The sequence below is a fragment of the Halobaculum sp. XH14 genome (assembly GCF_032116555.1).
GTDB classification, from domain to species: domain Archaea; phylum Halobacteriota; class Halobacteria; order Halobacteriales; family Haloferacaceae; genus Halorarum; species Halorarum halobium.
Map to the genome: position 1 here is coordinate 1,552,150 of NZ_CP134949.1, position 109,783 is coordinate 1,661,932.

General features: G+C 69.3%; 113 protein-coding genes, 1 tRNA gene, 1 other RNA gene and 1 pseudogene (2 of these 116 running past the window's edge). 58 read left to right on the top strand and 58 right to left on the bottom strand.

What is annotated here, in order from left to right; translation table 11 throughout:
- Positions 1 to 425 carry the 5' portion of a helix-turn-helix domain-containing protein gene (locus RJT50_RS07920; RefSeq protein ID WP_313695695.1) on the bottom strand. The gene continues 211 nt to the left of window position 1, outside the view, so 425 of the gene's 636 nt are visible here — the first part of the coding sequence; the start codon lies at positions 423 to 425; the stop codon falls past the left edge of the window.
- Between the two features lie 83 nt (positions 426 to 508).
- Between RJT50_RS07920 and RJT50_RS07925 the strand changes: the two genes are divergently transcribed.
- Genes RJT50_RS07925 through paaE form a run of 5 tightly spaced genes read left to right on the top strand, consistent with a single transcriptional unit; the run spans position 509 to position 3,218 of the window.
- The gene (locus RJT50_RS07925; RefSeq protein ID WP_313695697.1) at positions 509 to 1,447 is read left to right on the top strand and encodes a Phenylacetic acid catabolic protein; all 939 of its coding nucleotides are present in this window, start codon (positions 509 to 511) and stop codon (positions 1,445 to 1,447) included.
- Complete coding sequence (gene paaB / locus RJT50_RS07930) at positions 1,447 to 1,785, top strand: 1,2-phenylacetyl-CoA epoxidase subunit PaaB (RefSeq protein ID WP_313695699.1); 339 nt, start codon at positions 1,447 to 1,449, stop codon at positions 1,783 to 1,785. The genes RJT50_RS07925 and paaB overlap by 1 nt, the downstream gene beginning before the upstream one ends.
- Positions 1,785 to 2,630 (top strand): 1,2-phenylacetyl-CoA epoxidase subunit PaaC, encoded by an 846-nt coding sequence (gene paaC, locus RJT50_RS07935; protein WP_313695701.1) that lies wholly within the window; start codon positions 1,785 to 1,787, stop codon positions 2,628 to 2,630. The genes paaB and paaC overlap by 1 nt, the downstream gene beginning before the upstream one ends.
- The gene (paaD, locus tag RJT50_RS07940) at positions 2,631 to 3,047 is read left to right on the top strand and encodes a 1,2-phenylacetyl-CoA epoxidase subunit PaaD (protein ID WP_313695704.1); all 417 of its coding nucleotides are present in this window, start codon (positions 2,631 to 2,633) and stop codon (positions 3,045 to 3,047) included. It begins immediately after the preceding gene.
- A gap of 3 nt (positions 3,048 to 3,050) precedes the next feature.
- Positions 3,051 to 3,218, top strand: coding sequence for a 1,2-phenylacetyl-CoA epoxidase subunit PaaE (gene paaE / locus RJT50_RS07945; RefSeq protein ID WP_313695707.1), 168 nt, complete (start codon positions 3,051 to 3,053; stop codon positions 3,216 to 3,218).
- Between the two features lie 344 nt (positions 3,219 to 3,562).
- Here the strand turns inward: paaE and thrS are convergent, their stop codons facing one another.
- Positions 3,563 to 5,491: a threonine--tRNA ligase gene (thrS, locus tag RJT50_RS07950; RefSeq protein WP_313695709.1), complete on the bottom strand. Its 1,929-nt coding sequence runs from the start codon at positions 5,489 to 5,491 to the stop codon at positions 3,563 to 3,565.
- A 168-nt stretch (positions 5,492 to 5,659) separates the two neighbouring features.
- Here thrS and RJT50_RS07955 point away from each other — a divergent pair, with 168 nt between their 5' ends.
- Both RJT50_RS07955 and RJT50_RS07960 read left to right on the top strand, forming a co-directional pair.
- Positions 5,660 to 6,916, top strand: coding sequence for a Zn-dependent hydrolase (locus tag RJT50_RS07955; RefSeq protein ID WP_313695711.1), 1,257 nt, complete (start codon positions 5,660 to 5,662; stop codon positions 6,914 to 6,916).
- Positions 6,917 to 7,039: 123 nt separating this feature from the next.
- A complete protein-coding gene (locus RJT50_RS07960) occupies positions 7,040 to 8,287 on the top strand; it encodes an ABC transporter substrate-binding protein (protein WP_313695712.1) in 1,248 nt (415 codons plus the stop codon).
- A 303-nt stretch (positions 8,288 to 8,590) separates the two neighbouring features.
- Here RJT50_RS07960 and RJT50_RS07965 read toward each other — a convergent pair whose 3' ends face one another.
- From RJT50_RS07965 to RJT50_RS08000, 8 genes are all read right to left on the bottom strand, one after another.
- Positions 8,591 to 9,430, bottom strand: coding sequence for a ZIP family metal transporter (locus RJT50_RS07965; RefSeq protein ID WP_313695713.1), 840 nt, complete (start codon positions 9,428 to 9,430; stop codon positions 8,591 to 8,593).
- Between the two features lie 119 nt (positions 9,431 to 9,549).
- Complete coding sequence (locus tag RJT50_RS07970) at positions 9,550 to 10,659, bottom strand: mechanosensitive ion channel family protein (RefSeq protein WP_313695716.1); 1,110 nt, start codon at positions 10,657 to 10,659, stop codon at positions 9,550 to 9,552.
- A 166-nt stretch (positions 10,660 to 10,825) separates the two neighbouring features.
- Positions 10,826 to 12,604, bottom strand: coding sequence for a tRNA uridine(34) 5-carboxymethylaminomethyl modification radical SAM/GNAT enzyme Elp3 (locus tag RJT50_RS07975; RefSeq protein WP_313695718.1), 1,779 nt, complete (start codon positions 12,602 to 12,604; stop codon positions 10,826 to 10,828).
- Between the two features lie 93 nt (positions 12,605 to 12,697).
- Positions 12,698 to 14,242, bottom strand: a complete 1,545-nt coding sequence (locus RJT50_RS07980; RefSeq protein ID WP_313695720.1) for a sensor histidine kinase — start codon at positions 14,240 to 14,242, stop codon at positions 12,698 to 12,700.
- A 110-nt stretch (positions 14,243 to 14,352) separates the two neighbouring features.
- Positions 14,353 to 16,581 carry a DHH family phosphoesterase gene (locus RJT50_RS07985; RefSeq protein ID WP_313695721.1) on the bottom strand — a complete coding sequence of 743 codons (2,229 nt, stop codon included), beginning with the start codon at positions 16,579 to 16,581 and terminating at the stop codon, positions 14,353 to 14,355.
- Between the two features lie 76 nt (positions 16,582 to 16,657).
- Entirely contained in the window at positions 16,658 to 17,293 is a 636-nt protein-coding gene (locus RJT50_RS07990; RefSeq protein WP_313695722.1) for a YIP1 family protein, read from the bottom strand.
- A 44-nt stretch (positions 17,294 to 17,337) separates the two neighbouring features.
- On the bottom strand, positions 17,338 to 17,925 hold the full coding sequence (locus RJT50_RS07995; RefSeq protein WP_313695724.1) for a thymidine kinase: 588 nt from the start codon (positions 17,923 to 17,925) through the stop codon (positions 17,338 to 17,340).
- A 570-nt stretch (positions 17,926 to 18,495) separates the two neighbouring features.
- Positions 18,496 to 18,580 (bottom strand) — tRNA-Leu (locus RJT50_RS08000).
- 161 nt (positions 18,581 to 18,741) lie between these two features.
- Here RJT50_RS08000 and RJT50_RS08005 point away from each other — a divergent pair.
- Entirely contained in the window at positions 18,742 to 19,302 is a 561-nt protein-coding gene (locus RJT50_RS08005) for a DUF420 domain-containing protein (RefSeq protein WP_313695948.1), read from the top strand.
- Between the two features lie 60 nt (positions 19,303 to 19,362).
- Here the strand turns inward: RJT50_RS08005 and RJT50_RS08010 are convergent, their stop codons facing one another.
- From RJT50_RS08010 to RJT50_RS08035, 6 genes are all read right to left on the bottom strand, one after another.
- Positions 19,363 to 19,935: a DUF7504 family protein gene (locus RJT50_RS08010; protein WP_313695725.1), complete on the bottom strand. Its 573-nt coding sequence runs from the start codon at positions 19,933 to 19,935 to the stop codon at positions 19,363 to 19,365.
- Entirely contained in the window at positions 19,928 to 20,263 is a 336-nt protein-coding gene (locus RJT50_RS08015; protein WP_313695727.1) for a hypothetical protein, read from the bottom strand. The genes RJT50_RS08010 and RJT50_RS08015 overlap by 8 nt, the downstream gene beginning before the upstream one ends.
- Positions 20,260 to 20,559 carry a hypothetical protein gene (locus RJT50_RS08020; RefSeq protein ID WP_313695730.1) on the bottom strand — a complete coding sequence of 100 codons (300 nt, stop codon included), beginning with the start codon at positions 20,557 to 20,559 and terminating at the stop codon, positions 20,260 to 20,262. The genes RJT50_RS08015 and RJT50_RS08020 overlap by 4 nt, the downstream gene beginning before the upstream one ends.
- A 102-nt stretch (positions 20,560 to 20,661) precedes the next feature.
- Complete coding sequence (gene purF, locus RJT50_RS08025; protein ID WP_313695732.1) at positions 20,662 to 22,113, bottom strand: amidophosphoribosyltransferase; 1,452 nt, start codon at positions 22,111 to 22,113, stop codon at positions 20,662 to 20,664.
- Between the two features lie 222 nt (positions 22,114 to 22,335).
- Positions 22,336 to 22,512, bottom strand: coding sequence for a 50S ribosomal protein L37e (locus tag RJT50_RS08030; RefSeq protein ID WP_313695735.1), 177 nt, complete (start codon positions 22,510 to 22,512; stop codon positions 22,336 to 22,338).
- On the bottom strand, positions 22,509 to 22,724 hold the full coding sequence (locus RJT50_RS08035; protein WP_313695737.1) for an LSM domain-containing protein: 216 nt from the start codon (positions 22,722 to 22,724) through the stop codon (positions 22,509 to 22,511). Before RJT50_RS08035 ends, RJT50_RS08030 begins: the two co-directional genes overlap by 4 nt.
- Positions 22,725 to 23,095: 371 nt before the next feature.
- Here RJT50_RS08035 and priS point away from each other — a divergent pair, with 371 nt between their 5' ends.
- The 3 genes from priS (at position 23,096) to bcp (ending at position 25,721) form a co-directional block, all read left to right on the top strand.
- Positions 23,096 to 24,262, top strand: a complete 1,167-nt coding sequence (gene priS / locus RJT50_RS08040; protein WP_313695738.1) for a DNA primase small subunit PriS — start codon at positions 23,096 to 23,098, stop codon at positions 24,260 to 24,262.
- A gap of 3 nt (positions 24,263 to 24,265) precedes the next feature.
- A complete protein-coding gene (locus RJT50_RS08045) occupies positions 24,266 to 25,147 on the top strand; it encodes a DNA replication complex subunit Gins51 (RefSeq protein WP_313695741.1) in 882 nt (293 codons plus the stop codon).
- Between the two features lie 106 nt (positions 25,148 to 25,253).
- Entirely contained in the window at positions 25,254 to 25,721 is a 468-nt protein-coding gene (gene bcp / locus RJT50_RS08050) for a thioredoxin-dependent thiol peroxidase (RefSeq protein WP_313695743.1), read from the top strand.
- Between the two features lie 45 nt (positions 25,722 to 25,766).
- Here the strand turns inward: bcp and RJT50_RS08055 are convergent, their stop codons facing one another.
- The 3 genes from RJT50_RS08055 to RJT50_RS08065 form a co-directional block, all read right to left on the bottom strand.
- Positions 25,767 to 26,669: a DMT family transporter gene (locus RJT50_RS08055; protein ID WP_313695746.1), complete on the bottom strand. Its 903-nt coding sequence runs from the start codon at positions 26,667 to 26,669 to the stop codon at positions 25,767 to 25,769.
- Positions 26,670 to 26,800: 131 nt separating this feature from the next.
- Positions 26,801 to 27,847, bottom strand: a complete 1,047-nt coding sequence (idsA3, locus tag RJT50_RS08060) for a geranylfarnesyl diphosphate synthase (RefSeq protein WP_313695749.1) — start codon at positions 27,845 to 27,847, stop codon at positions 26,801 to 26,803.
- A gap of 5 nt (positions 27,848 to 27,852) precedes the next feature.
- Entirely contained in the window at positions 27,853 to 29,205 is a 1,353-nt protein-coding gene (locus tag RJT50_RS08065) for a ribonuclease J (protein ID WP_313695752.1), read from the bottom strand.
- 840 nt (positions 29,206 to 30,045) lie between these two features.
- Between RJT50_RS08065 and RJT50_RS08070 the strand changes: the two genes are divergently transcribed.
- Entirely contained in the window at positions 30,046 to 30,894 is an 849-nt protein-coding gene (locus RJT50_RS08070) for an eIF2B alpha/beta/delta subunit family protein (protein WP_313695754.1), read from the top strand.
- 54 nt (positions 30,895 to 30,948) lie between these two features.
- Here RJT50_RS08070 and RJT50_RS08075 read toward each other — a convergent pair whose 3' ends face one another.
- The 4 genes from RJT50_RS08075 to RJT50_RS08090 form a co-directional block, all read right to left on the bottom strand.
- Positions 30,949 to 32,064, bottom strand: a complete 1,116-nt coding sequence (locus RJT50_RS08075; protein ID WP_313695756.1) for a Gfo/Idh/MocA family protein — start codon at positions 32,062 to 32,064, stop codon at positions 30,949 to 30,951.
- Between the two features lie 57 nt (positions 32,065 to 32,121).
- The gene (locus tag RJT50_RS08080) at positions 32,122 to 33,090 is read right to left on the bottom strand and encodes a sugar phosphate isomerase/epimerase family protein (protein ID WP_313695758.1); all 969 of its coding nucleotides are present in this window, start codon (positions 33,088 to 33,090) and stop codon (positions 32,122 to 32,124) included.
- A 116-nt stretch (positions 33,091 to 33,206) separates the two neighbouring features.
- The gene (locus tag RJT50_RS08085) at positions 33,207 to 34,322 is read right to left on the bottom strand and encodes a Gfo/Idh/MocA family protein (RefSeq protein ID WP_313695760.1); all 1,116 of its coding nucleotides are present in this window, start codon (positions 34,320 to 34,322) and stop codon (positions 33,207 to 33,209) included.
- Positions 34,323 to 34,396: 74 nt separating this feature from the next.
- A complete protein-coding gene (locus RJT50_RS08090; RefSeq protein ID WP_313695761.1) occupies positions 34,397 to 35,365 on the bottom strand; it encodes an aldo/keto reductase in 969 nt (322 codons plus the stop codon).
- Between the two features lie 240 nt (positions 35,366 to 35,605).
- Here RJT50_RS08090 and RJT50_RS08095 point away from each other — a divergent pair, with 240 nt between their 5' ends.
- The 8 genes from RJT50_RS08095 to RJT50_RS08130 all read left to right on the top strand — a co-directional run bounded on the left by RJT50_RS08095 (position 35,606) and on the right by RJT50_RS08130 (position 40,828).
- Positions 35,606 to 36,097 (top strand): 50S ribosomal protein L11, encoded by a 492-nt coding sequence (locus RJT50_RS08095; protein WP_313695762.1) that lies wholly within the window; start codon positions 35,606 to 35,608, stop codon positions 36,095 to 36,097.
- Between the two features lie 206 nt (positions 36,098 to 36,303).
- Positions 36,304 to 36,942, top strand: a complete 639-nt coding sequence (locus tag RJT50_RS08100) for a 50S ribosomal protein L1 (RefSeq protein WP_313695764.1) — start codon at positions 36,304 to 36,306, stop codon at positions 36,940 to 36,942.
- Complete coding sequence (locus tag RJT50_RS08105; RefSeq protein ID WP_313695766.1) at positions 36,942 to 37,985, top strand: 50S ribosomal protein L10; 1,044 nt, start codon at positions 36,942 to 36,944, stop codon at positions 37,983 to 37,985. The genes RJT50_RS08100 and RJT50_RS08105 overlap by 1 nt, the downstream gene beginning before the upstream one ends.
- A 24-nt stretch (positions 37,986 to 38,009) precedes the next feature.
- Positions 38,010 to 38,348 (top strand): 50S ribosomal protein P1, encoded by a 339-nt coding sequence (gene rpl12p / locus RJT50_RS08110; RefSeq protein WP_313695768.1) that lies wholly within the window; start codon positions 38,010 to 38,012, stop codon positions 38,346 to 38,348.
- Positions 38,349 to 38,482: 134 nt separating this feature from the next.
- On the top strand, positions 38,483 to 39,706 hold the full coding sequence (locus RJT50_RS08115; protein ID WP_313695771.1) for a tripartite tricarboxylate transporter permease: 1,224 nt from the start codon (positions 38,483 to 38,485) through the stop codon (positions 39,704 to 39,706).
- Between the two features lie 56 nt (positions 39,707 to 39,762).
- The gene (locus tag RJT50_RS08120) at positions 39,763 to 39,942 is read left to right on the top strand and encodes an HVO_2753 family zinc finger protein (protein ID WP_313695772.1); all 180 of its coding nucleotides are present in this window, start codon (positions 39,763 to 39,765) and stop codon (positions 39,940 to 39,942) included.
- A 1-nt stretch (position 39,943) separates the two neighbouring features.
- On the top strand, positions 39,944 to 40,210 hold the full coding sequence (locus RJT50_RS08125) for an elongation factor 1-beta (protein ID WP_313695774.1): 267 nt from the start codon (positions 39,944 to 39,946) through the stop codon (positions 40,208 to 40,210).
- Positions 40,211 to 40,387: 177 nt separating this feature from the next.
- Positions 40,388 to 40,828, top strand: a complete 441-nt coding sequence (locus RJT50_RS08130) for a universal stress protein (RefSeq protein WP_425499715.1) — start codon at positions 40,388 to 40,390, stop codon at positions 40,826 to 40,828.
- Positions 40,829 to 40,843: 15 nt separating this feature from the next.
- Here the strand turns inward: RJT50_RS08130 and RJT50_RS08135 are convergent, their stop codons facing one another.
- The 5 genes from RJT50_RS08135 to tbsP all read right to left on the bottom strand — a co-directional run bounded on the left by RJT50_RS08135 (position 40,844) and on the right by tbsP (position 46,447).
- On the bottom strand, positions 40,844 to 41,812 hold the full coding sequence (locus RJT50_RS08135) for a biotin--[acetyl-CoA-carboxylase] ligase (protein ID WP_313695776.1): 969 nt from the start codon (positions 41,810 to 41,812) through the stop codon (positions 40,844 to 40,846).
- Entirely contained in the window at positions 41,812 to 42,234 is a 423-nt protein-coding gene (locus tag RJT50_RS08140; RefSeq protein ID WP_313695778.1) for a universal stress protein, read from the bottom strand. Before RJT50_RS08140 ends, RJT50_RS08135 begins: the two co-directional genes overlap by 1 nt.
- Positions 42,235 to 42,265: 31 nt before the next feature.
- Positions 42,266 to 43,714: a bifunctional metallophosphatase/5'-nucleotidase gene (locus RJT50_RS08145; RefSeq protein ID WP_313695780.1), complete on the bottom strand. Its 1,449-nt coding sequence runs from the start codon at positions 43,712 to 43,714 to the stop codon at positions 42,266 to 42,268.
- 120 nt (positions 43,715 to 43,834) lie between these two features.
- The gene (locus RJT50_RS08150) at positions 43,835 to 45,526 is read right to left on the bottom strand and encodes a YcaO-like family protein (protein ID WP_313695782.1); all 1,692 of its coding nucleotides are present in this window, start codon (positions 45,524 to 45,526) and stop codon (positions 43,835 to 43,837) included.
- A gap of 102 nt (positions 45,527 to 45,628) precedes the next feature.
- On the bottom strand, positions 45,629 to 46,447 hold the full coding sequence (tbsP, locus tag RJT50_RS08155; protein ID WP_425499716.1) for a transcriptional regulator TbsP: 819 nt from the start codon (positions 46,445 to 46,447) through the stop codon (positions 45,629 to 45,631).
- A 145-nt stretch (positions 46,448 to 46,592) separates the two neighbouring features.
- Here tbsP and RJT50_RS08160 point away from each other — a divergent pair, with 145 nt between their 5' ends.
- The gene (locus RJT50_RS08160; protein ID WP_313695784.1) at positions 46,593 to 46,778 is read left to right on the top strand and encodes a hypothetical protein; all 186 of its coding nucleotides are present in this window, start codon (positions 46,593 to 46,595) and stop codon (positions 46,776 to 46,778) included.
- Here the strand turns inward: RJT50_RS08160 and RJT50_RS08165 are convergent.
- Positions 46,775 to 48,850, bottom strand: a complete 2,076-nt coding sequence (locus tag RJT50_RS08165) for a hypothetical protein (protein WP_313695786.1) — start codon at positions 48,848 to 48,850, stop codon at positions 46,775 to 46,777. The genes RJT50_RS08160 and RJT50_RS08165 overlap by 4 nt on opposite strands.
- A gap of 100 nt (positions 48,851 to 48,950) precedes the next feature.
- Between RJT50_RS08165 and glyA the strand changes: the two genes are divergently transcribed.
- Positions 48,951 to 50,198, top strand: a complete 1,248-nt coding sequence (gene glyA / locus RJT50_RS08170; protein ID WP_313695788.1) for a serine hydroxymethyltransferase — start codon at positions 48,951 to 48,953, stop codon at positions 50,196 to 50,198.
- A gap of 108 nt (positions 50,199 to 50,306) precedes the next feature.
- Entirely contained in the window at positions 50,307 to 51,194 is an 888-nt protein-coding gene (locus RJT50_RS08175; RefSeq protein WP_313695789.1) for a tetrahydrofolate dehydrogenase/cyclohydrolase catalytic domain-containing protein, read from the top strand.
- A 28-nt stretch (positions 51,195 to 51,222) separates the two neighbouring features.
- On the opposite strand, the gene RJT50_RS08180 is transcribed toward RJT50_RS08175, so the two are convergent.
- Positions 51,223 to 51,930: a DUF7117 family protein gene (locus tag RJT50_RS08180; RefSeq protein WP_313695791.1), complete on the bottom strand. Its 708-nt coding sequence runs from the start codon at positions 51,928 to 51,930 to the stop codon at positions 51,223 to 51,225.
- A 235-nt stretch (positions 51,931 to 52,165) separates the two neighbouring features.
- On the opposite strand from RJT50_RS08180, the gene RJT50_RS08185 reads away from it, so the two are divergent.
- Positions 52,166 to 52,633: a DUF7528 family protein gene (locus RJT50_RS08185; RefSeq protein WP_313695952.1), complete on the top strand. Its 468-nt coding sequence runs from the start codon at positions 52,166 to 52,168 to the stop codon at positions 52,631 to 52,633.
- A gap of 112 nt (positions 52,634 to 52,745) precedes the next feature.
- On the top strand, positions 52,746 to 53,660 hold the full coding sequence (locus tag RJT50_RS08190; protein WP_313695792.1) for a DUF1028 domain-containing protein: 915 nt from the start codon (positions 52,746 to 52,748) through the stop codon (positions 53,658 to 53,660).
- A 36-nt stretch (positions 53,661 to 53,696) separates the two neighbouring features.
- On the opposite strand, the gene RJT50_RS08195 is transcribed toward RJT50_RS08190, so the two are convergent.
- The 4 genes from RJT50_RS08195 to RJT50_RS08210 all read right to left on the bottom strand — a co-directional run bounded on the left by RJT50_RS08195 (position 53,697) and on the right by RJT50_RS08210 (position 56,416).
- Positions 53,697 to 54,137, bottom strand: a complete 441-nt coding sequence (locus RJT50_RS08195) for an FAD synthase family protein (protein WP_313695793.1) — start codon at positions 54,135 to 54,137, stop codon at positions 53,697 to 53,699.
- Entirely contained in the window at positions 54,134 to 54,619 is a 486-nt protein-coding gene (locus tag RJT50_RS08200) for a Mov34/MPN/PAD-1 family protein (protein WP_313695794.1), read from the bottom strand. The genes RJT50_RS08195 and RJT50_RS08200 overlap by 4 nt, the downstream gene beginning before the upstream one ends.
- A gap of 99 nt (positions 54,620 to 54,718) precedes the next feature.
- The gene (locus RJT50_RS08205) at positions 54,719 to 55,918 is read right to left on the bottom strand and encodes a cation:proton antiporter (RefSeq protein ID WP_313695795.1); all 1,200 of its coding nucleotides are present in this window, start codon (positions 55,916 to 55,918) and stop codon (positions 54,719 to 54,721) included.
- A gap of 6 nt (positions 55,919 to 55,924) precedes the next feature.
- Complete coding sequence (locus RJT50_RS08210) at positions 55,925 to 56,416, bottom strand: cation:proton antiporter regulatory subunit (protein WP_313695797.1); 492 nt, start codon at positions 56,414 to 56,416, stop codon at positions 55,925 to 55,927.
- A 237-nt stretch (positions 56,417 to 56,653) separates the two neighbouring features.
- On the opposite strand from RJT50_RS08210, the gene han reads away from it, so the two are divergent.
- The gene (gene han / locus RJT50_RS08215; protein WP_313695798.1) at positions 56,654 to 58,561 is read left to right on the top strand and encodes a Hef-associated nuclease; all 1,908 of its coding nucleotides are present in this window, start codon (positions 56,654 to 56,656) and stop codon (positions 58,559 to 58,561) included.
- A gap of 2 nt (positions 58,562 to 58,563) precedes the next feature.
- Here the strand turns inward: han and RJT50_RS08220 are convergent, their stop codons facing one another.
- Complete coding sequence (locus RJT50_RS08220; RefSeq protein ID WP_313695800.1) at positions 58,564 to 60,201, bottom strand: phospholipase D-like domain-containing protein; 1,638 nt, start codon at positions 60,199 to 60,201, stop codon at positions 58,564 to 58,566.
- 70 nt (positions 60,202 to 60,271) lie between these two features.
- Here RJT50_RS08220 and RJT50_RS08225 point away from each other — a divergent pair, with 70 nt between their 5' ends.
- Positions 60,272 to 60,511 (top strand): hypothetical protein, encoded by a 240-nt coding sequence (locus RJT50_RS08225; protein WP_313695802.1) that lies wholly within the window; start codon positions 60,272 to 60,274, stop codon positions 60,509 to 60,511.
- A gap of 58 nt (positions 60,512 to 60,569) precedes the next feature.
- On the opposite strand, the gene RJT50_RS08230 is transcribed toward RJT50_RS08225, so the two are convergent.
- A complete protein-coding gene (locus RJT50_RS08230; protein ID WP_313695803.1) occupies positions 60,570 to 61,877 on the bottom strand; it encodes a HEAT repeat domain-containing protein in 1,308 nt (435 codons plus the stop codon).
- 322 nt (positions 61,878 to 62,199) lie between these two features.
- On the opposite strand from RJT50_RS08230, the gene dpsA reads away from it, so the two are divergent.
- On the top strand, positions 62,200 to 62,748 hold the full coding sequence (dpsA, locus tag RJT50_RS08235) for a DNA starvation/stationary phase protection protein DpsA (RefSeq protein WP_313695804.1): 549 nt from the start codon (positions 62,200 to 62,202) through the stop codon (positions 62,746 to 62,748).
- Positions 62,749 to 62,877: 129 nt separating this feature from the next.
- Here dpsA and RJT50_RS08240 read toward each other — a convergent pair whose 3' ends face one another.
- Complete coding sequence (locus RJT50_RS08240) at positions 62,878 to 63,033, bottom strand: hypothetical protein (protein WP_313695806.1); 156 nt, start codon at positions 63,031 to 63,033, stop codon at positions 62,878 to 62,880.
- 267 nt (positions 63,034 to 63,300) lie between these two features.
- On the opposite strand from RJT50_RS08240, the gene RJT50_RS08245 reads away from it, so the two are divergent.
- Positions 63,301 to 64,407 (top strand): NADH:flavin oxidoreductase/NADH oxidase, encoded by a 1,107-nt coding sequence (locus tag RJT50_RS08245; protein WP_313695808.1) that lies wholly within the window; start codon positions 63,301 to 63,303, stop codon positions 64,405 to 64,407.
- 107 nt (positions 64,408 to 64,514) lie between these two features.
- Entirely contained in the window at positions 64,515 to 65,390 is an 876-nt protein-coding gene (locus RJT50_RS08250) for a DUF7547 family protein (RefSeq protein WP_313695810.1), read from the top strand.
- Positions 65,391 to 65,418: 28 nt separating this feature from the next.
- Here the strand turns inward: RJT50_RS08250 and RJT50_RS08255 are convergent, their stop codons facing one another.
- Both RJT50_RS08255 and RJT50_RS08260 read right to left on the bottom strand, forming a co-directional pair.
- Positions 65,419 to 65,832: an OB-fold domain-containing protein gene (locus tag RJT50_RS08255; RefSeq protein ID WP_313695811.1), complete on the bottom strand. Its 414-nt coding sequence runs from the start codon at positions 65,830 to 65,832 to the stop codon at positions 65,419 to 65,421.
- Entirely contained in the window at positions 65,829 to 66,983 is a 1,155-nt protein-coding gene (locus RJT50_RS08260; RefSeq protein ID WP_313695812.1) for a thiolase family protein, read from the bottom strand. Before RJT50_RS08260 ends, RJT50_RS08255 begins: the two co-directional genes overlap by 4 nt.
- Before the next feature lie 104 nt (positions 66,984 to 67,087).
- Between RJT50_RS08260 and RJT50_RS08265 the strand changes: the two genes are divergently transcribed.
- Positions 67,088 to 67,504 carry a DUF7548 family protein gene (locus RJT50_RS08265; RefSeq protein WP_313695814.1) on the top strand — a complete coding sequence of 139 codons (417 nt, stop codon included), beginning with the start codon at positions 67,088 to 67,090 and terminating at the stop codon, positions 67,502 to 67,504.
- Between the two features lie 72 nt (positions 67,505 to 67,576).
- Here RJT50_RS08265 and RJT50_RS08270 read toward each other — a convergent pair whose 3' ends face one another.
- Positions 67,577 to 68,170: a hypothetical protein gene (locus tag RJT50_RS08270; protein ID WP_313695816.1), complete on the bottom strand. Its 594-nt coding sequence runs from the start codon at positions 68,168 to 68,170 to the stop codon at positions 67,577 to 67,579.
- A 136-nt stretch (positions 68,171 to 68,306) separates the two neighbouring features.
- On the opposite strand from RJT50_RS08270, the gene ffs reads away from it, so the two are divergent.
- The 6 genes and pseudogenes from ffs (at position 68,307) to RJT50_RS08295 (ending at position 71,625) form a co-directional block, all read left to right on the top strand.
- Positions 68,307 to 68,620: signal recognition particle sRNA (gene ffs / locus RJT50_RS08275), an RNA gene on the top strand.
- Positions 68,621 to 68,705: 85 nt separating this feature from the next.
- Positions 68,706 to 68,975, top strand: coding sequence for a DUF7111 family protein (locus RJT50_RS08280; protein WP_313695818.1), 270 nt, complete (start codon positions 68,706 to 68,708; stop codon positions 68,973 to 68,975).
- A 122-nt stretch (positions 68,976 to 69,097) separates the two neighbouring features.
- Entirely contained in the window at positions 69,098 to 69,265 is a 168-nt protein-coding gene (locus RJT50_RS08285) for a hypothetical protein (protein WP_313695819.1), read from the top strand.
- A gap of 249 nt (positions 69,266 to 69,514) precedes the next feature.
- Positions 69,515 to 69,697: pseudogene (locus tag RJT50_RS18750) on the top strand (helix-turn-helix domain-containing protein); the annotation flags it as partial.
- On the top strand, positions 69,698 to 70,267 hold the full coding sequence (locus RJT50_RS08290; RefSeq protein ID WP_484494640.1) for a transcriptional regulator FilR1 domain-containing protein: 570 nt from the start codon (positions 69,698 to 69,700) through the stop codon (positions 70,265 to 70,267). It abuts the pseudogene before it with no gap.
- A gap of 299 nt (positions 70,268 to 70,566) precedes the next feature.
- On the top strand, positions 70,567 to 71,625 hold the full coding sequence (locus RJT50_RS08295; RefSeq protein ID WP_313695820.1) for a class I SAM-dependent methyltransferase: 1,059 nt from the start codon (positions 70,567 to 70,569) through the stop codon (positions 71,623 to 71,625).
- A gap of 200 nt (positions 71,626 to 71,825) precedes the next feature.
- Here RJT50_RS08295 and RJT50_RS08300 read toward each other — a convergent pair whose 3' ends face one another.
- Positions 71,826 to 72,734, bottom strand: a complete 909-nt coding sequence (locus RJT50_RS08300) for an alpha/beta fold hydrolase (protein ID WP_313695822.1) — start codon at positions 72,732 to 72,734, stop codon at positions 71,826 to 71,828.
- Positions 72,735 to 73,271: 537 nt separating this feature from the next.
- Positions 73,272 to 73,766 (bottom strand): GNAT family N-acetyltransferase, encoded by a 495-nt coding sequence (locus tag RJT50_RS08305; protein ID WP_313695823.1) that lies wholly within the window; start codon positions 73,764 to 73,766, stop codon positions 73,272 to 73,274.
- Between the two features lie 117 nt (positions 73,767 to 73,883).
- Here RJT50_RS08305 and RJT50_RS08310 point away from each other — a divergent pair, with 117 nt between their 5' ends.
- The 3 genes from RJT50_RS08310 to RJT50_RS08320 are packed head-to-tail and all read left to right on the top strand — an operon-like array spanning position 73,884 to position 77,228.
- The gene (locus RJT50_RS08310; protein WP_313695825.1) at positions 73,884 to 75,233 is read left to right on the top strand and encodes a DUF502 domain-containing protein; all 1,350 of its coding nucleotides are present in this window, start codon (positions 73,884 to 73,886) and stop codon (positions 75,231 to 75,233) included.
- On the top strand, positions 75,233 to 75,658 hold the full coding sequence (locus RJT50_RS08315; protein ID WP_313695826.1) for an archease: 426 nt from the start codon (positions 75,233 to 75,235) through the stop codon (positions 75,656 to 75,658). The genes RJT50_RS08310 and RJT50_RS08315 overlap by 1 nt, the downstream gene beginning before the upstream one ends.
- A gap of 55 nt (positions 75,659 to 75,713) precedes the next feature.
- Positions 75,714 to 77,228 (top strand): RtcB family protein, encoded by a 1,515-nt coding sequence (locus tag RJT50_RS08320; RefSeq protein WP_313695827.1) that lies wholly within the window; start codon positions 75,714 to 75,716, stop codon positions 77,226 to 77,228.
- Positions 77,229 to 77,389: 161 nt separating this feature from the next.
- On the opposite strand, the gene RJT50_RS08325 is transcribed toward RJT50_RS08320, so the two are convergent.
- Positions 77,390 to 77,752, bottom strand: a complete 363-nt coding sequence (locus RJT50_RS08325) for a DUF7969 family protein (protein ID WP_313695828.1) — start codon at positions 77,750 to 77,752, stop codon at positions 77,390 to 77,392.
- Positions 77,753 to 77,839: 87 nt separating this feature from the next.
- Between RJT50_RS08325 and RJT50_RS08330 the strand changes: the two genes are divergently transcribed.
- Together RJT50_RS08330 and RJT50_RS08335 are read left to right on the top strand one after the other, a co-directional pair.
- On the top strand, positions 77,840 to 78,220 hold the full coding sequence (locus tag RJT50_RS08330; RefSeq protein WP_313695830.1) for a nuclear transport factor 2 family protein: 381 nt from the start codon (positions 77,840 to 77,842) through the stop codon (positions 78,218 to 78,220).
- Positions 78,220 to 78,459: a hypothetical protein gene (locus RJT50_RS08335; RefSeq protein WP_313695831.1), complete on the top strand. Its 240-nt coding sequence runs from the start codon at positions 78,220 to 78,222 to the stop codon at positions 78,457 to 78,459. The genes RJT50_RS08330 and RJT50_RS08335 overlap by 1 nt, the downstream gene beginning before the upstream one ends.
- Before the next feature lie 101 nt (positions 78,460 to 78,560).
- Here RJT50_RS08335 and RJT50_RS08340 read toward each other — a convergent pair whose 3' ends face one another.
- A complete protein-coding gene (locus RJT50_RS08340) occupies positions 78,561 to 79,517 on the bottom strand; it encodes a zinc-dependent metalloprotease (RefSeq protein WP_313695833.1) in 957 nt (318 codons plus the stop codon).
- A gap of 96 nt (positions 79,518 to 79,613) precedes the next feature.
- On the opposite strand from RJT50_RS08340, the gene RJT50_RS08345 reads away from it, so the two are divergent.
- Positions 79,614 to 80,993: an NAD(P)/FAD-dependent oxidoreductase gene (locus tag RJT50_RS08345; RefSeq protein WP_313695834.1), complete on the top strand. Its 1,380-nt coding sequence runs from the start codon at positions 79,614 to 79,616 to the stop codon at positions 80,991 to 80,993.
- Positions 80,994 to 81,039: 46 nt separating this feature from the next.
- Here RJT50_RS08345 and RJT50_RS08350 read toward each other — a convergent pair whose 3' ends face one another.
- From RJT50_RS08350 to RJT50_RS08360, 3 genes are all read right to left on the bottom strand, one after another.
- On the bottom strand, positions 81,040 to 81,984 hold the full coding sequence (locus tag RJT50_RS08350) for a D-2-hydroxyacid dehydrogenase (protein ID WP_313695836.1): 945 nt from the start codon (positions 81,982 to 81,984) through the stop codon (positions 81,040 to 81,042).
- A 99-nt stretch (positions 81,985 to 82,083) separates the two neighbouring features.
- On the bottom strand, positions 82,084 to 82,791 hold the full coding sequence (locus tag RJT50_RS08355) for a fumarylacetoacetate hydrolase family protein (RefSeq protein WP_313695838.1): 708 nt from the start codon (positions 82,789 to 82,791) through the stop codon (positions 82,084 to 82,086).
- Between the two features lie 81 nt (positions 82,792 to 82,872).
- The gene (locus RJT50_RS08360) at positions 82,873 to 83,313 is read right to left on the bottom strand and encodes a DUF5788 family protein (protein ID WP_313695840.1); all 441 of its coding nucleotides are present in this window, start codon (positions 83,311 to 83,313) and stop codon (positions 82,873 to 82,875) included.
- Positions 83,314 to 83,489: 176 nt separating this feature from the next.
- Between RJT50_RS08360 and RJT50_RS08365 the strand changes: the two genes are divergently transcribed.
- Positions 83,490 to 84,350 carry a DUF7351 domain-containing protein gene (locus tag RJT50_RS08365; RefSeq protein WP_313695841.1) on the top strand — a complete coding sequence of 287 codons (861 nt, stop codon included), beginning with the start codon at positions 83,490 to 83,492 and terminating at the stop codon, positions 84,348 to 84,350.
- A gap of 125 nt (positions 84,351 to 84,475) precedes the next feature.
- On the opposite strand, the gene aceB is transcribed toward RJT50_RS08365, so the two are convergent.
- Both aceB and RJT50_RS08375 read right to left on the bottom strand, forming a co-directional pair.
- A complete protein-coding gene (aceB, locus tag RJT50_RS08370; RefSeq protein WP_313695842.1) occupies positions 84,476 to 85,780 on the bottom strand; it encodes a malate synthase AceB in 1,305 nt (434 codons plus the stop codon).
- A gap of 121 nt (positions 85,781 to 85,901) precedes the next feature.
- Positions 85,902 to 86,267, bottom strand: a complete 366-nt coding sequence (locus RJT50_RS08375; protein WP_313695844.1) for a VOC family protein — start codon at positions 86,265 to 86,267, stop codon at positions 85,902 to 85,904.
- A 121-nt stretch (positions 86,268 to 86,388) separates the two neighbouring features.
- Between RJT50_RS08375 and RJT50_RS08380 the strand changes: the two genes are divergently transcribed.
- Positions 86,389 to 89,448 carry an FAD-binding and (Fe-S)-binding domain-containing protein gene (locus RJT50_RS08380; protein ID WP_313695846.1) on the top strand — a complete coding sequence of 1,020 codons (3,060 nt, stop codon included), beginning with the start codon at positions 86,389 to 86,391 and terminating at the stop codon, positions 89,446 to 89,448.
- Positions 89,449 to 89,512: 64 nt separating this feature from the next.
- Here the strand turns inward: RJT50_RS08380 and asd are convergent, their stop codons facing one another.
- Both asd and RJT50_RS08390 read right to left on the bottom strand, forming a co-directional pair.
- Entirely contained in the window at positions 89,513 to 90,553 is a 1,041-nt protein-coding gene (gene asd / locus RJT50_RS08385; protein ID WP_313695848.1) for an aspartate-semialdehyde dehydrogenase, read from the bottom strand.
- A gap of 195 nt (positions 90,554 to 90,748) precedes the next feature.
- Positions 90,749 to 91,915, bottom strand: coding sequence for a cystathionine gamma-synthase (locus RJT50_RS08390; protein WP_313695849.1), 1,167 nt, complete (start codon positions 91,913 to 91,915; stop codon positions 90,749 to 90,751).
- A 147-nt stretch (positions 91,916 to 92,062) separates the two neighbouring features.
- Here RJT50_RS08390 and RJT50_RS08395 point away from each other — a divergent pair, with 147 nt between their 5' ends.
- Together RJT50_RS08395 and RJT50_RS08400 are read left to right on the top strand one after the other, a co-directional pair.
- Positions 92,063 to 92,587, top strand: coding sequence for a helix-turn-helix domain-containing protein (locus RJT50_RS08395; RefSeq protein WP_313695851.1), 525 nt, complete (start codon positions 92,063 to 92,065; stop codon positions 92,585 to 92,587).
- Between the two features lie 39 nt (positions 92,588 to 92,626).
- On the top strand, positions 92,627 to 93,832 hold the full coding sequence (locus RJT50_RS08400; RefSeq protein WP_313695853.1) for an alanyl-tRNA editing protein: 1,206 nt from the start codon (positions 92,627 to 92,629) through the stop codon (positions 93,830 to 93,832).
- Here RJT50_RS08400 and RJT50_RS08405 read toward each other — a convergent pair.
- Positions 93,814 to 94,059, bottom strand: a complete 246-nt coding sequence (locus RJT50_RS08405) for a succinate dehydrogenase/fumarate reductase transmembrane subunit (RefSeq protein WP_313695855.1) — start codon at positions 94,057 to 94,059, stop codon at positions 93,814 to 93,816. The two genes, RJT50_RS08400 and RJT50_RS08405, sit on opposite strands and share 19 nt — an antisense overlap.
- Positions 94,060 to 94,162: 103 nt before the next feature.
- On the opposite strand from RJT50_RS08405, the gene RJT50_RS08410 reads away from it, so the two are divergent.
- A complete protein-coding gene (locus tag RJT50_RS08410; RefSeq protein WP_313695857.1) occupies positions 94,163 to 95,317 on the top strand; it encodes an acyl-CoA dehydrogenase family protein in 1,155 nt (384 codons plus the stop codon).
- A gap of 105 nt (positions 95,318 to 95,422) precedes the next feature.
- Positions 95,423 to 95,953 (top strand): HAD family hydrolase, encoded by a 531-nt coding sequence (locus RJT50_RS08415; RefSeq protein ID WP_313695859.1) that lies wholly within the window; start codon positions 95,423 to 95,425, stop codon positions 95,951 to 95,953.
- Between the two features lie 18 nt (positions 95,954 to 95,971).
- Here RJT50_RS08415 and RJT50_RS08420 read toward each other — a convergent pair whose 3' ends face one another.
- Complete coding sequence (locus RJT50_RS08420; protein WP_313695861.1) at positions 95,972 to 96,202, bottom strand: DUF5822 domain-containing protein; 231 nt, start codon at positions 96,200 to 96,202, stop codon at positions 95,972 to 95,974.
- A 131-nt stretch (positions 96,203 to 96,333) separates the two neighbouring features.
- Here RJT50_RS08420 and panB point away from each other — a divergent pair, with 131 nt between their 5' ends.
- The gene (gene panB / locus RJT50_RS08425; protein ID WP_313695863.1) at positions 96,334 to 97,146 is read left to right on the top strand and encodes a 3-methyl-2-oxobutanoate hydroxymethyltransferase; all 813 of its coding nucleotides are present in this window, start codon (positions 96,334 to 96,336) and stop codon (positions 97,144 to 97,146) included.
- A gap of 150 nt (positions 97,147 to 97,296) precedes the next feature.
- Here panB and RJT50_RS08430 read toward each other — a convergent pair whose 3' ends face one another.
- The gene (locus tag RJT50_RS08430; RefSeq protein ID WP_313695865.1) at positions 97,297 to 98,067 is read right to left on the bottom strand and encodes an alpha/beta fold hydrolase; all 771 of its coding nucleotides are present in this window, start codon (positions 98,065 to 98,067) and stop codon (positions 97,297 to 97,299) included.
- A gap of 153 nt (positions 98,068 to 98,220) precedes the next feature.
- Between RJT50_RS08430 and RJT50_RS08435 the strand changes: the two genes are divergently transcribed.
- Together RJT50_RS08435 and RJT50_RS08440 are read left to right on the top strand one after the other, a co-directional pair.
- Positions 98,221 to 98,469, top strand: a complete 249-nt coding sequence (locus RJT50_RS08435) for a DUF7127 family protein (RefSeq protein WP_313695867.1) — start codon at positions 98,221 to 98,223, stop codon at positions 98,467 to 98,469.
- Positions 98,466 to 100,724 carry a CDC48 family AAA ATPase gene (locus RJT50_RS08440; RefSeq protein ID WP_313695868.1) on the top strand — a complete coding sequence of 753 codons (2,259 nt, stop codon included), beginning with the start codon at positions 98,466 to 98,468 and terminating at the stop codon, positions 100,722 to 100,724. The genes RJT50_RS08435 and RJT50_RS08440 overlap by 4 nt, the downstream gene beginning before the upstream one ends.
- Positions 100,725 to 101,157: 433 nt before the next feature.
- Here RJT50_RS08440 and RJT50_RS08445 read toward each other — a convergent pair whose 3' ends face one another.
- Together RJT50_RS08445 and RJT50_RS08450 are read right to left on the bottom strand one after the other, a co-directional pair.
- Entirely contained in the window at positions 101,158 to 101,493 is a 336-nt protein-coding gene (locus RJT50_RS08445; protein ID WP_313695869.1) for a DUF7976 family protein, read from the bottom strand.
- Positions 101,494 to 101,525: 32 nt separating this feature from the next.
- Positions 101,526 to 102,596, bottom strand: coding sequence for an Mrp/NBP35 family ATP-binding protein (locus RJT50_RS08450; RefSeq protein WP_313695871.1), 1,071 nt, complete (start codon positions 102,594 to 102,596; stop codon positions 101,526 to 101,528).
- Between the two features lie 146 nt (positions 102,597 to 102,742).
- Between RJT50_RS08450 and moaA the strand changes: the two genes are divergently transcribed.
- The 5 genes from moaA (at position 102,743) to RJT50_RS08475 (ending at position 106,795) form a co-directional block, all read left to right on the top strand.
- Entirely contained in the window at positions 102,743 to 103,711 is a 969-nt protein-coding gene (moaA, locus tag RJT50_RS08455) for a GTP 3',8-cyclase MoaA (RefSeq protein WP_313695872.1), read from the top strand.
- 60 nt (positions 103,712 to 103,771) lie between these two features.
- Complete coding sequence (locus tag RJT50_RS08460) at positions 103,772 to 104,164, top strand: hotdog family protein (protein ID WP_313695874.1); 393 nt, start codon at positions 103,772 to 103,774, stop codon at positions 104,162 to 104,164.
- A gap of 119 nt (positions 104,165 to 104,283) precedes the next feature.
- Complete coding sequence (locus RJT50_RS08465) at positions 104,284 to 104,478, top strand: hypothetical protein (protein WP_313695876.1); 195 nt, start codon at positions 104,284 to 104,286, stop codon at positions 104,476 to 104,478.
- On the top strand, positions 104,475 to 105,308 hold the full coding sequence (locus tag RJT50_RS08470; RefSeq protein ID WP_313695878.1) for a beta-keto acid cleavage family enzyme: 834 nt from the start codon (positions 104,475 to 104,477) through the stop codon (positions 105,306 to 105,308). The genes RJT50_RS08465 and RJT50_RS08470 overlap by 4 nt, the downstream gene beginning before the upstream one ends.
- 92 nt (positions 105,309 to 105,400) lie before the next feature.
- A complete protein-coding gene (locus RJT50_RS08475) occupies positions 105,401 to 106,795 on the top strand; it encodes an amidase (protein ID WP_313695880.1) in 1,395 nt (464 codons plus the stop codon).
- Between the two features lie 74 nt (positions 106,796 to 106,869).
- On the opposite strand, the gene RJT50_RS08480 is transcribed toward RJT50_RS08475, so the two are convergent.
- Both RJT50_RS08480 and tmcA read right to left on the bottom strand, forming a co-directional pair.
- Positions 106,870 to 107,394, bottom strand: coding sequence for a DUF456 domain-containing protein (locus tag RJT50_RS08480; RefSeq protein ID WP_313695881.1), 525 nt, complete (start codon positions 107,392 to 107,394; stop codon positions 106,870 to 106,872).
- Positions 107,395 to 107,415: 21 nt separating this feature from the next.
- The gene (gene tmcA, locus RJT50_RS08485; RefSeq protein WP_313695882.1) at positions 107,416 to 109,650 is read right to left on the bottom strand and encodes a tRNA(Met) cytidine acetyltransferase TmcA; all 2,235 of its coding nucleotides are present in this window, start codon (positions 109,648 to 109,650) and stop codon (positions 107,416 to 107,418) included.
- 117 nt (positions 109,651 to 109,767) lie between these two features.
- On the opposite strand from tmcA, the gene RJT50_RS08490 reads away from it, so the two are divergent.
- Positions 109,768 to 109,783: the 5' end (the start) of a 4Fe-4S dicluster domain-containing protein gene (locus RJT50_RS08490; RefSeq protein WP_313695884.1), read on the top strand. The gene runs 314 nt beyond the window's last position; the window shows 16 of its 330 coding nt (coding positions 1-16); the start codon lies at positions 109,768 to 109,770; the stop codon falls past the right edge of the window.

Sequence of the window (109,783 nt, forward strand, 5' to 3'; positions counted from 1 at the left end):
AGCGGGTACACCCGTTCGAGCGTCACGCCGACGGCCTCCCCGGCCGCCTCCATCACGCCCTGGAGGACGTCGCGCCCGACGACCGCGCCCTCGAACCGCCCCTCGCCGTCCGCGTACGTCAGCGACTCGGCCATGAACCCCGCGTCGATGAGGTCGTGGACGACGCAGGGATGCATCGACAGACAGCGGTACCGGTCGCGACCGTCGCCGGCCGAGCGGTGGAGGTACCGGATCCGCTCGTCCGCGTCGAGTGCCGCCGCCAGGTCGTCGTCAGCGGGCGCGGAGAATCGGAGGAGCGCGTTGCCGTCCCGCCTGAGCAGGGGCGATTCGGCCTCCAGTCTCGCCCCGGTCGCCCGGGTTGCGGCCGCGAGCGGGCACTCGTCGCCCGTGACGCGGACCTCGACGACGAGACAGTCGTCGATCATGCCCCCTCCTTCGACGAGTAACTATTTATATCCCGTCTATGGGCGGGCGAACCGATAGGGAGCCACGTCCGTAACGGTTCTTCATGGACATCGAGGAGGTCACGGAGCGGGCGGGCCCCCGTCAGTTCGGCCCCGGCGACGACATGCCCGAGGAGTACCGCACGGCGGCGACCCGCATGATCCAGTTCCACGCGAACAGCGAGGTGATGGGCGGCTACCTCGACAAGGAGTTCACGCGACACGCCCCGTCGCTGGACCGGAAGCTGGCGAACACGGCGAAGGTCCAGGACGAGGTCGGGCACGCGCAGTTGCTCTACCGCGCCGCGGAGACGCTCGGCGTGAAGACCCGCGAGGAGATGCTGGAGGAGCTTCGCGTCGGCAAGGGGAAGTTCCTGAACTGCTTTCACTACCCGGTTGACTCGTGGTACGAGGCGCCGATGATCGACTTCTTCGTCGACGGCGGGGCGATGCGTCGGCAGGCGACGCTGAAGAATACCTCGTGGACCCCCTACGCCCACGCGATGGACAAGGTCTGCTTCGAGGAGGGCTTCCACGTCAAGCACGGCGAGTCCATCCTCCGCGAACTCATGCGGGGGTCGAAGGCGACCCGCGAGCGGACCCAGGAGACGTTCGACGAGTGGTGGCCGCGCATCCTCCAGTTCTTCGGGCCGACGAACGACGAGTCCACGCACGACGACTTCGCCCAGCAGGTCGGCCTGAAGACGGTGAGCAACGACGAACTCCGCAACTCGTTCCTGAACATGTACGTCCCGAAGGCCGAGAAGTACGGCCTCGAGATCCCCGACCACCCGCGCCTGTTCGAGCGGGAGGACGGCACGATGGCCGTCCGCGAGGACGACCTCGACTGGGACGAGTTCTGGACCATCTCGAAGAACGAGTACGAGGGGAGCCACGAGCAGATCGGCTCGCGTCGCCGCCGCCAGGACGCCGTCGATTGGGCCCGCCAGTCGCTGGACTCCTGGGAGTCGGGCGCGGGCGCCGCCGCGGGGGCGGCCGACTGATGATCTTCGAGGTGTTCCGGCAGGAGGAGGCCGGCGACTACCACCGGCACGTCGGCAACGTCCACGCGCCGGACCGCGAGATGGCGAAACTGTTCGCCTCGATCCAGCACGGCCGCCGGATGCAGACCAACTCGCTGTGGGTCGTCCCCCGGCCGGAGATCGGCGAGGTCGACGCCGACGACGTGACGTTCGGCGGCGCGACCGACAAGGCGTACCGCTGGGCGATGACGTACAACGACATCGACGCGTCGTTCGCCCAGGAGGTCGAGGACAGCGAGGCCGAGCAGCGCGAGGCCGCGCGCAAGCGCCGCGAGGCGATGCAGGAGGGGGGTGACTGATGGCCGCGAAACTGGACCGTGGCGACCTGAGCGCCGAAGGGCAGCTCGCGCTGGAGGAACTCCTCTTTCGGCTCGCCGACGACGAGTTCGTTCACGCCGAGCGGCTCACGGAGTGGCAGATCTACTCGCCCACGGTCGAGGCCGACCTGGCGCTCGCGAACGTCGCACAGGACGAGTTCGGCCACGCACGCCTCTGGTACGACCTCCTGCAGGAACTCGGCTACACCGAGGCCGAGTGCATCTGGGAGCGCCCGCCGGGGGAGTGGACCCACGCGCCGCTGGTCGAGCTGCCGTTCGACGACGACGGCTGGGGCGACGCGATCCTCCGGGGCTACCTCTACGACGTGGCCGAGCGACTCAGGCTCGAGGCGCTCGTGGACACGAGCTACGCCCCGCTGGCGGACCGCGTGGGCAAGGCACTCTCCGAGGAGGACTACCACCGCGAGCACGCCCAGAGCTGGCTGGAGCGACTGACCGCGGACGAAGAGGGACGCGAGCGGCTGCAGTCGGCCCTCGAGACCCTGTTCCCGCACGCGCTTTCGCTGTTCGCGCCCGGCCCGCGCGAGGACGAGATCCTCGAGCACGGCTTCCGGACCGAGACGCTGTCGGACCTCCGAGCCGAGTGGCTCGACGTCGTCGTCCCGTTCCTCGAATCGCTCGGGCTCGACGTGCCGGAACCCGATGCCGGCGGGACCGGTGACGCCGGCGAGGTGGAGCGGCCGGACGTCCGGGGTCGTGACGGTAGCCACACCGACGACTGGTTCGACCTGTACGAGGCGTTCACCCGGACCTACCGGGAGGTCGAGTTCGAGTCGCCGGCCCGCCTGCGCGGCGAGGAGGCGTAGATGCCGACGAACGTCCCGCTCGACTCCGAAGCGTGCGCCTACACGGAGTACGACTCGGGCGAGTCGCCCGAGGAGTTCCCGAAGACCGGCGACGACGCGACCGGGACGGAAGCGGGCGTCTGGGCCGCCCTCTACGAGGTCGAGGACCCGGAGATGCCGGTGAGCGTCGTCGACCTCGGGCTCGTCTACGGCGTCGAGGTGGACGAGGAGTCGGGCCGCTGCGAGGTCGAGATGACGCTCACTTACTCGGGCTGTCCGGCGCGAGACATGCTGCTCAACGACGTGCGCTGTGCCGCCGAGACCGCCGAGGGCGTCGCGGAGGCCGAGGTCCGTCTGCGCTACTCGCCCGAGTGGAACGTGGAGATGGTGACCGAGCGCGGACGCGAGGACCTCCGCGAGTTCGGCCTGAGCGTGTGAGGCATGAGCCGGAACGATCCAAGCACGACGGCGACGGACGAGGACGAGGCCGCCGAGTGCCCGTACTGCGGTTCGACGAACACCGTTCGGGACCACCCGAAGGGGCCGGGGCTGTGCCGCTCGATGCACTTCTGTGAGGACTGCCAGCAGCCGTTCGAGCAGTTCGGGTAGGGTTCCGGTTCGGGTCCGGATTCCGTTTTTCCGTCGTCTCGCGCATGGGTGACCGTCACCGAGACGACCTCGGAAGCCCCCGCGGCTCTCGGCTCGCGCGGGACGCTCTGTGCTCCTCGCGCTCCCTGCGGTCGCGCTACGGTGCTTGAGGCCCCGGGCGTCCCCGAGAGCCGCGCCCCCTTCCATTCCCACCCTGCAGACGGTCGGTCGCCACCCCCTCACTGACACCCGCTTGCGCCGCTGTGGGGTGCCGACGTCGCTGCTTCGCTGGATGGACGGAGGTGTCGTCCAGCCGTGAACGGGGATGTCGTCCCGCCGGTAAACCAGAAATCGTCGCGCGGCGATTATTCGGCGTCGATGAAGTCCGGTCGCGTGCGCTTCTCGTCGCGCTCGGCTTCGATGTGGGCGCGGAACTCGCTCGGATCGACGTCCCCGACCTCGTTCTCGAACCGGTCGCGCACCGAGATGGTCTCGGATTTCTCCTCGTCGCCGCCGACGATGACCATGTACGGTACGCGGTCGTCGTGGGCCGCGCGGATCTTCCGCCCGATGGTCATGTCGCGGTCCTCGACCTCGACGCGGAACCCGTCGAGTTCGTTCTTCGTCCGGTAGGCGTAGCCCAGGTTGTCGTCCGAGATGGGGAGGATCCGGACCTGCTCGGGCGCGAGCCAGAGCGGGAACTTCCCCGCGAAGTGTTCGATCAGAACCATGAAGAAGCGCTCGTAGGAGCCGTAGAGCGCCCGGTGGATCATCACCGGCCGGTGCTCCTCGTTGTCCTCGCCCGTGTAGGTGAGATCGAAACTCTCGGGCATCGTGAAGTCGAGCTGGACCGTCGGGCCGTCCCAGCTTCGGCCGAGCGCGTCCTCGAAGCTGAAGTCGATCTTCGGCCCGTAGAACGCGCCGTCGCCCGGTTCGAGCCCCCAGTCGAGCGCCGAGGACTCCAGCACCGCCTCGAGCTGGCTTTCGGCCTTCTCCCACACCTCGTCGCTCCCGACCGACTTCTCGGGACGCGTCGCGAGATCGACCGAGACGTCGAGATCGAACGTCTCCAGCACCTCCTCGATCATCTCCATGATGGTCCGGACCTCGGCTTCGATCTGGTCGGGTTCGACGAACAGGTGGCCGTCGTCGATGGTGAACGCCCAGGTCCGCGAGAGTCCCGAGAGTTCGCCGCGCTGCTCCTTGCGGTACACCTTCCCGTGTTCCGCATAGCGGACGGGCAGGTCGCGGTAGCTCCACGAGCCCTGATCGAAGATGGTCGCGTGGCCCGGGCAGTTCATCGGCTTCAGGCCGTACTCCTCGTCGTTCACGTCGAAGAGGAACATGTCGTCCTGATAGTTGTCGTAGTGGCCCGACTGTTCCCAGAGCTCCGTCCGGAACACGTGTGGCGTCTCGACCTCGCCGTAGCCCGCGTCCCGGTTGAGGTCGTTGACGTACGACTCGAGTTCCGAGAGGATCGTCTTGCCCGGCGGATGATACAGCGGCAGCCCCGGTCCCGTCACCGTCGGGATGGAGAACAGATCCATCTCCCGGGCGATACGCCGGTGGTCGCGGTCCTTCGCCTCCTCGCGCATCTCTAGGAACTCCGCCAGGTCGGACTCGGACTCGAACGCCGTGCCGTACACCCGGGTGAGCTGGTCGTTCTCCTCGTCGCCGCGCCAGTAGGCCGAGGAGATGTTCATCAGCTTCACCGCGCCGATCTTCCCGGTCGAATCGACGTGGGGTCCCTTGCAGAGGTCGCGCCAGTCGTCCTGCTCGTAGACGGAGACGGGGTCCTCGCCCGCGGCCTCCTCGTGGAGGATCTCGGTCTTGTACGGGTTGTCATCGAAGGCGGCGAGCGCCTCCTCGCGGGACAGTTCGCGGCGCTCGATGGGGTAGTCGGCCTCGATGATGTCGCGCATCTCGGCTTCGAGTTCCCCGAAGTCGGACTCGTCGAGGTCGACGCCGGTCACGTCGTAGTAGAACCCCTCGTCGGTCGGCGGACCGATGGCGAGATTCGTCTCGGGGTGGAGCCGCTGGAGCGCCTGTGCGAACACGTGGGCCGCCGAGTGGCGGAGCACGTCCAAGTACTCCTCGGACTGGTCGGTGACGATCTCCAGGCGCGCGCCGTCGTGCAGCGGCGCGGCCTTGTCGACCAGTTCGCCGTCGACGACGCCCGCGATGGTGTCGTCCCCGAGACCGGGTCCGATCTCGTAGGCCGCGTCCTCCACCGTCGCGCCCCCGGGGACGGACAGTTCCGAGCCGTCCGGCAGGACGACCGCGATGTCGCTCATACGAAACGGGAGTCGGAGGGCGCGAATAAGTCTTGTCGAACTGTGTGACCGTGCTCGGCACGCGGTCGCCGAGCAGGTGTGTGGCCCGGTTGGAACACGCCCGGCCGGGCTACCGGCCCGGACCGCCGCGGCGGAAAGGTCCAAGCCCCGACCGCCGTGAGGGGACGTATGAACGTGCAGGTCGACGGGGATCGACTCCGCGCCGACATCGAGGCGAACGCGGCCTTCGGCGAGGTCGAGGTCGCGGAGGGACGGGGCCGGACCGTGCGCTGCGGGACGGAGGCGAACCGACTCGCGCGCGAACGGTTCGTGAAACGACTGGAGGACGCGGGACTCGACGTCACCGTCGACGCCGTCGGCAACGTCGCCGGCGCGTGGACCCCCGCCTCGGCGGGCCCGGACGCCGCGCCGGTCGCGGCCGGGAGCCACCTGGATTCGGTTCCGGAGGGCGGCATCTTCGACGGCCCGCTCGGCGCCTACGCCGCGCTGGAGGCCGTCCGTGCGATGCAGGACGCCGGGGTCGAGCCGGCGCGACCCCTCGTCGTCGTCTCGTTCACCGAGGAGGAGGGACAGCGCTTTGCCGAGGGATTGCTGGGCTCCTCCGTGGCGGCCGGGGAACGCTCCCTCGAGGACGCGCTCGCGCTGACTGACGACGAAGGGGTCACCCTGGAGGAAGCACTGACGGACGTCGGCTTCCGGGGTGAAGGGGTGCTCGACGCGTCCGAGTGGGACGCCTGGTACGAACTCCACGTCGAGCAGGACGCGACCCTGGAGGACGCGGAGGTCCCGGTCGGCGTCGTGACCGACATCACCGGAATCACGCACTGTGAGGTCCTCATCCGGGGTGAGGCGAACCATGCGGGGGCGACGTCGATGGTCGACCGGACGGACGCGCTCGCGGCCGCAGCCGAGTTCGTCCTGGACGTCGAGTCGGCCGCGAACGACGTGGTCGAGACGAGCAGCGAGTCGGCGGTCGGGACCGTCGGGTCGCTGTCGGTCTCCCCGAACGCGACGAACGTCGTCCCCGGCAAGGTCGAGGCCGGCGTGGACGTGCGCGACGTGGACGCCGAGTCGATGGAGACGGTGGTCGCGGCGGCGCGCGACTCGCTCGAGCGACTCGAGACGGAACGCGGCGTCGACACCGAGTTCTCGCGGCCGTTCGATCTGTCCCCGACGCCGATGAGCGACCGACTCCGCGCGGCCGCCCACGACGCGGGCGAGGCGGCCGGGATCGGGACGCTCGACCTCCACTCGGGGGCCGCCCACGACACGATGTACGTCGCCGGCGTGACCGACGCGGCGCTGCTGTTCGCCCCGTCGCGCGACGGGATCAGTCACAACCCCCGCGAGTGGACCGACTGGGTCGACTGCGCCGACGCGACGCGGGTGATGGCCGGCGCGATGGCCGACGTGGCGACCGAATAGTGTGAGGTGAACGACCGAAGGGAGCGAATCGAGCGAACCGACAGATGAATGAAAGAAACGGCGGCATTTTTGGCAGGCCTAAAAATCGAAGCGGTTATGTGCTTTTAGGCCACCCGAACGTGCATGACGGACGACGAGGGCCGGACCGAGGCACCGACACGGCGCGAGTACGTGAAGTACGGCGGGGCAGTCATCGGGGGAGGGCTGCTCGCGGGATGCGCCGGGCGATCGGAGAGTGACCCGACGCGGACGCCGGACGCGACCCAGCAACCGGCGAACACGGGCGATAAAACGGAGCCCGAGACGTCGACCTCGACGGCGGAACAGAGTTACTCCGTCGAGCTGTCACCCGTCGGCGAGGTCACGCTGGAGGAGCCGCCGACGAACGTCTTCACCCACTTCCCGTGGTTCCCGGACATGGCAAGCGCGCTCGGGCAAGGAGAGACCATCAACAACCTCTGGTGGGACGGAACGGTGGCGGGGCTCGAGTACTTCACCGCCGGGTTCGACGATTTCGAGATCGAGTGGGCGGACGCCGCGGGACAGTACGGCTTCGCGAAGGAACAGGTGTACGAACTCGACAGTGACCTCCACCTCGTGGACCCCGCCTGGGTCACCTCACAGGACGGCTGGGACCGGGACGACGTGGATGAAATCGCCGACAACGTCGGGCCGTGGCTCGGCAACTACTACAGTAACTTTCACTCGACGCCCCCCGAGTCGTGGGCTGATGGGTACGAGTACTACGACCTCTGGGAGCTGTTCGACTCCGTCGCGACGATGTACGGGGAACGGTCACGGTACGAGGCGCTCCGGGCCGTCCACGACGACTTGCTGGCGACGATCGAGGCGGGACTCCCGCCGGAGTCGGAGCGGCCGACCGCGGCCTACCTCTCGATCTCGGCGGACCTCTCCAGCATCTACCTGCTCCGACTGAACGCGCCCGGCTACTGGAACTCCCACACCCGACCGCTCGGCGCGGTCGACGCCTTCGGCGACGAGGAATTTTCGGGACCGTTCCTGCAAGTCGACATGGAGGCGCTGTTGGAAGCCGAACCGGACGTGATACTCGGACTGTGGACGGTCACGGAGACCTTCGATTTCGGAACGCTGAAGCAGAACCTGGCGGAGGACCCCGTCGGGAGCGAGTTATCCGCCGTCCGGAACGACCGGGTGTACCCGCAGGGGACGCGGTGGCAGGGACCGCTGATGAACCTGTTCCAGCTCGAAATGACCGCGAAGCAACTGTACCCCGAGCAGTTCGGTGCGTGGCCGGCCTACGAGAACGGGGACTCGTACCCCGAGTTCGGTGCCGACGAACAGCTGTTCGACCACCAGCGGGTCGCCGACGTCATCAACGGCGACTTCTGACCGCGAACTCACCCGCGCCCGTTCGACGGTCGTCCTTGGTGACTCCCCTTCAGTTCGTCTCAACGGGAGGCGGGCCGATTCTACCGACCCGTCCACAGCTCTCCGCCCGGAACCGCCAATCAGCGATCGGGTCCCTCGAGCGACCGGAACGTGAGGTTTCGGCCTTCCAGCCGACGGGGGCGGCGCGAGTCGAGATGCCGGGTCTCCAGCGTCCCGATTCTGGGAGTTCTCCCAGTATCGTCGCCACCAGCCGTTCCCGTCCCCGGTGACGGTCCCGGCACCGCCACGGTGAACACCGACGAATCACGCCGCGAGCGCCACGTCCAGATACAACATCACCACGACCCCGAGCATCGTCCCCAGCGTCGCCAGCCGCTCGTTGCCGCGCGCGTGCGTCTCCGGCAGGATCTCGTCCGAGATGACGAACAGCATCCCGCCCGCCGCAAACCCCATCGCGTACGGGAGGATGGGCATCGCTATCGTCACTGCGACCGCGCCGACGACGACCAGCGGAATCTCGACGAGTCCGGACCTGATGCCGGTCAGGACCGCGTACGCCCGCCGGTCGAAGCCGGCGTTGACCGCCGCCACCGAGACGGCGAACCCCTCCGGGACGTTCTGGATGCCGATGGCGAGCATCAGCGCGATCGCGTTGGCGACGTCGCCCGACCCGAACCCGACGCCGACGGCCAGTCCCTCCGGCATGTTGTGAATCGTGATGGCGACGATGAAGAGGATGACCGAGGCGACCCCCGAGTCCGTGACGGTCTGGTCGGTCCGTCGTCGGCCGGTGATGAGGACGTGGACGTGGGGAACCCAGTGGTCAGCCTGGTCCAGCACGAACACGCCGAGGAGGATTCCGACCAGCACCGGAGCCGGCGTGAGGAGCCCCGTCGCGGGGACGCCGGGGACGATGACCTCCGTCGCGTCGATGCCGGGGACGATGAGGCTGGTGAACGACGCTGCGAGCATGACGCCGGCGGCGAAGCCGAGCGCGCCGTCGAGCGCGCGCTCGCTCGGATCCCGGTAGACGAGCACCAGCGACGCGCCGACGAGGTTGAGCCCCGCGATGACGAGCCCGCCGACTATCGCCTGCAACAGCGGGTTCGACCCGACGAGGTCGACGAACAGCTGATCGACCATACGAACGTCGTGTCCGCGAGCGTCTCAAAGATACCGCCCGGATCGTCCGTGGCCTCCGTGGGGTCCCTGACGTCCGGGCCCCTCCGGGTCCGCTTTGCGTCCCGATCCGACTCGGGTCCTCAGTTCCGGGTGCCGTCGGCCGGGCGGGAGACGCTCGCCGCCTCGTCGCGTCTCCCGACGCGGAAGCCGTCGGTCTCCTCGCGCCCGGTGAGTTCCCGCTGCGGGAACGGGATCTTGACGCCGGCTTCCTCGAGCGCGGCCTTCACGTCCCGCACGACCGTCGCGGTCGTCAGGGCGCGGCGGGGCGCGCTCGGGTTCTCGATCCAGTACCGGCACTCGAGGACGACCGCCGAGTCGTCGAACGACTTGGGCACGACCTGTGGCCCCGGGTTCTCGAGGACGCCGTCGGCCTCGACCAGGGCTCCGGTGATGGTGGCCTCGGCGGTCTCGAGGTCGGCGTCGTAGTCGACGCCGACGTCCACCGAGAGCCGCAGTTGCCCGATGCGGCTCCGGTTCGTGATCGTCGCGTTCGCTACCCGTTCGTTCGGCACGACGACGGTTTCTCCCGACGCGTTCCGGAGCCTCGTGTTGATGACGGTGATGTCGGTGACGATCCCCTCCTCGCCGTCGAGTTCGATCCAGTCGCCCAGTTCGAACGGGCGGGAGAACATGAGGACGAACCCCGCGATGAGCGAGCCGATGGTCGACCGCGCGGCGGTCCCCACGACGATGCCGAGAAAGCCCGCACCGACGAGGAGCCCGCTGAGGTTCACGCCCCAGAGCGTGAGCGTGGCGACGCCGGCCGCCGCGAGCACCGAGAGCTGGAGCACCCGGAAGACGATCCCCTGCTGGTGACGGTTGATGTTGTCCGACTCCGCCGCGTAGGCGTCCAGTCGCGCCTCCAGCACGTCGATGCCGACGAGCGCGGCCGCGACGAGCCCGACGGTCACGAGCACGTTGGCCAGCACGGGAACGGTCATCTCCATCCCGGACACGGCAAGCAGCGCGAGTTCGAGCCGTCCCCAGGCGACGAGCGTCGCAAGCGCGACCGCGAGCAACACCGCCAGCTGCAGGGTCCGGACGACGAGCGTGATCGGGACGAGCCAGTCCAGTTCCGCTAGTTCGCCGGGGATCAGGTCGTCGTCGACGAGTCGCCGACGGACGATCCGCTGGACGGTCCTGACGATCCGGGGGGTGAGCACGACGGCCGTCACGGCGGCGGCCGTCACCAGCACCACGGTCGCGGCGACCCGCGCCTCCGTGGTGACGAACCCCTATAGCGTCCGACGAACGCCCTGGAGCAACGGAGGCGACATACGTCCGTCGAGTGATAAGATCGGCAAAAGGGTTCCGGCCTGGTCCGAGTGGTCCGATTCGCCGGGGCTCCGGCGGGATTCAGAGCCGCCGGCTGACGAACGGCCCGTCCTGGTAGTAGCCGAGCTTGTCGCGGTAGTAGCCTCGGACGCCGAGCCCCGAGATGATCGAGAGCTTCCCGAAGCCCGCGTCCGCGGCCAGATCCTCCGCCGTCCTGACGAGCCGCCGGCCGTAGCCGCGGTGCTGCCAGTCGCCGTCGGCTCCGGGACCGTCGCGCCCGTCGGCCCCGCTGCCGGCAGCGTCGCTTCGGCCGGCGTCGCTCCCGTCCGAGTCGAACGTCGCTGGCGAGCCGTAGACGTGGAGTTCGCGGACGAGCGCGGCGTCGGCGAGTTCCCGGCGAACCGGGTCGCCGTCGGCGTCGGGCCCGGCACCCGGCGCGGCGTGGGAGTAGGAGGGGAACCGGAGGCGACAGAAGCCGACGAGCAGGTCCTTCTCGACGTCCTCGAACGAGACGAACTGCTCTATTCCCCCGCCCGACTCGTACTCCAGCACGTCGAGTTCGACGTCCGAAGGGTCCGGGTCGGCGTCGTTGTGCCCGACCTCGCGGGCGCGGATGTCGCGGAGGTCGTACCCCTTCTCCGCGGCGCGCTGTTCGGCGAGTTGACGGAGGTTCGACTTCCAGACGCCCGCGTCGATGAAGTCCGCGGGGATGTCGCGCTGGACGCGCTGGAGCCGACAGTACTTCGGGATCTCGTTCATGGCGTCGGCGACGAGGTCCGCGGCCTGCTCGTTGTCCAGCGGGTCGAAGTCGTCGCGGCGCCACTGGTCGTACACGCGGGTCCCGCGGACGACGAGCGTCGGGTAGATCTTCAGGTAGTCGGGCCGCCAGTCCGGGTTCTCGAACAGCTGTCGGAAGTCCTCCCGGCACATCTCGGCGGTCATCCCCGGCTGGCCGGGCATCATGTGGAAGCCGACCTTGAACGCCGCGTCGCGCAGGCGGCGGTTCGCGTCGATCGACGCCCGGTTGCCGTGTCCGCGATGCATCTCGCGGTTCACCCGCTCGTAGGTCGTCTGGACGCCGACCTCCACCTTCGTCCCGCCGAGGTTCAACATCCGGTCGATCTGCTCTGGGTCACACCAGTCCGGCTTCGTCTCGAACGTGATGCCGATACAGCGCACGTCGGTCGACTCGTTGCGGGCCTTCACGTCCTCCAGGTACTCGAAGTCGTACTCGGAGGGGGCCTGGGCGAACGACTCCCCCTCCGCCGGGTTCGGCTCCGCGTCGACGTCGTACTCGTTCATCGCCTGAAGCGCCCGCTTCACGAACCACTCCTGGTAGTCGTGGCTGCGGGCCGTCATCGTCCCGCCCATCAGGATGAGTTCGGCCTTCCCGACCGGATGGCCGATGTGGCGGAGCTGTTCGAGCCGCAGGGTCACCTGGCCGTACGGATCGTAGTCGTTCTGCTTGCCCCGGGCCGCGGCCGGTTCGTGGCCCGTGTAGCTCTGTGAACTGGAGAACTCGGAGGCGGGTCCGCCGGGACAGTAGAGACACTTCCCGTGCGGGCACATGTGGGGCGACGTCATGATGGCGACCGGCGAGACGCCGGAGGCCGTCCGGACCGGCTTGCGTCTGACGACCTCCTTCACCTCGTCGCGCCGCCCCTCCGGTGCGAATCCCAGGATGTCGGTGTTCTTGGGCACCGTCGACGCGGAGAACTCCGAGCACGCCTGGAGCTTCGCGGATTCGAGGCCGTCGCGGTCGAGGTCCCCGTCGAGGATTCGCGAGACCAGCGACTCGCAGACGCGACGGAACGCCTCGGAGCGCTCCTCGGTCTCCTCGGCCGTGCCGGTGCCGCTCATTGCCGGTGAGTCCGCGCGTTTCTCGGGTAAGGGTTTCGTTCGGGCGGGTCGGCCACCGACGGCGTCCGACTCCGTGGCACCCGGCGCGCCCGACTACTCTTCGGGGTCGGTGGACACCGTCTCGACGCCGCGGAACTCGAAGCGGGCACCCCCCGCGGCTGACTCGCTCGCCTCCACCGTCCAGCCGTGCGCCTCGGCGACGCGCTCGACGATGGCGAGTCCGAGTCCCGTCCCGCCCGGGACGGAGGTGTAGCCCGTCTCGAACACGTCCTCGCGCTCGTCGGTCGGGATCCCGTCGCCGTCGTCGGCGACGTAGAACCCGTCGGCGTCGGGGATGGGGCCGACCCGGATCGTCGGGTTCGGCGTGGCGTGCTCGCTCGCGTTGCGGAGCAGGTTCTCGAGCACCTGCCGGGCCCGGTTCGGGTCCGCCCGGATCGTCACCGTCCCCTCGACTACGAGCGAGCCGTCCATGGAGACGGTCCCCCACGCCTGCTGGGCGGCAGTTTCGAGGTCGATCGGGCTCGGGTCGGTGACGGCCCGCCCGTTCCGCGCCAGCGTGAGGAGATCCTCGATGAGCGACTCCATCCGGTCGTGGGCGGTCGAGATCCGGCCGATCCGCTCGTCGTCGACGTCCTCGGCCAGCAGTTCGAGGAAGCCGGACGCGGTGTTGAGCGGGTTGCGCAGGTCGTGGCTCACGATCGAGGCGAACTCCTCGAGCCGTTCGTTCTGCCTGCGGAGGTCGCGTTCGCGCTCGTGTCGCTCGGTGACGTCGCGCGCGACGAGGACGGCCGCGGTGCGGCGGCCCTCCACGCTCGACAGCGGCGCGACACGGCCCTCGTAGTGAACCTGGCCGGTCGGGCGCTCGGTCGAGTACTCGACCCGCTGTACCTCTCCGGTGCCGGTCGCGGTGCTGATCGCCGAGACGATGCTGTCGGCCGCTTCCCCCGCCAGCACGTCGCGCACGTTCCGACCGACGAGTTCGTCCTTGGCGTGGAGTTCGATGGTCCGGATCCCGAGCAGCACGTCGAGATACGTGCCGTCGACGTCGAGGATGTAGGCGTAGTCCGGGAAGGCGTGTGAGAGGGCGTCGAGGAGCTCCTCCTCGGAGACGTCGGGGCGCACGTCGGCGGTCGCGGCCCGACGGAGGGTCCCGCCCTCGACGTCGCCGAGCGCGCTCTCCGCGTGGCCGACGAGCATGGAGAGCCCGGCCGCCGTCTCCGCGTCGATCCCGTTCGTGGCAGTGGTGAGGACGAGCACCGCCCCGTCCCCGTTGAGCGGGGTGACACAGTACGCAGTCGCGTCGCCGAAGGCGTCCTCGGGCACGCGGTCGCGGCACGTTTCCCCGGAGTCGGCGGCGGCGGCGACGGGGGAGTGCTCGCCCGAGAGCACCTCGGGGAGCCTGACGGCGTCGCCCTCCGCGCTCCGCACCGCGGCGCGGTAGCGGTCGCCCTCGCGTCGAAAGACGCCGACCGCGTCAGCGTCGAACTGGTCGCGGACGATGTGGGCGAGCTCCTCGCGGACGGCGCGGGCGGTCTGACAGCCTTCGAGCGCCGTCGCCCGCTCGCGGAGCCTGTCGAACGCGGCGCCGGCGCTCGCCGCCCGGCCGCCGTCGCGCTCACCCTGACCCGTGTCGTCCATTGTCGCGGCTACTCGTTACTTTGCCACGTGTGTCGTGCTGACAAATACTTTCCTAATGACACCTCTCTCGAGCTTCCGATCGGCCCCCAGGAAAACGGTTCGAGGCGCAGTTACGCGATCTGGCCGGCGATCGCGTCGACGACCGCGTCGACCACGGCCTCGCGTCGCCCGGAGAGGAACTCGATCCGCCCCTCGCGGACGCCGACCGCGGTGACGCCGGCGTCGGTCACCTCGTCAGCGACGGCGGCGGCGACGTCGCGCACGTCCAGGTCGCGGGTCGCGCGGACGAACAGTTCGTCCGTGCCGTACACGAGCGTCACGGGAGCCTCCTCGCGCTCCCGGCGGTGGAGTTCGTCCGCGAGGAGGCTGGTCGGCGGGAAGTCGTAGCGGTGCGCGTAGGCGTCGGCGTCGAGCACAGTGAACGCGACGCCGTCGGGGTCGCGGGACTCGACGTTGGCGCGCGCGGTGTCGATCTCCGTCCCGAGCTTCTCGCGGAACTGGCCGGAGATGTGGCCGGCCAGGTCGCCGTCGTCCTCGCCGAACAGGATGTCCGTGATGAGTTCGCGCTTGTCCTGGTAGCTCTGGTAGAACGCCTCCAGCGCGATGGCCTCGCGCAGCTCCGTGACGCGCTCGTCGTCGAAGCCGGTTTCGGCCGCCAGATCGACGTACGCGTCGGGCGTGTCCTCCCAGTAGCTGACCGCCGGGAGGTGTGCGAGGTCCTCACGGACGTCGCCGTTGACCGTCGCGCCGAGCGTCGCCGCCAGCGCGCCCGTGGAGAGTTCGGCGGCGTCCACGCCCGCGAGTTCCGGGTTCGCGACGGTCTCGACGGACTCGGTGATCTCCGGGTCGGCGGCGGCGGCGTCGACGACGGCCCGCTCGGCGCCGTAGATGCCGAGCAGGTTGAGGCCGTCGGCGGACTCGACCGTCGAGCCGGTGCCCAGAAGCAGCACGAGCGGCAGCTTCTCGTCGTGTCGGTCGCGGTCCTGGAGCATCCGCGTCGCGTCCTTCGTCGCGGCGTCCATGTCGTACACCGGTTCGTCGAGCGGGCGGCGGGTGAAGTAGTGGTACTGCGCGTCGCTGGCGGCGTGCTCCTCGCGGATGAGCGGGAGGACGGCGCGCTCGATGGCCGAGCCGGCGACGTAGCCGTCCGCGGTGGCCGCGTGGCGCACGACGACCGGGCGGGACTCGAGCACGGAGCGCCGGATCGCTTCCGCGATGTCGAGCAGGTCGTCGGCCATCGCGTCGATCGCGTCGTGCTCCGCGAGCACGTCCACCGACTCGGGGCGGGCCTCGGCGGTCAGCGCGTCCGAGAGCCGCTGGCGGACCGTCTCGGCCTCCTCGCCCTCCAGCGCGGCGAGCGCCTCGGTCTCCACCTGGATCTCGTTGCGGCGGCGTTCGATCTCGCCGTCGAGGCGGACGACGTCGCCGACCTCGACCGACGGGTACGCGCGGACGCCGGCCTCGATGAACGCTGCACAGTCGACGACGCCGGTCTCGTCGCGGAGTTCGAAGACGGTCGGCCCGCCGGTCTGTCGCGCGCCGACGACCTCGCCCTCGATCCGGACCTGCTGCCCGACGCGGTCGGCGAGCGAGCCGATCTCGACGCGTTCGAGGTCCCCGTCGGGCTCGGACCCGGACTCGGGCTCCTCGGAGTCCGTGTCCGGCGTCGAGTGGGCCGGAGCGGAACCAGTGGAATCGTCCGTGGCTGCGTCGGTGGAGTCGGTGGTGTCGTCCACGGGAGCGTCCGTCGAATCGTCCGCGGCGTCGGCTGATTCGGACGCGGCCGTGGCCCCACCAGTGTCGGTCGATCCCGACGACCCGTCGGTCTTCGGTTGTTCCGTCCCGCTACGCCCGTTTCCCGAGTCGTCCTCGGTCTCCCGGCTCCCGTCGCGGTCCGACGTCGAGGTCGGCGTGTGCGACACCGGACCCGGACCGCCGTCGTCGTCGTCCTGGTCCGACTCGTCGGCGTCCAGCTCCTCGGTGCCGTCCTGGACGAGCGCTCCGCGGAAGTCGCGGTCGGACTGGCGGATCGACCACGCGAGGTCGACGTCGCCGTTGTCGCGGACGTTCTTCACCTGAACGTAGACGCTGTCGCCGGGTTCGAGATCGAGCGACTCGAGCCGCTGGTCGAGCTCGGACCGGTGGAGCAGCCCCGTCACGTTCGAGGAGAGGTCGACGAACAGGCCGAAGTCGGCGTAGCCGTCGACCGTCCCGCCGTAGAAGCGGTTCGGGACCAGCTGGTTCGGATCGTTACCTCGGAACTCGAAGACGACGTCTTCCTGGTGGGAATCACAGATCCGCCCGTCCACGGGCGTACCACAGATGATACAGGTACCCATTTGTGCGAACGGTAGGTCCCCTGCTTAAAACGGTTGTCGAAACGAGGATGAGAGCGCTCGCCCGAACCGGTCCCGGTCAGACCGGCGCGAGCCGTCCGAGCAGCGCCGTCGCGGCGGCGACGCCGCGGAATCCGAACCCGAACAGGAGCGTCGCGGGCACCAGCCCCGCGGCGAGGGCCCGGGGCGCGGACGTGTCGTGGACGGTCCGGATGCCGACGACGAGCAGTATCGTCCCGTAGAGCGCACACAGGAACCTGAGCTCGGGAACTGCGGGGCCCGCGAGCGCGCACGGGGCCGCCGCGTACGCGATGACCTGAACCGACTCGCTCACGCCGCCGCGGTCACGGACGAACAGCAGCAGGAGCACCGTCTGCAGCGCGGCGACGAGGTGGAGCACGGCGGGTGCGATCAGCAGCGCGGTGGCGAGCACGGCGAGCAGCGCCGGCGCGAGCTGGCCGCCGAGCAGCGTCGGCGCCGGACCCGGCCGGTAGCCGAACAGTTCACCGTAGGCGAGCCGGGCGTGGAGGAAGCGCCCGCCGACGAACGCGACGGCGACACAGACGCCGAACACGAGTCCGGGTGCCTGATCGCCCGGCGAGACGCCGGTCCTGAAAAAGCGGGTCGGGCGGGCGAGGACCTCGACCCACGCGCGGGCGAGTCCCCGCGGCCCGCGCGCCCGTCCCCCAGCCGGGTTCTCGACCCACGTCGTCACAGTCGGACCTCGCGGGCGCGGGCCATGACGGTTGCGATGCGCGATCAGCCCTGCCGGAGCGTGTGGCAGTTCCGGCAGCGCGCCTCGTAGCTCTCCTCGGCCCCGACGAAGATGGTCGGGTCGTCGACGTGGGCCGGTTCGCCCTCGATGAGCCGCTGATTCCGGGACGCGGGCTCGCCACAGACCGAGCAGATGGCCTGGAGCTTGTCGACGTACTCGGCGACGGCCATCAGTTCGGGCAGGGGGTGGAACGGCTCGCCGCGGAACGTCTGGTCGGTGCCGGAGACGATGACCCGGCGGTCGTCCTCCGCGAGCGCCTGGCAGACCTCGACGAGTTCGCCCGAGAAGAAGTTCGCCTCGTCGATGGCGACGACCTTCTCGCCGTTCAGATCCTCGAGCATCTCCCAGGGGCCGTCGTCCTCGTTCTCGACGACGGTCGCCTCCCAGGCGCGGCCGTTGTGCGTCCCGATGGTCGTCTCGCCGTAGCGGTCGTCCATCGCCGGCGTGAACACGGCGACGTCCTGGCCCGCGATCTCGGCCCGGCGGAGCCGACGGAGGAGCTCCTCGGTCTTCCCGGAGAACATCGACCCCGAGATGACCTCGATCCACCCCGAGCCCGTGATGGCGTGCATGTTCATCCGGGCAGTAGCCGGGGTGAAAACGGTTGCTCTCTGGTCGCCACTGCTCGGAGTACGTCCCCGGCCAGAACCTGAATGCGAGGGCCTAGACCGCCGAATGGCGCGCGGCTGGCGGATCTCCGTGTCCGCCGCCGGCGCGCGAGGGATGAGTGAGGGGAGCGACCGGAGGGAGCGAGCCGAGCGAATCGGCTGGGGAGGTGTGTGGCCGAGCTGTACGGGCGAGGTGGGTGGGTGGGACTGAAAGGGGCCGCCGTTCTCGGGGACGGCGCGGACCGAGAAGCACCGCAGGAACGAGGGCGAAGGCCGAGTGACGAGGAGCGCAGCGGCCGCACCGAGTCGAGAACGGCGGGGGCTTTCGAGGCAGTCGAACCGACGATCGAAACAGTACTGACTGCGACGGACCGGGAGTCGAGAACGGCGAGGGCTGTCGAGCTGTTCGAAACCGTCCTGCCGACCCGCTCGACTGAGCGACCGCTCCGAAATGATTGCGTCCGAAAGGATTGTGCGTGGGTGCTGTCCGTAGGGCGACCCCGAAGGGTCGCACAGCACCTGCATCCGAGTGGATGCGTGGGACCGGATTTGAACCGGCGGACCTCTACAGGACAGCGCCCTCAACGCTGCGCCGTTGGCCTGGCTTGGCTACCCACGCATCGTGCGTCAATGCGCAGTCGTTCGTTTCCCCGAGAGGGATAAAGGGCTTTCCATCCGTCCAGTCCCCGTCACCCAACCGCATGCGGGCTCGGTACCGCGAGGCCAACTGCTTTGTCCCCGCCGCCCCTGGTCACGAGCATGAACACGGACGCGACCGGGCTGCGTGCGACCGCCCGGGACCACACCGTCGCCGTCGCGGCGCTCCTCTCGGCGGTCGCGCTCGCGCTGGTTTTCGCCGTCGCGCTTGAACTCGTCCCGGGCGGAACGCTCCCGCGCCCGCCGGAGGCCGTCCTCGCCGCCGTACCGCACGTCAACGCCGCGCTGTCGCTCGCCGCGATCGTGACCATCTCGCTCGGCGTCCGGTTCGTACGGCGCGACGAGTACGGTCGCCACAGGGCCGCGATGCTGGTCTCGACGGGCCTGTTCGCGACGTTCCTCGTGCTGTATCTCTACCGCGTCGCCATCCTGGGGCCGACCGACTTCCCCGGCCCGGCGGGGGTCGAGCAGTTCCTCTATCTCCCGATCCTCGTCGTCCACGTCTCGCTGGCGGTCGTCTGCGTGCCGGTCGTCATCTACGTGCTCACGCTCGCGGCGACCCGGCCGATCGGGGACCTGTTCGACACGCGCCACGCTCGAGTCGGCCGGATCGCGGCGTCGCTGTGGGTGATCTCGTTCACGCTCGGGGTTCTCGTGTACGCGCTGCTGTATCACCTGTACTGAATCACCTGACGGAGCCACCTGTACTGAGCCGGATGCGGTGGGCGAGCGACGTCCGTGGCGCTACTCCCCGGCGTCGATCTCGAGGAGGTCGTCACACAGCGACCGGAAGCGGCCGAACGCCGGCGGAGCGACGACGTCCCGATACAGCGAGTACACGCCGCGGACGTCGTTTCCGCGGGCGTTGCCCATGAGCCAGTCGACCAGCTTGTAAACCCGCCGCTCCTCGGAGTACAGCAACAGCGTGCTGAGCGAGTCGAAGACGAGCCACCCCTGTCCGGGGTCGAGATACTGGAAGCCGCGGCTGACCTCGACGCTGATGCCCGTGAGGTCGCTCGGCGCGACCCGCTTGCCCGTCCACAGGGGTCCCTCGTACTCGACCTCGTTCGAACTCACGGGGACGACGCCGATCTTCCGGGGATCGAGGCCGCGCTCCTCCACCCGCCGCTGAATCCGCCGTGGCGTCGACCCGGTGGTCACGACGAGCGCGTTCTCGAAGGCCGCGTCCGGAAGTTCCGAGAGTGGCGGTCCGAGCGCCCGCTTCGCGAGCAGGACCTGCTGGCCGGCGTCGACCGAAATCGTCCGATCGCTCGTCGGCGGGCCGGGCATCAACGGGTTCTCGACGGCCTCAAGCATCCTCGAACCTCTCGCTCGTCGTCGTCAGTTCCGCGTTCAGCTCCGGTGGCTCCCCCCGGTGGACGTACTCGCGGGCGAACAGCCAGACGCTCCAGAGGTAGCCGCCAGCCGCGAGCAACTGAAGCCCCTCCGAGACGACCGATCGTCCCTGGAACGCCTGCAGCGCGACGCTGAACGCGAGCACCCCGATGGTCGCGGTGAGCAGGACGATGGCGTTCGTGTGCATCACCCGCGGCGCGTACGCCGCGACGGGGTACAGGAGCGTCAGCGCGACCGCGATCAGGATGACTACCCGGAACATCTCGACGACCGTGAGGCCCGCGATCACGTTCCCACCTCCGTCCGTCCGCCGAGGACCCGGACGAGCTGGACGCCCACCCACGCGAACCCGACCAGCGCGAGGAGGCTCCCGAGTCGCCACGCGTCGCTCTCGACCGCGAGGCTCGACGACAGCAGTTCCCCGGTGGCCGACAGCAGGAGCCCGACGCTAACGACCGGGAGGCCCGCGACGACGGCGCCGAACGGCGTCCCCCTGTACCCGTGGACCGCGACGAGCGCGAGCGGCAGGCTCGCCGCGAGCAGCAGCGCCTGCCCGTAGTTGAGCAGCGAGAGTGGGAAGGTCATCGAATCGTTTCGAAATCGTACCGAACGGCCCCGGATAATTCTTTCCCGAACCGTCGTACCTGGACGCCGTGCAGCGATGACCGGGACGACGGTCGCCCGTCGCTAATCGTCCGCCGGCCCGCCGACCACGGGCGGTTCGAGGTCGCGGTCGGTCGCCTCGCCCTCGATGTCGAACGGATACTCGCCCGTGACACAGCCGAGACAGAGGTCCGCGCGGGACTGGCCGATCGCCTCCGCGACGGCCTCGATGGAGAGGTAGGAGAGCGAGTCGGCACCGACCGTCTCGCGGATGTCATCGGTCGATCGACCCGCAGCGATGAGTTCGTCGCGGGTCGCCATGTCGATTCCCATGTAGCAGGGCGCGAGGATGGGCGGCGCGCCGATCCGGAGGTGGACCTCCGAGGCACCGGCGTCCCGGAGCAGTTCCACCAGTTGCGTCGACGTCGTCCCCCGGACGATGGAGTCGTCGATGAGCGTCACCGAGCGCCCCTCGACGGTGGACTTGATGGGGTTCAGTTTCAGCCGGACGGCGCGCTCGCGCTCGTCCTGGGTCGGCATGATGAACGTCCGGCCAACGTAGCGGTTCTTCATCAGCCCCTCCGCGAACTCGGTGCTCGCGCCGTCCGCCTGCGCGGCGTCGGCGTAGCCCGACGCGAACGCCCTCCCCGAGTCCGGCACCGGCATCACGACGTCGGTCTCGATGCCCGACTCCGCCCAGAGCGCCCCGCCGAGGTTCCGACGGGCTTCGTACACCAGCGTGTCGTCGATGACCGAGTCGGGCCGGGCGAAGTAGACGTGTTCGAAAAAGCAGTGGGCGGCGGTGTCCTCCTCGTACAGTTGATAGGAGTCGTAACCGGAGCCGTCGGCCTCCAGGACGACGAGTTCGCCCGGCCGGACGTCGCGGACGAGTTCGCCGTCCAGCGTGTCGATGGCCGCGGACTCGGAGGCGAGCACGTAGCCATCCTCCAGTTCGCCGAGACAGAGCGGGCGGTTCCCGCGCGGGTCGCGCACGCCGAGGACGGTGTCGTCGTGCATCACCGTCAGGGCGTACGAGCCGTGGATGCGGCCCATCGTCCGCTTGACGGCGCGGATGAGATCCGAGTCGAGGAGGTTCCGGGCGAGGTCGTGGGCGATGACCTCCGTGTCCCCGTCGGAGGTGAACGCGTGGCCCTGCGAGGCGAGTTCGTCGCGGAGGTCCCCCGTGTTCACGAGGTTGCCGTTGTGCGCGAGCCCCAGCGCGCCGGACTTGAACGAGACGGAGAACGGCTGTGCGCAACTGGAGTTCACGCTGCCGGCCGTGGGGTAGCGCACGTGGCCGATGCCCGCAGAGCCGTTGAGATCGTCCAGGTCGTCGGGATCGAACGCGTCGCCGACGAGGCCCATCTCCACGTGGCCGTGCTGCTGGAAGCCGTCGTGGGTGACGATGCCCGCGGAGTCCTGGCCCCGGTGCTGGAGCGCGTACAGCGAGTAGTAGAGCGGTCTGGCGGCGTCACGCTCCGCGAGTGCGACCCCGACCACCCCGCACTTCTCGGTCGGGCCCTCCCCGTGTTGCATGGACGACGGTCGGCGAGCCAGTCACAAAAATCCTCGTTATCGTGGTCATCACCCCGGACGGCCGTGAAGAGTTATGCACGAATTTGTATGAGATGGCGATTTCGGGGCCCGCCCTCCTGCGCGGTGGTTTACGTGTTCGGGCCGTCCGTGAACCGGAGTCGAGCCTTCGCTCCGGGGTCGGAGAACGGAGAGAGAAGTCAATCGAGAGTCGGTCGTCCGTCGTCAGTTGTCGCCGGACTTCGACTGCCACTCGTAGCCGCGCTGCTTCTTCGACTTGCCGAACCCACACGAGGAGCACTGTTTCTTCTTGACGTGGTAGGACTTCTCGCCGCACCGTCGGCACTTCACGTGGGTCGTCTTGTTCTTCTTTCCTTGTGAGGGGGTTCCTGCACCGGTCATGCGTTGATTTTGACGACGTTGTCGCCACGGATAATCGTTGTGTCTTCCACTTCTCCCTCCGTGGAGCCGTCGATGTCGGTCGGTTCCAGCACCACGTTCATGTGCTGGTCGTAGCCGGCGAGGACGCCGAAGTGGGCCGTGCCGTCCTTGAGCAGGACGGTCACTGGCGTGTCAAGTGCTTCCTCCAGCACGTCGAGGGGTCGGCCGCTCATACAGCGGGCGTCGGTCAGGTGTGGGTTAAATATACCGGACGACGGGAGCGGGATCATCCTCGTTGACGTGATTGCGGGAATTTCACTGGGAGAGTTACCTGACTGTGATGGATGTTTCCGTCCCTACCACGCGAACGACGACGGAAGCCCCGGCGGCTCTCGGGGAGGACGCGGACCGACAAGCACCGTGGTTCGAAAATCGAAGATTTTCGTACGACAGCGACCGCCATCGAGCCGAGAGCGCGAGGGCTTTCACGGCCATCAACACCTGCCAGAATGGTCGTCGGGAGCAACCACCGTCAGCGAACGACGAGACTCCCCAGAATAGGCAACACTCTTGGCCCCCTCACAGAAACACGACGCGAGACGAGATGAATCGGCGCACGCGCGAGTACCTCGAAGGTCGCTTCGGCGACTACTACCGGAGCGCCGAGATCACGCCGCCGCCCGCCGCAGACCGGCGCGAGTGGGGGCAGATCCCGTTCACCTCGGGCGAGGGAACGCGGATGGTCCGCCACCAGTCGCTTCTGGATCTGGGCGACCTGAGCGAGTTCCTCGCGCGGGAGTCGCCGCGGCACGCCTACTTCTCGGCCGCGCGGTACGACGACCCGAGCAACAGCGAGATGAGCGAGAAGGGGTGGCGCTCGGCCGACCTGGTGTTCGACATCGACGCCGACCACCTGCCGGCCATCGACCCCGAGGAGGCTTCCTATCCCGAACAGCTCGCGGCGGCCAAGGACGCGCTCGTCAGGCTGCTCGACCTGCTCGAACGTGACTTTGGGTTCGCCGAGTCCGACATGGCGGTCGTGTTCTCGGGCGGCCGCGGCTACCACGTCCACGTCCGGGACCCGTCGGTCGCGTCGCTCGATTCGAAGGCGCGCCGGGAGGTGGTCGATTACGTCCGCGCGATCGACCTCAACTTCGACGGCCTCATCGAGAAGCGGCCCAACGAGCGCGGGACGCTCCAGAAGACGCTCCGCGCCGAAGGGGGCTGGGGCGGTCGCGTCCACGAGCGCCTGCTGTCGTACGCCGACGACCTGCGGGAGATGGAGGAGGCGGACGCGCTCGAGCGCCTCCAGGAACTCGACGGCGTCGGCGAGAAGACGGCCCGGACCATCTACGGCGTGTTCCAGCGGAACCCCGAGGGCGTCCGTGCCGGCAACGTCGAACTCGGGCCCGGCGCGAGCACGCTGGTTCGTGCGCTGGCCCACGAGGTCGTCGCCGAGCAGACCTCGCCCATCGACGAGCCGGTGACGACCGACGTCCGGCGGCTCATCCGGCTCCCGCGGAGCATCCACGGCGGCAGCGGCCTCGTGGTGACGCCGCTCGACCGGGACGAGATCGGCGGGTTCGACCCGTTCCGCGACGCGATTCCGGACCGGTTCAGGGGTCGGGACATCCTCGTCGACGTCACCGACCCCGGGCCGCTCCCGATCGCCGGCGACAGGACTAAGGTGGCGGCGGGAGTCCAGTCAGTCAACGAATACGTCGGCGTGTTCCTCATGGCACGCGGTCGCGCCGAGAAGGCGAAGGAGTAACCGATGGATCTGGATGAACTACGCGGCGTCCAATCGACCGAACGCCAGCGCGACAGCCTCCAGCACCTCCGCGACTCGTTCTACGAGGACGTCGCCTCCTACATTGAAGGCCGCAAGCACCGGCGGGACGATCGCGCCTCGTCGGTCGAGAACCCGTTCTCGGACGAGCAGGTCCGGAAGCTCTCCGACGAGATCGAGACGGCAGAGGAGGTCGTCGAGTCGCTGTACGAACGGCGCGTCGGGAAGGTGGTCAAACTCGCCTCCTTCGCCGCGGCCGACGCCCCCGTCGAGACGGACGGGCTGACCGCCGAGGAGACCGAACTGTTCGACGACCTCGTGGCACGCATCGAGGAGAACAAGGGACGGGTGCTCGAGGTGCTCGGCGGCGGCGCGGACGTGGACCTCGACGCGCCGACCGGCGCGGAGCCGACGACGCCGTCGACCGACGACGAAGTCGGTACGGAACCGACGGCGGCGGACGCCGGGGGCGAACCGGACGGCGTGCTGGCCGACGCGATGGGTGCCGATTCGGCCGCGCCCCGCGAGTCGGGGACGACCGACGCCGGCGGCCACGAGTCGGAGGATGCCCCGCCGATTCCGCCCGACGAACCGGAGCTCGAACACGGTGCGGGCGGGTCCGTGCAGGATGTGGAGTCGGGCGCGAGCGAGGGCGAGGACGGCTCGACCGGCGACGGGGCACGGCCGTCAGGGGAAGCGCCCCCCTCGGACGACGACCGGCGGACCGTCCGGATCACCCGCGACGTCGGCCAGATCCTCGGCGTCGACGACCGCGAGTACGAACTCGAGTCCGAGGACGTGGTGACGCTCCCGGCCGCGAACGCGGACCCGCTCGTGGACCGGGACGCCGCGGACCCGCTGGAGTAGCGACCAACGAGGGGCGCCACGAGTCGAGTGATTGGCACCGGAGTCGACCCAGACGGCGGCTTCCGGAACCGGAACCGGTTTTTCCCGCCACTCCCCAGGCACGGACATGTTGGAACCAGGGGACGATGCGCCCGCGATCGAGCTTCCGAACCAGCACGGCGACACGATAGCTCTGGCCGACCACGAGGGCGAGTACGTCGTCGTCTACTTCTACCCCCGGGCGGACACGCCGGGGTGCACGACCGAGGCCTGCGGCTTCCGCGACGCGTGGGCCGAGTTCGAGGAGCGCGGCGTCGCCGTCCTCGGCATCAGCGACGACCCCGTCGAGGACCTCGCCGACTTCGCCCAGGAGTACGACCTGCCCTTCCACCTGCTGTCGGACGAGGACGGAGCGGTGTCGACCGCGTACGACTCCTACGGCGAGAAGAACGTGTTCGGCAACGAGGTGACCGGCGTCTTCCGGAACTCGTACGTCGTCGGCCCCGACGGGACCGTCGTCCGCGCCTACGAGGGCGTCTCCCCGGAGGGACACGCCGACGAACTGCTGGCGGACCTCGACGAACTGGACGCCTGAAACGGGGACGAGGCTCCCCACCCGGCGCCACCGTTTCGGTGATCGTCAGCGACCGAGCAGTCTGACGATCGCGTGGCGTTTCAGCAGCGCGAACCCGAGGACGACGACGAGAAAGCCCGCGACGGTGAGCGGCGTCACCGGCTCCGAGAGCAGCACGGCACCCAGCGCGGTCGCCACCACCGGAACCACGTACGAGACCAGGTTCGTCTCGAACGCGCCCAGCCGGTCGAGCAGCGTGAAGTAGATGCCGTACGCCGCGGCGCTCGCGAACACGCCCATGAACGCGAGCGCCAGCATGACCTCGGGCGTGAACGCCGCGGCCGTCGGCATCGGCTCGCCCAGGACGAGCGACGCGAGGTGGAGCTGGACGGCACCGAGCGCCATCGCCCACGCGGTCCGGGTGAGCGCCGGCGCGGGCGGTTCGAGTGCCCGTGTGAGCACGCCCCCGAGCGAGACCGAGACGGCGGCCACGAACACCAGCGCGACGCCGAGGGTCGTGTCGCCGCCGACGCTCCCGGGCGAGGGGTTCGCCACGAGCACGACGCCGAGGACGCCGAGCAGGACGCCGAGGTACCCCCGCGCGTCGAGGGTACCTTCCGAGAGCAGGACGGCCGCGAACGCGGTCGTCAGGATCGGGTTGAGACTGTAGACGATCGAGGCGACGCCGCCGGTCGTGAACCGCTGGCCGAAAAAGAGGAACACGACGTTGACGCTCACCAGTAGCGTCGACCCGACGAGGACCGCCCAGCCGTCCGCGCGGGTCCTCGGGAGCGGGTCGTCGACGGCAAAGAGGACGTACGCGAGCGCGACCGCCGCGCCGACGTCGAACCGGAACGCTCCCAGCAGCACTGGTGCCAGTTCGGTCAGGCCGACCTCGACCGCGGGGAACGTCCCGCCCCAGAAGAGCCCGAGCGTGAGGAACAGGACGGCGTCTCGGGCTCGTGTCACGGCGGAGAGTCATCCCGGACCGCCTTCGTCGTTTTCCTTTCGGTCAGGCGGGCCGATTCGGCGCACTCGTCCGGTCGCCGTCCGGGTCTGATCGATCGGTGAGAAAAGCGCCCGACGGACGGGTCAGTCGCTCAGTAGCGCCGCGTGATGAGGTAGTCCGCGAGGTCGCGGAGCAGCGAGCGCGCCTCGTTGTCCGGGAGGACAGAGAGGCGCTCCTTGCTCCGTTCGGTGAGCTCCGTGGCCTTCCCCCGGGCGAACTCGATGCTGCCGGCCGCCTCGAGCGCGGCGACGGCGTCGTCGACCTCGGCCTCGGTCACCTCGGCGGGCGTCTCGGCGGAGACGAGCCCGTCCACGTCGACGCCCTGCTGGCGCGCGTGGAGGGTGATGAGCGTCTCCTTCTCCTCGACGAGGTCGGAGCCGCGCTGTTTGCCGAGGTCCTCCGAGGGAACCGTGAGGTCGAGCACGTCGTCCTGGATCTGGAACGCGCGCCCGGAGTCGACGCCGTATTGGTAGAGCGCGTCGACGACCTCGTCGTCGGCACCCATCAGCACCGCGGGGATGGCGGCCGACGCGCCGTAGAGGACGGCCGTCTTCAGCTCCACCATCTCCAGATACTCCTCGGGCGTGACGTCGTCCCTGCCCTCGAAGTCGACGTCGAGCGACTGCCCCTCACAGATCCGGGTGCAGGTCGACGCGAGGAGGTTCACGGCCCGCAGGCCGTTCGCCGGGTCCGCGCCGGTGTCCGAGAGGAGCTCGAACGCCTTCGCGTACAGCGTGTCGCCCGCGAGGATCGCCGTCTCGGTGTCGTACTCGCGGTGGACCGCCGGCACGCCCCGGCGGAGCTCGTCCTCGTCCATGATGTCGTCGTGGATGAGGGTGAACGACTGGATGACCTCGACGCTGACCGCGGCGCGCATCAGATCGAACTCCTCGCCAGACAGCGACGGGAAGGCGCGGTAGTCGGCCGAGAGCGGCGCGACGTCGCCGAGCGCCTCGGCCGCGAGCAGCGCGGCCGTCGGGCGGAGCCGTTTGCCGCCCGCGTCGAGGAGGTAGCGGGTCGCCTCGTAGAGCCGCTCGGGATCGGCCATCGGGAGGTCCGCGTCGATGGCCTCGTTCACGAGTTCGCGTCGCTCGGTGACCGCGGCGAGCACCCGCTCCTCGGTCGCGTCCTGGGTCATGCGGCTCACTCCGTGAGCTGGATCATGTTGCCGTTGCGCGTGACGTGGAGGTCACGCCCGAGCGTGTACCCCATGCTCTCGGCCAGGTCAACGTACGGCGCGAACCCTTTGAGGTCCTGGTGGGCCGGGATGACGTGCTGGGGCTGGAGCGCGTCGAGCATCTGGTAGTGGCCCTCCTCGCGGAGGTGGCCCGACACGTGGATCTCGTCGTAGATGCGCGCGCCCTGCATCCGCAGGAGCTGTTCGGACTGGTAGCGCTGGCCCTCGTTGGTCGGCTCCGGGATGACGCGGGCGCTGAAGATGACCTTGTCGCCGTCGTCGAACTCGTAGGGCGTCTCGCCGCGGCCCATCCGGGTGAGCATCGCGCGCGGCTCGCCCTGGTGGCCCGTGACGACGGGCAGGTAGTTCTCCTTGCCCTCCTTCATGATGCGCTTGAACGTGCGGTCGACGGACTTGCGGTGGCCGTACATCCCGAGGTCGTCCGGGAAGTCGACGAAGTCCAGCCGTTCGGCGGTCCCGCTGTACTTCTCCATCGAGCGGCCCAGCAGCACCGGCTCGCGGCCGATGTCCTTGGCGAACTCGACGAGCGAGGAGACGCGCGAGACGTGCGAGGAGAACGTGGTGGCGACGATGCCGCCGTCGTAGTCCTCGATGCTGTCGATGGTGTCCTTGAGGTGGTTACGCGCGTGGGACTCGGAGGGCGTCCGGCCCTTCCGGCCGGCGTTCGTACAGTCCTCGATGTAACAGAGGACGCCCTCGCCCTCGCGGCCGATCTCGCGGAAGCGATCCATGTCGATCGGGTCCTCGAGGACCGGATTGTGGTCGATGCGCTTGTCGAGGCCGTAGACGACCGCGCCCTCGGGCGTGTGGAGCACCGGGTTGACCGCGTCGATGATGGAGTGGGTGACGTGGACGAACTCGAGTTCGACCTGTCCGGAGTCGCCGATGGACATCGTCTCGCCGGCCTCCATCTTGACGAGGTCGTTGTTGACGTTGAACTTGTTCTCGCCCTTGATCTGCTGTTTCACCAGTTCGATGGTGAACGGTGCGGCGACGACCGGCGCGTCGTAGCGGTGTGCCAGCTTCGAGATGGCACCGATGTGGTCGAGGTGGCCGTGGGTCGGCACGATGGCCTTCACGTCGCCCTCGAGGTCGGACATCACTCGGTCGTCCGGGATGGCCCCCATGTCGATGAGGTCCAGGCTGTGCATCTTCTCGGTCTCGACGTTGTCGTGAATCAGGACCTTGCTCAGGTTGAGGCCCATGTCGAACACGACGACGTCGTCTCCCGCGCGAACTGCGGTCATCTGGCGGCCGACTTCCTCGTAGCCGCCGATTGTTGCGATTTCTACTTCCATAGGTTCGATGTCGAACTGCTGTTGCGAGCGTTGGAAATCCGGCTCGCCGCACCGCGGCGAGCGGACAGGCTCGTACGGAAAGCCCCGGTAACACGGGTCGCTGTGGACCCCGGCGTCTTGCAGCGCGTCGGTCCGCAATCCCGCTATACGAACGGGGTCGGTCCCCCGATTCGTACTTGCCCGCGGGCTCTGGTAACCGTACGTTGCGGCGGCGCGGTTAAAACTGTGCGGGTTCGCGGATCATCGACTCGTTCCATCGATTCAGTGTCCCTTCACGCCGCCCAGACGGCGAGGACGATCTGGAAGGTCCTGGTTCAGTGATCATCTAGATACCCTCCCCCTTAGTGTCGCACTCGATTCTGTCACGGTTGTCGTGACGACCGCCTCGAAAGCCCCCGGCTGGCTACGCTCCCGCGGACCACGCTGTGCTCCTCGCCTCGGTCGCTCCGCTCCCTCGCCTGCGGTCCTTGCTAGGAAAGACGGCCCTCCTCGCTCCGTTCGTCAGCTGCGACTTCCGAGGTTCGCGTCGCTGTGCTCGCCTCACCGGGTCCGGGATTCGCGTACCCACCCTGCCCCTTTCAGTTCCACCCGACCGCACTGCGCCTCACCCTCCCCAGCCTCCTGCGCTTCTCGCTCCCTGCGGTCGCTGCGATGCTCGTCTTACCTCGGAGCGAGCGCGAGGAGCGCAGCGGTCGCACCGAGCCGACAGCGCGGGGGCTTTCGGAGTCGTCAGCGTCGAGGCAAAACCGACGTGACGACGACCGTCACGCCAAACGACAGGTCCCGAGAAAAATCGGCAGTCCCGGAACACCTTTCCCCGAAACCGTCGACAGCACAGCCATGATAGACGAGACGGTCGAGGAGATCCGCGAGATGCAGACGCACTCCTCGTCGGTCGTCGCCGTGAAGGCCGCCCGCGCCCTCCGGGAACTCGTCGAACGCGAGTACGCCACCCTCGACGAGTTCGAGCGGGACCTCGACCACAACGCCGGCGCGCTCCGCCGGGCCAACCCCTCCCACGCCTCGCTCCACAAGGCGATGCGCGAGGTATCCGACGCCGTTCTGGGGGAGGCCGAGACGGTCGGCGGCGCGAAGGAACTGCTCGACGCGGCCGTCCAGCGGACGACCGAGCGCATCGAGACCGGCAAGCGGGAGGCCGCGGCAAACGCGGCCGAGACGTTCGAGGACGGCGAGACGTTCCTCACGCACGACTACTCATCGACGGTGCTGGAGGCGGTCGAATCGGCGGCGGCCGGCGGCAACCACATGACCGCTTACGTCACCGAGGCGCGACCGCGATACCTCGGCCGTAAAACCGCCCGCGCGCTCGCCGCGATGGACCGGGTCGACCCGCACCTCTCGGTCGACGGAGCCGCGGGCTACTACCTCGACGAGTGCGACCGCGTCGTCATCGGGATGGACTGCATCGTCGGCAACACGCTGTACAACCGCGTCGGCACGTTCCCCATCGCCGCCGCCGCGGCCGAGGTGGGCGTCCCGGTGGTCGTCGTCGGCTCCGGCGCGAAAGTCATCGAGGACGGGTTCGTCTTCGAGAACGAGTTCCGCTCGCCGAGCGAGGTGATGCTCGAACCGGCGGAGGGCATCCGACTCGAGAACCCGGCCTACGACGCGACGCCGACGGACCTCGTCGACGCGGTCATCACCGACCAGGGCGTCCGGGAGCTCTGAGTTCGGTCGGTACCACAGTCACGCGGAACCAAACCGCCGAACCGAAACGCCGCGTCAGGGTGCGACCCACTCGCCGGACTCGTCGCTCCGCTGGACGGCCGAGAGCAGCTTCTGGACCTCGAACGCCTCGTCGAACGAGGGCGAGAACGCTTCGCCCTCGCGCACGGCGGAGAGGAACTCGTAGTTCTCGTGGACGAACGTGTGCTCCCAGCCGAGCACGTGACCCGGCGGCCACCAGGCGTCGACGTACGGGTCGGACTCCTCGGTGACGAGCACGGTCTCGTACCCGCGCGCGTCGCCCGTCAGCACCTCCAGTTCGTTCAGCCGTTCGAGCGAGAACCGGATCGAGCCCTCGGTGCCGTGGACCGCGATCGAGTGGTCGTTCTTGTGGCCCTGCGCGACGCGCGAGCCCTCGAACGTCCCCGTCGCGCCGTTCTCGAAGGCCACCTGCGCGGAGTAGGCGTCGTCGACCGTGACCGGTTTCATCTCGCCGGAGTCGGGCGCGGGACGCTCCTCGGTGAACGTCCGCAGGTGACCCGACAGCCGGTCGACGTCGCCGACGCGGTCGCCGACGAGGAACCGCGCGAGGTCGAGCGAGTGGGCGCCGATGTCGCCGAGCGCGCCCGACCCCGCCAGGTCGGCGTCCATCCGCCAGGCCCACGGCGCATCGGGGTCCGAGAGCCAGTCCTGGAGGTAGCGCGCGCGGACCTGCCGAATCTCGCCGAGTTCGCCGGCCTCGACGAGCCCCTTCGCGTACCTGATCGCCGGGACGAAGCGGTAGTTGAACGCGCAGCCAGCGACCGCCTCGCTGGCGTCCGCCGCGTCGCGCAGTTCCCTGGCCCCGTCCAGCGTCGGCGCGAGCGGCTTCTCACACAGGACGTGCGTGCCGGCCTCCAGCGCCGCGACCGACGGCTCGACGTGCAGGTGGTTCGGACCGAGGTTGTAGAATGCGTCCACCTCGTCGACGACGTCGCGCCAGTCGGTCGCGGTGTGCTCGAAGCCGAACCGGTCGGCGGCGTCGGCGAGCGCGTCCTGGTCCCGCCCGATCAGCGTGTGCCGGACGACGTCGGGTGCGTCCGGGAAGAACATCGGAAGCCTGGCGAGCGCGTTCGAGTGCGCCTTGCCCATGAACCGGTAGCCGAGCATGCCGACGGTGAGTGGGTCGTTCATGCGGTACCCTCGCCTCGGGTGAACCGGGTCGTGTGGTAAATATCTGTGTTCATGTGGTCACTCCGTCCAGTGTGCCTCGCCCGGCGTCGTCTCGAAGACGGCACGCCCGAGCAGGTCGACCGCCTTCTCCAGCCCCTCCCGCGAGGAGGTCAGCGAGTCCTCGTGTTCGATCGAGAGCGCGCCGTCGTAGCCGACCATCCGGAGCGTGGAGACGACGTCCTTCCAGTGTTCTTCCCCGTGGCCGTAGCCGACCGAGCGGAAGATCCAGGAGCGGTCCGCCTCCGCCAGGTAGTCCGTCGTGTCGAGGACGCCCTTCTCGCGAGCGTTCTCCTCGTACACGCGCGTGTCCTTCGCGTGAACGTGGTGGATCGCGTCCCGCTCGCCGAGCAGCCGGATGGCGGCGGTGACGTCGATGCCCTGCCAGTAGAGGTGTGAGGGGTCGAAGTTCGTGCCGATCCGGTCGGAGGTACGCTCGCGCAGTTTCAGCATCCCGTGAGGCTCGTAGACGAGCATGTTCGGGTGCATCTCGATGCCGACGTCGACGCCGTGCGCCTCGGCGTGTGCGCCGACCTCGGACCAGTACTCCTCGGCCACCTCCCACTGGTACGCCAGCGCGTCGGCGTGCTCGGTCGGCCACGGGGCAGTGATCCAGTTGGGAACCTCGTCGTTCGGCCCGCCCGCCGGCAGTCCGGAGAAACAGGTGACCGTGCCCACGTCGAGTTCGGCGGCGAGTTCGATCGCCTCGCGCAGTTCCCGGTCGGCCTCGCTCGCCGTCTCCCCGTCCGGGTGGAGCGGGTTGTTGTGGGTCGCGAGGGCGCTCACGCGGAGGTCGTGGTCGGCCAGGTCCGAACGAAGCGACTCCCTGGCCTCCCTGCTCTCGAGCAGTCTCTCGCGGTCGGCGTGTCCCTGTCCCGGGTGTCCACCGACGCCGAGTTCGACCGCGTCGACGCCGAGCCCCGACAGGTATTCGAACGCGTCAGGTCTCGACTCGGTCCCGAGTGGAACCGTCAACACTCCGATGTCCATGGTCGTGATTGTACTACGGTCCGAATAAACGCTCGGGCGGGGGCAGGAACGACGAGCAGCGCGGAACGAACTGAAAACGGGGTCGGGACCGACCGCCGGTGGGGCCGGGGCGGAACCTAGTCGACCTGTGCGGCCTCGACTGGCTCCCGCGCAGCCGGCACGTCCTCGCTGTGGAGTTGCACGGCCTGACCGGTCTCGCTCGAACGGTAGATCGCGTCGATGATGCGCTGGACGACGAGCGCCTGCTGGACCGTGTTGCGCTCGGGTGGTTCCCCGGCTTCGACCGCCCTGATGAACGCGGCCTGCTCGGCCTGGTGGGTGTCGACCTCCCGGGTGGAGACCTCCGTGTTCGTGAGGTGGTGGCTGCCGCCCGTCCCCGACTCGTAGAGGGTGAGTTCCCCGGTCTCCCGGTCGAGGTGTGCGCCGCCCTCCGTGCCGCGCACGTAGAAGTCGTTCGACGGCGGCCGGTTCGTCGCCCACGCGGCTTCGAGGCTGAGCGTCTCGTCATCGGTGCCGCGGACGAACGCGGAGACGGAGTCGTCGACGTCGAACCCGTCGGGGCCGTCGTCCTCGCCCCACATGTCGACGTAGGCGTACTCCTCCCGGTTCCCGAACTCCGACCGCGTCGTGCCCGTGACCTCCTCGACGTCCGGGAAATCGAGGAAGTGCATCGCCAGGTCGATGGCGTGGACACCGACGTCGATGAGCGCGCCCCCGCCCGAGGCCCCCTTCGACGTGAACCACGACCCTCGACCCGGGATCCCGCGCCGTCGGACGAAGTTCGCCTCGACGTGGCGGACGTCGCCGAACCGTCCCTCCTCCCGGTAGTGTGTGAGTACCTCGGCCGCGGCGGCAAAGCGGTTGTTGAACCCGACCATGCAGAACCCCTCGGCGGTCTCGGCCGCGGCGGCGATGGCCTCGGCCGAGTCGAGCGTGTGCGCGAGCGGCTTCTCGAGCAGGACGTCCAGCCCCGCTTCGAGCGCAGAGACGGCGTACTGCTCGTGGAACCGGTTCGGCGTCGTCACGAGAACGGCGTCGACCCCGTCGTACAGGTCCGACTCGTCCGCGAACGTCTCGGCCGCGAACCGTTCGGCGAACTCAGCTCTCGCGCCGGCGTCGACGTCCATCCCGCCGACGAGCGTCGCGTCCCCCTCGGTCAGGCGTTCGGCGTGATACGTTCCGATCCCCCCGAGTCCGATAATGCCGATCCTGACGCTGCGGTCCCGAGTCATAGGACCGTCCTACCTGTTCCGTTTCCATAAATCCGCCGGATGGTCGGGCGCGGCGTCCGTTGGTTGGGGATTTGTTACGGCTTGGGGTATCGGGGGCGCTTCTGTGACGCGATTTCGGACCGCTGTTCCTCGGAGAGTGAGACGTCCAGCGCGCCGAGGTCGTCACGCAACTGCGTACTGGATTTCGGCCCGATGATGGGTGCCGTGACGACGTCGCGGTCGAGCAGCCACGCGAGCGCGACCTGCGCGGGCGTGGCATCCTCCTCGGCCGCCACCGACCGGATCGCGTCGAGGACCGCCCAGTTCTCGTCCGTGAAGTAGGACCGCACCGACTCGGAGGCCGCGCCGCGCGTTCCCTCCGCGGGGCCGCTGTCCCGTTCGTACTTGCCGGTCAGGAACCCGCCGGCGAGCGGTGACCACGGGATGACGCCGAGCCCCTCTCCCTCGGCGACGCGGAGCATGTTCTCCTCCTCGTGGCGGGCGACCGCCGAGTACTCCGGCTGGATGCAGACGAACCGGCCGTAGTCCTCGACGTCGCTGGCGTAGAGCGCCTTCGTCAGCCGGTAGGCAGTCATTGTCGAGGCGCCGACGTAGCGGACGTGGCCGGATTCGATCAGGTGGTCGAGCGCGTCCAGCGTCTCCTCGATGGGGGTCGTCTCGTCCCACCGGTGGAGCTGGTAAAGGTCGACGTACTCCACGCCGAGCCGGTCCAGGCTCGCCTCGCACTGGTCGATGACGTGCTTCCGCGAGAGTCCGCCGCCGTTCGGTCCCTCGCGCATGTCGCCGTACACCTTCGTCGCCAGGACGAGTTCGTCCCGGTTCGTCGAGTCGATCGCCTCGCCGACGATCTCCTCGCTCTCGCCGGTCGAGTAGACGTTCGCGGTGTCGAGGAAGTTGATGCCCGCGTCCAGCGCCTCGTGGATGAGGTCCACGCTGGCCGCGCGGTCGTTCATCATCCACGGCTGCTCGGAGCCGAAGTTCATGCAGCCGAGACAGAGCCGGGAGACCTCCAGCCCAGTCCGGCCGAGCGTGGTGTATCGCATCTCGGTCGTGCTCGCAATTCTTGCCAGCCCACGCATAAGCGTGCGGGAACTGGTTTCGCGGTCACCCAGTCGGCGGCACGGACCGATAAGGGTGGCTGCAAGACCGACCGTGGTCGGGGTGGATTCACGATTGCTCCCGGTCAGGGTAGCTCGAAACCGTCCGAGGGCGCGTGAGCCGTTCACACGTCGACGCGGCCGGCAAAGACAATCCTTAAACGCCGCGCGGAAGATTCTCGGGACATGGCTGGAACCATCGAAGTGCTCGTCCCCGGTGGCGAGGCCAACCCGGGTCCGCCCCTCGGACCCGAGCTTGGCCCGACTCCGGTGGACGTGCAGGCGGTCGTCGGCGACATCAACGACCGGACCGCCGCGTTCGACGGCATGGAAGTGCCCGTCACCGTGGAGTACGACGACGACGGGTCGTTCACCATCGACGTCGGCGTCCCGCCGACGTCCGAACTGATCAAGGACGAGGCCGGCTTCGAGACCGGCTCGGGCGAACCCCACGAGAACTTCGTCGCCGACCTCTCGGTCGAGCAGCTGAAGAAGGTCGCCGAACAGAAGCAGTCCGACCTGCTCGCCTACGACGTGAAGAACGCGGCCAAGGAGGTCGCCGGCACCTGCGTCACGCTCGGCGTCACCATCGAGGGCGAGGACGCGCGCACCTTCAAGGAGCGCGTCGACTCGGGCGAGTACGACGACGTGCTCGGCGCCGAAGAGGCGGCGGCCTGATTTCGGACGACGTTCGACCACCTCCTTCACGTTCTCGACCCGGTAGCGGACGCGCCGTTCGCCGAGGGACTTCCCGTGAGGGTGGCACGCACGCGGTCGGCGCTTCGGAGGCCTTAAGTGTCGCTTGGCCGTCCTTCACGGTGAGACAGGCCTACGCCTGTTTCACTGACCCGTAGGAGCATTCCTGCGTACTACGGAGGTGAAAGATGGCAGATTCAATCGAGGACGCAGTATCCCAAGCGCTGGAGGACGCCCCACCTCGCAACTTCCGCGAGACCGTGGATTTGGCGATCAATCTCCGCGACTTGGATCTCAACGACCCGTCGAATCGAGTCGACGACGAGGTTGTCCTACCGAGCGGTACCGGCCAGGACACCAGAATCGTCGTCATCGCGGAGGGCGAGACCGCCCTCCGCGCGGAAGACGTCGCGGACGACGTACTGTCCGGGGACGACCTGCAGGACCTCGCAGGCGAGGAGAACGAGGCCAAGGATCTCGCCGATGAAACGGACTTCTTCATCGCCGAGGCCGACATGATGCAGGACGTCGCGTCCAACCTCGGGCGCATTCTGGGGCCGCGCGGCAAGATGCCGACGCCGCTCCAGCCCGACGACGACGTCGTCGAAACCGTCAACCGCATGAAAAACACCGTCCAGCTCCGCTCGCGCGACCGGCGCACGTTCCACACGCGCGTCGGCGCACAGGACATGTCCGCCGAGGACATCGCCAGCAACGTCGACGTCATCATCCGTCGGCTGGAGGCGGACCTCGAGAAGGGGCCGCTCAACCTGGACGGCGTCTACGTCAAGACGACGATGGGCCCGTCCGTGGAGGTGCCCGTCTGATGAGTTCGAGCGAACCGCGCAAGACGGAGACGATTCCCCAGTGGAAGCGCGAGGAGGTCGAGGAGCTCGTCGAGTTCCTCGAACGCTACTCCTCGGTCGGCGTCGTCGGCGTGACCGGCATCCCGAGCCGGCAGCTGCAGGCGATGCGCCGCGACCTCCACGGGAACGCGGAACTCCGCATGAGCCGGAACACGCTCTCGGCCCGCGCGCTCGAGGAGGTCGACGACGGCCTCGAGGAGCTCGTGGACCACGTGACCGGCGAGGTCGGACTCATCGGGACCAACGACAACCCGTTCGGGCTGTTCAAGCAGCTCGAAGCGTCGAAGACGCCCGCGCCGATCAACGCGGGCGAGGTCGCTCCGAACGACATCGTCATCCCCGAGGGCGACACCGGCGTCGACCCCGGCCCGTTCGTCGGGGAGCTCCAGCAGGCCGGCGCCGACGCGCGGATCCAGGACGGCTCCATCCAGGTGCTGTCCGACTCGACCGTGCTGGAGGAGGGCGAGGTCGTCGACGACACGCTCGCCGGCGTGCTCACGGAGCTCGGCGTCGAGCCGAAGGAGGTCGGCTTGGACCTGAAGGCCGTCTTCTCCGAGGGCGTGCTGTTCGAGCCGGACGAACTGGCCATCGACGTGGACCAGTACCGCTCGGACATCCAGTCGGCCGCCGCGGCCGGACGGAACGTCTCGGTCAACGCCGCGTACCCGACGACCCGCACGGCCGGCGCGCTGCTCGGCAAGGCAGCCGGCGAGGCGAAGTCGGTCGGGCTCCAGGCGGCCATCGAGGACGAGGAGCTCATGCCCGATCTCGTCTCCCGCGCCGACGCGCAGCTTCGCGCGCTCGCCGCGACCATCGACGACGAGGAGGCGCTCCCGGAGGAACTCCAGGGCGCCGAGGCGCCGAGCCAGCCCGCCACGGACGCCGACGAGGACGAACAGACTGACGACGAGGACACGGAAGCCGAGGCCGACGCCGAGGAGCCCGACGACGATGACGACGACGAGGGCGACGCCGGCGAGGGTCTGGGCGCGATGTTCGGATAACGACGACGACGGAGATTCACAACAATGGAATACGTTTACGCTGCACTCATCCTGAACGAGACGGACGAAGAGATCAACGAGGACAACGTCACGGCGGTGCTCGAGGCCGCCGGCGTCGACGTCGAGGAGTCCCGCGTCAAGGCGCTCGTCGCCGCGCTGGAGGACGTCGACATCGAGGAGGCCATCGAGACGGCCGCCGCCGCGCCCGCAGCGGGTGCCGCGGGCGGCGCCGCCGGTGGCGCCGAGGAGGCCGACGAGGACGAGGAAGAGGAGGCCGAGGAGGCCGACGCCGAGGAGGAGGAAGCCGGCGACGACGACGACGAGGAAGCCTCGGGCGAGGGCCTGGGCGAGCTGTTCGGCTGAAGCGGCACCCGGTCGCCGCTGAAGTGTTCGGCTGAAGCGGCACTCGACACCCGAAAACCGATTTTCTTCGCGTTCGACGACCACCAGCGGCGAGGCCGAACGCTTATATCCGAAAGCGGGACCACTCCGCCGCGATGGTTCCCGCCCTCCCCCCGGCGACGCTGCTGCCGCTCGCGTACACCCTCGCCGGCTGCGGGCTCGGCACGGTGAGCGGCCTGCTCCCGGGTCTGCACGCGAACAACTTCGCGCTGTTGCTGGCAGCGACGGCTCCGGCGCTCGACGCGCCGCCGCTCGCGCTCGGCTGTGCGATGCTCTCGGCGGGGCTCGTTCACACGTTCCTCGACGTGGTGCCGGCGCTCGCACTCGGCGTTCCCGACGCCGCGATGGCCGCCAGCGCGTTACCGGGACATCGCCTCGTGATCGAGGGGCGGGGACGCGAGGCGCTCCGACTGTCCGTGGTCGGCAGCGGGAGCGCAGTCCTGCTGGCCGTCCCAGTGGCAGTGCCGCTCACCGCCGCGATGGAGGTCGCGTACCCGACGCTTCGCGGCTGGCTGCCGGTGCTCCTCGTCGGCGTCCTGATCGCGCTCCTCCTGACGGAACCGTCGTGGATGGCACGCGGCGCGGCCGCCGTCGCCGTCGCGCTTGCGACTGGCCTCGGCACCGTCACACTGGAGATGACACCGTCCGGACCGCTTCCGGCCGGCGGGGTGCTCGCGCCGCTGTTCGCCGGGCTGTTCGGGGCACCGATCCTCCTCGACGCGCTAGACGGCGGAGGAATCCCGCCACAGGCCGACGCCAGAATCGCGCTGGAGCGACGTGCGACCGGCGTCGCCGCCGTCGCCGGCACCGGCGCGGGTGCGGCGGTCGGCTACCTGCCGGGCGTCTCCGCTGGCGTCGCGTCGACGCTCGCGCTGCCGTTCGCCGGCGGCGACGACCCTGCGAGGGAGTACCTCGTCGCCACGAGCGGCGCGAACACCGCGACCGCCGTCTTCGCGCTGTTCGCGTTCACGGCGCTCGGGACGCCGCGGTCGGGCGTCCTCGTGGCGATGTCGGACGTCGGCGTTCCGGCCAGGCTCCCGCCGCTGCTGGTGTCGGTCGCCGTCGCGGCAGCCGTCGGCGTGGCGGGAGTGCTCGTCCTCGGCGACGCGGCGCTGCGAGCGGTCGGCCGCCTGAACCAGCGGGCACTCGTCGGCTGCGTGCTGGTCGGCCTCGTACTCCTCTCCTGGGGGTTTGCCGGCGGAACCGGAATCGTCACCTTCGCGTCCGCGACGGTCGTCGGCTTCGTGCCGTCGAGACTCGGGTGTAAGCGAGTCCACCTGATGGCAGTGCTCGTCGGGCCGCTCGCGCTGGGATCCTGATCACCGGAGGGCGGTGAAAGACAACCGTTAAAAGCCGCGCGCCGGTCCGTGTAGGTATGAGCGAGGCAGAGCAGGCGTCCGAACGACGCTGCGTCTCCTGTGGCGTCAACGTCGCGGGCATGAGCGCGGCGGCGTTCAAGTGCCCGGACTGTGGCACCCGCATCTTCCGCTGTGCGAAGTGCCGGAAGCAGAGCAACCTCTACGAGTGTCCCGACTGCGGCTTCCGGGGGCCCTGACATGGGGAAGGTCGCGGCCAAGATGAAGGTCATGCCGGACAGCCCGGAACTCGACCTCGACGACCTGCAGGACAAACTCGAGGCGTCCCTCCCCGAGGGTGCCGAGATCCGGACGGTCGACCGCGAGGAGGTCGCGTTCGGGCTCGTGGCGATGCTCCCGATGGTCGTCGTCCCCGACGGCTCCGGCGGCACCGAGGCCGTCGAGGAGGCGTTCTCGCAGGTCGAGGGCATCGAGAGCGTGAAGGTCGAGGAAGTCGGTCGACTGTAACCGGAACGGCTTTTCCGATTTCGCAGGGGTTCGAGCGGCGCCGGCGGCGATTCGTCACCAGTGGGACGTTCACACCGTTACGATTCGAAACGAAACCGGCTGACCGCGTCCCGGTCGGTCCCGATTCCGTGGGAACGTTTAAGCCACGGGGGCGGCCAGTGTTCGCCAGACGTTATCATGGGGCTGTACGAGCGCATCCTGGTTCCGACGGACGGCTCGGACGGCGTCGAACGCGCCATCCAGCACGCGGTCGATCTCGCCGTGGACCACGGCGCGACCCTCCACGCGCTCTACGTCGTCAACTCCGCGTCCTACGCAGGCATGCCGATGGAGTCCTCCTGGGAGGGGATCGACGACATGCTACGGGCCGACGCCGAGGACGCCGTCTCGATGGTGGAGGCGGTCGCCGACGACTTCGACGTGCCGGTCGAGACGGCGATCCTCGACGGGAGCCCCAGCAAGGAGATCGTCCGCTACGCCGAATCCGAGGGCTGTGACCTCGTCGTCATGGGGACCCACGGCCGCGGCGGCATCGATCGACTGTTGCTCGGCAGCGTGGCCGAGAAGGTCGTCCGTAGCTCGTCGGTCCCCGTCCTGACGGTCCGGGTCGACGGCTGAGTCTCGGACCGGCCATCAGCTTCCGGCCGGCCGGAGATGCTCGCAGTCGCCCGCCGTCACCCGGACCTCGCCGTCCTCCGTTTCGACGACGAGCGTGCCCGGGAAGGCGACGTCGACCGCTTCCCCCTCGATGACACCGCCGGGCGTCTCCACTCTCACGTGCCGTCCGAGCGTGACGGCGTGCTCCCGCCAGGCCGGCATGACGGCCGCCGGATCGGTCGTCAGCGCCTCGAACTCCTCGAGCACGCGCTGGACCAGGACTCGCCTGTCGACGTCGCTCCCGAGTTCCGTCGAGAGGCTCGTCGCGGCAGCGTCGGCAGGGAGCGCGTCGGGGTCGACGTTCGCGTTCAGGCCGATGCCGACGACGAGCCACGAGACGCGGTCCGCCTCGCCGCTCATCTCGGTCAGGATGCCACAGAGCTTCCTGCCGCCTCGCGCCTCCGGACCGGGAACCAGCACGTCGTTGGGCCACTTGATCCGGGCGTCGACGCCGGCCTCGCGGCAGGCTCTCGTGACGGCGACGGCGGCGGCGAGGGTGAACGCCGGCGCGTGTGCGGGCGGGACGTCCGGTCTGACCGCCAGCGAGAGCCAGACGCCGCCCGCGGGGGACCGCCACTCACGGTCGAGGCGTCCGCGGGACGCCGTCTGCTCCTCGGCCAGCACGACCACGTCGCCGTCGCCGGACGTCGCGAGCTCTCGGGCGCGGTCGTTCGTCGAGTCGAGTCGGTCGTGGAACTCGACGGCGTAGGGCGCGTCGAGCCCGAACGCGACGCCGGGCCCGTTGTACGGGGGAGCGCCGGTGACGGCGTAGCCGCCCTCCCCGCTCTCGACGTCGAACCCGGCCTCCCGGAGCGCCTCGATGTGCTTCCAGACGGCCGCACGGGAGACGTCGAGTTCGGTTGCGATCGCCGGCCCCTCGACCGGCCCGTCGGCCAGCGCGTCGAGGAGCACCCGACGCGTCGCCGGGAGTTCACCCCCCGTCATCAGTCGTTCGCCGTCGCCCCCTTGCCGTCCACGGTGATGACGGTCGCGTCGAGCTTCTCCCGGAGATACGACTCCACGTCCGGGTCGGAGAACAGTCGCTGGAGGGTCCGTCGCCACCGACTCGCCTGCTTGGCCCCGATGACGACCATGTCGGCAGCCTCGGCGGCGACCTCGTCGAGGATCGTCTCCTCGACGAGGAACCCCTTCCGGACGACGTAGCGCGCCGAGGGAATCGACCCGAACTCCCGCTGGACTGCCCGCTTGAGGTCCGTCCACGTCACCTCGCTGCTGTTCTGGTACAGGTCGACGTGGAGGATGGTGAGCGTGGCGTCACGCTCCTCGGCGATGCGAATCGCCTCCGTGAGCGTGGCTTTCGAGTGCTTCGAGAGCGGGTACCGGACCGGAACGACCACCAGCGTCATTGAGTCTACTGAGTGACCGAACGACTAAACGCTACTCCTCGGTCGGCTCGGTGGCGGCCGTTTCTGCCGATTCCCCGCCCGCGGTCGCCGCGGTCCCGTCCTCTTCGGTCGCGGTCGACACCCGCGTGATCCGTCCATCCACGGTCGGGTCGAGTCCGGCGTCCCGGATGTACTCGGCCAGCGCCTCGTGCTGGATCCCGTGCTCGCCGGCCCGGTGCCGTTGCCCGATGGCGGGAAACTCGTGGTCCGAGTGGAGGATGTACTCCGGCGTCGCTACCAGATACGTCGCGTCCGGGTCGACGGACTCGCCGTCGACGCGCGCCTCCCGGAGTTCGCGCTCGGCGTCGTCCCAGACGACGCGCGCGCCGCTGACGTGGCCGTGCCACCAGTCGGGTTCGCCGAAGTCGACGACCGCGGCCGACATCTGGCGGAACGCGTCGCGGAGTTCCGCGCCGGTGACCTCGGCGGTCACGATCGGTTCCTCGAACGGGATGGTGCTGACCAGATCCGCGAGCGTCACGTCGCCGGCGAGCTCCTCGCCCAGCCGGATGCCGCCTGAGTTCTGGAGCCCCACGTCGGCATCGGCCGCGTGCCGGTAGGCGTCGGCGACGAGGTTGCCGATCCGCGACTCGCCGCCGTGAATCGTCGCCTCGGTTCGCCGGATGGGCTCGGCCGCGTGGCCGACGACCTCATCGAGGCCGGCGGACTCCATCCGCCGGCCGAGCGCGTCCGCGAGGCGGTCGTTCACGGGCCACTCGCCGGGGTCGTGTCGCCTGACCGACGCGCCGTCGTCGGTCACCTCGACTTCGAGCACGGTCCCGCCGTTGACGCCGGGCCGCGTGCAGAGGACGCCGTCGACGCGGTCGACCCGTTCGGTGTGGACGTGGCCCCCGAGGACGAGATCCACGTCGGCCCGGCGCGCGAGGTCGTCGTCGCCGCCGCCGAGATGCGACACCGCGACGACGTGGTCGACGCCCGCGGACCGGAGCGCGGTCGCCGCGCGCGCTGCCGCCTCGTAGGGGTCGGTGAAGGTGAGGTCCGCGGCCATCGGGTTGAGCGAGTCGGTCGCGGGGTCGGTGACGCCCAGGAAGCCGACGTCGACGCCGCCGACCGTCTCGACGGTCCACGGGACGACGCCCTCGGACGCCGCGAACGGCTCCTCGTCGTCGGGGTCGTCGTACACGTTCGCGCTCACCCAGGTCTGGGGGGAGTCGGCGACGATCTCCCGCGTCGCGTCGGGGCCGAAGTCGAAGTCGTGGTTGCCGAACGTCTCGACGGCGGTGTCGACGGCGGCGAAGAAGTCCAGCGCCTGGCGACCGCGCGCGACGAGCGCCAGGACGCCCGGCGCGGTGTCGTCGCCGGCGCCGACGACCAGCGCGTCGGGGCCGTCGAGGTCGGCGATGCAGGCGGCCAGCCGGCCCGCCCGTTCGGGGTCGTCATAGACGTTTTCGACGTCGGAGTAGTGGAGAAGGCGAACCATCTGGAGGTGCCCGGTCGTCCCACCGCGCGGACAAAACGCCATCGGGACGGGACGGGGTTGCCGGTGTCGGGTCATCGCGGTTCTCGCCGTCGGGTCCCGATGCCGGCGAATCGACCCGATTCAGGGGAACGGGTGGAACGCGCGGTCCGGCCGCGGCTCGAACCCCATCGACGCCGCGACCCGCCCGAGCCGGTCACCGAAGAACGGCTCGCCCGTGAACAGCGGCTGTGCCGCCGGCACGAGCACGCGGACGCCCTCGAAGCCCAGCTTCGCCACGTCACGCGTGGTCAGCCGGGCGGCGTACGCGTCCAGCCCCGCGTCGTCGAGTCGCCCGAGCACTGTCTCCAGTTCCGCGGTCCCGGATGCCGGCTCGCCGACGTCGCCCGCGGGAATCGTCGCGGACGGGTCGACGAACGACCGTGCCTCCCCGGGGAACTCGGCGTACGTGCCGATGGCTCCCTCCTCGTCGGCCGCCTGCTCGGTGCCCATCGCGCGCAGTTCCATCCAGTTCTGGAGCGCCTCCGCGGCCGCGTCGGCGGCGGCCGCGCCCGCGTCCAGGTCCGCCGCCGACCCCGCCGCGAACCGCGGCCAGTCCCCATCGCGGTGGACGGCGGCTCCGACCACGGGAACGTCGACGTCCTGGGTGAGCAGCAGCGGCGTGACGTCGAGGTCCTCCGCGCGAGCCCGGGATTCGACCGCCTCGAAGCGCTCGTCGGCGACCTCGAGCCCCAGCGGCTCGAACGTGGAGTACCAGGCCAGCATCGTCGCGTCCCGCTCGATCACCTCGTAGAGCCCCGACAGCACCGCCTCGACCGTCGAGTTCCCGAGTCCGAGTCCCGTCGTGATCGGCGGCTTGAACCGGGACTCGGGCGGCGGGAAGTGGACGAACTCGGCCGGGAGCGACACCTGCTCGTCGGCCCGCAGGTCGAGCCCCCGGACCCACTCGACGTGTTCGTCCGGGTCCGGCGACGCGGCCGATTCGGGCCGGACGAAGCGGTCCACCGGGACGGCGTCGATGACGCCCTGGGTCGGCGCGGAGCGGAGCGCGTCCGTCCGATACACGCCGGCGCAGTACCGCTCCAGCGCCTCGCCGATCGCCTTCGCGTACGCGGCGTCCCAGTCGGGGGAGACGCCGGCGGCGAACTCGGCACACCGCGCGTCGGAGAACGCGGTGGTGTCGGTCGTTCGTGCGATGTAGTACGGCAGCGGGAACGACTCGCGCTCGCCCACGTCCGTGACGACGCCGAGGCGGTCGTCCACCGCGCGATCCATGCGGTTCACCGCGTCGTCGAGGTCGACCTCGCGGTGTGTGAGTTCGAGCCCGTCCGGCGCGCTCCCGCAGTCACAGTCGGGGCTTGGGAGGAAGGAGCGTTCGTGACCGGGGACCTCGAGGACCGTCCCGCCCAGTTGCTCGCCGCCGAACCCCCGGATCGCTCGCCGCCCGGCCAGTGCTCCCGCGTACCGGACTGCGCTCCTGGTTCCACGCGGCGTCGCGTCCTCGTCGGGGACGTTCGCGCGGACGCGGTCGGAGAGGCAGTCGAAACAGCCCGATCCCTCGGAGAACGTCGAAACTGTCGCGTTGAGCCCCTCGATCGGTCGTCCCCCCATCCCCCCGACTTCGATCGCGACCCAGTCGTCGATCAGTTCGTTCGCCCGCCGGAAGCGGGCGTCGCCGGTCGTCCCCGCGACCACGGCGAACTCGAACCCGTCCAGCAGGTCGACGTCCACCTCCATCACGTTGGCGTCGATGTCGGAGAAGGCGGCCCGCACCGCCGCCGCGGCGGGGTCGGGCCCGACGATTGCGATGTCCATGCGCGCCCCGTCGGGCGAAGTGGTCAAAAAGGTGGGCGTCCGTCAGGTGGCGGCTCCCGGCGTGCGGTCCGGGTGGGCGGTCGGTCGGCGGTCGGTCCGTGGTCAGTTCAGCATGCTGTGGGCGACGCCGGCCAGGCTGGCCGCGTCGGCACCGCGGAGCTTCTCGTCGCCGAGCTTCAGGCGGAGGCGCGGGCGGCCGACGTCGATGGGGACCTTCTCGGTGTCGATGAGGCCCATGTCCTCGAGGCGCGTCTTCGTCCGGGAGAACGTCGCCTTCGAGGCGATGCCCACGTCCTCGCCCCACTTGCTGATGTCGTACAGCAGCACGTCGTTTTTCGCCGCGACGAGCAGGCTGATGGTGACCTCGTCGAGCCCGTCGCCGTCGCCCCGGGCGGTTTCGAGCGACGAGAGGACCGCGTCGAAGTCGGCCTGCACGTCCTCGCCGATGTCCTCGGCGAGCGTCGAGCGGACGTGGTCGAGCGGCGGTGTCCGGAGGTTGAACGGCTCCGCCTCGGCCCACTGGTCGTGGAACGTCTCGTAGGCGTCCGCGATGAACGAGTCGTCGTCGGCCGAGAGCGCGGCGACGTGTTCGCCCGCGCGGACCAGCGCGTACAGCGAGTCCTCGCCGACCAGCAGCGTGTTGTCGGCGCCGTCCTCGAGGTTTCGGAGCGTCATGTCGCCGGCCTCGACCAGGTCGGCGGCCGCGGAGGCGACGATGAAGTCGTCCATCACGTCCTTCAGCAGCCGCTCGTCTGCCACGACGTCGAGCGCCGGCAGCTCACCGTCGTACTCCGAGCCGAGCTCCACGAGCGACGTGATCACTTCGGCCGACGGGTCGACGACCACCAGGTCGCCGTCGGTTCGTTCCAGCACCGCCCTGAGGATATCATCGGTCCCGTCTTCGAGTAAATTCGAGTCCATGCGTATACCTACAGAAGGATACGAGAGATATTTAATACTAACGGGGTTTCCCGGGAATCAAGCGCTCTCTCGACTGTTTCTAGGTAAATTCGCCATGATTTCATTTGGCACAAATTACTTGGTCGAGTCCGTGGTATCGGGTGGCATGGGTGGAACTGATTCGGATCGGAGCGCGCTCGGGAGCCGTGCGGTCGGCATCGTCGTCTCACATCCCCGGCTCGTGACGGCGCTGCTGGTGAGCCTCCTGCTGCTCGCCTCGGCCGACACGGCAGCCGCGTGGGACTCGTTCGTGACGACCCACGGCGAGGGGATCACGAACACCGGCCCCTAGTCGAGCAGCCGCTCCTCGATCTCTTCGCGCCAGCGGAGGTCACCGTCGTGGACGATCGGGTTCTCGGAGTAGGAGAGGAACTCTCGCAGCTCCGCGGCCGTGACCTCGTACTCCTCGGTCGTCCGCAGGAGGCTGCAGCCCTCGTCGTCCCGCAGGTGACAGTGGTGTGTCGCGCCCGGAAGCCTCGGCCCGTCGACGCAGTAGGTCACGGTGAACTCCTCGTCGCCGGGCTCGCCCGCGATCTCGGTATCCGGCGGCACCAGCGTGTCGGTCTGGGTGAGGACGTGGGTGCCGTCGCCGACGACCGCGTAGTCCTTCCCGGTCATGATGCGTCGCCGTGCGGCATCGAGCGCGCGCTCGATGGAGTAGCCGAGCGTCATCAGCCGCGCGAACGTCGTGCCGACCGTCGCGGCCTGTCCGTCGAGCACCTCGTCGAACGTGACCCCGCCCGCGACGCTCCCCTTCCGGACGAGCTGCTCGCCTTCCTCGTAGGAGCCGCACGCGTTGAGAAAGAACGTCTGGGCGTTCGACTCGGCCAGCGACTCGGCCGAGAAGTGGCCGTCCGCACAGCGGAGCCCGTCGGTCTCGCAGTGGCCGATGTAGTGGACGAGGTCGTGACGCTCCTCGAAGGTCCGGGCCAGTTCGGCGACGGTCAGGTGCTCGCGCACCTCGATGTCAATGTTCAACTCGGTTGCCCGCTCCTCGTAGTGGTCGGCCGCGTCGTCGTACTCCTCGCGCATCGCGCTGTCGTTCAGGACGGCGACGATGGAGATCGGCTCGCCGGCCGCGTCGAGGAACGCCGCGCGGTTCCCGTACGCCTCCGGGAGCGTCTTGAACACGTCGATGGGGACGCCGTCGGCCAGCCAGCCGTGGGTCCGACCGGGACCGAGGTTCGGGCCGACGAGGTCGACCGCGGCGACGTCGCCGGCAGCTCCCCGGTAGAACGACGAGAGCGACCTGTCGAGCCACTCGTTCTCGGCGAGTTCCTCGGCGTCCGGCAGGAACACGAACGGGAGGTCCCGGAGCAGGTGGGACAGCGTTGGAACGTGCTCGAACCGCGGTTCGACGTACATCGAGAGGTGCCACTCGGGCAGGCGTCCCGAGACCTCCTCGAACGGGGCCGACAGGAACCGGTCGACACGCGCCGGGAGCGGCAGTTCGTACGTCGCCTCGGCGTCGATGCCGAGCGCGTCGAGGTGGGTTTCCTCGTCGAGTTCGCGGCCGTGCGGGCCCGCCGACCGGACGAGACAGTCACAGAAGAACACTCGTCTGAGGAGGTCGGCGGCCGCCGTCTGGAACAGCGGGAGCCGCGGGAACTCGTGGCGTCGCTCCGGCGTGAGAAGCGCCGGGGTGGCCCCGTCCGCGACGGTCACGTCGGCACCGAGATACGAGGCGAGCGGGGCGGCGGTGACGAGCGACGACAGCTCCGCGGGGAGCCGGAGTTCCAGGTCGCTCGACTCCCGGCGGTCCCGGACGCTCCGCGGGATCGACACCGCCTCGCCGAACGCGACGTCCGGCCCTCGCCCCCGCATCGACGGAAACGTGCGATCCGGGGTCGTGGTCCGGTAGCCCGTCGGGAGCACCGAAAGCGCCGTCGCGACGCCGGAGACGGTCCGCGGGACCGTGACGGTCTCCGCGTCCGTGGCGACGCTGCTGTGAAAGCCGAGCGTGACCGGGGTCTCGCGCTCGAACGTCACGACGAGGTGTTTGTAGTCGACCCGCGACAGCGTGGCGGGTCCGTCGAACCTGAGTTCCGCCCGGATCGCGCCGCCGATCCGGAGCACGTGACGGCCGTCGGGGACCTCCACCGACCCCGACCGGCTCGTGACAGCGAGGCCGTCGCCGTCGCCGAGCGATCGGACCGTCGCGGAGTAGGGCGGGAACGTGAGCGAGCGCGTCCGACCGGAGACGACCGTCGACGGGATGCGGGACTCCTCGACGCCGAGCGCCTCCAGCGCGGCCCCGAGCGCGGGCCCGTCCGCGTCCGGGGTCCAGCCCTCCGTCCCGACCGACAGCGTCGTCTTGGCCGCGTCGGTCGCGCGGAGCCCCCCGTCGGTCGTCTCGACCTGCATCGACAGAGTCAGTGGCGGGCTGACCTGTTAAAGTGATGTCGTCGTCGCCGTATCGTCCGGGAGGGGCGGGGTTTTTGATGCTCTGCGCCGGACTCCGAACATGGAGTACCCCGAGGTCCGCGCGGTCGACCCGGAAGTCGCAGACGCCCTCGTCGGCGAGGTGGACCGACAGCGGGAGACGCTGTCGATGATCGCCTCCGAGAACCACGTGTCGAAGGCCGTCCTCGAGGCGCAGGGGAGCGCGCTGACCAACAAGTACGCCGAGGGCTATCCCGGGTCGCGCTACTACGCGGGCTGTGAGTACGCCGACGAGGTGGAGGAGCTCGCGGTCGAGCGGGCGAAGGAACTGTGGGGCGCGGAACACGTCAACGTCCAGCCCCACTCCGGGACGCAGGCGAACATGGCCGTCTACCTGGCGATGCTCGAGGCGGGCGACCGCATCCTCTCGCTGGAACTCGACCACGGCGGTCACCTCAGCCACGGCCACCCGGCGAACTTCACCGGACAGCTGTACGAGGTCGAACAGTACCAGGTGGACGCAGAGACGGGCTACGTCGACTACGAGGCGCTCGCGGAGCAGGCTGAGTCGTTCGACCCCGACGTCATCGTCTCGGGCTACTCGGCGTACCCCCGCGAGGTCGAGTGGGAGCGCGTCCAGGACGTCGCCGAATCGGTCGACGCGTACCACCTCGCGGACATCGCCCACATCACCGGTCTCGTCGCCGCCGGCGTCCACGACTCGCCGGTCGGCGTCGCGGACTTCGTCACGGGGTCGACCCACAAGACCATCCGCGCGGGCCGCGGCGGCATCGTGATGACGAGCGAGGAGCACGCCGACGCCGTCGACTCGGCGGTGTTCCCCGGCGGGCAGGGTGGCCCGCTGATGCACAACATCGCCGGCAAGGCGGTCGGGTTCAAGGAAGCGCTCCGGCCCGAGTTCGAGGAGTACGCCGAGCAGGTCGTCGCCAACGCCGGGGCGCTCGCGGACTCGTTCGCCGACAACGGCTTCGAAGTCGTCTCGGGCGGCACCGACACCCACCTCGTGCTCGTCGACCTGCGCGAGTCCCACCCGGACGTCTCCGGCGGCGACGCGGAGGACGCGCTCGCCGACGCGAACGTCGTCCTCAACGCCAACACGGTGCCGGGCGAGACTCGCTCACCGTTCGACCCGTCCGGCATCCGCGCGGGCACCCCGGGGCTCACGACCCGCGGGTTCGACGAGGACGACCTCCGGACGGTCGGGGACCTCATCCACCGGGTCGTGGACGCGGACGGCGACGAGGCGGTCCTCGCGGACGTGCGGGACCGCGTCGCCGACCTCACGGACGCGCACCCGCTGTACGAGTAAGGGAGCCCACGCCGACTAACACCACGTTCTTGCATACTCCCGTCAAATTCTAGCGGTCGGTATGCACTATCCAGAGGATACTTACGGCTCGCTGCCGCCCGTCTACACATGACCGACGTCATCGACGGCAACGCCGTCGCCGCCGAGATCCGCGAGGGCGTTGCCGGCTGCGTCGACGTGCTCGCGGGCGAGGGGGTTTACCCCGGCCTCGCCACGGTGCTGATGAGCGACGACCCGGCGAGCGAGACGTACGTCTCCATGAAGCAGCGCGACTGCGAGGAGGTCGGCATCGACGGGATCCACGTCGAGGTCGACTCCGACGCACCGGCCTCGGAGCTGTACGGGACCATCGACGGCCTGAACGACGACGACGCCGTCAGCGGCGTCCTCGTCCAGTTACCCCTCCCGGACCACGTCGACGAGCGGGAGGTCGTCCGCCGCATCGACCCCGCGAAGGACGTGGACGCCTTCCACCCCGAGAACGTCGGGCGGCTCGTCGCGGGCGACTCGCGCTTCAAGCCCTGCACCCCCCACGGCATCCAGCGTCTGCTCGCCGCGGCGGCCGTCGACCCCGAGGGCAAGGAGGCGGTCGTGGTGGGTCGGTCGGACATCGTCGGCAAACCGATCGCCAACCTGTTGTTCGGCCGCGGGGAGGGCGGCAACGCGACCACGACCGTCTGTCACTCCCGGACCGCCGACCTCGCGGAACACACCCGGCGCGCGGACGTCGTCGTCGCCGCCGCGGGCGTCCCTGAGTTCATCACCGGGGACATGCTCACGGCGGGGACGGTGGTCGTCGACGTGGGGATCAATCGGGTCGAACGCGACGGCGAGTCGACGCTCGTCGGCGACGTCGAGTACGACTCGGCCGCCGAGAAGGCGAGCGCCATCACCCCGGTCCCGGGCGGCGTCGGCCCGATGACCCGCGCGATGTTGCTGTACAACACCGTGAAGGCCGCGGGGCTGGAGGCCGGCGTGGACGTCCCGCTGCCCTGACGCCGTTCCGGAGCCGTCGTCCTCCCGATCAGTCGTCTTCCAGACCGTCGCGGGCCCGCTCGAGCGCGTCCGGGTCGTCCGTGATGAGATGCCGGCCGAGTTCGCGCGCGGCCGTCACGAGCGCGTCAGCCTCCGCCGGGTCGACGTCGCCGCCGAGGGCGTCGATCCGCTTGGCTCGTTCCCGGAGCGACCCGAGCGTGCTCCTGACAGCCGGATCCTGGTCGCCGTCCAGGAACGTCGAAACGTCCGTTCGGTACTCCAGAACGGCGGACGCGGCGGCGAGCCCGCGAGCCTCCCGCAGTCGGTCCGGCACGTCCGCGGCGGCCGGTCGCTCGCCGGTGTCGGCCGCGCGGAGCAGCGCCGTCACGTACCACTCGTCGTCGTCGGTCGGGTCCCTGAGGCGACCGTAGAGGTCGGCTGCCTGTACCAGTTCCTCGGCCGCGAGGTAGGCGTCGTCGAGCGGCTTGAGCTCGCCGCCGCGGATGAACCCGCGCTTTCGCAGATAGGCGCGACAGGCCCGTTTCACGTCGTCGGTCAACTCGCCCAGCGCCTCCTCGTCCAGCCGTGCGAGGATCGGGTCGAGTTCGAGTTCCGCGGGTGCGTCCGTGTGCCGCTTCCGTTCGCCGGTCCCGACGCTGCGCATGCTCCCGCACGCGGGACACTCGACGCTGCCCGTCTCGAAGTAGGACCACCGCGTCCCGCACTCCGTGCACTCGCGCTCGCCGCGGACCTCCATGTGACTGCGTAGCCGACCCGGCCCCAAAAACCACCCGTCACCGGACGGGACGGATCTGGCTCGCCGGGCGAGGACCGGCAGATACCCCGTGCGACCGGTCGTTTTATGCCCACGGGGCGTCCCTCCTCTGGTACCATGCAGACGGATTCCACCCCGTCGGCGGAGGATAGAGGAAGTCGCTCCCGAGCGACTGGTCGAGAAATCGGCCGACGAAACGACTGAACTCGGGGACGGCCTGGCGGCGACGGCGACCGACGGCACCGTTCTTCTCGAACTCGACGGCACCGAGCGACGGCTCTCGCGCGAGGCCGCGCGAGCGCTCCGGGACGGACTCGCCGACGCGCTGACGAGGCGACGCGAGTTCCTCCACACCGCCGGCGAACACCGCGAGGACGGCAGCTACGTGGTCGAACGTCGCGCCGCGGACTCGGCGGGACACAGCAAGGTGTTCGAACGGTTCGAGGCGCTGGAACGACTGTACGGCCGGCTCCCGGAGGAGTTCACGGCCGAGACCGTCGGCCGGAGCGGTCTGACCGGCGGTCGGCGACACATGCTCGTGCGCCACTTCGTCGAGCACCCCGCGTTCGACTGTGAACTCGTTTCCCGACAGCCCCTGACCGTCAGGAAGGCCGACCAGCAGCCCGAAGGATCCGAACCGGCGACGGAGCCCGGCACGGAGGAGGTGGACGTCGCCGGCGACTGAGCGCCGGGAGGTCGACGGGTGCGGGCGGTCGGCACGGTCCCGTGCCGGTCGACGTGGCACGGGACGGTCGGCGCGGCGACAACGCTTTGTCGGAACCGGAACATCCTCGCCCATGACGTTCTCCATCGCGGCGCGGGACCCCGAGACCGACGCCGTCGGCGTCGCCGTCCAGTCGAAGTTCATCGCGGTCGGCTCGGTCGTCCCGTTCGTGAGCGCAGACGCCGGGGCCATCGCGACACAGAGTTTCGCCAACGTCGCGTACGGTCCCGACGGGCTATCGCTCATCCGCGAGGGCCGCTCGGCCGGGGAGGTGCTCGACCGGCTGATCGAGGGCGACGCGGAGGCGGAATCGAGACAGGTCGGCGTCGTCGGCCAGGACGGCTCGGTCGCGGCCTACACCGGCGAGGAGTGTTTCGAGTACGCCGGGAGCCGGCAGGGTGAGACGTACACGGTCCAGGGGAACATCCTCGAGAACGAGGCGACGGTGACCGCGATGGCCGAGACGTTCGAGGAGCGAGGGGAGGACGGTCTCCCGGAACGGCTCATCGCGGCGCTGCACGCGGCCGACGAGGCCGGCGGCGACTCGCGGGGCGAGCAGTCGGCCGCGCTGTACGTCGCCAAGCCCGACGGGGGGTACGACGGCCGGAACGACCGCTGGGTCGACGTGCGGGTCGACGACCACGGGTCGCCCATCGACGAACTCGAACGGGTGTTCAGAATCTACGACGTGACGCTGCTCGAACGGGAGTCGCCCGCCGAGCCGCGCGAACTCGCCGGCGAGGACGCGCTCGGCGTCGCGTCGGCGCTCGCCGACCTCGGGTTCCACGACGGGTCGCCCTCCGAAACGTTCGGCGACGCGGAGCGGGCGGCCCTTGAGGAGTTCCGCGGGCTGAACAACTTCGAGAACCACTCGCTCGCCGTGATCGAGGACGCGCTCGCCCGCGGCTGGTCCGATGCGGACGGCGAGGGGGAGGCGCGGCTGTTCGACGCCATCTGGCACGGGCTGTCGAACTACGACAGGAAGTGAGGGCGGCGGCTCGGTGGTCGACGGTTCGACGCCGGTTCAGCCGCGCTCTTCCAGCAGCTTCCGGATCATCTCGTTCGTCGAGAGCATCTCCTCCTCGTACTGCGGGTCACGGCCGGTGGCGCGGACGACTTCGGCGTCGAGGCCGCGCTCGTGAAGGGTGTCGCGGATCGCTTCCTCGTCGTGGTGCTGGTCGAACCCGAGCACGATCACGTCCGGGTCGATCTCGGCGACCGGGACGAAGTAGTCCTCCGTGTGGCCGAGGTGGGCCTCGTCGACGACAGAGAGCGCGGCGACCACGTCCCGCCGCTGTCGGTCCGGACAGGTCGGCGACGGCTTGTGCGTGACGTTCCCGCCCCGCGAGACGATTACGTGGAGCTCGTCGCCGTGTTCCGCGGCCTCAGAGAGGTAGTGGAGGTGGCCGGGATGGAGGAGGTCGAACGTCCCCTGGGCCAGCACGCGTCGCGGTTCCTCGCTCATTCGTACAGCTCCGCGTCGATGTCGGACTGATCGAAGTCGAAGAACTCGCTGTCGTCGGGGATCGCGACGTTGAGCACGTCGAGGTCGCGCGGCTCCCCCTTGGAGTCGAACGCCTTCCAGCAATCGCGCTCGTACGGCGCGCCCATGATGACGTGCACGTCGCCGGCGTGGAACGTCGAGAGATCCTGGTTCGACGGCCGGAGGACGCCGTTCGGGTGCGAGTGGATCGAACCGACCGCCTTCGCTCCGTTCGGCACGAGGTTCTCGCGGACGGTCGCGCTTTCCGGCGAGGAGGTCGTGCCGGGAATGACGAGCACGTCGGTGATGACGGTCCCGTCCCGAGCGAGGTTCAACGTCGAGGCGTCGGTTCCACGGAGAAAGCCCATGTACTCGTTCGGGTGGGTTTCGCTGGCCGCCTCCAGCGCGAACTCGAGGGTCTCGGCCGCGATGCCGAGCACCTCCCCCGACCGGAACAGTCGCATACTCACTCGTCGGTTCGGTCGCCTTCTAAGGGTGTCGATGGCCGCCATCCCGCCGGTCGATAGCCGGGACCCGGCGGGTGGTGATACGCGACTGCGACCTCAGTCCCACTGGATCGCCCGCTCGACGGTCGCCGTGATTCCGTCCGCCCGCTGGATGAGCACCGTCCCGACGATGCTCATCGCGAGCACGTAGCCGACCGCGAACGCCGGTATCACGGTCCCGAGCGCACCGTCGCCGCCCCCCGCGGCCAGCGCCGCGATGACGAGCGAGAACTCCCCCCGCGGGACGAGGCCGAGACCGACGCGGACCGACCGCGTCGAGTCCAGCCCGTAGACGTACCCGGCGATGACGCCGCTCGCGAGCTTCCCGGCGGTCGTCAGCACGAGTGCGGCCGCGAGCAGGCCGGCGACGCCCGCGAGCAGCGTCACGTCGGTGGTCAGCCCGATGGCGAAGAAGAACACGGCGGCGAAGAAGTCCCGCGCCGGCGCGACGACGTGCTCGATGCGTTCGGTGTGGGTCGTCTCGCCGAACGCGGTGCCGACGAAGAACGCGGCGACGGCCTCGCTCAGTCCGAACGTCAGCGCCGCGCCGGCGATCAGCGTCGTCACGCCGAGGATCCGCAGCAGGAACAGTTCGTCCGATCGGGTGGCGAACAACCGCTCGACGTGGGCCCCTCCGTACCAGGCGACGAGTCCGAGCGCGCCGAGGAACGCGAACGCGGTCCCGACCGCGACCGCGGCCTCCGCGATCGAACCCTCCCCGAACGCGACGACCGAGAGGACGGCGAGGTAGACGGCGATCAGGAGGTCCTCGAACACCAGCGTTCCCAAGATCGGTCCGGCCTCGGGGTTGGCGACCCAGCCGTTGTCGATGAGCGACTTGGTGATGACGGCACTGGAGGAGATGTAGACGATGCCGGCCACGAACAGCGTCTCGACGACGCCGAACCCGAACGCGAGGCCGAGCGCCGCGCCGATGCCGAAGTTCACGAGCAGGTCGACGGCGCCGATGGTCCCAACGCGTCGACTGTCGTGGAGTAGCTGGCCGATGCTGAACTCCAGCCCGAGGAAGAAGAGGAGGAAGACGATGCCGAGTTCGGCCACGACGTCGATGAACTCGCCGTGCTCGACGAGCGTCAACGGGACCCCGGCGAGCGACGAGGGCGGGTTCGGCCCGATGAGGATCCCGACGAGGATGTAGGCGGGAATGACCGAGAGGCCCACCCTGTGGGCGAGGCCGCCGGCGACGGCGATGGCCGTCAGCGCGATGCCGATCTCGACGAGGATGGGGGTCGCCATCCGGCCCTACGTTTCCCCGTCCGCTTTCGCCAGTCCCGCGAACGCCGTCTGCTGTTCCCTGTCGCCGAGCGTCACCAGGATGTCGCCCGACGCGATGGAGAACTCCGGTTTCGGGTTCGCGATCGTCTCGCCGCCGCGCTGGACCGCGATGACCGACACGCCGGTCCGTTCCCGGACGTTCGCGTCGTGGAGCGACCGCCCGACGAGCGGCGAGGACTCGTCGATCTCGACCCACTCGATGATCGACTCCCCGAGCGGGACCTGGATGTCGTCCATCTCGACCGGCTGGAAGTAGGCACCCTCCAGGATCGAGCCGAGCTGGCGGGCGCGCTTGCCCGAGAGGCTGAACAGCTTCCGGCTGTCCGCGTCCTCGCTGGGACGGAGGTACACCTCGCGGTTCCCGTCGTGGTGGATGAGGACGATGAGCCGTTCCTCCTTCTCCAGTTCGAGTTCGAACTTGTGGCCGACGCCGGGGACCTCCGTCTCGTACACCGTCATGTGACTGGCATCGTGTGCGACGGATGAAAAACTAGCACGGCCCCCGATCGACCGTCGGCCCCCTCAGGTGACCGGAGCGATCGGGAGATCGGATCGGTCGGACAGTCTAACGATCGAAAAGCCGGATCAACCGGACAGCCTCGCGATCGGGAGACCGGATTCATCGGGCGATCGGACCCGTCGAGCGGTCGGGGGCAGATTACAAGCCTTATACACGGCCTCGCCGTACTCGGTTCCATGACCGATGCTTCCGCCGGGGGTTCCGGCGACCACCGGGACGATTCGAGTCCCGTCGTCCACGAGCTCGCGTCCGAGTGTACGCTCTCGGACGTCGAGGTCGGCAACCGATATCACGCGACCGTCAACGGCGTCGTCGAGTACGGCGTCTTCGTCGACGTCTCGGCGAACGTCTCCGGGCTCGTCCACGAGTCCAACCTGAACGGCGAGTCCTTCTCGGTCGGCGACGACCTCGTCGTCGTCCTCGAGGAAGTCAAGGAGAACGGCGACGTCTCGTTCGGGCTCGCCCCGTCTGACGACTACGAGACCGTCCCCGTCGAGCACGAACCCGACATCACGACCGTCTCCCGTCTCCAGATCGGCCGCGAGGTGACCGTCGAGGGTGAGGTCGTGCAGATCAAACAGACCGGCGGCCCGACGATCTTCCACGTCGGCGACGAGACCGGCATCGTCGCCGCTGCCGCGTTCGAGGAGGCGGGCGTCCGCGCCTACCCCGAGATCGAGGTCGGCGAGCTCGTCCGAATCTCCGGGTCCGCCGAGCAGCACGACGGGGCGCTCCAGCTCGAAGCCGACGACGTGACCCGGCTCGAGGGGGAAGCGGCCAGCGAGACCCGGGGCCGACTCGACGAGACGCTCGTGGACCGCGCCGAACCGGAGTCGGTCGAGCCGCTCGTCGAGTGGGAGGCCTTCGAGAAGCTCCGCCCGGGCCTCGAAGACGTGGCCCGACTCCTCCGCCGGACCGTCCTCGAGGGGCGGCCGATCCGCATCCGCCACCACGCCGACGGCGACGGGATGTGCGCCGCGATCCCCGTCCAGCTCGCGCTGGAGAACTTCATCCGGTCGGTCCACGCGGACTCCGAGGCGGCGCTCCACCACCTGAAACGGCTGCCCAGCAAGGCCCCGTTCTACGAGATGGAGGACGTGACGCGCGACCTGAACTTCGCGCTGGAGGGCCGCGCGCGACACGGGCAGAAGCTCCCGTTCCTCCTGATGCTCGACAACGGGTCGACCGAGGAGGACGTGCCCGCGTACAAGAACCTCGCCCACTACGACATGCCGATCGCGGTCGTCGACCACCACCACCCGGACCCCGACGCCGTCGAGGACCTGCTCGACGCCCACGTCAACCCGTACCTCCACGACGAGGACTACCGCATCACGACGGGGATGATGTGTGTCGAACTCGCGCGGATGATCGACCCGGACGTGACCGACGACCTCCAGCACGTCCCGGCCGTGGCCGGGCTCTCGGACCGCTCGAAGGCGGAGGTCATGGCCGACTTCGTCGAGCTGGCAGGCACGGCCGGCTACGACCGCGAGCAGCTCGAGGACGTCGGCGAAGCTCTCGATTACGCGGCCCACTGGCTCCGCTACAGCGAGGGCAAGACGCTCGTGAACGACGTGTTGAACGTCGGCAGCGAGGACGAAACGCGCCACGAGGAGCTCGTCGACTTCCTCGCGGAGCGCGCCGAACGGGACGTGAACGAGCAGCTCGACGCGGTCGAACCCCACGTCGAACACGAGACGCTCGAGTCCGACGCACATCTCTACAGCGTCGATCTCGAGCGGTTCGCCCACCGGTTCACCTACCCCGCGCCGGGCAAGACGACCGGCGAACTCCACGACCGGAAGGTCCACGAACACGGCGAACCCGTCATCACGATCGGCTACGGCCCCGACTTCGCCGTCCTCCGGTCGGACGGCGTTCGGCTCGACATCCCGCAGATGGTCACCGAACTGAACGAGGAAGTCGTCGGCGGGGGCGTCTCCGGCGGCGGCCACCTCGTCGTCGGATCCATCAAGTTCGTGAAGGGCCGTCGCGAGGACGTCATCGACGCGCTGGTCGAGAAGATGGGCGAGGCGGACATCGACGAGGAGCTCTCGACGACGGTCTCCATCGGCGAGTAGCCTCACGCGAACTCGAGTTTCCGATGGGCGTACAGGATCGCCCCGGCGACGATACCGACCGCCGCCAGGAGGAACGACCGCGGGACCGTCCCGCTGCCGGCCCGCCAGTCGGCGGCGAACACGCGCCGGTAGTACTCGGCGACGGTGTCTCCCCGTAACGCGACTGCGACCTCCCTGTTCTCACGGGTGCTCGTCGGGTTCCAGTTCAGCGAACCCACGACCGCCACGTCGTCGGCGACCACGCCCTTCGCGTGAATCTTCCCGTACCGGCCCGCAGGCTCGGCCAGCCGCGCCTCGAACGGGACGCCCGTTCGCTCGGCCCAGTCGTTGAGATTGCTGGCGAGGGCCGCGTTCTCCTCCTGGACGTACCACGCGTTCGACAGCAGCAGCCGAACCTCGACGCCCCGTCCGGCAGCCCTGCGCGTCGCGGCCAGCATCGGTCCGTCCTCGACCGTGGGCTGGATGACGTCGACCCGGTCTGTCGCCCGGTCGATGACCCGAACGACGCCGGATTCGGCGTTGCCCGGGGCCGTCAGGACGGTAACGTTCCGGACTTCGACGGTTCCCGGCGCGAACCGTTCCGGGTAGCTGTTCGGCTCCGACTCGGCGTCGGTGAACTTCCGTCCCCGCCGGTACTCGGACCACGATCGGGCGTCCCGCCATCCGGCGTCGTTGCGAAACACCGATGCGAGTTCGTCGGCCGCGGCCGACGAGTCGATGCGGACGCCCCAGCCGCGGCTGTCGGCCCCTCCGGTGCCGGAGGGTTTCCAGTTCTCGGTCATGACGAGCGCGCCGTCGTCGACGACCGCGTACTTCGGGTGGTGGTAACGGAACCTCGCCGCCGGCCCGCCCAGAACCTGCACGTCGACGTCGGCGGCGACGAGGCGGTCGAGGAGGGTCGCCTGTCGCACGCTGATCCCGCCGACCGGCGCGTCGTCGACGAGGACGCGAACTCGGACGCCACGCTGGGCGGCGGCAACGAGCGCATCGGCCACGCGTTCTGAGCCGAACGTGTAGCCGGCTAGCAGGATCCGGTGCTCGGCGCGGCGAATCGTCTCCGCGGGCACTTCCGGCGCGTCCGGAAGGACGAACGCGGTCGCGGTCGCGCTTCCGACCGGCGTCGCGGATCGAGGATCGTAGCCGAGCGGTCGCCAGACCGGATCGGCACCGCGGAGCCACCGTTCCCCCTCCGGTGCCGTCCCGTACTCCGCGGAGTCGACGGTTCGATTCGGTGCGGTTCCGGGGTGAAGCGACAGCCGTTCGCCCGAGTTCGCGAGCGAGAGGGACGCGGGGAGGACGTGTCCCACGGTCCCGTTCGGGAGTGCGTCGGGTGCGTCCGTGAGGACGACCTGTCCCGGCCGGCCGCGGACGGTGACGGTCGATTCGCCGTCGCTGATCGTCCAGTTGCCGTCCGGGAGCGAGAGGCGGACGTACTCGCCGCGGTCGTTCTCGGTCGGCGGGTTGGGGTAGAGTTCGACGATTCGGGGGTCGACGCTCGTCGCGTTCTCGGGGTCGGCCGAGCGATGTGAGCCGTCGGTTGGCCGATCCGAGGATTGTTCCTGTGGCACTGCAGCGACCGGTGCGGCCGCTGCACAGAGCAGCGCTACCACCACGATCGCCCGCGAGACGGCAGCCGGCACGGGAGTGCTGGTCCCGTTTCAGTACAAGAAGCTTCGGTGCGCTTTTGCCCCCTCACGTCGGGGGCCGGGTATGGTCACGCTCGCAACGGGAGTGCGACTCGCCGGGGCCGCGCTCGGCGCGATCGGGGGCATGCTCGTGTTCATCGAGTTCATGCAGTTACCCTCGTACGTCGAGTACCGCGCGGACGTCGACAGCTACGACCTCAACATCGCACCGCAGGAGCTCCGGGAACACACCTGGATGGGCCGCGTCGGCGGACTGCTCGTCGGCAGCGGGTTCGCGTTGCTGTTCCTCGGCGAACTGCTGTAGTTACGAAACACGACGAGCCGTTCCCGCCCGGACCCCGAAGATCGAACCCGCGTCAGTTCTAGGCCGCCGCCGTCTCCGTCTCGCTCCCGTCCTCCTCGAGCGCGTCGCCCGCCTTCTCCGCCTCGGCCTGGACGATGAACGAACGGTCGTCCGCGTGTTCGGCCGCGGCCTCGAGCGCGTCCGCGGTTCCGATCTGTCTGAGCGCCCACAGCGCCGCCGCACGCACGGAGTCGCTGTCGTCGTCGGCCGCGGTGTCCGCCAGCGGGTCGACCGCGCGAGCGTCGCCGATCATGCCGAGCGCTCGGGCCGCAAGCGGGCGCACCTCGTCGTTCTCCATGACGAGTTTGTCGGCGAGCGGCTGGACGGCGTCCTCGTGACCGATCTCGCCGAGCGCCCTGAACGTCACCTTCTGGAGCGCCGGGTCGGAGTCGGCGTCGACGTACTCGACGAGCGTCTCGACCGCGTCGGCGGCGGCCATCTTGCCGAGCGCGCGGACGGCGGGCTTGTCCCGCTTCCCGGCGCGCTGGTGCATCGCCTCGAACGCGCCCTCGTCGTTCATCCGCGTGATCGCCTCCAGCGCGTGCCGCTCCATGAAGTCCGACTGGAACGAGTCGAGCGCGAGCAGCACCATCTCGACGTTGCCGCGCTTCTCCCACTCCTTCAGGGCGGCCCACTCGGGCGGGAAGTCCTTGTAGTGGCCGAGCGCGTCGTAGTAGCCCTGCGCCTGCAGCTGTTCGTGCGTCTCCAGGTCGTCCCACTCCTCGGCGTCCTCGAGGTCGCTCGTCAGCGAGTCGGTCGCCTCGAGGAGCGCGGCGATCGCCGCCGCGTCCTCGTCCGCGTCGAAATCCTCGGCTTCGACGGCCTCGACGGCCGCGTCGAGGTCCTCCGCGAGTTCGTCGGCGGTCTCGCCGTCCCGCGAGAGGTCGGCGTCCAACACCTCGTTCACGTCCGCGAGGAAGGAGTCGACGACGCCGGGAAGGCTGGCCGCTCCGTCCTCGGTCCACCGCGTGTCCCGGAGCGTCGCCCGGGCGTCCTCCACGTCGGCGACGACGTCCTCGGCGTACGGGCCGCGCTGCTCGGCGAGTTCGTCGCGCTGGTCCGAGAGACGGGACTCGAGTTCCTCGCGGGGGTCCTCCGCGTCATCGTCGTCCTCGTCCGGTTCCGGAAGGCTGGCGGCCTCGAGGTCACTCTCGATCCCGTCGAGGTCGGCCTCCACGTCGTCGAGGTCGGATTCGGTCTCGGCGGATTCGAGCGCCTCCGCGGTTTCGTCGAGACGCGCGTCGAGGTCCTCGGCGGAGACGTCGGGTGCCGGTTCGCTCTCGCCCGCCTCGTCGCTCGCGTCCTCGGCGGGTTCCTCGTCACTCATGTGTCAGACTCCGCGTGTCGTCTACAAGGGCGTTTCCCTTCTCGTCCGGAGCGCACGACGAACGAGCGCGGGTCGGAAGACTGCGCACTACTCGCCTCCGTCTTTGCCCGGATGCGGTTCCCACGGACCTGTCCGCTCGGATTCGTTTCCACGGACCATCATCCACCTGCACCGCCTGACCCGTTCCGCGTCGGCTGGGCAGGAAGAACTGGTTGATCACCTACCACGAGGATCCCACTCCGACAACAATATTTTGGAATACCTAAAGAGATATTCTCGAGAAGCACAGAGTTAAGTGCCTTCCATCCCAAACGAGAGGTACATGAGCACACAAAAGCAGGTGCGACAGAGCCCGGGCGAAGTCGAAGGCAGCGAGGCGCTCCGCATGGACGCCGACAAGGCCGAACAGATCGTCGACGCACTCAACACCGACCTCGCGGCGACGTACGTCCTCTACCATCAGCTGAAGAAGCACCACTGGAACGTCGAGGGCGCGGAGTTCCGCGACCTCCACCTGTTCCTCGACGAGGCGGCCGAGCACGCCGAACTGTTCGCGGACGCGCTGGCCGAGCGCGCCCAGGCCATCGGCGGCGTCCCGCACGCGAACATGCGGACGCTGGCCGAGAACGCTCCCGTCGAGGCGGAGGACGAGGACGTCTACGACATCCGGACGTCGCTGCGGAACGACATGGAGATGTACGGCGACATCATCGAGACGCTCCGCGAGCACGTCGAACTCGCGGACAACCTCGGCGACCCGGCGACGGCGGAACTCCTCCGACAGAACCTCGTTCAGGTCGAGGAGGACGCCCACCACTTCGAACACTACCTCGAGGACGACACGCTGGTCTTCCCCGAGGCGATGGACTGAGATTCCGGGTCGAACTCGTCCCGAAACTATCGTTTTTCGGCCGCTCACTGCGGGAGAACAGCGTCTCGCTTCGAACTGCTTCGCGGAACCCGTCGACCCCGATTCGCCCCCTCTGTCTGCGCTCGACCGCTACTCGGTCACCGAGACCGTGACGTCGGTCGAGATCCACGCGTCAGCGTTGCCGTCCTCGGTGAACACTGTCCGGTCGGGCGACGTCCGGTGGGCCGACACGTGCTCCGAAGCGTCGTCCGCGCCGGTGACCGCCTCGCGGTCTGGAACTGCCATTACGCGAGTTAGGTCGGCCTAATCGTATATAGGTTTTGGTACGCCGAAAGATATCGCAGCGAGCCAGCACGATGCCCTTTCGGAGGTGCCTCCACCCAGTTTTCCCCGGTGGATTCCTCGGGACGGGCGACCACATCGGGACCGGCGAACCACATCGGGGCCGACAGTCACTGCGGCACCGGCCGACGTCCGACGGCCGGCGTCGGCGATGGAGGCAATCCCGTCGCCCGACAACGGCCATTTAGGGCCCCTGCGCGTACGCCGCCCATGGTCGAGACGCTGTTCTCTCCACTCACGCTCGGGGGGACGGAGATTCCGAACCGCGTGATGGTGTCGCCGATGTGCCAGTACTCCTCGCCCGAGGGGCTGGCGACGGACTGGCACCTCGTCCACCTCGGATCGCGCGCGGTCGGCGGGGCAGGGCTCGTGATGACCGAGGCGACGGCCGTGACGCCCGCGGGGCGCATCTCGCCGCAGGACCTGGGCATCTGGTCGGACGAGCACGCCGACGCGCTCGCCCCCGTCGCGGAGTTCGTTCGCTCGCAGGGCTCGGTGCCCGCGATCCAGCTGGCACACGCCGGCCGGAAGGCGTCGACCCGCCGTCCGTGGGAGGGCGGCGGGCCGGTGCCACTGGACGAGGGCGGCTGGGAGACGGTCGCGCCGAGCGAGACGCCCTACCCGCGGGACGGCGACGAGCAGCCGACCCGCAAACTGGATCGGGGGGACCTCGAGGACCTCGTCGCGGACTTTGCCGACGCGGCGGAGCGAGCGCTCGACGCCGGGTTCGAGGTCGCGGAGATCCACGCCGCACACGGCTACCTCCTCCACGAGTTCCTCTCGCCGGTCGCCAACGCGCGGACCGACGAGTACGGCGGTTCCTTCCGGAACCGGACGCGACTCCTCCGGGAAGTGACGAGCGCCGTCCGGTCGGTGTGGCCCGACGAGAAACCCGTGTTCGTCCGGATCTCGGCGACCGACTGGATCGACGGGGAGCCCTCGTGGGACGTCGAGCAGTCCGCGCGGCTCGCACCGCTGCTCGCGGAGGCGGGTGCCGACCTCGTCGACGTGAGTTCGGGCGGCATCTCGCCGGCCCAGGACGTTCCCCACGCCGGACCGGGGTATCAGCTCCCCTACGCCGAGGTGATCAGGGAACACGTCCGTGAGGAGTCGGCCGACGTCGCCGTCGCCACGGTCGGCGGAATCACGTCGCCGGAGCAGGCACAGGAGATCGTCCGCAACGACCGGGCCGACGCCGTGCTGATGGCCCGCGAGTTCCTCCGCTCGCCGTACTGGCCGCTCCACGCGGCCCCCGAACTCGGCGAGGACGACGCCGTCGACTGGCCCGTCCAGTACCGCCGGGCGGTATCGGAGTGACACGATCGGACCCCGTTTCGGGGGACGGACCCGACGTTCCCACGGACGGTCCGGCTCCGAAACGGTTCGTGGGTAGGTTTTTCGCGCGTGCGGCGTAACGTCAGCACATGAGCGACCGCTCCCCCCGCGACGACGACGAGCTCGAGGCGCTCCTCTCGGAACTCGAGTCGACCCTCAGGGACCTGCGCTCGGAACTCGACGACCGGCCCGACGGTCGCGGACGCGGCCGACGTCGGTCCGACCGCCGTGCGTCCGGCCGGCGGGAACTGCCGCGCCCGCCCAGCGTCGGCGAACTGCTCCGGTTCACGAACGACTACACCATCCCGACCGTCATCGCCACCCTCCAGGCGACGATCGAGGCGCTCGAACTGTTTCGCCGGTTCCTCGAACTCGGCGTCGGCACCGACAGGGACCGGGGCAGGGTGGGCGACGACGACCGCTCGATACTTCGGCCGGCGCTCTCGGGGGCGGGCGACCGCGCCGCCTCGGACGTCACCGACGCCCTCTCGCGGCTCCGGACGACGCTGGCGGAGGCGGATCTGCCCGAGGACGAGACCTCGCGGGACGTCATCGAGGACGCGCGCGACCTCTCGGCGCGGATCGAGGAGCGAATCGCGGACTCGCGCGAGACGGTTTCGCGGGAACGCGACCGCGAGCGTGCGGAGAACGCTGACGGTGACGGCGCGGTCGTCATCGACGTGACGGACGGCGATGACAGAACCGGCGACGCGGACGGAGCGGACGCCGACGCGGGCGAACCCGAGGACGACCCCCCGCAGGTCGACGTCGAATCCGAACTGCGGTCCATCAAACGACGGATGGGGAAAGGGGAGTCGAGTGCGGACGAGGACCCGGCCGCTGACGAGGGGAACGACGCGGCCGGCGCGGCCGACGACGGGGACGAGGGGGACACTGACGACGAGAACGGGGCCGACGCCGACGCCGACGCGACGACCGACCCGGACGACTCGCCGACCGAGTGACCGCCGGCGGTGTTCGGATCGTTCGGACCTACTCGACCGGACGGAACCGGTAGCCGTCCCACGACTGGCTCTCGGCCTCGCGGATCCCCGCGTCGGGGTCCCGGAGCTCCTCGCAGTACGTCGGTTCGACCGTGTCGCCGATCTCCACGTCGTCGTCGGCAACCTGGCCGATTGCCCGCACCGGCTCGCCGTCCACGTCGAACTCGACGATCGCCAGGTGGTTCGGCTCGCGGACGCCCGGCGGGGTCGCGGTCGAGGTCGTCCAGGTCACCACCTCGGCGTCGTACTCGGCGAGGTCGACGGTCCCGACCGGGGCGTCGCCGCCCGGGCCGACCGGATGTGACGGGTAGGTGATGCTCCCGTCGGGGTAGCGTGCGGCCTCGAACGCCGGCCGGTCGGCGCCCTGGGGGGCGGGTTCCGGGGACTCGTCGGCTCCGGTCATGCTCCGGCCTCCAGAATGGTCGTCGTCACGCAGTTCCCGAACCCGCCGACGTTGCACGCCAGTCCGACGTCCGCGTCGACCTGACGGGCTCCGGCGTCGCCCATCACCTGCCGGTAGATCTCGTACACCTGCGCGACGCCCGACGCGCCGAGCGGGTGGCCCTTCGACTTCAGCCCGCCCGAGGTGTTGACCGGAATCTCGCCGTCTCGCGCAGTGCTCCCGTCCTCGACCGCCTTCCAGCCCTCGCCCTTCGGCGCGAACCCGAGATCTTCGAACTGCAGGAACTCGAGGATGGTGAACATGTCGTGGAGCTCCGCGACGTCGACGTCGTCCGGTTCGAGGTCCGCCATCCCGTAGGCCTGCTCGCTCGATTCGACCACCCCGCGCATCGTCGTCGGGTCGGCGCGCTCGTGGACGACGTGGGTGTCAGTCGCGCCCGCGACGCCCGAGACGACCGCGTACTCGTCGGCGTACTCGCGGGCGACCGACTCCGGGCAGAACAGCAGCGCCGCCGAGCCGTCCGTGATGGGACAGAAGTCGTAGAGGCGAAGCGGGTCGGCCACGACTGGCGAGTCGAGCACGGTGTCCAGGTCCACCTCCTTCCTGAACTGTGCGTGCGGGTTGTCGACGCCGTTCCGGTGGTTCTTCACCGCGACCTTCCCGAGGCTCTCGCGCGGGGCGTCGTAGCTCTCCAGATAGAGGCGCGCCGTCAGCCCGGCGAACGACGGGAGCGTCACGCCGTGTTTGTACTCCACCGGGTGCGTGAGCGAGGCGATGACGTCGGTCGATTCGGCGGTCGACCGGTGGGTCATCTTCTCGCCGCCGACGAGCAGCGTCATCTCCGACGCGCCGGAGGCGACCGACTGCCAGGCGGCGTACGTGCCGGCTCCACCGGAGGAGGAGGTCTGGTCGATTCGAGCGGTGTAGGCGGGCATCGCCGCGAGGTCGTGTGCCAGCGCGTTCGGCACGCCGGTCTGGCCCTCGAACTCGCCGCTCGCCATGTTCGAGACGTAGAGGTGGTCGACGGCGTCCGGCGGCACGCCCGCGTCCGCGAGACACGCCTGCCCGGCTTCGGCCAGCAGTTCACGGATCCACGCGTCGCGCTGCCCGAACTGGGTCATCGACGCGCCGACGACTGCGACTCGGTCCATGCAGGGCGAGCGGCCCGGGGCCACTTCGCCGTTTCCCTCCCGCCCGCTCGCCCGCCTGAGACCGAACGGACATCCGTTAAGTGCCCGCCCTCCGGACGGCCCGTATGGACATGCAGGACGCCGCGCCCGTCGCCGGCATCGGCGGCTGTCTCGCCACGCTGCTCGCGCTCGCCGCCCCGTACGTGCTGATCAGCGAGCCCGGGACCGGTCTCACGGTGTACTACGCGAGCGGCCCGCTGGGGGCGGCCGGGATCGGGTTCCTCGCGGCGCTGCTGGTCGTCGTGTTCCTCTCGGGCAAACAGGGACGGACGGCCCCGGACACGGTCGCCGGCATCGCGGTCGTCGCGTCGTTCGGGCTGTTCGTGTTGACGCTCCTCTGGGCGCTCTCGGTCGACCCCACGAACGTCCTCTCGTTCCCGGCGAGCGCACGGTGGATGACCGGCCACCGGTGGATACTGCTCGCCTGTAGCGCGCTCGTCCCCGTTGCCGGCGCGGCGTACGTGTGGGCCGTGCTGCGCTGAGTTCGCGCCGTCAATCGGTCATCGTGTGCCGGCCAACGCGTTCCGGCCATCGCTCCGGATGGAACGCGAGCGTCAGTCCACGGTCGGTTCCCGGAGCGCGGCCGAGTCGAGCGCCGACGCCAGCCGTGAGCCGACCGGGACCAGTTCGGCGAAGCCGTCGGTTCGGACGTCGACGTCCCCGTTGACGGTGACGAACCCGAGCCCGCCGTTCGCTGCGTCGTCCAGGTTCGTCAGGAACGCGACCTTCCTGTCCGCGGGAATCGCCGCGACCGTCCCCGACTCCTCGACCGAGCCGTACAGCCTGCGGAACTCGTGGACGTGTTCGACACATCGCGGGGTGGGCGCGAACAGCAGCAGAACGCGGACGCCCGGCCCGGTGCGCCGCACGGATCGCCGGAGTTCGTGCTCGTCGTCCTTGTAGAAGTAGCGCTCCATCCGACGGTACTGGCGGAGGACTTCGTTCGCGCCGGTCACGTGTCCCAGCGCGGCGTCGCCCTTGAGTTCGATGAGGTACTCGACGGGATCGGGTGTTCGGACGCGGACGTACACGTCGACCGAGCCCCGGTTGCCGTAGTGGTCGTACGGCTCCTCCAGCCGGATCGTCGCGTCCTCGAACGCCGCCCGGAAGTGTTCGACCACCCGGGTCGCCAGCGTGTCCTCCCGCATCGATCGACCGATGGAACGCCGTCGACGCCCAAAGCCTTCGCGGTTCCCCGAGGGGGGACGCCGAGGCGTCTGGTGAAACCGGCCGGCGGGAGCGGGCCGGGACCGCAAGGCCCATAAGTGGGTCCGAACTATCCCGAGGTGGACTAGGTCGGGCAGTTAGGCCCTGCTCGTCACCCGTGAGAGAGTCTTCAGCGGGGACCGAACGCCGGCGGCGTCCGGGGTGCCCGTCGCGGGCCCCGGAAGCCGACGTCGAAGCCTCGTCCGCCGGGGACAGCGGTCCGCCGGGCCGCACCCGCAGGGGTGCGCGCCCGCGGTTCGTCGGCGGCACCGGGTCAGGCGCGGAAGCGAGCAGCCCACCGCCGAACGCCCGTCGCTCGTCGGGTCGCGGGGTCGAGGAGGCACCCGGGATTCCCCGTGGCGGAATCCCCGGGCAATGCCGGTCGTCCACCATTCATACCGGAGTCCCGTCCCGACCAGCGGGTGGTCCGCGGGACGCTTCCGAAGTTTCGAGTACCCGTCGCTCCAGTCACAACGTATGAGCGAAGCCGACGCGAACGGCGTCACGGCGACGTACGAGGAGACGGACGCCGAGCGCGTGCTGGCGTTCGAGCGCGACGGCCGGACGGCCGTCGTCGCACAGAACGTCGAGGGGTACGCGATGTTGAAGGTCCGAACCGGCGTCGCGAGCGACGAACTGGAGCGATACTACGGGTTCGACATGGCCCTGGACCACGCTGCGGAACTGCTCGGCGTCCCGGTCGGTTCGCTCCCCGTTCCGGAGGACGCCGCCGACATGGGAATGTAGCACTGGTCGGTTGGCGGGCCCGTCGGCTCCGCAACCGTGCTCACGACCGCCAGATCCGGACTGGACACCGTGCTGTTCGACCGCCAGCGCGTCTCGGAGATCATCAACGGCGACCTCCGAGCGTGGCCGCGAGCGATCCACCGGACCACGGGGAACACGACCGCGACGGGACGGCCGGCGATCACGAACCGCTGCCAGGGTTCGAGGCGGTCGTCTCCGAGGCGGGCGCGGCGTACAACGTCCTGGAGACGGAATCGCTCTCCGAGATCAGTGCCTGTCTCCGGAACTGATCGGCGGTCGGTGATCGAGGTTCGAGTCGTTCCCCGGGCGAAGGCCGGGAGGGGCCCCGTGGTTTCACCGACGCGGACGACCGGCGGCCGCGTGGAACGTTCTCCGAACGGTCGATACGCGCTCGAGGCTATGGTACACCCTGACAGTAGGGTTATGTGGGTGTCGACCGTCCTTGGTTCATGTCTACTCCGCACGAGGACGTCCGCTTTCTGGCGGACTCGGAGAACTGATCCACCGCGCTCGAAGCCCTCGCGGCAGGTCCCCGCACGAGGTCGGAACTACGGAGCACAACCGGAGCCTCGAAAGCCACGATCAGTCGCCTGCTCGGCGATTTCGAGGAACGGGGCTGGGTGGGGAGGGACGGGAACCGATACGCGTCGACCCCGCTCGGGGAGTACGTCTCGGGAGCCTTCCTTGAGCTTCACGACCGGATGAGGACTGCGGGCGATCTGCGGGCGCTGCTCCCGTGGTTTCCGCTCGGCGAACTGGACGTCCGGTTCGATCTCGAGATCCTGACCGGGGCGCGGATCACCGCGGCGACCCCCGAGGACCCGATGGCGCCGATGGCCCGCGTGCTGGAGATCGAGCGCGAGTCGGCCACGACGAGCACGCTCGCGGATCGGCTCCCCGAGCCGTGCATCAAGGCGAGACACGAGGCAGTGGTCGACGGCACGCAGACGTGCGAGCTGGTGACCACGCCGGCGGTGATCGAATCCGTGGTGGCGTCATCGTATGCCGAGCCGTTCGAGGAGATCGTCGCCGCCGACCGCTCCACGGTGTTCGTCTCCGACGGTGACGTCGAGCCCGGGGGCGTGTACGACGGGACGGGCTATCTGATCGTCGCCGACGATCGGGACGTCAACGTCGGCGTGATCGAATCCGACGGTTCCGAGTTCCTCGACCACCTCACGGAGACGTTCGCGGAGCACCGGGACGGTGCGACCAGACTCACCGCGTCGGCCCTCGAGAGCGATCGGGAATCCATTCGAACGGAATCCTAGCGGTAATCCTGACAGGACGGCGGATCCGTGACCGGGTCGCGAGCTCCCGGGACGTCCGTCGAACCCGACTGTCCGGGACGGCCTCACTCTCGGGCCGTCCTCTCCGCGGAGAACACTCGACGCCGAGTGGAGCGCGTGCTACTGGGTGGAGCGTGTGCTGCAGAGCGGATTCGTGTTGCAGGGTGAGTTCGCGTTGCACGGCGTGAAACGGTTCCAGCGGATGGCTATACCCGGCTCGCCACCGAAGTCGCTCGTCGGGTACCGAACCCGGCCGACCGACGGCACCACCGAGACAGATCATGGCACTCGACCGAGAACGATTGAACCGACACGTACAGACGGCCCTGAGTGACTTCGGAGCGACGGCGCACGCGCCGCTGGTCGTCATCGGCGACGAGCTCGGGCTGTACGGGATGCTCGCCGACGCGGGGCCGCTCACGTCGGCCGGACTGGCCGAGGAGACCGACACCGCCGAACGGTACGTCCGCGAGTGGCTGCGCTCGCAGGCGGCCGGCGGGTACGTCACCTACGATCCCGAGACCGACCGCTACAGCCTCACCCCCGAACAGACCGCGTTGCTGGCCGACGAGACCAGCCCGGCGTTCATGGTGGATAACTTTCGGGTCGCCCTGTCGGCCGCGACCATCGAACCACGGCTGGCGGAAGCGTTCCGCACGGGCGAGGGCGTGGGCTGGCACGAACACGACGAGGACCTCTTTCACGCCATCGAGCACTCCTGGCGACCGCAGTACGCGGCGAACCTCGTCGACGAGTGGATCCCCGCGCTCGACGGCGTGGAGGCGACGCTCGAAACCGGGGGGCGCGTCGCTGACGTGGGGTGTGGCCACGGCGCGTCGACGATCCTGATGGCCGAGGCGTACCCCGAGTCGACGTTCGTCGGCGTCGACACCCACGAACCGTCGATAGCGGCGGCCCGGCGGCGAGCCGAGGAAGCCGGCGTCGCCGACCGCGTGCGCTTCGAGGCGGCGGCGGCCAAGTCGTACGACGGTGCACGGTACGACTTCGTGGCCACGTTCGACGCCTTCCACGACATGGGCGACCCCGTGGATGTGGCGGCGCACGTCCGCGACACGCTCGCTGACGACGGCACGTGGATGATCGTCGAACTCTTCGCGAACGATCGCGTCGAGGACAACCTCAATCCGATGGGTCGGGCGGCCTACTCCATCTCGACGCTGATCTGCACGCCGTGCGCGCTCGACCAGGAAGCCGAGCACGTGCTGGGGGCACAGGCCGGCGAGGCCGGCATCGGCGAGGCCGTCACTGACGGCGGCTTCGCCCGGTTCCGCCGGGCGGCGGAGACGCCCATGAAGCTCGTGTTCGAAGCAAAACCGTAGATGACGACGAGCGGCGACCGGGTATCCTCGCGGGGAGACGGGGTGGGAGTTCCCCACGAAGTCCCATCACCGCTCGCAGGTCCTGAGGCGGAACTCAGGAGGGACGTCGCTCCCGCGTGAAAACGCCGCCCGGAACACGACCGGACGAGTTTCGACGGCGGGGGAGTTCCCTTCCTCCGGAACCGTGCTTCAGTGACCACTCACCGTCTCGGAGCGAGAACGAGTTCCGCACACCGTCCCGGATGCCCCAGCCACGGGAGGTGCCCGGCATCGAGCGTCTCGAGGCGGCTGTTCGGAATCCGGCCGACGACGGAGCGCACCGCGTCGGGCCCCCCAAGCAAATCGTTCTCACCCCAGATCGCGAGGGTGGGAGATCGGACGTCGGCTAACTCGTCTTCCCGGAGCCGGGTCGAGGGACGCCATCCGCGAAGCCGCACGACTGAGCGTAACTCGCTGATTTCGACGTGGTCAGACCGCGGATTCCGGGCCTGGGCCACGAACAACTGCACGAGCGACGGATAGTTCCGGATCGTCCCCCCTTCACCGAACGTTTCGAGATTTTCGACGACGTCGGCCTCGCTCGCGTCTCCGAGCCCGGCTACCACTCGGTTCAACAGGGGCATCGAAAACAACCTGAGCGGAAGCGGGGGGCGGGTTCCCGGGAGCGTGGGGGCGCTTCCGAGCAGCGTGAGGTGACGGACCCGCTCGGGTCGGGCTAACGCGAACACCAGGCTCCAGTACCCGCCTGCGGAACTGCCGACGAGATTGACCCGTTCTATCTCGAGTTCGTCGAGGATCTCTTCGAGAACGGTCACTGCGGTTTCTCGCGTGGTTCTGGGAGCGTACGTGAAGTCGCCGCTGAGGCCGTACCCCGGACGGTCGATGGCGATCGTCCATGCGCCGTCGAGGTTGGCGATCAACGGGGAAAACAGTGCCCCGAACGCTCCAGTTCCGTGGACGCAGAAAACGGGGACGTCGTCGCTCTCCTCCCTGCCGGATTCGAGCACGTGAGTTCTGACTCCTGGTCGGTCGAGGTCGACGTATCGTGACTCCGCCTCGATGCCCGCTTCCTCGAACACTCGATCCTGTGCCGCCCTGAAGTCCGTCATGCGGTAGCACTCCTCGTACCTGGGAGGGCGGGAAAGCGTAAATAGCGGACGGTAGCACCCGGCTTTTCGAGCCGTGTCTGATGGAGCCGAAGGCCGCGTTCGTCAGCGACGTGCAACCCCGGCAACCCACCGGAGTCGCCGTTCCAGCCCTTCGCCGTCGCCACCTCCCGGACGAGGCGGCGAACCGCCGGCACACTTCACGCGAGTCAGTTGCTCGACGGTTCTGGAGATGACGTCTCCGAGACGTTCACAGACGTCACTACCAGCAGGATCGAAATGTGCGCCCGGAACACTAACGTCCGACCTCATCCCTGGCGGCGTGCCGAGTCGGCCGGGAAACCCTCGTGCCGGGCGGTGTCGTCGGATGCGGCCGACGATGGGCCGGGCCGCTGACGCGACCGGTGTCGCGCGCCCGGGTTCTCCGCGCTGTCATCGCACCCTGCCGGGTGAACTCGGGCGGGGACTAGAGGCGCGCACTCCGCGATAGGCGTTCCGAGCACAAGGGGCTACCGACTCACGCCCCCCTCCGGGCGGCCGCTATCGAAGGAAGTCCGAGAGCCGGCCGGTGATGCCGCCGTCCTCACCGAGCCGCAGGTAGTAGGCCGAGCCGCCGTCCTCGTAGTAGTCGTCGATGCGGCGGACGACCTCGAAGCCGACGTGTCGGTAGAAGCCGAGCGCGTCCTCGTTCGTCGTCCGGGCGTGACAGGTGACGCTGCCGTTCGCCTCGGCGACGTCCGCGATCAGGCGCCGGGCGTAGCCGCTCCCGCGGCGTTCCGGCGCGACGGCGAGAAAGAGCACGTAGCCGTCGCGCCGGACCGAGGCGAACGCGACGAGCGTCTCGTCGTCCTCGTGGAACGGAGTCTCCTCGTAGAGCAGGTACGTCGTCGAGCGCCGGTACGCGTCGGTGAAGAAACCGCGACGCTGCTTGAGGACGCCCTCGTTCGCACGGATGCGCTCTTTCAGGGCCCAGGCGTCCCCCGCGTGGGTGGCGTCTCCGGGCCTGTCAACGCGCTTCTCGACGTTGACGCTCACTACCACACGGTTGTCGTGAGGGGGATATAACTCCACCGTCGGTAGCGATCGACGCGGTCCCGGACCCGGGTCACCCAGGCAGAACCGTTTTGGACCCCCTTCTCCACGTTGCACGTGATGGAACGGGACTGGTCGCCCCGGACGGTGGGGACCTCGCTTCGGAATACGGTCCGGGGAGCGTTCGTCACGGGGGTCGCGGTCGTCGTGCCGCTGCTCATCACGGCCATCGTCCTCGCGGTCGCGGGACAGTACGTCTACACCTACCTCGATCTCGTCTCCGACGGCGTTCTCGGGCTCAGCCAGGAGACCCAGTTCACGATCCCCGTCGGCAACTTCGGGTTCCTGACGGTGGACCGGGCGAGCGTCATCGAGCTCACGACGCCGGTCGTGCTCCTCTCGCTCATCTTCCTCGTCGGCCTGTTCGTGAACTCGACGCGCTTTGGGGGCGTCGCCATCGGCTACTTCGACGCTGCCATCGCGGCCATCCCCGCGGTCGGCTCCGTCTACGAGTCGTTCCGACAGATGTCGGACGTGATGCTGGAGGAGGACACCCAGAACTTCCGGGACGTGAAGCTCGTCGAGTTCCCGCACGAGGGAGCCTACACGCTCGGGTTTCTCACGACCGAAACGCCGGACGCGTTGCGAGAGCCAGCGGGTCACCCCGAGATGCAGACACTGTTCCTCCCGCTCGCGCCGAATCCGGTCATGGGCGGACACCTCGTCCACATGCCCACCGAGAAGGTGATGGACGTGGACATGACCGTCGAGGAGGGCATCCGCGCGGTCGTCACCAGCGGCGTGGCGGTGTCGGAGGGCTCCGCGACGTCGAGCGGGCTCTCGGAGTCGGAGCTGCGGGAGCTCTCCAGCGTCGAACACGCGGACCAGCAGTTCGACCCGGACGTCGACTCCCACGACGTGCGTCGGGACGACGACGTGGACGTGAGCCGCGACGACGAGTGGGACCGGCAGGTGTCGCCCGAGCAGTCGACGACCCCGACCGACATCGCCAGACGAACCCGCGCACAGCGGGACGATCCGGAGGACGACCTCGAGGAACTCGACGACGAGGAGCAGCCGTTCTCGCTGTACGGCAGGGAGGAGACGACGGTGACGCCGGCGCGTGAAGCCGGCCGATACGACCCGGAAACCGAAAACGAGGACGAACGGCCGGCGGCCGAAGCCGACCGCGAGGCGGAGCTTCGAACCGACGAAGGCTCGCGTCCGGAAACCGCGGCCGACCGGCCGGCCGAACGCCGCGAGCCGGAGCGCCGGGAGCCCGCCGAGATCGGTGACCGCGAACCCGAGAAGCGCGAGCGGACGACCGATCGCCCGGCGGCCGCCGCGGATCGCCCGGAGTCGGACCGGGAGCGGACCGACACGCCGCCGGCCGAGATCACCGACGAAAGCGAACTCGCGTCGAACGGATCGGACGGCGACGACGAGGACGAGGGCGACGGGGACGCCTGATGGATCCGGCGGGAACGTTCACGCTCCGCGAGCACACCGCCGACGTCGCCGTCGAGGCCGACGGGCCGAGCATCGACGCGGCGTTCGGCGCGGTGGCCGACGGGCTCGCGGCGGCGATGGCCGAATCCGTCCCGGAAGTCGGCGACCGCTTCTCGTTCAGCGTTCGCGCCGAGAGCCGCGAGGCGCTTCTGTTCGACTACCTCGACCAGCTCATCTACGAACGCGACGTCCGGAGCGTGCTCCCGGTTGACAACGCCGCTGCGGTATCGACGGACCGGGACGAGTGGGTCGTCGAGGCCAGCGCGCGCGGCGTCCCGTTCGCCGCGGCGGCGGGTGCCAGGGACGTGAAGGCAGTCACGTACTCCGAGATGGAACTCGGGGAGACGGCCGACGGCTGGCGCGCGTACGTCGTCTTCGACGTGTGACTCGCGGACGCGGCGAGCGGAAACGCTCTTCCCTCGCCCGAGCCGATGTCACGTAATGACCGAGACTCGTGAGTTCGACGGGATCCGGCTCGAGAAGGTCCGGGAGCACGTCTGGGAGATCCCGCAGGAGGGCGGGATGAACGCGCCCGCCAGGGTGCTCGCCAGCGAACCGCTCCTCGAACAGATCGGCGACGACGACACGCTCCAGCAGCTGAAGAACGCGACCCACCTCCCCGGGATCACGAAGTACGCCGTCTGCATGCCCGACGGCCACCAGGGGTACGGCTTTCCGGTCGGGGGCGTCGGCGCGACCGACACGGCCGACGGCTGCATCTCGCCGGGCGCGGTCGGCTACGACATCAACTGCGGGGTCAGGATGGTCCGGACCGATCTCACCTACGACGACGTCGCCGGTCGGGAGGAGGAACTGGTCGACTCGCTGTTCGCCAACATCCCCTCCGGGCTCGGCGGCGGCGGCGTCGTGGAGGAGGGGATCGACACCGTCCACGCGGTGCTCGAACGCGGGATGGACTGGGCGCTCGACGAGGGGTACGCAACCGAGGACGACCTCGCACACTGTGAGGACGAGGGCCATCGGCCCGACGCCCGTCCCGAGTTCGTCTCCCAGAAGGCGAAGGATCGCGGAAAGAACCAGCTCGGGAGTCTCGGGTCGGGGAACCACTTCCTCGAGGTCCAGCGCGTGACCGACGTGTTCGACGCCGCGGTGGCGGAGTCGTTCGGGCTCCGCGAGGACCGGATCGTCGTCCTGATCCACTGCGGCTCACGCGGGCTCGGCCACCAGGTCTGTTCGGACTACCTCCGGAAGATCGAGCGGGAACACGGCGACCTGCTGGATCGACTGCCCGACAAGGAGCTCGCGGCGGCTCCGGCGGGCTCGCGGCTCGCCGAGGAGTACTACGGCGCGATGTGTGCGGCGATCAACTTCGCCTGGGTGAACCGACAGCTCATCACCCACCGGACGCGCCGGGTGTTCGAGCGCGTCTTCGGTGCGGACCACGGTGACCTCGGGATGGAACTCCTCTACGACGTGGCACACAACATCGCCAAACGGGAGGTCCACGACGTCGAGGTCGACGCCGACGGCACCGCCGTCAGCGGCGACACGGCCGACGTCGTCGGAACCGAGGAGCGCGAACTGTACGTCCACCGGAAGGGGGCCACGCGCGCGTTCCCGGCCGGCCGCGAGGAGGTCCCACCGGCCTACCGCGACGTGGGCCAACCGGTCATCATCCCCGGCAGCATGGGTTCGGGCAGCTACGTCCTCGTCGGCGGTGAGCGGTCGCTCGCGGAGACGTTCGGGTCGACCGCCCACGGTGCCGGGCGCGTGATGTCACGGACTCAGGCGAAACAGGAGTTCTGGGGGGAGACGGTCCAGGAGGAGTTGCGCGAGGGGAACGCCATCTACGTGAAGGCCCAGTCGGGCGCGACCGTCGCGGAGGAGGCACCCGGCGTGTACAAGGACGTGGACGAGGTGGTCCGCGTGAGCGACGACCTCGGCATCGGGGACAAGGTGGTCCGGACCTATCCGGTCTGCAACATCAAGGGCTGACAGGCGGCACCGGTTCGATCATCGACGATCGACCGAAAGGGCTCCCGGCGGTCGACCTCGATGGCGTCCGAGGGTCGTGGTCCCGCGCAATCGCGTGCGACCCCCGGCGACGGCAATGTCACGGGGGGGTCTGGTCCCGGCTTCCGGTTTGAACCCTCGGGTCAGTAGAACCCGCCCTTCGGCCCGTCTGGTCCGCCCGGACCTCCGGGGCCACGTGAGTCGTCTCGCTCCGCGAGTTCGACGTACTTGCTCTGGCGCCTCGGGTCGAGTTCCTCCCCGTCGACGAATCGGACGAACGAGAGGTAGAACGACTCGCCGCACCCGCTCTCGTCCGCCTTCAGCGTCCCGTCCCGGCCACAGGTGAACCGGACGCCGTCGGCGTCCTCGAACGCCCCGTCGGGCGCGGCGTACTCCCACCCCTCGAACGGAAACGGCGTCACGGCCTTGTCGTCGAGATACCCCTCCCGTTCGAGTTCGACGAGCGCCTCGCAGTGGGGGCAGTAGTACGTCACCGGGAAGCCCATGGTCACCGGGGAAGCGGCCGACCCACTTCGCCCTGTCGGCGCGCGTCGAACGCGGTTTTCAAGCCCCCGGCGACCCAGCGTACGGCCATGACACCCGAGGAGACCGTCCGGGCCTACTACGACGCCGTCCGGGACGGGGACCCGCTCGCACGGTTCTTCGTCGAGTCCCCGGACGTCGTGAAGTTCGGCGTCGGGGAACGGCTGACCGGCTACGCCGAGATAGCACGCGGGCTCCGCGAACAGACCCGGACGACCGAGGACTGGACGCTCGAGAGCGACGCGCTCCGCGTCGTGGACCGCGGCGAACACGCGGCGTTCTCGGACGACGTGCGGATGGCCTGGTTCGACGCCGAATCGTTCGCCGAGCACGACTACCGGACGCGCTGGAGCGGCACGCTCACGCGGGTCGACGGGGAGTCGACCTGGAAGTTCCTCGGGATGCACGTCTCGGCGGAGGTCGACCGCTGATGGTCGGCCCGTCCATGACGGAGGAGGACCGGCGACTGGCCAGCAGGCGATTGAAGGGCGGATTCGTGCTCCTCGTCGGCGCGTCCGCGGCGCTCGTCTCGCTCCAGGCCGACGCGTCGCTCGTCCAGACCGCCGTCGCCGTCGTCGTCGCGCTGGTCGTCGGCGTCGCGTTGCTCTGGTTCGTCCTGCGACTGCTTCGGGAGCTTCAACCGCCGGAACGGCGGCCGCCGCCACGGTAACGCACCCGGTCCGTTCTCACTCACGGTCAGTACGGGTCGATTCTCGCTCCCGGTCCGTGCGGATCGAGACGGGCGAGCGCGGCGACCGTCGGTCGGTCCGGTCAGGCGACGCGTGAAAGCCAGCGCTGCGGATGGTTCAACTCCGCTTCCGTCGGAAGGTTGTCGGGGTCCTCCCAGACGAGCGTCGCGGTGGCGAGGTCGCGCTCGTCCGCGACCGCCTCGAAGAAGGCGGCGCCGCGCTCGTACTGCTCCCGCTTCATCTCGAACCCGAGCACGCGCTTGAGCAGGCGGGTCAGCGGGTCGCCGCCCCCGCGGCGCTCGTCGAGTTTCTCGCGCAGGTCCGCGTACTCCTCGTCGAACGCGCGGTCCATCAGGAGTTCGGCGTACCCCTCGACGGCGGTCATCGCGGTGTTGAGCTCCGAGAACGCGTCGCGGTCGAGGCTGCCGGCGGCGAGCGCCTCGACGCCCTCCTCCATCCGCGCTTCGAGGTACGAGGAGAGCCACGGGGCCGCGGCGAACTCCGCGGCATGGGCGACCTCGTGGAACGCGATCCAGCGGCGGAACCGCGGGTAGCCCACGCCGAGTTCGACCGCCACGCGCTGAATGTTCGGCCGGACGAAGTAGAGGCCGTGGTCGTCCCGGTCGGCCAGCAGCAGCGGGTCGTACTGACCGAGGACGTTCCTGGCGAGAAACGCGAGCGTCACCGCCATCGTGCCGGAGTTCACCGAGCGGGCGACGCCCGGGAACAGGCCGCCGGCCTGGTCCTCCAGCGGGCGAAGGACGCGCTCGAACGTGGCGACGTTGGCGTCGATCCAGTGGTGTCTGCTCTGGACCTCGACGCTGTCCGGAAGCGCGAACTCGACGCCGCTCGCCGCCCTGAGGCCGTCCCTTGCCGCACGGACGTCCGCGGCGATCGCCTCCTGCTCGGCGGGCTCCATCCTGATGTCGCCCGGCTCCACGCCCCCCTTCGCCGCCTCCGCGACGCTCGCCCAGTCGATGACGCCGCCGGGAGCATCCGCCGCGTCCGCGATCGCCCGGATGCTCCGCGTGATGTCCATACCGTCAGTCGGCGGCGACGGCGGATAGGCCTTGTCCCGCGCGGTCCCGCGATCGGTTCGGGGGGTTTAATACCGAAACGTCGCCCCGTATGCCGTATGGAACGAGTCGACGTCGCCATCGTCGGCGGGGGACCGGCGGGCTCGGCCGCGGCCCACGCGGCCGCCGAGGGCGGAGCTTCGGCCCTCGTGCTCGAAAAGGGGGTGCCGCGTGCGGACCGCGAGGGGCCCGGCCCGGACTCCACCGACGCGGCGGGCATCCTCGACTACTGGGTCGACATCATGGGCATCCACCCGGACGAGTTCCCGGACGGCGTCTTCCAGCAGGAACTCGACCGGGCGGAGTTCATCGGCCCGAACGAGGCCTGTACGCTGCGGGCGACCGGCATCGAGTCCACTTACGACGGCTTCGGGTTCACGATGCACCGCGCACGCTTCGACGACTTCATGCGCGACCGCGCGGAGGAGGCCGGCGCCGAGTACCGCGTGCAGGCGTCGGTGAAGGACGTCGAAACGGATCGGAACGGCGAGCCGAGACACGTCCTCTCGCTCGGGTCCGGGGAGGAGGTGGGCGCGGACTTTCTCGTCCTCGCGGACGGCCCGCAGCGGACGGTGACGAACCGGGTGCTTGACCGGTTCCTGCCGGCCGACCAGTCCGCCTCGGAGCGGCTCGCATCGACCGAGAACAACCACATCGCCTATCAGGAGTACCGGAAGTTCCCCGAGGAGGTGTACGAGGAGGTCTCGGGCGCGATCAAGTTCTGGTGGGGCGTGATGCCCGGCCACACCGCCTACCCCTGGATCTTCCCGAACGCCGAGCGCGTGTGCCGGGTCGGGCTGACGATGCCGATCGGGATGGACCTCGACGCCGTCGAGGACCGCGAGGAGTACGCGCTCATCCGCCCCGAGGACGAGCGGATCCCGTCGGGCTCCGAGTACGTCCGGCGGCTCCTCGAACGGGAGTACGGCGACGAGTACGACGTCGAGACCGACTTCCCGCTGATCGAGGACGCGGGCAAGTCGAAGGGGACCGAGACGTACCCGATCTCCTCGACGAACCCCATCGAGTCGCCCGTCGAGGCCGGCGTCGCGGTCACCGGCGGCGCGATGGGCGCGACCTCCGCGTTCCACGAGGGCGGCGACCACGTCGCCGTCAGGACCGGCACGATCGCCGGGGAACTCGCCGCGAACGGCGATCTCTCCGCCTACAACGACCGCTGGCACGACGCCATCGGCGAGGAGGTCCTGCGGAACGTGACGATGGCGAAGCTGTGTCGGGACTACGGGCCGAGCGACTGGGACGGCGCGTTCAGGACGGGCAGGAAGATGCTCGCCGGATCGAGCGGCTACGAGATGTTCGAACAGCGATTCTCCGCCGGCTGGGGCGCGATGAAGCTGCTCCTCGCGTACAAGTGGCACAAGCGCGGGTTCAGGAACCGACGATACGTGCAGTTGCGCGCCGACGAGTACGTGTACTGACCGTCCCGGAGCGCGACGTTTCGACGGTCCGAACGAGTCCGGAGGTTCAGACGACCCTGTTCTCTAACTCCGCCTCGCCGGCGGCCAGTCGCTCGACGTTGCCGGCCAGGATGTCCGCCACGCGCTCGAAGTACTGCGGCGTGTGGCCGGCGTTGTGCGGCGTGATGTGGACGTCCTCGAACCCCCAGAGCGGATGGTCCTCGGGGAGCGGTTCGGGGTCCGTGACGTCGAGGAACGCGCCCGCGAGGAGGTTCCGCCGGATCGCCGAGACGAGGTCGTCGGTGTCGACGACGGGACCCCGCGCGATGTTCACGAGCCGCGCGTTGGGCGGCAACGTCTTGATCGCGTCCGCGTCGACCAGCCCCTCGGTTTCGTCGGTGAGCGGGCAGGCGAGCACGAGGTAGTCGGTCCGCGCGAGGGCGTCGTGGAACTCGTCGAAGCCAAACACCTCGTCGGTCGGTCCGCCTTTCTCCGGCGAGTAGCGGACGCCGAGCGTCTCCACGCCGAACGGGTCGAGCCGCTCGACGAGCGCCCGCCCGATGGCACCCAGCCCGACGACGGTGACCGTCGAGCCGTAGAGCTCCCGGGAAGGGTAGGCTCGCCACTCGCGCCGGTCCTGCTGGCGCGTCGCCCGGCGGAAGTCCCGTGCCATCGTGACCAGCGCGCCGATCACGTACTCGGAGATGTTCGGCCCGTGGACGCCCGAAGCGTTCGTCACGGCCACCCCCGCCTCGCGGAACGCGTCGAGGTCGAGGTGCCCCGTTCCGGCGTAGACGCCGGCGAACAGGCGGAGCGACTCGGCGGACTCGAGTAGCGACGCCGTCGTGAAGCCCTGCCCCGTCACGACGTCCGCGTCGACGACGGCCTCGCGCTCCTCCACCGGCGTTTCGGCGAGGACGACCTCGTGTCCGGGGAGTCGCTCCCGAAGCGTCTCGGCGTACTCGCTCGCGGCGTGGCCGTGGATCTTCTGCCGCGTGACCAGGATTCGCATGCGCGAGGCCACGACGCGGGGTCACTTAGTCGCGCCGGGGGCGGCGCGAACCGCCGCAAGTGGGCGGATCGGCGGGCAGAGCTGCCCGAACGGGCGGCGCTATCGGACCGTGTTGACCAGCGTCCCGACGCCCTCGTAGGTGATCTCGACGGTGTCGCCCGGCTCCACGAGCCCGGGGTTCGCGGGGCTGCCGAACGCGACCGCGTCTCCCGGGCGGAGCCGGAACCGCCCCGAGAGGAACGAGACGACCTCGTACGGGTCGAACAGCATCAGTTCCGTGTTCGCCTCCTGTCGTCGCTCGCCGGCGACGTCCGTGTGCACGTCGATGCCGGTCGGGTCGACGTCGGTCTCCAGCCACGGGCCGAGCGGTCCCGAGCCGGTGAACGCTTTCCTGGCCGTGCGGCCCCCCTGATCGAGCGCATCCACGTCGTTCATGATCGTGTAGCCGCGCACGTACTCGGGGACCTCTTCGGGCGAAACCGACTCGCACGGCTCGTCGATGACGGCGACGAGTTCTCCCGCGTAGGTGAGTTCGTCGGTCCAGTCGGGGTACGGAATCGGGTCGCGGTGGCCCAGCAGCGAGTGTGGCGGCTTGATGAAGAAGTCCGGCTCCTCGGGCCGCTCGTAGTCCATCTGTTCCAGCGTCGCCGCGAAGTTGCGGCCGACACAGAACAGGGCGTCCGGGTCACACGGCGCGAGGAGGTCCGCTTGGGACACCTGGTAGTCCGCGTCGTCGGTCAGGAGTCGGCCCTCGCGGTACTCCCCCTCCCTGACGCCGTCCTCGGTCCGGGCGCGTGCGAGTCGCATACGCTGCGGTCACGACCCGCCGTGAAAGTAGTTCCCGGTCCGGCCGAACGAACGCGCTGCCCGTTCGGTCGGCGCCCCCTCTCACGGGTTCCCGAACTCGCGCATCAGATCGACCAACTCCCGTGCGGAGGCGATCCGCTCCCGTCGAACCGCCTCTTCGTACGTGGGTTCGGACAGCGACTCGATGGCGTTGATCGCCCGGTCGAGCGCGTGGACCTCCTCGACGATCGTGACGCCCGCCTCGTACTCGATCGTCCCCGTCCGGATTCGCTTGATCAGCGCCATCCGGCGACGACGGAGATACGAGAGGATCTCTTCGATACGAGCGGCCTCGTCCTCCGCGACGTCGTCCCGATCCGCCATCGACACGTACCACTCGCGGAGCGGGACCGTCTCGCCGTCGATCTCGATGCGTTCCGGCATTCGCTCCCCCAGCGTCGAGGTCCCCCGATACACCTTCTCCAGCAGTTCGTCCCGCTCACGTTCGGTCAGCGTTCCGTCGGGAAGTGATTCGTCGGACATCGTCTCGGTACCGTGTCGACGGACGTTCCCTCCCCGGACGACGTATCGCCCGGGGGACGGAACCCGTCCACCGTGTGACAGAGTTGCCGCCGGCCGACACGTAAGCGTTCGGAGCAATTCGATACTCAAAGGACGCTGACACAAGCGTTACCGCATCCGGTGCACTGTGTCGGCCAATGACCGAGCCCCCGACCGAAGACGATGCGTTCTTCGACACCGTCAGCAACACCACTCGACGGGAAATCCTTCGAGGCCTGGCCGGCGCGTCCGGCGACGATCCGACGGATCCGTGGGTAGGGTACGCCGAACTCCGGGAGGCAGTCGGAATCCGGGACACGGGGAACTTCAACTACCACCTCGATCGGCTCGGTTCGCTGATCGAGAAGGGTGATCCGGGCTATCGGGTCACGCGAACCGGCATGGAAGCGATCGCGACCGTCGCGACCGGCGATCTCGATCCCGACTACGCGTGGGGTCCCGTCGAGGCGCCGGGCAGCTGTCACGTGTGCGGTGATCCGGTACGGCTCGTCTACGGGAGCGGCGTCCTCCGACTCACGTGCGGGGCAGAGGATCACGAGCGCCGATTCTCCATCTCGCCGGCACTGCTGGAGACGCACCCCGACGGGAGACTCGTCGAACACGTCGCGTTCGCGGTCAACCGGTTGGGTGCCCTGTTGCGACACGGAATCTGCTCGGAGTGTCAGGGCTACGTCGACGGGACGGTTGAACCACACCCACGGCACGTGGACCGGTACCACTACCATGGCCGGTGTGAGCGGTGCGAGTTTCGCCACGGCCAGTGGATCGGGGGGTACCTGATCAGCCACCCTGACGTCGTCTCCTTCTACCGGGACCACGACGTCGACGTCCGGTCGGTACCCCACTGGACGCTGGAGTTCTGTGATCCGGGTAGCGAAACCGTCGTCTCGACGGACCCGCTTCGGCTCCGAGTCGAGATCACGCACGAAGACACGACGTTCGACGTGACGGTCGACGGCGATGGATCCGTCACCCGAACGAATCCGCGCGCGCACTGAGAACCCACGGGACCGTCCCCGTCCGCCCGCGGGTGCTCCCCGGGGAGGACTCGTCGGGGACCACGGTGGCTCGGCAAGGAAGTTCGAGGCGGCCGCCTCGGGGGCGGTCGACCGTGGATACTGTCTCAGTTCCCCACGTCCATCGCCCGTTGGACGACGTCGGGGCCGTACATCTCCTCGAGTTCCGCGTGCTGGTCGGGTCGGTGCTCGTAGACGTCCTGGAACAGCGTGATCGGCGTCTGGGCCGCCTGGTAGGTCGCCTCGTCCCACATCCGATCCGTGCTGAACGCCACCTCGACGCCGTCGAGGACGAGCGTCGTGGACTGGGTCATGGCGATCGCGCCCCTGCCCGCCTCCTTTGCGGCCTCGAACTCCTCCATCGAGTCGACGATGTCGTCCATGCTCGGCACGTACGAGATGCGGTCGAGCAGTTCCTCGTGCAGGCCGTCGGCGTCCAGTTCGTGCTCGTCGCCGTCGACACCCAGGACGTACCCGTCGTCGGTCTCCGCCAGCGAGAGGTCCTCGCCGTCGTAGACGGCCCGGTCGCCCTCGGCGGGGAGGTCGACCTCGTCGTCCCCGACCGAGAGCAGCCAGCTTCCGGTTGTCGGCGGGAGCGGGTCGGTGTTCGCCACTTCGACCTGTGTGGGCGTCAGCGACCAGATGCCGGTCATCCCCTTGGCCCGATTGTCCCGCATCCGGTCGCGATAGCCCTCGACGTCGCGGATGTCGTCGTACGGGCCGTCCACGGCGATCAGGCCGGCGGCGCTGGCACCGCGGGAGGTGTTGTGCCGGAGTTCGGGCCAGGGCGGCAGTTCGCCGGTCGGCGTCATCGCCCGCATGTCCTTGGTGTAGTCGACCTCGCCGTCGACGAGCATGAACAGCCGTTCGAGATTGTTCGAGGGCTTGCCCATCTCCTCGCGGAGGTCGGCCATGGCGAGTTCGGCCTCGCCGCTCTCGACGATCACGGACATCGAGAGGCTCCCCTCCTCCAGTCCGTGCTCGGTCTCGACGATGGTGAGGAACTCGTCGGCCTTCTTCCAGTCGTCGACGTCACCCACTTCCGGAATGACGAACCCGTCGACGTGCTCGACCGCGCCGTTGTCGGGGTCGGCGATCTCCATGATCTGCTGGAACCCCGAGTGACGCGTGGTGGGGCTGTCGCGGTGCCAGACGACGCGGGGGTGGATCTCGCCGGGGAACTCGGCACCGTGCTCGGCGACGACCTCGACGATGTTCTCGACGCCCTCCTCACGCATGGCGGGCGCGGTCGCGTCCTCGTTGTCGGGGACCCAGACGTCGGGGGCCTGGAGCCCGCGGAGTCCGGCCGCGCTGCGGATCATCTTGGCGGAGTCGTCCTCCCCCTTCACCGCGGTCGGAGACGTGAAGAACGTTCGAACGAACTCGCGTTCGTACTGCCGTTGTGTACTCATGTCGGTCGTTTCGACCGTGGCTCGGAATCATCATAAACATTAATCATGGACACAGTTTTGCCCGACTGAACGACCGACCGGGAATCGGGGTGCGTCGGCGCCCGAACCCGCCCGGAATCGACTACTCCAGCGGCTCGACCAGTTCGACGACGTGGCCGTCCGGGTCCTTCAGAAACGCCGTTCGGGCCCCGGCCGCGTTGTTGTCGCCGGGCTCTTCCACCACGCCGTGGTCGTCTATCGCCGCGAACGCCTCGTCCACGTCGTCGACCCCGACCGCGAAGTGGTCCACGCCGGTCCCCTCGTGGAACTCGTCCTCGCCCTCGGTGTCGGAAAGCTGGAGTTCGACTCCGTCCTCGTCCGCGACGTAGACATTCCGCGTCCCGCCGCTCTCGAACTCCCAGCTATACCCGAACCCGAGGTTCTCGACGTACCAGTCGGCCGCGGCGTCGGCGTCGGCGACGTTCAAACAGACGTGCAGGAATCCCATCGTCGGCCACGACAGGCCCAGAACCCATACCCGTTCCGGCGGCGGCAACACCCCTTCCCCGCGTTCCCGCGAACGTCATCATCTACCAAAGGGTTTTGCGGCACGGAGGCAAGACCCGAGCATGGCAACCGAGCGGCGAGACGACCGGTGGGACACATCGGCGGAAGCGCTCGGCCACGAGCGCCCGGACGTCCCCGCCCACGCGGCGCTCGCGGACGACCTCCGCGAACGGGTTCGCGGCGAGGTACAGTTCGACGAGTACGCGCAGGTGCTGTACGCGACCGACGGGAGCGTCTACGGGGCCAGACCTGCCGGCGTCGTCTGTCCGAAGGACACCGACGACGTGCGCGAGGCGGCCAGGGTCGCCGCCGAGCACGACGTGCCGGTGCTCCCGCGGGGTGCCGGCTCCTCGCTCGCGGGGCAGGCCGTCGGCCCGGGCTGTGTCGTGCTGGACCTCTCCCGGCACATGGACGACGTTCTCGAGGTCGATCCGGGCGCGCGGCGGGCGACCGTCCAGCCCGGCGTCGTCCAGGACCACCTCGACGACCGCCTCGCCGAGGACGGCCTGAAGTTCGCCCCGGACCCTGCCTCGTCCGCAAGGGCGACCGTGGGTGGCGGGCTCGGCAACAACTCGACGGGCGCCCACTCGGTTCGATACGGCATCAGCGACGCCTACACGGAGGAGCTTCGCGTGGTACTCGCCGACGGCTCCCTCGTTCACGCCCGCGAGATCGTGCTCGACTCGCCCGAGTGGGAGGCGGTCGTCGGGAAGTTCGACCGCGAGGCGGACCTCTGCCGGACGGTTCGGGGGCTCGTCGAGGACAACGAGGCCGAGATCGAGGAGCGCTACCCGACGCTGAAACGCTCCGTGTCCGGGTACAACCTGCACAAGGTCATCTACGAGAACGACGACGGCGAGGAAGTCATCAACCTCTCGAAGCTGTTCGTCGGCGCCGAGGGAACGCTCGGCGTGATCGTCGAGGCGACCGTCTCGCTCGTCACGAGACCCGAGGAGACCGCCCTCGCGCTGTACTGCTTCGAGGACCTCGTCGACGCGATGCGGGCGGTTCCGGTGGCCCTGGAGTACCCCGTCTCCGCGGTGGAACTCATGGACGAGGAGGTGTTCAGGCTCGCCCGGGAGTCGACCGAGTACGCCCAGTACGCCGAGCCGATTCCGGACGGCACGGCCGCGGCGCTGATGCTGGAGTGGGACTCGGAGGTCGTCTCCCGCTCGCCCGGCGACGGGGGGCCGGACGAGACGCCGGATTTCGAATCGGCCTTCGCCGACGCGACCCGGGAGTTCGTCACCGACGGCGACGCGTTCGAGGTGCTGGAGGCGTACACCGACGAGGCGCAGTCGGACCTCTGGAAGCTCCGCAAGGCCGCCATCCCGCTGCTGATGAGCCTCCAGGGCGACCCGAAGCCGTACCCGTTCATCGAGGACGCATCCGTTCCACCCGACGAACTCGCGGAGTACGTCCAGCAGTTCGAGGCGGTGCTCGACGAACACGGCACCTCAGCCGCCTACTTCGCTCACGCGGGCGCCGGGACGCTCCACATCCGGCCCATCCTGTCGCTGAAGGAGGGGGAGGGCATCGAGACGATGCACTCGATCGCCGAGGACGTGACCGACCTCGTGCTCGAACACCACGGGTCGTTCTCGGGCGAGCACGGCGACGGCCTCGCGCGCACCGAGTTCAACCCGGAGATGTACGGGCCGGCGCTGTGGACCGCGTTCCAGGACCTCAAGTCGGCGTTCGACCCGGACTGGCGGATGAACCCCGGGAAGGTGGTTTACACCGACCCGGAGACGGCGAGCGAGCGCGGCTATCCGGACACCGCGGCGAACACGGACATGCGCGACGACCTCCGGTACGGCGCGGACTACCAGTCGATCGAACCCCGAACCGCACTGGACTTCTCGGAGGAGGGCGGGTTCTCACACCTCGTCGAACTCTGCAACGGCTGTGGCACCTGCCGGCAGACGCGCGGGGACGTCATGTGTCCGACGTACCGCGCCTCGAAGGAGGAGATCCAGACGACCCGTGGCCGGGCCAACATGCTCCGGGCGGCCATCTCGGGGGACCTCGACGAGAACGAGATTCACTCCGATCGGTTCCAGGAGGAGGTGCTGGGGCTCTGTGTCGGCTGCAAGGGCTGTCAGTCGGACTGTCCCACCGGCGTCGACCTGGCCAAACTGAAAGCGGAGGTGAAACACCAGCACCACGAGGAGGACGGCTCGAGCCTCCGGGAGCGACTGTTCGCCGACATCGACGCGGCGAGCCGGCTCGGCTCGACGCTCGCGCCGCTCTCGAACCTGGCGACATCCGTGCCCGGCGCGCGCTGGGCGATGGAGAAGACGCTCGGTATCGCGGCCGACAGGGAGCTCCCGTCGTTCACGCGGGCCACGTTCGTGGACCAGTTCCGTGCCCGGAGCGGCCCGGCGATCGCCGGAGACGACGCGGAAGCGACCGTGGTGCTGTTCCCGGACACGTACTCCAACTACAGCACCCCCGAGGTCGGGATGGCGGCCGTCGAGGTACTGGAGGCGGCTGGCTGCCGGGTCGAGGTTCCCGACGACCTCGCGCCGTCCGGACGGGCCGCGTTTTCGAGCGGCTTCCTCGACCGCGCCCGGGACCGCGCGGAACGAAACGTCGACGCGTTGCTCCCGCACGTCGAGTCCGGAGCGGCCGTCGTCTTCGTCGAACCGTCGGACGCGGTGATGTTCCAGGACGAGTACCGCGACCTGCTCGACGGGGAGGCGGTGGAGGCGGTTTCGGCGGCGAGCTACGGGGTGCTGGAGTACCTCGACGTCTCGCGGGCGGACGAGCGCGCGTCGTTCGACGCGCCCGGCGGCGCGTTCGCCTACCACGGCCACTGCAACCAGAAGGCGACGAACAAGGACCACCACGCGGTCGGCGTCCTCCGGCGGGCCGGCTACGAGGTGGACCCGCTGGACACGACCTGCTGTGGCATGGCGGGGAGTTTCGGCTACGAGGCCGAGCACTACGACCTCTCGAAGGCCATCGGGTCGCTGTTGTTCGACGCCGTGGACGGGAGCGACGCCCACCGCGTGACCGCGCCGGGAGCGTCGTGTCGGTCACAGCTTGGCGACAGGGAGGGGCGAGCGGAGCGACCCCCGCACCCGGTCGAACTGCTGCAAGCGGCGCTCGAACGATAGGATCAAAACAGTTCCCTCCCCCCGATCCGGACCGAATCCGTCCGACGCGGCCCGCGATCGACCCTTAGATCCAGCCTTCCGCCGCGAGCAGTTCGCCGTTGAGCACCGACGCGCCCGCGGCACCGCGGACGGTGTTGTGCGCGAGGCAGTTGTACTTCACGCCCTCGGCCGTGGTCCGGACGCCGCCGGCGACGATCTGCATGCCGTCGCCCCGCATCCGGTCCATCCGGGGCTGGGGGCGGTCGGGGTCCTCCGGGCCGAACACGTGGATGAGCGGGTCGGGCGAGGACGGGAGGTCCCCACCGGGGAGGGCGGCCATCGCGTCCCGTACCTCGTCCGGGTCGGGGTCGGCAGTCGTCTCGGCGAACACGTTCTCCAGGTGACCATCGAGCGTCGGGATGCGGTTACAGGAGGCGGCAACGTCCGCGTCGTGGAGCGATAGCTCCGCGCCGTCGAAGGAGCCGAGCAGCTTCCGGGATTCGGACTCCATCTTCTCCTCCTCGCCGCCGATGTGGGGGACCGCGTTGTCGATGATCTCCATCGAGGTGACACCCGAGTAGCCCGCGCCCGACACCGCCTGGAGCGTCGAGACGTGGACGCGTTCGAGGCCGAACTCGTCGAGCGCGGCCAGCGTCGGCACCATCGTGATGGTCGAGCAGTTCGGGTTCTTGATGAGCGCGCCGTCCCAGCCGCGCTCGTCCCGCTGAACCTCGATGAGGCCGAGGTGGTCCGGGTTGATCTCGGGGATGGTGAGCGGGACGTCCGCCGCCATCCGGTCGTTCGAGGAGTTCGAGGAGACGACGTAGCCCGCCTCACAGAGCCCGGGTTCCACCTCGGCGGCGACGCCGGAGGGGAGCGAGGAAAAGAGCAGGTCGACGTCGTCCGGGATCGCTTCGGGGCTCGTCTCGCGGACGATCAGATCCGCGACGTCGTCGGGGATTGGCGTGTCGACGCGCCACTTCGCCGCGTCGCCGTATGACTTGCCCGCGCTCTCGTCGCTCGCCGTCACGCAGGCGAGTTCGAACCCCTCGTGGTTTTCGAGTAGCTGGATGAACCGCTGGCCCACGGCGCCCGTCGCGCCGAGGATGCCGACTCGCGTGGTCATTGTGTGCCCCTGTGTCACACGAGCATAAGACGGTTCGGATTCGGGTGAGGGCGGCCAGATTTACCGTAACAGCGAGTCGTCATGGAACGGTCGCGCCCGGCGACGAATCGTCGAACTCGGGCGTGATCTGGCGACGGTTCGACGGTCGCCCGCGAGCCGCGACGATGGGGTGGACGTGGTCATGCGCGTTCGGACTTACAGTGCCGCGTCGAACGCGCGCTGGAGGTCCGACTTCATGTCGTCGACGTGCTCGACGCCGACCGAGACGCGGACGAGTCCGTCCGTGAGCCCCGCCGCGAGCCGCTCCTCGCGGGGGATGGCGGCGTGGGTCATCGAGGCCGGCTGCTCGATGAGGCTCTCGACGCCGCCGAGACTCTCGGCGAGCGTGAACACGTCCGTCTCCGAGACGACGGTGCTGGCCTGCTCCAGCGTCCCGTCGAACTCGAAGGAGAGCATCCCGCCGAAGTCGTCCATCTGTTCGGCCGCGAGGTCGTGTTGCGGGTGGGAGTCGAGGCCGGGATAGAACACCTCCGAGACGTGCTCGTGCTCGTCGAGCCAGCGTGCGAGTTCGGTCGCGTTCTCGCAGTGGCGGTCCATCCTGACGGGGAGCGTCTTCGTCCCGCGGAGCACGAGAAAGCAGTCGAACGGCGAGGGCGTCGCGCCGACGGAGTTCTGGTAGAAGCCGATGCGCTCGTCGAGCGTCTCGTCGTCGGTGACGAGCGCGCCGCCCACCACGTCCGAGTGGCCGCCGAGGTACTTCGTGAGCGAGTGTGAGACGACGTCCGCGCCGTGCTCCAGTGGCCGCTGGAGGTACGGCGTGGCGAACGTGTTGTCGACCGCACAGAGCGCGTCGAACTCGTGGGCCAGGTCGGCGAGCGCGCCGATGTCGTTGACGTTCATCCGGGGGTTGGTCGGCGTCTCGACCCAGAGGAGTTCAGTCGAATCGCCCATCGCGTCGCGCACGGCGTCGTGGTCGGTCGTGTCCACGAAGTCGAACGAGAGGTCGTACTCCTCGTACACCTGCGTGAAGATGCGGTGGGTGCCGCCGTACACGTCGTCGCCGGCGACGACGTGGTCGCCCGCCTCCAGCAGGTTCAGGACGGTGTTGATGGAGCCCATCCCCGAGGAGAACGCGCGGCCGAACTCGCCGCCCTCCAGGGCCGCGAGGTTCGCCTCCAGGTCGGTCCGCGTCGGGTTCCCGGTCCTGCTGTACTCGTAGCCGCGGTGGTCGCCCGGCGCGTCCTGCTCGTACGTGGAGTTGGCGTAGATGGGCGTCATCAGCGCGCCCGTCTCCTCGTCCGGGTCCTGTCCGGCGTGGACCGCGTTCGTCTCGATACGGAACGTCTCGGGTTCCTCGGTCATGTTCCCCGGTGTGCGGGCCCGCCGTGTCACTCTTGCCATCCGGGACGCGTCCCGTCCGCTCGGGCGGTCGGAGCGTCCCTCCCGCGCGCAGTCGTTTCGGGGGCGTTCGGAGCGCGGATTTAAAAGTCGTCACCGAATAGGAGGTGCATGGCCAAGTACTCCACCGGCAGCGGGGGCGGTGGCGACGGCGCGGACGCCTGCGAACTCTGCGGCCGCGAGGGCTCGTCGCTGACCCGCGCCAACGTCGCGGGCGCGGACCTGCTCGTCTGCTCGAACTGTGCGCCCCACGGCGAGAACCGCAGCCAGCGCCGGAAGAAGTCCGAGCAGGAGGGCGGCTCCCGCGACGACACCGAGACGAACCGGAAGAAGCGCGCCGCACAGAACACGGCCCGCGTGTACGACGCCTCCCGCGCGAACACCAAGCGCTGGGAGGAGGAGGGGACCGACTACGAGGAGGACCGCCTCCCGTACCTCGTCGACGAATACGGCGATCGCGCCGAGACGGCTCGACGGGACGAGGGACTGACCGTCGAGGAGCTCGCGGACGAGATCGCCGTCGACGAGGACGACCTGCACGCCGTCGAGGAGGGCCGGGCCTCCCGCGCGAACGTCGGCGGCTCGGTCATCGGCAAGCTCGAGGAGCGGCTCGGCGTCGAACTGGCCGACGAGTAACCCCGAGCGATTTTTCTCGCCCGCCGGACATCTCCCTCCATGAGCGGAACGCTCGCCCCAGAGGCGCCCGAGGTCCGCGAGTTCACGGCAACCGTCGAACGGGTCGACGGCGACGCGGTCGAACTCGACGAGACGTACTTCTACGCCGAGTCCGGCGGCCAGCCGGCCGACCGCGGCACGCTCGACGGCGTCGCCGTCGAGACTGTCCAGGTCGAGGACGGGACCGTGACCCACGAACTCGCGGAGTCCCCCGACTTCGCTGCCGGCGACGAGGTGGCTGGCGTCGTCGACGACGACTTCCGGACGTACTGCATGCGGGCCCACACGGCGAGCCACCTGCTGTACGGCGCGGGGCAACGCCTCCTCGACGACCTCGGGTACGGCGGCTTCGACATCTCCCCCGAGAAGGTCCGGGTCGACTTCACCACGACGACCGACATCGACGACGGGACGCTCGTGGAACTCGAACGGCTGGTCAACCGCGCCGTCTGGGACTCGCTCCCCGTCTCCTGGGCCGAACTGCCCGTCGGGGAGGCGCGCGCCCAGGCCGACGTCGCGTTCAACACGAAGACCGAGGAGGGGGTCATGGCGGACGCCGCGACCGTTCGCGTCGTCACCATCGAGGGGTGGGACCGGGCCGCCTGCGGCGGGACCCACGTCTCGAACACGGCCGAAATCGGCCCCGTCACGGTCCGGTCGCGCTCGAACCCCGGCGAGGGGATGACGAGAGTCGAGTTCTCGGTCGGGCCGCCCGCGGTCCGCGCGGCGGCCGAGCGCCACGGTGCCGCGCGCACGACGGCACGCGAACTCGATAGCTCGACGGCCGAGATGCCGACCGTCGCCGCCGCGCTCCGGGAGGAGCGGGACGAACTCGAAGCCGAACTGACCGAACTCCGGGGCGAAGTGGTCGAAACCGAACTCCGATCGTTCGAGCGGGTCGAGGCCGACGGCGCGACGTGGCTCCTCGGGAGCGTGTCGGGCTTCGACGCGAACACGGTGGGCGAGCGGGCGAAAGCCGTCGCGTCCGAGCGCGATCTGGTGGTGGCCGCGGTCGAGGCGGGCCCGTCCCCCTTCGTCGTCGTCGCCGCCGAGGGTGACGTTCACGCCGGCGACGTGGTCGAGGAACTGACTGACGTCTTCGGCGGCGGCGGCGGCGGTGGCCCGCCGTTCGCACAGGGGGGCGGCGTGAACGCGGACGCGTCGGAACTGCTGGACTGGCTCCGCACCTACGCGTCAGAGAAGTAATCGAGCGCGACGTAGAGGAGCCACATCAGCGCGAAGAAGCCGACGATGACGGGGCCGAGCTCCGGCGACCCGAGCGCCGCGGCGACGAGCCAGAGCAGGATCCCGACGGCCGCGAAGACGACCCCCGCGCCGAGTTCGTTCAGTTCGTCCTCGCCGCCGGGCGGGAGTCGACGTCGGATCCTGAGGTAGAGCCGTTCGGACTCGTCGTGTTCGTGGTCGGCCGACATGGGAATCGGTTCGCCGGACAGCCGGAAGTGTGTTCCCCGTTCCGGGCCGAGTCGGGAGTTTCGAGTCGGGTACGTTTAACCTCGGCCGCCCGAACGGGCGCACATGACGGACGCTTACGGCCACTCGGACTCGCTGCTCACCGAGGAGCAGCGGGCCATCCGCGAGGTGGTCCGCGAGTTCGCACTCGAGGAGATCCGCCCCGGCGCGCGGGAGGCCGACGAGACCGAGACGTTCCCGGAAGACGCGTGGGACGACCTCGCCGATCTCGACCTGACTGGACTTACCGTCCCCGCGGAGTACGGCGGGTTCGACGCCGACCGGCGGACGTACGCGCTGGTGAACGAGGAGCTCGCCTACGGCCAGCTCGCGGTCGCAACCGCGCTCTCGGTCCACAGTCTCGCCACCTCGTGCATCGCCGAGTTCGGAAGCGAGGCGGTCCGGGAGGAGTGGCTCCCCAAGATGGTCGAGGGCCGTCCGGTCGGCGCGTTCTGTCTCTCCGAGCCCCACGCGGGGTCGAACCCCGCGGAGATGTCGACGACCGCGGTCAGGGACGGTGACGAGTACGTCCTGAACGGCGACAAGCAGTGGATCACGAACGGCGAGCGCGCCGGCGTCTACGTCGTCTTCGCCAGGGCCGACCCGGAGGATCCGGGGTCGATCACGCAGTTCCTCGTCCCGGCCGACTACGACGGCGTCACCGTCGGCAGGAAGGAGGACAAACTCGGCCTCAGGGCGTCCGACACCACGGCGATGCAGTTCGACGACGTCCGGCTCCCGGAACGCTACCGTCTCACCGAGGAGGGGAAGGGGCTGAGCGCGGCGTTCCGCATCCTCACGGGCGGTCGCATCGCCATCGCGGCACAGGCGGTTGGCCTCGCGCAGGCGGCCATCGACGAGGCGGTCGAGTACGCGTGGGAGCGCGAGCAGTTCGACGGGCCGATCGCGGAGATTCAGAGCGTTCGCCACAAGGTCTCCGAGATGGCGACGAACGCGCAGGCCGCTCGGCTGCTCGTTCGTGAGGCCGCAAGACAGGCCGACGCGGGCGAGGACCCACGTCTCGTCGCGGCGATGGCGAAGTACTTCGCCAGCGAGACGGCCGTCGACGTGACGAACGAGGCGGTCCAGATCCACGGCGGCTACGGCTACATGTCCGAGTTCGACGTGGAGCGGTTCTACCGCGACGCGAAGATCACGACCATCTACGAGGGGACCACGGAGATCCAGAAGAAGATCATCGCGCGCGAGGTCCTGGGGTAACGCGTCGCCGTCCCGTGGGATACCACGCGTCGCGTCCGCGAACCTCCGGAGAAATCACGGCAGGCCGACCGTACGCTTTTATCGCCGTGGCGCATCCGACCGGGCGTGAACCGGGCCGACTTCCGCGAGTTCGACGCAGTCGTCTACGACCTCGACGGGACGCTGGTTCGACTCGCGGTCGACTGGGACGAGGCGACCCGGGACGTCGTGACGCTGTTCGAGCGGCACGGACACGAGACGAACGGGATGGGTCTCTGGGAGCTCCTCGAACGCGCCGACGACGTCGGCCTTCGAACCGAACTGGAGGAGATTCTCGCCGAACACGAGAGGGACGGGGCTCGCCTGTCGGAACGCCTCTCCCCGGCCGACGACCTCCCGCTGTCCGTGGCGACGGGGGTCTGCTCGCTGAACTGTGAGTCGGCCTGTCGCGTCGCGCTCGAGGGCCATCGCCTGAGCGACCACGTCGACGCGGTGGTCGGGCGGGACACGGTCGGGACGTACAAACCGGATCCCGAGCCGCTGCTCGCTACGCTCCGGATGCTCGAAACGCCGCCCGAGGAGGCACTGTTCGTCGGCGATTCCGAGCGGGACGAGCTGACCGCGGACCGGGCCGGCGTCGCGTTCGAGTGGGTCTGACGGGAGTCCGGGGCCGAGTTACCGGGTCCACCGGGCGTAAAAGTACACCGAGAGCGCCGTGAGGAACCAGATTACGGCACCGACGCGGACGGCGAACTCCGCGCGTGCTCCCCACGTCGGGAGGGTCGCGAACGTCGAGAGCCCGGTCACGACGGGCGCGCCGACGACGATGGTCACGACGAACGTCGTCTGCATGACCCAGGCGTAGTCGATCCCGTCGGGGTTCGTCGTCTCGACGCGCTGTGGCACGGATCGACGTTCGGGTCGCCGCGCTAAGTGGTGTCGGTTCGGAGCGTATGCCGGGACCAGTCCCCGAGAGACCGGGGTGGCGACGTTCCGGAACCGAGAGAGTTTATCACGTCACCCTCGAACACGCTCGCATGACCACGACGCGGACGGTCAGGGAGATGGCCGGCGAGGAGCCGATCACGATGCTCACGGCCTACGACGCGCCGACCGCCGAGGTGATAGAGGAAGCCGGCGTCGACGTGATCCTCGTCGGCGACAGCATGGGGAACGCCGTGCTCGGCTACGATTCGACCCTCCCCGTCACCGTCGATGAGGTTGCGAGTCGGACCGGCGCAGTCGCTCGCGCGACCGACGACGCGCTCGTCGTCGCCGACATGCCGTTCCTCTCGTTCGGCGTCGACGACGCCGAGAGCATCGAGAACGCCGGTCGGATGCTCAAGGAGGCGGATGCGGACGCTGTCAAGCTAGAGAGCGGGCCCCACACGGTCGAGTTGACGCGGCGGCTCACGGACCTCGGGATTCCCGTGATGGCACACCTCGGGTTGACTCCACAGCACGTCAATCAGCTCGGCGGATACACTCGGCAGGGGACCGAGCGCGACGCCGCCGAGGAGATCGTCGAGCTCGCACGTGACCACGAGGAAGCCGGCGCGTTCTCGCTCGTGCTCGAGCACGTCCCGTCGAACCTGGCCCGTCAGGTGACCGAGGCGCTCTCGATTCCCACGATCGGCATCGGTGCCGGACCGGACACCGACGGACAGGTGCTCGTCGTCACCGACGTGCTGGGTCTGGACGACTGGTCGCCGCCGTTTTCGAAGCAGTTCGGCGACGTGCGCGGGGAGATGCAGCGGGCCGTTTCCGAGTACAGACGAGCGGTCGAATCGGGAGAGTTTCCGGCCGAGGAGCACAGTCACGTCGAGCACGACGTCGACGACGTGTACTGAACCCGCTCGGTCCGCGGATGGGGGCGAACAGGTGGTTCCCGTCGATCGAGTCAGGGTCCCGAAGCGGTGAACCACGCGACTGCGGACGCTCCGGGGCGATCGGTCACGTCACACCGGCCGTGGTCCCGTTCCCGTATTTGAACGTTCGCCTCAGACGTCGTCGAGCCAGTCGGCCAGCGAGTCGTTGAACGCCTCCGGTCGTTCGAGCATGGCGAGGTGCGCGGCGTCCTTGAGGACGGCGAGCTCCCCGTTCGGGATCCGTTCGGCGAGATACTCGTGGTACGACAGCGGCGTCAGGTGGTCGTGTTCGCCAACGAGCGCCAGCGTGGGGACGTCGATCTCATCGAGCCGTTCGCGGACGTCGAACGTGTGGCAGGTCCGGAAGTCGCGTTCGACGACGGGGCGTCCGGTCTCGCGCATCGCCCGCCGCGAGAGGTCGAGGTGGCGCGCGTCGACGTCGTGGAAGAACCGGTCCTCCGCGTGAAGGAACTCGATCGCCCGGTCGAAATCGTCCGCGAGCCACGCGAGCAGGTCCTCGAGGACGGCGAGTTTGGCACCGGTCCCCGCGAGCACCAGTCCGTCGAGGTTGAGGTCGCGTTCGAGCGCCGCCCACATCGCCACCGCGCCGCCCAGCGAGTTGCCGACGAGAACGCTCGCGCCGGTCTCGTCCGCGATCGCGACGATGTCGTCGGCGTACGCCTCCAGCGCGTCCGGCCCCCCGGTCGCGCCCACGTCGTCGCTCTCCCCGTGGCCGCTGAGCTCCAGGGCCACGACGGGGTAGTCGTCGGCGAGCCTCGGCTGGGACTTCCAGACGTCGGCGGAACCGCCGCTCCCGTGAACGAACAGCAACCCGGGCCCGTCGCCCCCGCGGTCCGAGACCCGATACGCCGTCCCGCGACCGTGGTGCGTGACTCGGTTCATGGCCGTAGTCGGGGGCGCTGTTGCATAAAGCACGGTGCTCGTTTCCGCGTGAACCACAATTCCACCTTGGAACCCGCTGGACCACTACTGTACTGCGATTCGTTGGAGAAAGGCTTATATATTAATGCGTATTACCTTGAGTTAGGACATTCCATGAACCAGCCACAATACTCCGGCCGCGCCGAGCGGTTCGTTCGTCGGTACGACTACGACGATCGGACCGTCCTCGCGGCCGACACCGGCGCTGCCGACGACGCCCTCTCGGTCGACATCCTCGAGGAGACGGCGATCGTCGTCGTCGACCGTGACGGCGACGAGGAGGAGTTCGAACTCGACCTCCCCGGATCGGCCGCAACAGTTGACACCCAGAACGGCGTACTCACCATCACGATCCCCCAATGAAACTCACCGTCAAACCACTGAAGCAGAAGGACGCGGGCAGGCGGCTTGCGGCCATCGACCGCGTCGCGGCCGAGGAACTCGACCTCGCGGGAGGCGACTACATCCGGCTCGAAGGTGACTCGACGGCCATCGCGCGCGTCTGGCCGGGCTACCCCGAGGACGACGACACGGGCGTCGTCCGCATCGACGGCCAGCTTCGACAGGAGGCCGGCGCCGGGATCGACGACCGCGTGACCGTCGAGTCGGCGGACGTCGAACCCGCACAGCGCATCACCATCGCGCTGCCCCAGCAGTTCGGGATCCGCGGCAACGTCGGCTCGATCATCCGCGACAAGCTCTCGGGCCAGCCAGTCACGCAGGGCCAGACCATCCGGTTCCCGCTCGGGCTCGGACTGATGGGCGGCGGGTCGCAGGCCGTGCCGCTGAAGATCGCCTCGACCCAGCCGAGCGGGACGGTCGTCATCACCGACTCGACCGACGTGGACATCTCCGAGAAACCGGCAGAAGAGATCGCCGAGAGCGCCGCGACCGGCGCGGAGACGCCCGACGTCACCTACGAGGACATCGGCGGGCTCGACAACGAACTCGAGCAGGTCCGCGAGATGATCGAACTGCCGATGCGCCACCCGGAGCTGTTCAAGCGCCTCGGCATCGAACCGCCGAAGGGCGTGCTCCTCCACGGACCGCCCGGCACCGGGAAGACGCTCATCGCCAAGGCCGTCGCCAACGAGATCGACGCGCACTTCCAGACGCTCTCGGGCCCCGAGATCATGTCGAAGTACTACGGGGAGTCCGAAGAGCAGCTTCGCGAGGTGTTCGAGGAGGCAGAGGAGAACGCCCCCGCGATCATCTTCATGGACGAACTCGACTCCATCGCGGCCAAGCGCGAGGAGGCCGGCGGCGACGTCGAGCGCCGCGTCGTCGCACAGCTACTCTCGCTGATGGACGGGCTGGAGGACCGCGGCGAGGTCGTCGTCATCGGCGCGACGAACCGGGTCGACGCCATCGACCCCGCGCTCCGGCGCGGCGGGCGCTTCGACCGCGAGATCGAGATCGGCGTGCCCGACCGTGACGGCCGCAAGGAGATCCTGCAGGTCCACACGCGCAACATGCCGCTCACGGAAGATATCGACCTCGACGAGTACGCGGAGTCGACCCACGGCTTCGTGGGCGCGGACCTCGAATCGCTGGCGAAGGAGGCCGGGATGAACGCGCTCCGGCGCATCCGCCCGCAACTGGATCTCGACGCAGAGGAGATCGACGCCGAGGTGCTCGACTCCATCGAGGTCCGCGAGTCGGACGTGAAGGACGCGATGAAGGGCATCGAGCCCTCCGCGCTGCGGGAGGTGTTCGTCGAGGTACCGGACGTGACCTGGGCCGACGTCGGGGGCCTCGAGGACACGAAGGAGCGCCTCCGCGAGACGATCCAGTGGCCCCTCGAGTACCCCGAGGTGTTCGAGGCCATGGACATGCAGTCCGCGAAGGGCGTGATGATGTACGGCCCGCCGGGGACCGGCAAGACGCTGCTCGCGAAGGCCATCGCCAACGAGTCGGAGTCGAACTTCATCTCGGTGAAGGGGCCCGAACTGCTCAACAAGTTCGTCGGCGAGTCGGAGAAGGGCGTCCGCGAGGTGTTCAGCAAGGCGCGCGAGAACGCCCCGACGGTCATCTTCTTCGACGAGATCGACTCGCTCGCCACCGAGCGTGGCCGCAACACGGGCGACTCGGGCGTCTCCGAGCGGGTCGTCTCACAGCTCCTGACCGAACTGGACGGCCTGGAGACGCTGGAGGACGTAGTGGTCATCGCGACGACGAACCGCCCGGACCTCATCGACTCGGCGCTGCTGCGGCCGGGCCGCCTGGACCGCCACGTCCACGTGCCGGTGCCGGACGAGGAGGCCCGCAGGGCCATCTTCGGGGTCCACACCCAGCAGAAGCCGCTGGCCGACGACGTCGACCTCGATTCACTGGCTCGCCGGACGGACGGCTACGTCGGCGCCGACATCGAGGCCGTGACCCGCGAGGCGTCGATGAACGCCTCCCGGGAGTTCATCGAGTCGGTGGCCCCCGACGAGGTCGCCGACTCGGTCGGCAACGTCCGCATCACGATGGACCACTTCGAGACGGCCCTGGACGAGGTGAATCCCTCGGTCACCCCCGAGACCATCGAGCGCTACGACGAGATCGAGAAGCGGTTCCGGCAGGCCGAGACGGCCGAGCCCGAGGAAGGGGAACTGGGTCGGACGTTCCAGTAGACCGACCGCTTTTGACCGGGGTCCTCCTCGGTCGGCCGCGTTCGCCGCGCGTCCCTCGCTCGCGGTGCGGACGCTGCTGACGACTGCACCGGGCGTCTTCCGAGCGACCGACCAACGTTGCTTCGGATCGCGGACACGGTTGCCTCCTCGCGGATACTTATCGACGGTACCGACTTGCCAGATTTCGATGGTATATCAATCCACCTCCTCGGGTGGAGAACCGGAGCTATTCATAAAATGCACTGAATGTGGCCAAATACTAACCGGTCAGGAGACGGAGGACGGGTCCCTCCGGCCGATCGGAACCGACGGAACCTGTCCCTGCGGGAGTACGGAGTTCAGCTCGTTCAGCGAGCGCTGAGCGTCGTCGAACGGTTCGACCGACGAAATCGACGACCTGCTCCCGCTCGTTGCGGATCGTGGTCCCGCTCGCCTACTCCCGTTTCAACCCGCCGCGCTGTTTGATCTGCATGATGCGCCGCACGTTCAGGTAGATCTCCTCGGGCGAGGTGTCCTCCGCGGGGTCATAGAGGTCGGAGACGCGGTAGAGCAGCGCCGAGAGCTGTTTCGACTCGCTGGACTCGTCGCGGACGTCCTCCGCGATCGCCCGGATGAACTCCCGTCGCGTCTCGTCGGGGACGAACTCGGCGGCCGAATCCGGCGCGAGCGCCCAGTCCTCGTCGTCCTGACGGTCGGACGGGAGCTCGTCCGCGTCGGACACGGCGCCGGCTTCCGAACTCCCGTCGGAACCGTCGTCCGGGTCGGTCATGGGGGATTCGTGTTCCGCGGCCGCCTAAGCCCTTACTGAGTCGGGGCGTCGGTGGTCGAGTGACTGCTCACTTTCCGTCGCTGCACGACGCCGACGTTGTTGGCGACGTTCTCGGTGACGAGTTTGAACGCGTCCGCCGTCTCCGAGTCCTCGCGCAACACGATGGGCTCCCCGCCGTCGCCGCCCTTCCTGACCGCCGGGTCGAGCGGGACGCCGCCGAGGAACGGCAGGTCGTTGTCCGCGGCGAACGCCTTCCCGCCGCCCTTGCCGAACACCTCGTGCTCGCTGCCGCAGTCGGGACAGACGAACCCGCTCATGTTCTCGACGATGCCGAGCACGTTCGTCTCGTGCTTGCCGAACATCCGCAGGCCCTTGTTCGCGTCGTCGAGCGCGACGTCCTCGGGCGTCGTGGCGATGACCGCGCCCGTGAGCGGCATCGTCTGGAGGATGGTCAGCTGCGTGTCGCCCGTCCCCGGCGGCAGGTCGAGCACCATGTAGTCGAGGTGGCCCCACTCGACGTCCTCGACGAGCTGGGTGAGCACCTTGTGGACCATCGGCCCGCGCCAGATGACGGGGTCGTCCTCCCCGACGAGGAACGCCATGCTCATCAGGCGCATCCCGTACTTCTCGGGGGGCACGATCGTCTCCTCGCCCGTCGCCTTCGGTGCCTCGTCGGCGTCGACCATCCGCGGCACGTTCGGCCCGTACACGTCGGCGTCGAACAGGCCGACTCTCGCACCCAGTTTCGAGAGCCCGGCCGCGAGGTTCACCGCGACCGTCGACTTCCCGACCCCGCCCTTTCCGGACGCGACCGCGATGACGTTCGTCACGTTCGGCAACACCGCGTCCTCCCCCGCCACCTCGCCGGGGATGTTCGCCGAGAGGTCGACGTCGTAGCCGGTCCCGTCGAGTTCCTCCCGGACCCGGCCGGCCATCGCCGTCTCGTCGGGCGAGTACGGCGCGCCGAGCGCGAGCGAGACGCGAACCTCGCCCGCGTCGTCGTCCACCTCGACGGCGTTCACCAGCCCCAGCGAGACGATGTCGTCGCCGAGCGCGGGGTCCTCGACGGCCGTGAGTCGCTCACGAACCGTTGCTTCGTCCATGTCCCACCCTCGGCGAGCGCGGCGAATAAGGATTGTGAAGGGGTGACAGCGAGTTCGACGGTCGCGGCCCGTCGTAACTTCGATCGGTTACGTTTTCCTCCGAGTGTGCCACAGGTTCAAGTCCGTCCGCGCCGAGAATTCATCCCATGGAGACGCCCCTGGCGGACGACTTCGGGCGCGCCGTGACCGGGGTGCGCGTCTCGCTCACGGACCGGTGCAACTTCGACTGCGTCTACTGTCACAACGAGGGGCTGGGAGACACGCGCGGCCCGATGGACCCGCAGGACGACGAGATGTCGGCTGACGACGTCGTCCGCTTTCTGGAGGTCGCCGCCGAGTTCGGCGTCGACTCCGTGAAGTTCACGGGCGGCGAGCCGATGCTCCGCGATGACCTGGAGGAGATCGTCCGCCGCACGCCGGACTCGATGGAGACGTCCATGACGACGAACGGGACGTTCCTCCCGGGTCGCGCCGAGGGACTGGTCGACGCCGGCCTCGACCGCGTGAACGTCTCGCAGGACGCGCTCGACCCGGACGAGTTCGCCGAGATCACGAAGTCGGGCGCGTACGACAGGGTGATGGAAGGGGTCGAGGCCGCCCTGGACGCGGGGCTCGCCCCGCTGAAGCTGAACATGGTCGTGTTCGAGCACACCGCCGGCTACGTCGAGGGGATGGTCGAGCACGTCGCCGACAACAACGGCCTCCAGCTCCAGCTCATCGAGTACATGCCCGAACTCACGGGCCGGCCCGAGTGGAACGTCGACATCGGGCGCGTCCACGACTGGCTCGCCGACATCGCGGACCGCGTCGAGCACCGCGAGATGCACGACCGGCGGCGCTACTTCGTGGCCGGCGGGATGGTCGAGATCGTCGATCCCGTCGAGAACGAGACGTTCTGTGCCAACTGCGGGCGCGTCCGGGTCACCCACGAGGGCTACCTGAAGGGCTGTCTCAACCGCAACGACGACCTGAAGTCGATGGGCGAGATGACGAAGCCGGAGATCAGGGAGGCGTACCGCGAGGTCGTCGCCGACCGCGTCCCGTACTACGGCGAGTACCTCGTCGAGAACGACCGCGGCGAGTACGAGATCAACGAGGAGTACATCGGCGCGTAACCCGATCGCCGGTCCCGTCGACCACCCCGGTTTTTGGCGTCCTGGTCCGTTCCTGCTGGCATGGACCCGGCCGACGTCCCGGACGAGGGGACGACGATCAGCCACGAGCGCACGTTCCGCCGCGAGGACGTCAGGCAGTTCGCCGACGTCTCGGGCGACCGCGGCGTCCACCACGAGGAACCCGACGAACGGGGTCGACTCCTCGTCCATGGCCTGCTCACCGCGACGCTGCCGACGAAGATCGGCGGCGACCTCGACGTGCTCGCCCGGGAGATGGACTTCGAGTTCCACCGGCCGGTGTACACGGGCGAACGGATCGTCTGCGAGGTCGTGCTCGACTCGGTCGAGCGCGCCGACGCCGACGCGCGCGCTGACGTCGAGGCGAGCATCGAGTGTCGAAGGGGCGAGGAGGTGGTCCTGACCGGCGGGTTCGAGGGCGTCGTGTTGGCGTGATCGAGCGTCCGACACGTCTCGCTGCCCGAGCGTCCGTCGACTCACGTCGGCGACTCACGCCCGGTGACACCGACGTCACCGACGGCCACACCTAAGCGACCGGCGGGCCGATGACGCGTATGACCTGTCCACACCTGGAGTATCGCGACTCGCACGGCGAGAGGGAGTTCGAGACGGCGCGCGCGTTCTGCACCGTCACTGACACGTTCGTCCAGCCGGTGCGCGCGGACATCTGCAACGAGCGGTACGACCTCGACCCCGAGGCCGACTGCAAGTACTTCCGCGAGCACGCGGGGCTCGACTGGGACGAATGACCTACGAAGAGTACCTCGACGGCAAACCCGTCGTCATCACGGCGGCGCTGACGGGAGGTATCCAGGGGAAGGAGACGCATCCGGGGCTGCCGGAGACCCCCGACGAGATCGCGGCGGCGGCCGCTGCCTGCGAGGAGGCAGGCGCGGCGGTCGTCCACCTCCACGCGCGCAGAGAGAACGGCGAGCGCGCGTTCTCGACCGAGCGCTTCCAGGCGGTGACCGACGCCGTGCGCGAGGCGACCGGGAATCTCATCATCCAGCACTCGACCGGCGGGACGGCCGCGCCGGACGCGCTCCGCGCCGAACCCCTCCGGACTGACCCGGCACCTGAGATGGCGAGCCTCGACATGGGCCCGATGAACCGCGGGCGACGCCTGACGAGCGAGAACACCCGCGACACGATCGACGGCCTCCACGCCGAGATGCGCGAGCGGGGGATCAAGCCCGAACTGGAGGTGTTCAACAGCGGCCACCTCAACGAGTCGTTCCGCATCGTCGAGGAACTGGACGCTCCGCCGTACCTGAACCTCATCTTCGGCCCCGGGACGCTCTCGCCGCCGTCGCCGGCGAACGTCCAGAACATGGTCGACCAGCTCCCCGACGGCGCGGAGTTCAACGTCATCGGGTTCGGTCCCCACCAGCTCCCGCTGACGACCCAGTCGCTGCTGCTGGGCGGCCACGTCCGCGTCGGCCTCGAGGACAACAGCTACTACCGGAAAGGCGAGCGCGCGACGAACGAGCGACTCGTCGAGCGCGCGGCCCGGATCGCCGAGGAACTGGGCCGGCCCGTCGCCTCGCCCGCGGCGGCGCGCGACCTGCTCGGCATCTGACTCCGATCGACCGTCGCGCTCCGACCGGGGCCGACCATCGCGTCCGTGGATTCCGCCAGAACGTCTTTCCCCTCCCACCCACAGGCTCCGGTATGAACGAGGGACGGTGGGACGGGCCCGAGGCGGTGGCCCGTCGTCTCGCGGACCGCGCGCGGTCACTGTCCGGCGACGACACCCGCCCGGCGTTCCCCCCCGTCGAACCGGCTCGGCGGGTGGACCCCCACGACGCGTTCGCACGCGCCATCGAGACGCCCGAAGCGGTCGAGGGTCCCCTCGGGGACCTCGACGTCTCGACGAAGGACAACGTCGCGGTCCGGGGAGTCACCCACCGGGCGGGGACCGGCGGGCTGGCCTGGGAGCCGACCCACGACGCGACCGTCGTCGAGCGACTCCGGGCTGCCGGCGCCGACCTCGTGGGCACGACCCGGATGGACCCGTTCGCGCTCGGCGTGACCGGGGAGGCCTGCGTCGCGGGCAGGACGGAGAACCCGACCGTCCCCGGCGCGGTTCCGGGCGGCTCCTCGAGCGGGAGCGCGGCCACGGTGGCTACCGGTGCCGCCGACGCGTCACTCGGCACCGACACCGCCGGTAGCGTCCGCGTGCCGGCCGCGTTCTGTGGCGTCGTCGGCGTGAAACCGACGTTCGATCTCGTCCCGCGGACCGGCGTCCTCGACCTGGCGCCGACGCTCGATCACGTCGGCGTGCTGGCCGAGGACGTCGAGACTGCGAGCCGGGTGCTCGAGGTCGTCAGCGGCGGCGACCCGCTCAGGCCCGCGACGGCCCACGCCGAGCGCCTCTCGCTCGCCGAGTCGCTCGATTCCCGACTCGGCCGGGTCCGCGTCGGCGTCCCGGAGCCGTTCGTCGGCGCGGCCGGGACCGGCGTGCGGGCGACGTTCGAGGGGACGCTGGCGGAACTCTCGGGCCGCCCCGGCGTGACCGTCGAACGGGTCGCGTTCCCCGAGCACGACGACGCTCGGATCCTCAACCAGCTCCACACGCTGCGGGAGTTCGCCGAACTGCGCGAACGCGGCGGTCACCCGGTCGGTGACGGTCGCTTCCCGGAGATGCGTGCCGCACTGTCGACGAGCCTCGCGGAGGCTGACGTCCCGCCGCGCGTTCGCCGGCTCGCGGCGGCCGGCGAGCGGTTGCGGACCGAGGGGCGGGACGCGTACGGCGCGGCCTGGGACGCCCGTCGCCGGCAGGTCCGCCGGGTCGAGGCGTGCTTCGACCGGGTCGACGTACTCGCGACGCCGACGACGCCCGTGACGGCTCCGGCGTTCGGAACCGTCGGGGACCGCGCCGGACACGACGTCTCGCCCGCCGAGATCGTCTCGAACACCGCGCCGTTCAACAACACCGGTTCGCCCGCGGTCTCGGTCCCGTGCGGTCGGCACGCGGGCTCGCCGGTCGGTCTGCAGATCGCCGCGCCGCGCGGCGAGGACGCGCTCGCGCTCCGGGTCGCGCTCGCGGTCGAGCGCCTCGATTGACGCGTGTCCGTTGACGAGTATCAGTCGACGTGTCGCCGTCGAGGCGTTTCGGCAGGTGCCTCCGTCGACCAGTCTCAGTTGAGGAGCAGGACGAAGACGACGAACCCCACGAGCATCGAGAACGTCAGGAGGAACTGGGCCGCGGCGGAGGCGAGCAGCCCCACGATCGTCCATCCCGACGTCACGGCCGCCTCCTCGAACTCCTTTCCGGCGTACAGCTCCGAGCCGAGGACGACGGCGACGACGCCGAGCACCACCCCGAGCGGGCCGAAGACGAACAGGAGGGCGAACGACGCCACGGCGGCGAGAACCATCGTCTTCGTCTCGGCCCCGCCGGCCTTCGACGCCAGCGCGCCGCCGAAGTGGTCGACGGCCGCCGTGAGCAGCCCGACGACCGTGAACCCGAGCAGGAGCCAGAGTCCGAGGTCGTTCCCCCCGCCCGGTGCGTCGAAGACGTAGTAGACGTATACGCCCGCCAGCGAGGCGAGCCCCGCCGGGACGAGCGGGACCACGCTCCCGACGACGCCGGCGACGAGGAGGAGGAGGGCGACGACCGTGACGAGTTCGACCATGTCGTCGCGGACGCCGGCGAACGGCATGAACCCACGGGTCGGGCGGCGTCAGTCGAACCGTTCGCGTTCCGTTCGTGCCACCTCGCCGCCGTACTCGGTCACGAGGGCCCGATACGCCTCCCCCAGCGCCCGCATGCACTGTCTCGTCGAGACGAACTCGAGTTCCTCGGCGACCTGCTCCCACGAGTGAGCCTGCAACACCTTGCGGACGAGCAACCGTTCCGCTCTCGGTTCGAGCGGCACGCGGTCCTCCAGCAGGTGCGCGAGCGCGAGCCGACGGAACGGCCCCGGCGACGCGTCGTACAGCCCGGGGCCGAACGACGCGCCGACGGCGACGCGCCACTCGTACTCGGAGAGGTCCGGCAGCGGCGCGGCGTCGGCCGCACAGGCGCGGAGGACGGTCCGAACCACGTCCGGGTCGACCGCACGGAGCGCGTCCTGAAGGACGGCCACGAGCCGGTCGCGGAACCGTGCGGCGTTGCGGTCGTGGAGCGCCCGACCCGCTTCGGATTCGGGTCGGAGCATCACCGCCGAGTGTTCGCCGCTCGCCTCGTTTCGGGTGGTCGCCAGGTGGACCGGCCGGTAGCCGTTCCGCCGCCAGAACCGGAGGAGTTCGGGCGTCGCCCCGAAGCCGGTGCTGAGGTAGTCCACGTCGTCGCCGAACTCCTCGCGGATCTCTCCGAGGAGCAGCGAGCCCAGTCCCTCGGAGCGAACCGCGTGGTGGGTCGCGATCCGCATGACGCGGATGCCGACCGGCGCGGCCGCCCGGCGGTCCCTGAGCTGGCTCGTCAGCACGTCGGGGACCATGTTTCCCCGGACGCGGACGCCCTCGTACATCGACTCGCGCGTCTCGCGCTCGAGGCCGCCCTCCCGCGCGAGCAGCGCGACCGAAACCACGTTCCCCTCGTGGGTGAGTGCCCGGACGGAGACGTTCGGCGCGTCGAGCAGTCGCGCGAGGTCGTTCGGTTCGGTCCGGTAGTGGGCCAGCACGAGCAGCCCGAACGTTTCCCTCAGCAGCCGCTCGTCCGAACGCAGGGCCTCCCGTTCGAGCACGTCGTAGCGGGCGGAGCCCGGCGACGCGTCGGCGACGGCCTCGTCGACCGCCGGCCGCGCGTCGAGCAACAGCGCGCGGAACGCCCACGATTCGACCGGGTCGCCCCGGGCATACCGGATCGGGTCCTCCAGCCGGATCTCGGAGCCGTCGTGGCCGGACCGGCGCAGGCGGTCGCGGAACCGGACGGAGAACCCGCGGCCGGCACCCTCGTACCCGTGGACGGTCGTGACGAAGGCGGCCGACGGGGCGTCGAGGAAGCGTTCGAGCAGGCGGACCGGGAGCGCCGCCGCCTCGTCGACGATGGCCACGTCGGCGTCGGCCGCCTCGGCCGCGGCGTCGGCGGCGGGGTGGAATCGGACTGTCCCGCCGGTCGTCGTTCGGAGCCGCCGCTCCTCGCCCGACGCGAGGTTCCCCTCCTCGGACAGCAGCGCCCGCGCCCGGTCGAACAGCGCCGCCGCGCCGCCGAACTCGGGAGCCGTCACGAGCACGTCCCTGCCCTCGCCGGCGAGGCTCCCTGCGGCGAGGCCGGCCGCGCTGGACTTGCCGCGCCCGCGGTCCGCCTCGATCACGACCGCGCTGTCCGGCTCCGCGAGCCGTTCGAGTTCCCTGACGGCCCGCGACTGGTCGCGGGTGAGACAGGCTCCGTACGCACGCTCGGGGAACCGCGTCCCGGCCGGAACCCGCGGCTCTGGCTCCGAGGGCGGCGCTCCCCCGCCGGTCAGCCCGTCGCGTTCGAGGACCGCCGCGTCGGCGTCGTAGACGGCGACGCCGGGGTGCCCGCGGATCGTCTCGACGAGCCGCGTGCGGAACCGACCGGTCACGTCGTCGAGATCGAACGGCGGGACCGCAAGCGACTCGTCGAAGCCGTCCCGCCGGTCGGGCCACTCGTCCAGCGGCGGTGCGAGCAGCACGTAGAGCCCGCCGCCGTCGACGGCGCCGACGGACTGCCCCAGCGCGTTCGGCGAGAACTCCGCGAACGCGTCCACGACGACGGCCTCGCGCGTCGTGCCGAGCAGCCGGTCGGCGTGTTTCGGGCGCAGTCGCTCGTACCTGAACCCCTCCCGCGTCGTCAACAGCGTCGCGTCCTCGGCGTCGACGTCGGCCGAGTCGAGGACCGTGTAGGCGGCGTCGACGCAGCGGTCGCGGTCGCCGTGGACGACGAGCAGCCGTCGCTGGTCGGTCTCGCGGGCCTCCGCACGAATGGCCTCGACCGCCGCGTTCAGCGACATGGCTCCACCTTTCGCGGTGGGGAGGTTGGGTCTTTCCGTCCGGCCCGCGGCCGCGACCGACCCGGCCCGAACTGTCGGGGACTTTAATTACAGTGGGGCCCTTGCCGTTAGGTAGCAATGGCCATTGACCCGC

Coding starts and splice junctions, on each gene's coding strand:
- RJT50_RS07925 (WP_313695697.1), top strand. CDS start 509: ATGGACATCGAGGAGGTCACGGAGCGGGCGGGCCCCCGTCAGTTCGGC.
- paaB (WP_313695699.1), top strand. CDS start 1,447: ATGATCTTCGAGGTGTTCCGGCAGGAGGAGGCCGGCGACTACCACCGG.
- paaC (WP_313695701.1), top strand. CDS start 1,785: ATGGCCGCGAAACTGGACCGTGGCGACCTGAGCGCCGAAGGGCAGCTC.
- paaD (WP_313695704.1), top strand. CDS start 2,631: ATGCCGACGAACGTCCCGCTCGACTCCGAAGCGTGCGCCTACACGGAG.
- paaE (WP_313695707.1), top strand. CDS start 3,051: ATGAGCCGGAACGATCCAAGCACGACGGCGACGGACGAGGACGAGGCC.
- thrS (WP_313695709.1), bottom strand. CDS start 5,491: ATGAGCGACATCGCGGTCGTCCTGCCGGACGGCTCGGAACTGTCCGTC.
- RJT50_RS07955 (WP_313695711.1), top strand. CDS start 5,660: ATGAACGTGCAGGTCGACGGGGATCGACTCCGCGCCGACATCGAGGCG.
- RJT50_RS07960 (WP_313695712.1), top strand. CDS start 7,040: ATGACGGACGACGAGGGCCGGACCGAGGCACCGACACGGCGCGAGTAC.
- RJT50_RS07965 (WP_313695713.1), bottom strand. CDS start 9,430: ATGGTCGATCAGCTGTTCGTCGACCTCGTCGGGTCGAACCCGCTGTTG.
- RJT50_RS07975 (WP_313695718.1), bottom strand. CDS start 12,604: ATGAGCGGCACCGGCACGGCCGAGGAGACCGAGGAGCGCTCCGAGGCG.
- RJT50_RS07980 (WP_313695720.1), bottom strand. CDS start 14,242: ATGGACGACACGGGTCAGGGTGAGCGCGACGGCGGCCGGGCGGCGAGC.
- RJT50_RS07985 (WP_313695721.1), bottom strand. CDS start 16,581: ATGGGTACCTGTATCATCTGTGGTACGCCCGTGGACGGGCGGATCTGT.
- RJT50_RS07995 (WP_313695724.1), bottom strand. CDS start 17,925: ATGCACGCCATCACGGGCTCGGGGTGGATCGAGGTCATCTCGGGGTCG.
- RJT50_RS08010 (WP_313695725.1), bottom strand. CDS start 19,935: ATGCTTGAGGCCGTCGAGAACCCGTTGATGCCCGGCCCGCCGACGAGC.
- RJT50_RS08020 (WP_313695730.1), bottom strand. CDS start 20,559: ATGACCTTCCCACTCTCGCTGCTCAACTACGGGCAGGCGCTGCTGCTC.
- purF (WP_313695732.1), bottom strand. CDS start 22,113: ATGCAACACGGGGAGGGCCCGACCGAGAAGTGCGGGGTGGTCGGGGTC.
- RJT50_RS08030 (WP_313695735.1), bottom strand. CDS start 22,512: ATGACCGGTGCAGGAACCCCCTCACAAGGAAAGAAGAACAAGACGACC.
- RJT50_RS08035 (WP_313695737.1), bottom strand. CDS start 22,724: ATGAGCGGCCGACCCCTCGACGTGCTGGAGGAAGCACTTGACACGCCA.
- priS (WP_313695738.1), top strand. CDS start 23,096: ATGAATCGGCGCACGCGCGAGTACCTCGAAGGTCGCTTCGGCGACTAC.
- RJT50_RS08045 (WP_313695741.1), top strand. CDS start 24,266: ATGGATCTGGATGAACTACGCGGCGTCCAATCGACCGAACGCCAGCGC.
- bcp (WP_313695743.1), top strand. CDS start 25,254: ATGTTGGAACCAGGGGACGATGCGCCCGCGATCGAGCTTCCGAACCAG.
- idsA3 (WP_313695749.1), bottom strand. CDS start 27,847: ATGACCCAGGACGCGACCGAGGAGCGGGTGCTCGCCGCGGTCACCGAG.
- RJT50_RS08065 (WP_313695752.1), bottom strand. CDS start 29,205: ATGGAAGTAGAAATCGCAACAATCGGCGGCTACGAGGAAGTCGGCCGC.
- RJT50_RS08070 (WP_313695754.1), top strand. CDS start 30,046: ATGATAGACGAGACGGTCGAGGAGATCCGCGAGATGCAGACGCACTCC.
- RJT50_RS08075 (WP_313695756.1), bottom strand. CDS start 32,064: ATGAACGACCCACTCACCGTCGGCATGCTCGGCTACCGGTTCATGGGC.
- RJT50_RS08080 (WP_313695758.1), bottom strand. CDS start 33,090: ATGGACATCGGAGTGTTGACGGTTCCACTCGGGACCGAGTCGAGACCT.
- RJT50_RS08085 (WP_313695760.1), bottom strand. CDS start 34,322: ATGACTCGGGACCGCAGCGTCAGGATCGGCATTATCGGACTCGGGGGG.
- RJT50_RS08090 (WP_313695761.1), bottom strand. CDS start 35,365: ATGCGATACACCACGCTCGGCCGGACTGGGCTGGAGGTCTCCCGGCTC.
- RJT50_RS08095 (WP_313695762.1), top strand. CDS start 35,606: ATGGCTGGAACCATCGAAGTGCTCGTCCCCGGTGGCGAGGCCAACCCG.
- RJT50_RS08100 (WP_313695764.1), top strand. CDS start 36,304: ATGGCAGATTCAATCGAGGACGCAGTATCCCAAGCGCTGGAGGACGCC.
- RJT50_RS08105 (WP_313695766.1), top strand. CDS start 36,942: ATGAGTTCGAGCGAACCGCGCAAGACGGAGACGATTCCCCAGTGGAAG.
- rpl12p (WP_313695768.1), top strand. CDS start 38,010: ATGGAATACGTTTACGCTGCACTCATCCTGAACGAGACGGACGAAGAG.
- RJT50_RS08115 (WP_313695771.1), top strand. CDS start 38,483: ATGGTTCCCGCCCTCCCCCCGGCGACGCTGCTGCCGCTCGCGTACACC.
- RJT50_RS08120 (WP_313695772.1), top strand. CDS start 39,763: ATGAGCGAGGCAGAGCAGGCGTCCGAACGACGCTGCGTCTCCTGTGGC.
- RJT50_RS08125 (WP_313695774.1), top strand. CDS start 39,944: ATGGGGAAGGTCGCGGCCAAGATGAAGGTCATGCCGGACAGCCCGGAA.
- RJT50_RS08130 (WP_425499715.1), top strand. CDS start 40,388: ATGGGGCTGTACGAGCGCATCCTGGTTCCGACGGACGGCTCGGACGGC.
- RJT50_RS08135 (WP_313695776.1), bottom strand. CDS start 41,812: ATGACGGGGGGTGAACTCCCGGCGACGCGTCGGGTGCTCCTCGACGCG.
- RJT50_RS08140 (WP_313695778.1), bottom strand. CDS start 42,234: ATGACGCTGGTGGTCGTTCCGGTCCGGTACCCGCTCTCGAAGCACTCG.
- RJT50_RS08145 (WP_313695780.1), bottom strand. CDS start 43,714: ATGGTTCGCCTTCTCCACTACTCCGACGTCGAAAACGTCTATGACGAC.
- RJT50_RS08150 (WP_313695782.1), bottom strand. CDS start 45,526: ATGGACATCGCAATCGTCGGGCCCGACCCCGCCGCGGCGGCGGTGCGG.
- tbsP (WP_425499716.1), bottom strand. CDS start 46,447: ATGGACTCGAATTTACTCGAAGACGGGACCGATGATATCCTCAGGGCG.
- RJT50_RS08160 (WP_313695784.1), top strand. CDS start 46,593: ATGGGTGGAACTGATTCGGATCGGAGCGCGCTCGGGAGCCGTGCGGTC.
- RJT50_RS08165 (WP_313695786.1), bottom strand. CDS start 48,850: ATGCAGGTCGAGACGACCGACGGGGGGCTCCGCGCGACCGACGCGGCC.
- glyA (WP_313695788.1), top strand. CDS start 48,951: ATGGAGTACCCCGAGGTCCGCGCGGTCGACCCGGAAGTCGCAGACGCC.
- RJT50_RS08175 (WP_313695789.1), top strand. CDS start 50,307: ATGACCGACGTCATCGACGGCAACGCCGTCGCCGCCGAGATCCGCGAG.
- RJT50_RS08180 (WP_313695791.1), bottom strand. CDS start 51,930: ATGGAGGTCCGCGGCGAGCGCGAGTGCACGGAGTGCGGGACGCGGTGG.
- RJT50_RS08190 (WP_313695792.1), top strand. CDS start 52,746: ATGACGTTCTCCATCGCGGCGCGGGACCCCGAGACCGACGCCGTCGGC.
- RJT50_RS08195 (WP_313695793.1), bottom strand. CDS start 54,137: ATGAGCGAGGAACCGCGACGCGTGCTGGCCCAGGGGACGTTCGACCTC.
- RJT50_RS08200 (WP_313695794.1), bottom strand. CDS start 54,619: ATGCGACTGTTCCGGTCGGGGGAGGTGCTCGGCATCGCGGCCGAGACC.
- RJT50_RS08205 (WP_313695795.1), bottom strand. CDS start 55,918: ATGGCGACCCCCATCCTCGTCGAGATCGGCATCGCGCTGACGGCCATC.
- RJT50_RS08210 (WP_313695797.1), bottom strand. CDS start 56,416: ATGACGGTGTACGAGACGGAGGTCCCCGGCGTCGGCCACAAGTTCGAA.
- han (WP_313695798.1), top strand. CDS start 56,654: ATGACCGATGCTTCCGCCGGGGGTTCCGGCGACCACCGGGACGATTCG.
- RJT50_RS08225 (WP_313695802.1), top strand. CDS start 60,272: ATGGTCACGCTCGCAACGGGAGTGCGACTCGCCGGGGCCGCGCTCGGC.
- RJT50_RS08230 (WP_313695803.1), bottom strand. CDS start 61,877: ATGAGTGACGAGGAACCCGCCGAGGACGCGAGCGACGAGGCGGGCGAG.
- dpsA (WP_313695804.1), top strand. CDS start 62,200: ATGAGCACACAAAAGCAGGTGCGACAGAGCCCGGGCGAAGTCGAAGGC.
- RJT50_RS08240 (WP_313695806.1), bottom strand. CDS start 63,033: ATGGCAGTTCCAGACCGCGAGGCGGTCACCGGCGCGGACGACGCTTCG.
- RJT50_RS08245 (WP_313695808.1), top strand. CDS start 63,301: ATGGTCGAGACGCTGTTCTCTCCACTCACGCTCGGGGGGACGGAGATT.
- RJT50_RS08250 (WP_313695810.1), top strand. CDS start 64,515: ATGAGCGACCGCTCCCCCCGCGACGACGACGAGCTCGAGGCGCTCCTC.
- RJT50_RS08255 (WP_313695811.1), bottom strand. CDS start 65,832: ATGACCGGAGCCGACGAGTCCCCGGAACCCGCCCCCCAGGGCGCCGAC.
- RJT50_RS08260 (WP_313695812.1), bottom strand. CDS start 66,983: ATGGACCGAGTCGCAGTCGTCGGCGCGTCGATGACCCAGTTCGGGCAG.
- RJT50_RS08265 (WP_313695814.1), top strand. CDS start 67,088: ATGGACATGCAGGACGCCGCGCCCGTCGCCGGCATCGGCGGCTGTCTC.
- RJT50_RS08270 (WP_313695816.1), bottom strand. CDS start 68,170: ATGCGGGAGGACACGCTGGCGACCCGGGTGGTCGAACACTTCCGGGCG.
- RJT50_RS08280 (WP_313695818.1), top strand. CDS start 68,706: ATGAGCGAAGCCGACGCGAACGGCGTCACGGCGACGTACGAGGAGACG.
- RJT50_RS08290 (WP_484494640.1), top strand. CDS start 69,698: ATGAGGACTGCGGGCGATCTGCGGGCGCTGCTCCCGTGGTTTCCGCTC.
- RJT50_RS08295 (WP_313695820.1), top strand. CDS start 70,567: ATGGCACTCGACCGAGAACGATTGAACCGACACGTACAGACGGCCCTG.
- RJT50_RS08300 (WP_313695822.1), bottom strand. CDS start 72,734: ATGACGGACTTCAGGGCGGCACAGGATCGAGTGTTCGAGGAAGCGGGC.
- RJT50_RS08310 (WP_313695825.1), top strand. CDS start 73,884: ATGGAACGGGACTGGTCGCCCCGGACGGTGGGGACCTCGCTTCGGAAT.
- RJT50_RS08315 (WP_313695826.1), top strand. CDS start 75,233: ATGGATCCGGCGGGAACGTTCACGCTCCGCGAGCACACCGCCGACGTC.
- RJT50_RS08320 (WP_313695827.1), top strand. CDS start 75,714: ATGACCGAGACTCGTGAGTTCGACGGGATCCGGCTCGAGAAGGTCCGG.
- RJT50_RS08325 (WP_313695828.1), bottom strand. CDS start 77,752: ATGGGCTTCCCGGTGACGTACTACTGCCCCCACTGCGAGGCGCTCGTC.
- RJT50_RS08330 (WP_313695830.1), top strand. CDS start 77,840: ATGACACCCGAGGAGACCGTCCGGGCCTACTACGACGCCGTCCGGGAC.
- RJT50_RS08335 (WP_313695831.1), top strand. CDS start 78,220: ATGGTCGGCCCGTCCATGACGGAGGAGGACCGGCGACTGGCCAGCAGG.
- RJT50_RS08340 (WP_313695833.1), bottom strand. CDS start 79,517: ATGGACATCACGCGGAGCATCCGGGCGATCGCGGACGCGGCGGATGCT.
- RJT50_RS08345 (WP_313695834.1), top strand. CDS start 79,614: ATGGAACGAGTCGACGTCGCCATCGTCGGCGGGGGACCGGCGGGCTCG.
- RJT50_RS08350 (WP_313695836.1), bottom strand. CDS start 81,984: ATGCGAATCCTGGTCACGCGGCAGAAGATCCACGGCCACGCCGCGAGC.
- RJT50_RS08355 (WP_313695838.1), bottom strand. CDS start 82,791: ATGCGACTCGCACGCGCCCGGACCGAGGACGGCGTCAGGGAGGGGGAG.
- RJT50_RS08360 (WP_313695840.1), bottom strand. CDS start 83,313: ATGTCCGACGAATCACTTCCCGACGGAACGCTGACCGAACGTGAGCGG.
- RJT50_RS08365 (WP_313695841.1), top strand. CDS start 83,490: ATGACCGAGCCCCCGACCGAAGACGATGCGTTCTTCGACACCGTCAGC.
- aceB (WP_313695842.1), bottom strand. CDS start 85,780: ATGAGTACACAACGGCAGTACGAACGCGAGTTCGTTCGAACGTTCTTC.
- RJT50_RS08375 (WP_313695844.1), bottom strand. CDS start 86,267: ATGGGATTCCTGCACGTCTGTTTGAACGTCGCCGACGCCGACGCCGCG.
- RJT50_RS08380 (WP_313695846.1), top strand. CDS start 86,389: ATGGCAACCGAGCGGCGAGACGACCGGTGGGACACATCGGCGGAAGCG.
- asd (WP_313695848.1), bottom strand. CDS start 90,553: ATGACCACGCGAGTCGGCATCCTCGGCGCGACGGGCGCCGTGGGCCAG.
- RJT50_RS08390 (WP_313695849.1), bottom strand. CDS start 91,915: ATGACCGAGGAACCCGAGACGTTCCGTATCGAGACGAACGCGGTCCAC.
- RJT50_RS08395 (WP_313695851.1), top strand. CDS start 92,063: ATGGCCAAGTACTCCACCGGCAGCGGGGGCGGTGGCGACGGCGCGGAC.
- RJT50_RS08400 (WP_313695853.1), top strand. CDS start 92,627: ATGAGCGGAACGCTCGCCCCAGAGGCGCCCGAGGTCCGCGAGTTCACG.
- RJT50_RS08405 (WP_313695855.1), bottom strand. CDS start 94,059: ATGTCGGCCGACCACGAACACGACGAGTCCGAACGGCTCTACCTCAGG.
- RJT50_RS08410 (WP_313695857.1), top strand. CDS start 94,163: ATGACGGACGCTTACGGCCACTCGGACTCGCTGCTCACCGAGGAGCAG.
- panB (WP_313695863.1), top strand. CDS start 96,334: ATGACCACGACGCGGACGGTCAGGGAGATGGCCGGCGAGGAGCCGATC.
- RJT50_RS08430 (WP_313695865.1), bottom strand. CDS start 98,067: ATGAACCGAGTCACGCACCACGGTCGCGGGACGGCGTATCGGGTCTCG.
- RJT50_RS08435 (WP_313695867.1), top strand. CDS start 98,221: ATGAACCAGCCACAATACTCCGGCCGCGCCGAGCGGTTCGTTCGTCGG.
- RJT50_RS08440 (WP_313695868.1), top strand. CDS start 98,466: ATGAAACTCACCGTCAAACCACTGAAGCAGAAGGACGCGGGCAGGCGG.
- RJT50_RS08445 (WP_313695869.1), bottom strand. CDS start 101,493: ATGACCGACCCGGACGACGGTTCCGACGGGAGTTCGGAAGCCGGCGCC.
- RJT50_RS08450 (WP_313695871.1), bottom strand. CDS start 102,596: ATGGACGAAGCAACGGTTCGTGAGCGACTCACGGCCGTCGAGGACCCC.
- moaA (WP_313695872.1), top strand. CDS start 102,743: ATGGAGACGCCCCTGGCGGACGACTTCGGGCGCGCCGTGACCGGGGTG.
- RJT50_RS08460 (WP_313695874.1), top strand. CDS start 103,772: ATGGACCCGGCCGACGTCCCGGACGAGGGGACGACGATCAGCCACGAG.
- RJT50_RS08465 (WP_313695876.1), top strand. CDS start 104,284: ATGACCTGTCCACACCTGGAGTATCGCGACTCGCACGGCGAGAGGGAG.
- RJT50_RS08470 (WP_313695878.1), top strand. CDS start 104,475: ATGACCTACGAAGAGTACCTCGACGGCAAACCCGTCGTCATCACGGCG.
- RJT50_RS08475 (WP_313695880.1), top strand. CDS start 105,401: ATGAACGAGGGACGGTGGGACGGGCCCGAGGCGGTGGCCCGTCGTCTC.
- RJT50_RS08480 (WP_313695881.1), bottom strand. CDS start 107,394: ATGCCGTTCGCCGGCGTCCGCGACGACATGGTCGAACTCGTCACGGTC.
- tmcA (WP_313695882.1), bottom strand. CDS start 109,650: ATGTCGCTGAACGCGGCGGTCGAGGCCATTCGTGCGGAGGCCCGCGAG.